This window comes from Enterobacter sp. T2 (genome assembly GCF_010692925.1).
In the GTDB taxonomy this organism is placed as follows: domain Bacteria; phylum Pseudomonadota; class Gammaproteobacteria; order Enterobacterales; family Enterobacteriaceae; genus Enterobacter; species Enterobacter kobei.
Window position 1 is genome coordinate 1,669,417 of the sequence record NZ_CP048736.1, and the last position, 111,804, is coordinate 1,781,220.

General features: G+C 55.5%; 118 protein-coding genes, 2 tRNA genes, 1 other RNA gene and 1 riboswitch (1 of these 122 only partly in view). Of the genes, 70 read left to right on the plus strand and 51 right to left on the minus strand.

Features of this window, described 5'->3' with window-relative positions; all coding sequences use genetic code 11:
- Positions 1-364, minus strand: the start of a protein-coding gene (locus G0034_RS07835) for an NCS1 family nucleobase:cation symporter-1 (protein ID WP_023332644.1). Its footprint begins 1,133 nt before the window's first position; 364 of the gene's 1,497 nt are visible here — the first part of the coding sequence; the start codon lies at positions 362-364; its stop codon lies off the left edge, out of view.
- A gap of 144 nt (positions 365-508) precedes the next feature.
- Between G0034_RS07835 and G0034_RS07840 the strand changes: the two genes are divergently transcribed.
- From G0034_RS07840 to puuE, 3 genes are read left to right on the plus strand one after another with little or no spacing between them, the layout of a single operon-like run.
- Positions 509-1,225 carry a GntR family transcriptional regulator gene (locus G0034_RS07840; RefSeq protein WP_014883286.1) on the plus strand — a complete coding sequence of 239 codons (717 nt, stop codon included), beginning with the start codon at positions 509-511 and terminating at the stop codon, positions 1,223-1,225.
- Positions 1,225-1,968, plus strand: coding sequence for an allantoin racemase (gene hpxA, locus G0034_RS07845; protein WP_179120694.1), 744 nt, complete (start codon positions 1,225-1,227; stop codon positions 1,966-1,968). Before G0034_RS07840 ends, hpxA begins: the two co-directional genes overlap by 1 nt.
- A 15-nt stretch (positions 1,969-1,983) precedes the next feature.
- Complete coding sequence (gene puuE, locus G0034_RS07850; protein ID WP_179120695.1) at positions 1,984-2,916, plus strand: allantoinase PuuE; 933 nt, start codon at positions 1,984-1,986, stop codon at positions 2,914-2,916.
- Between the two features lie 69 nt (positions 2,917-2,985).
- On the opposite strand, the gene hpxZ is transcribed toward puuE, so the two are convergent.
- From hpxZ to hpxW, 4 genes are read right to left on the minus strand one after another with little or no spacing between them, the layout of a single operon-like run.
- The gene (hpxZ, locus tag G0034_RS07855) at positions 2,986-3,372 is read right to left on the minus strand and encodes an oxalurate catabolism protein HpxZ (RefSeq protein WP_032637027.1); all 387 of its coding nucleotides are present in this window, start codon (positions 3,370-3,372) and stop codon (positions 2,986-2,988) included.
- Positions 3,369-4,766 (minus strand): AtzE family amidohydrolase, encoded by a 1,398-nt coding sequence (locus tag G0034_RS07860; RefSeq protein WP_063861056.1) that lies wholly within the window; start codon positions 4,764-4,766, stop codon positions 3,369-3,371. Before G0034_RS07860 ends, hpxZ begins: the two co-directional genes overlap by 4 nt.
- A complete protein-coding gene (gene hpxX, locus G0034_RS07865) occupies positions 4,763-4,951 on the minus strand; it encodes an oxalurate catabolism protein HpxX (protein WP_023332649.1) in 189 nt (62 codons plus the stop codon). Before hpxX ends, G0034_RS07860 begins: the two co-directional genes overlap by 4 nt.
- Positions 4,952-4,961: 10 nt before the next feature.
- The gene (hpxW, locus tag G0034_RS07870) at positions 4,962-6,545 is read right to left on the minus strand and encodes an oxamate amidohydrolase (protein WP_063861055.1); all 1,584 of its coding nucleotides are present in this window, start codon (positions 6,543-6,545) and stop codon (positions 4,962-4,964) included.
- 144 nt (positions 6,546-6,689) lie between these two features.
- Between hpxW and hpxU the strand changes: the two genes are divergently transcribed.
- The 7 genes from hpxU (at position 6,690) to hpxK (ending at position 13,062) form a co-directional block, all read left to right on the plus strand.
- Positions 6,690-7,529 carry a MurR/RpiR family transcriptional regulator HpxU gene (gene hpxU, locus G0034_RS07875; protein ID WP_014883293.1) on the plus strand — a complete coding sequence of 280 codons (840 nt, stop codon included), beginning with the start codon at positions 6,690-6,692 and terminating at the stop codon, positions 7,527-7,529.
- A 192-nt stretch (positions 7,530-7,721) separates the two neighbouring features.
- Positions 7,722-8,504 carry a transporter substrate-binding domain-containing protein gene (locus tag G0034_RS07880; protein WP_014883294.1) on the plus strand — a complete coding sequence of 261 codons (783 nt, stop codon included), beginning with the start codon at positions 7,722-7,724 and terminating at the stop codon, positions 8,502-8,504.
- A 4-nt stretch (positions 8,505-8,508) separates the two neighbouring features.
- Positions 8,509-9,174: an amino acid ABC transporter permease gene (locus G0034_RS07885; RefSeq protein WP_063861273.1), complete on the plus strand. Its 666-nt coding sequence runs from the start codon at positions 8,509-8,511 to the stop codon at positions 9,172-9,174.
- Positions 9,174-9,830, plus strand: a complete 657-nt coding sequence (locus G0034_RS07890; RefSeq protein WP_049008460.1) for an amino acid ABC transporter permease — start codon at positions 9,174-9,176, stop codon at positions 9,828-9,830. The genes G0034_RS07885 and G0034_RS07890 overlap by 1 nt, the downstream gene beginning before the upstream one ends.
- Positions 9,811-10,548, plus strand: coding sequence for an amino acid ABC transporter ATP-binding protein (locus G0034_RS07895; RefSeq protein WP_023292833.1), 738 nt, complete (start codon positions 9,811-9,813; stop codon positions 10,546-10,548). The genes G0034_RS07890 and G0034_RS07895 overlap by 20 nt, the downstream gene beginning before the upstream one ends.
- Positions 10,549-10,561: 13 nt before the next feature.
- The gene (locus tag G0034_RS07900) at positions 10,562-11,803 is read left to right on the plus strand and encodes a pyridoxal-phosphate-dependent aminotransferase family protein (RefSeq protein ID WP_179120696.1); all 1,242 of its coding nucleotides are present in this window, start codon (positions 10,562-10,564) and stop codon (positions 11,801-11,803) included.
- Positions 11,800-13,062, plus strand: coding sequence for an allantoate amidohydrolase (gene hpxK / locus G0034_RS07905; protein ID WP_045134623.1), 1,263 nt, complete (start codon positions 11,800-11,802; stop codon positions 13,060-13,062). The genes G0034_RS07900 and hpxK overlap by 4 nt, the downstream gene beginning before the upstream one ends.
- Here hpxK and G0034_RS07910 read toward each other — a convergent pair.
- The gene (locus tag G0034_RS07910; RefSeq protein WP_179120697.1) at positions 13,028-14,029 is read right to left on the minus strand and encodes a magnesium transporter; all 1,002 of its coding nucleotides are present in this window, start codon (positions 14,027-14,029) and stop codon (positions 13,028-13,030) included. The two genes, hpxK and G0034_RS07910, sit on opposite strands and share 35 nt — an antisense overlap.
- 60 nt (positions 14,030-14,089) lie before the next feature.
- A riboswitch (M-box (ykoK) riboswitch) is annotated at positions 14,090-14,259 on the minus strand.
- A gap of 158 nt (positions 14,260-14,417) precedes the next feature.
- Between G0034_RS07910 and G0034_RS07915 the strand changes: the two genes are divergently transcribed.
- Both G0034_RS07915 and agp read left to right on the plus strand, forming a co-directional pair.
- Positions 14,418-14,918: a DedA family protein gene (locus tag G0034_RS07915; RefSeq protein WP_014883299.1), complete on the plus strand. Its 501-nt coding sequence runs from the start codon at positions 14,418-14,420 to the stop codon at positions 14,916-14,918.
- A 103-nt stretch (positions 14,919-15,021) separates the two neighbouring features.
- The gene (gene agp, locus G0034_RS07920) at positions 15,022-16,263 is read left to right on the plus strand and encodes a bifunctional glucose-1-phosphatase/inositol phosphatase (RefSeq protein WP_023337066.1); all 1,242 of its coding nucleotides are present in this window, start codon (positions 15,022-15,024) and stop codon (positions 16,261-16,263) included.
- Between the two features lie 34 nt (positions 16,264-16,297).
- Here the strand turns inward: agp and G0034_RS07925 are convergent, their stop codons facing one another.
- Both G0034_RS07925 and wrbA read right to left on the minus strand, forming a co-directional pair.
- Positions 16,298-16,525 carry a YccJ family protein gene (locus tag G0034_RS07925; RefSeq protein WP_014883300.1) on the minus strand — a complete coding sequence of 76 codons (228 nt, stop codon included), beginning with the start codon at positions 16,523-16,525 and terminating at the stop codon, positions 16,298-16,300.
- Positions 16,526-16,543: 18 nt separating this feature from the next.
- Positions 16,544-17,140 carry an NAD(P)H:quinone oxidoreductase gene (gene wrbA, locus G0034_RS07930; protein ID WP_014883301.1) on the minus strand — a complete coding sequence of 199 codons (597 nt, stop codon included), beginning with the start codon at positions 17,138-17,140 and terminating at the stop codon, positions 16,544-16,546.
- Between the two features lie 391 nt (positions 17,141-17,531).
- Between wrbA and G0034_RS07935 the strand changes: the two genes are divergently transcribed.
- The 4 genes from G0034_RS07935 to G0034_RS07950 all read left to right on the plus strand — a co-directional run bounded on the left by G0034_RS07935 (position 17,532) and on the right by G0034_RS07950 (position 19,595).
- Positions 17,532-17,702 (plus strand): con-10 family general stress protein, encoded by a 171-nt coding sequence (locus G0034_RS07935; RefSeq protein ID WP_023332656.1) that lies wholly within the window; start codon positions 17,532-17,534, stop codon positions 17,700-17,702.
- 116 nt (positions 17,703-17,818) lie between these two features.
- On the plus strand, positions 17,819-18,736 hold the full coding sequence (locus G0034_RS07940) for a DMT family transporter (protein WP_047028038.1): 918 nt from the start codon (positions 17,819-17,821) through the stop codon (positions 18,734-18,736).
- 61 nt (positions 18,737-18,797) lie between these two features.
- Positions 18,798-19,067 (plus strand): type II toxin-antitoxin system TacA family antitoxin, encoded by a 270-nt coding sequence (locus tag G0034_RS07945; RefSeq protein ID WP_014883303.1) that lies wholly within the window; start codon positions 18,798-18,800, stop codon positions 19,065-19,067.
- A 3-nt stretch (positions 19,068-19,070) separates the two neighbouring features.
- Positions 19,071-19,595, plus strand: coding sequence for a GNAT family N-acetyltransferase (locus G0034_RS07950; RefSeq protein WP_176450254.1), 525 nt, complete (start codon positions 19,071-19,073; stop codon positions 19,593-19,595).
- A 73-nt stretch (positions 19,596-19,668) separates the two neighbouring features.
- On the opposite strand, the gene rutG is transcribed toward G0034_RS07950, so the two are convergent.
- The 7 genes from rutG to rutA are packed head-to-tail and all read right to left on the minus strand — an operon-like array spanning position 19,669 to position 25,103.
- Positions 19,669-20,991, minus strand: coding sequence for a pyrimidine utilization transport protein G (rutG, locus tag G0034_RS07955; protein ID WP_179120698.1), 1,323 nt, complete (start codon positions 20,989-20,991; stop codon positions 19,669-19,671).
- A gap of 21 nt (positions 20,992-21,012) precedes the next feature.
- The gene (gene rutF, locus G0034_RS07960) at positions 21,013-21,507 is read right to left on the minus strand and encodes an NADH-dependent FMN reductase RutF (RefSeq protein ID WP_069601907.1); all 495 of its coding nucleotides are present in this window, start codon (positions 21,505-21,507) and stop codon (positions 21,013-21,015) included.
- 9 nt (positions 21,508-21,516) lie between these two features.
- Positions 21,517-22,107, minus strand: coding sequence for a malonic semialdehyde reductase (locus G0034_RS07965; RefSeq protein ID WP_014883307.1), 591 nt, complete (start codon positions 22,105-22,107; stop codon positions 21,517-21,519).
- Positions 22,108-22,116: 9 nt separating this feature from the next.
- Positions 22,117-22,917: a pyrimidine utilization protein D gene (gene rutD, locus G0034_RS07970; RefSeq protein WP_069601908.1), complete on the minus strand. Its 801-nt coding sequence runs from the start codon at positions 22,915-22,917 to the stop codon at positions 22,117-22,119.
- 7 nt (positions 22,918-22,924) lie between these two features.
- Positions 22,925-23,311: a pyrimidine utilization protein C gene (gene rutC, locus G0034_RS07975; RefSeq protein ID WP_014883309.1), complete on the minus strand. Its 387-nt coding sequence runs from the start codon at positions 23,309-23,311 to the stop codon at positions 22,925-22,927.
- An 11-nt stretch (positions 23,312-23,322) separates the two neighbouring features.
- Positions 23,323-24,012 carry a pyrimidine utilization protein B gene (rutB, locus tag G0034_RS07980; protein WP_014883310.1) on the minus strand — a complete coding sequence of 230 codons (690 nt, stop codon included), beginning with the start codon at positions 24,010-24,012 and terminating at the stop codon, positions 23,323-23,325.
- Positions 24,012-25,103 carry a pyrimidine utilization protein A gene (gene rutA / locus G0034_RS07985; protein ID WP_014883311.1) on the minus strand — a complete coding sequence of 364 codons (1,092 nt, stop codon included), beginning with the start codon at positions 25,101-25,103 and terminating at the stop codon, positions 24,012-24,014. The genes rutB and rutA overlap by 1 nt, the downstream gene beginning before the upstream one ends.
- 243 nt (positions 25,104-25,346) lie before the next feature.
- Here rutA and rutR point away from each other — a divergent pair, with 243 nt between their 5' ends.
- Positions 25,347-25,985: an HTH-type transcriptional regulator RutR gene (gene rutR / locus G0034_RS07990; protein ID WP_014883312.1), complete on the plus strand. Its 639-nt coding sequence runs from the start codon at positions 25,347-25,349 to the stop codon at positions 25,983-25,985.
- On the opposite strand, the gene G0034_RS07995 is transcribed toward rutR, so the two are convergent.
- Both G0034_RS07995 and putA read right to left on the minus strand, forming a co-directional pair.
- Complete coding sequence (locus G0034_RS07995) at positions 25,982-26,377, minus strand: lysozyme inhibitor LprI family protein (RefSeq protein ID WP_059373392.1); 396 nt, start codon at positions 26,375-26,377, stop codon at positions 25,982-25,984. The two genes, rutR and G0034_RS07995, sit on opposite strands and share 4 nt — an antisense overlap.
- 102 nt (positions 26,378-26,479) lie before the next feature.
- Positions 26,480-30,442: a trifunctional transcriptional regulator/proline dehydrogenase/L-glutamate gamma-semialdehyde dehydrogenase gene (gene putA, locus G0034_RS08000; protein ID WP_014883314.1), complete on the minus strand. Its 3,963-nt coding sequence runs from the start codon at positions 30,440-30,442 to the stop codon at positions 26,480-26,482.
- Between the two features lie 422 nt (positions 30,443-30,864).
- Here putA and putP point away from each other — a divergent pair, with 422 nt between their 5' ends.
- Both putP and G0034_RS08010 read left to right on the plus strand, forming a co-directional pair.
- A complete protein-coding gene (gene putP, locus G0034_RS08005) occupies positions 30,865-32,373 on the plus strand; it encodes a sodium/proline symporter PutP (protein WP_014883315.1) in 1,509 nt (502 codons plus the stop codon).
- A 117-nt stretch (positions 32,374-32,490) separates the two neighbouring features.
- Entirely contained in the window at positions 32,491-32,910 is a 420-nt protein-coding gene (locus G0034_RS08010; protein WP_014883316.1) for a DUF3574 domain-containing protein, read from the plus strand.
- A gap of 69 nt (positions 32,911-32,979) precedes the next feature.
- On the opposite strand, the gene G0034_RS08015 is transcribed toward G0034_RS08010, so the two are convergent.
- Positions 32,980-34,164 carry a NupC/NupG family nucleoside CNT transporter gene (locus tag G0034_RS08015; protein WP_014883317.1) on the minus strand — a complete coding sequence of 395 codons (1,185 nt, stop codon included), beginning with the start codon at positions 34,162-34,164 and terminating at the stop codon, positions 32,980-32,982.
- Positions 34,165-34,415: 251 nt separating this feature from the next.
- Here G0034_RS08015 and efeU point away from each other — a divergent pair, with 251 nt between their 5' ends.
- The 5 genes from efeU to G0034_RS08040 all read left to right on the plus strand — a co-directional run bounded on the left by efeU (position 34,416) and on the right by G0034_RS08040 (position 40,909).
- The gene (gene efeU, locus G0034_RS08020) at positions 34,416-35,249 is read left to right on the plus strand and encodes an iron uptake transporter permease EfeU (protein ID WP_014883318.1); all 834 of its coding nucleotides are present in this window, start codon (positions 34,416-34,418) and stop codon (positions 35,247-35,249) included.
- A 40-nt stretch (positions 35,250-35,289) separates the two neighbouring features.
- Positions 35,290-36,417, plus strand: a complete 1,128-nt coding sequence (efeO, locus tag G0034_RS08025; protein ID WP_063861552.1) for an iron uptake system protein EfeO — start codon at positions 35,290-35,292, stop codon at positions 36,415-36,417.
- Between the two features lie 5 nt (positions 36,418-36,422).
- A complete protein-coding gene (efeB, locus tag G0034_RS08030) occupies positions 36,423-37,706 on the plus strand; it encodes an iron uptake transporter deferrochelatase/peroxidase subunit (protein ID WP_179120699.1) in 1,284 nt (427 codons plus the stop codon).
- A gap of 499 nt (positions 37,707-38,205) precedes the next feature.
- Positions 38,206-38,997: a phosphate starvation-inducible protein PhoH gene (gene phoH, locus G0034_RS08035; RefSeq protein WP_014883322.1), complete on the plus strand. Its 792-nt coding sequence runs from the start codon at positions 38,206-38,208 to the stop codon at positions 38,995-38,997.
- 406 nt (positions 38,998-39,403) lie between these two features.
- Complete coding sequence (locus tag G0034_RS08040) at positions 39,404-40,909, plus strand: alanine/glycine:cation symporter family protein (protein ID WP_179120700.1); 1,506 nt, start codon at positions 39,404-39,406, stop codon at positions 40,907-40,909.
- A gap of 177 nt (positions 40,910-41,086) precedes the next feature.
- Here the strand turns inward: G0034_RS08040 and G0034_RS08045 are convergent.
- The 3 genes from G0034_RS08045 to G0034_RS08055 form a co-directional block, all read right to left on the minus strand.
- A tRNA-Ser gene (locus G0034_RS08045) sits at positions 41,087-41,174 on the minus strand.
- 137 nt (positions 41,175-41,311) lie between these two features.
- On the minus strand, positions 41,312-41,989 hold the full coding sequence (locus G0034_RS08050) for an isochorismatase family protein (protein ID WP_058689774.1): 678 nt from the start codon (positions 41,987-41,989) through the stop codon (positions 41,312-41,314).
- Between the two features lie 19 nt (positions 41,990-42,008).
- Entirely contained in the window at positions 42,009-42,869 is an 861-nt protein-coding gene (locus G0034_RS08055) for a pirin family protein (RefSeq protein ID WP_014883325.1), read from the minus strand.
- A gap of 109 nt (positions 42,870-42,978) precedes the next feature.
- Here G0034_RS08055 and G0034_RS08060 point away from each other — a divergent pair, with 109 nt between their 5' ends.
- On the plus strand, positions 42,979-43,884 hold the full coding sequence (locus tag G0034_RS08060; protein ID WP_047343588.1) for a LysR family transcriptional regulator: 906 nt from the start codon (positions 42,979-42,981) through the stop codon (positions 43,882-43,884).
- Between the two features lie 133 nt (positions 43,885-44,017).
- Here G0034_RS08060 and G0034_RS08065 read toward each other — a convergent pair.
- Together G0034_RS08065 and G0034_RS08070 are read right to left on the minus strand one after the other, a co-directional pair.
- Positions 44,018-44,154: non-coding RNA, RtT sRNA (locus G0034_RS08065), on the minus strand.
- Positions 44,155-44,198: 44 nt separating this feature from the next.
- Positions 44,199-44,286, minus strand: a tRNA-Ser gene (locus tag G0034_RS08070).
- A 232-nt stretch (positions 44,287-44,518) separates the two neighbouring features.
- Here G0034_RS08070 and ghrA point away from each other — a divergent pair.
- The 4 genes from ghrA (at position 44,519) to G0034_RS08090 (ending at position 47,433) form a co-directional block, all read left to right on the plus strand.
- Positions 44,519-45,457 carry a glyoxylate/hydroxypyruvate reductase GhrA gene (gene ghrA / locus G0034_RS08075; RefSeq protein ID WP_179120701.1) on the plus strand — a complete coding sequence of 313 codons (939 nt, stop codon included), beginning with the start codon at positions 44,519-44,521 and terminating at the stop codon, positions 45,455-45,457.
- 84 nt (positions 45,458-45,541) lie between these two features.
- Positions 45,542-46,279 carry a phosphatase gene (locus G0034_RS08080; RefSeq protein ID WP_014883328.1) on the plus strand — a complete coding sequence of 246 codons (738 nt, stop codon included), beginning with the start codon at positions 45,542-45,544 and terminating at the stop codon, positions 46,277-46,279.
- A 20-nt stretch (positions 46,280-46,299) separates the two neighbouring features.
- Positions 46,300-46,848, plus strand: a complete 549-nt coding sequence (locus G0034_RS08085) for a TorD/DmsD family molecular chaperone (protein WP_014883329.1) — start codon at positions 46,300-46,302, stop codon at positions 46,846-46,848.
- Positions 46,849-46,950: 102 nt separating this feature from the next.
- Complete coding sequence (locus tag G0034_RS08090) at positions 46,951-47,433, plus strand: DUF1097 domain-containing protein (RefSeq protein WP_072252892.1); 483 nt, start codon at positions 46,951-46,953, stop codon at positions 47,431-47,433.
- 43 nt (positions 47,434-47,476) lie between these two features.
- On the opposite strand, the gene csgG is transcribed toward G0034_RS08090, so the two are convergent.
- From csgG to csgD, 4 genes are read right to left on the minus strand one after another with little or no spacing between them, the layout of a single operon-like run.
- Positions 47,477-48,310 carry a curli production assembly/transport protein CsgG gene (csgG, locus tag G0034_RS08095; protein WP_014883331.1) on the minus strand — a complete coding sequence of 278 codons (834 nt, stop codon included), beginning with the start codon at positions 48,308-48,310 and terminating at the stop codon, positions 47,477-47,479.
- 26 nt (positions 48,311-48,336) lie between these two features.
- Entirely contained in the window at positions 48,337-48,750 is a 414-nt protein-coding gene (gene csgF, locus G0034_RS08100; protein WP_014883332.1) for a curli production assembly/transport protein CsgF, read from the minus strand.
- A 23-nt stretch (positions 48,751-48,773) separates the two neighbouring features.
- The gene (gene csgE / locus G0034_RS08105) at positions 48,774-49,163 is read right to left on the minus strand and encodes a curli production assembly/transport protein CsgE (RefSeq protein ID WP_014883333.1); all 390 of its coding nucleotides are present in this window, start codon (positions 49,161-49,163) and stop codon (positions 48,774-48,776) included.
- A 4-nt stretch (positions 49,164-49,167) separates the two neighbouring features.
- On the minus strand, positions 49,168-49,818 hold the full coding sequence (gene csgD, locus G0034_RS08110) for a biofilm master transcriptional regulator CsgD (protein WP_014883334.1): 651 nt from the start codon (positions 49,816-49,818) through the stop codon (positions 49,168-49,170).
- A gap of 756 nt (positions 49,819-50,574) precedes the next feature.
- Here csgD and csgB point away from each other — a divergent pair.
- The 5 genes from csgB to ymdB all read left to right on the plus strand — a co-directional run bounded on the left by csgB (position 50,575) and on the right by ymdB (position 53,021).
- Entirely contained in the window at positions 50,575-51,030 is a 456-nt protein-coding gene (gene csgB / locus G0034_RS08115; RefSeq protein ID WP_014883335.1) for a curli minor subunit CsgB, read from the plus strand.
- Between the two features lie 41 nt (positions 51,031-51,071).
- Positions 51,072-51,524, plus strand: coding sequence for a curli major subunit CsgA (csgA, locus tag G0034_RS08120; protein ID WP_014883336.1), 453 nt, complete (start codon positions 51,072-51,074; stop codon positions 51,522-51,524).
- A gap of 60 nt (positions 51,525-51,584) precedes the next feature.
- Positions 51,585-51,917: a curli assembly chaperone CsgC gene (gene csgC, locus G0034_RS08125; RefSeq protein WP_023337081.1), complete on the plus strand. Its 333-nt coding sequence runs from the start codon at positions 51,585-51,587 to the stop codon at positions 51,915-51,917.
- A 159-nt stretch (positions 51,918-52,076) separates the two neighbouring features.
- A complete protein-coding gene (locus G0034_RS08130) occupies positions 52,077-52,397 on the plus strand; it encodes a YmdA family protein (RefSeq protein WP_014883338.1) in 321 nt (106 codons plus the stop codon).
- An 81-nt stretch (positions 52,398-52,478) separates the two neighbouring features.
- Positions 52,479-53,021, plus strand: coding sequence for an O-acetyl-ADP-ribose deacetylase (gene ymdB / locus G0034_RS08135; RefSeq protein ID WP_014883339.1), 543 nt, complete (start codon positions 52,479-52,481; stop codon positions 53,019-53,021).
- A 35-nt stretch (positions 53,022-53,056) separates the two neighbouring features.
- Here the strand turns inward: ymdB and mdoC are convergent, their stop codons facing one another.
- Positions 53,057-54,196, minus strand: coding sequence for a glucans biosynthesis protein MdoC (mdoC, locus tag G0034_RS08140; RefSeq protein ID WP_179120702.1), 1,140 nt, complete (start codon positions 54,194-54,196; stop codon positions 53,057-53,059).
- A gap of 254 nt (positions 54,197-54,450) precedes the next feature.
- Here mdoC and mdoG point away from each other — a divergent pair, with 254 nt between their 5' ends.
- The 3 genes from mdoG to G0034_RS08155 all read left to right on the plus strand — a co-directional run bounded on the left by mdoG (position 54,451) and on the right by G0034_RS08155 (position 58,838).
- The gene (gene mdoG / locus G0034_RS08145) at positions 54,451-56,004 is read left to right on the plus strand and encodes a glucans biosynthesis protein MdoG (RefSeq protein ID WP_032628846.1); all 1,554 of its coding nucleotides are present in this window, start codon (positions 54,451-54,453) and stop codon (positions 56,002-56,004) included.
- On the plus strand, positions 55,997-58,525 hold the full coding sequence (gene mdoH, locus G0034_RS08150; RefSeq protein ID WP_023338244.1) for a glucans biosynthesis glucosyltransferase MdoH: 2,529 nt from the start codon (positions 55,997-55,999) through the stop codon (positions 58,523-58,525). The genes mdoG and mdoH overlap by 8 nt, the downstream gene beginning before the upstream one ends.
- Positions 58,526-58,610: 85 nt before the next feature.
- Complete coding sequence (locus G0034_RS08155; protein WP_014883343.1) at positions 58,611-58,838, plus strand: YceK/YidQ family lipoprotein; 228 nt, start codon at positions 58,611-58,613, stop codon at positions 58,836-58,838.
- A 6-nt stretch (positions 58,839-58,844) separates the two neighbouring features.
- Here G0034_RS08155 and G0034_RS08160 read toward each other — a convergent pair whose 3' ends face one another.
- The 3 genes from G0034_RS08160 to G0034_RS08170 form a co-directional block, all read right to left on the minus strand.
- Complete coding sequence (locus G0034_RS08160) at positions 58,845-59,219, minus strand: MysB family protein (RefSeq protein ID WP_008500834.1); 375 nt, start codon at positions 59,217-59,219, stop codon at positions 58,845-58,847.
- A gap of 97 nt (positions 59,220-59,316) precedes the next feature.
- Positions 59,317-60,534 (minus strand): multidrug efflux MFS transporter MdtG, encoded by a 1,218-nt coding sequence (gene mdtG, locus G0034_RS08165; protein WP_014883344.1) that lies wholly within the window; start codon positions 60,532-60,534, stop codon positions 59,317-59,319.
- Positions 60,535-60,676: 142 nt separating this feature from the next.
- Positions 60,677-61,603, minus strand: coding sequence for a Kdo(2)-lipid IV(A) acyltransferase (locus G0034_RS08170; RefSeq protein ID WP_023332678.1), 927 nt, complete (start codon positions 61,601-61,603; stop codon positions 60,677-60,679).
- A gap of 221 nt (positions 61,604-61,824) precedes the next feature.
- Between G0034_RS08170 and trhO the strand changes: the two genes are divergently transcribed.
- Positions 61,825-62,874, plus strand: a complete 1,050-nt coding sequence (gene trhO, locus G0034_RS08175; RefSeq protein ID WP_014883346.1) for an oxygen-dependent tRNA uridine(34) hydroxylase TrhO — start codon at positions 61,825-61,827, stop codon at positions 62,872-62,874.
- A 40-nt stretch (positions 62,875-62,914) separates the two neighbouring features.
- Here trhO and G0034_RS08180 read toward each other — a convergent pair whose 3' ends face one another.
- The 9 genes from G0034_RS08180 to mdtH all read right to left on the minus strand — a co-directional run bounded on the left by G0034_RS08180 (position 62,915) and on the right by mdtH (position 69,601).
- Positions 62,915-63,493 (minus strand): YceI family protein, encoded by a 579-nt coding sequence (locus G0034_RS08180; protein ID WP_014883347.1) that lies wholly within the window; start codon positions 63,491-63,493, stop codon positions 62,915-62,917.
- Between the two features lies 1 nt (position 63,494).
- Positions 63,495-64,061, minus strand: a complete 567-nt coding sequence (locus tag G0034_RS08185; protein ID WP_014883348.1) for a cytochrome b — start codon at positions 64,059-64,061, stop codon at positions 63,495-63,497.
- Positions 64,062-64,279: 218 nt separating this feature from the next.
- Positions 64,280-64,393 (minus strand): YceO family protein, encoded by a 114-nt coding sequence (locus G0034_RS08190; protein ID WP_014883349.1) that lies wholly within the window; start codon positions 64,391-64,393, stop codon positions 64,280-64,282.
- 59 nt (positions 64,394-64,452) lie between these two features.
- Entirely contained in the window at positions 64,453-65,571 is a 1,119-nt protein-coding gene (gene solA / locus G0034_RS08195; RefSeq protein ID WP_014883350.1) for an N-methyl-L-tryptophan oxidase, read from the minus strand.
- A 116-nt stretch (positions 65,572-65,687) separates the two neighbouring features.
- Positions 65,688-65,942 (minus strand): biofilm formation regulator BssS, encoded by a 255-nt coding sequence (gene bssS / locus G0034_RS08200; protein ID WP_008500827.1) that lies wholly within the window; start codon positions 65,940-65,942, stop codon positions 65,688-65,690.
- Positions 65,943-66,214: 272 nt separating this feature from the next.
- Complete coding sequence (dinI, locus tag G0034_RS08205) at positions 66,215-66,460, minus strand: DNA damage-inducible protein I (RefSeq protein WP_179120703.1); 246 nt, start codon at positions 66,458-66,460, stop codon at positions 66,215-66,217.
- Between the two features lie 74 nt (positions 66,461-66,534).
- A complete protein-coding gene (gene pyrC / locus G0034_RS08210) occupies positions 66,535-67,581 on the minus strand; it encodes a dihydroorotase (RefSeq protein ID WP_179120704.1) in 1,047 nt (348 codons plus the stop codon).
- A gap of 126 nt (positions 67,582-67,707) precedes the next feature.
- Entirely contained in the window at positions 67,708-68,268 is a 561-nt protein-coding gene (locus G0034_RS08215; RefSeq protein ID WP_014883353.1) for a lipoprotein, read from the minus strand.
- 124 nt (positions 68,269-68,392) lie between these two features.
- Positions 68,393-69,601, minus strand: a complete 1,209-nt coding sequence (gene mdtH, locus G0034_RS08220; protein ID WP_014883354.1) for a multidrug efflux MFS transporter MdtH — start codon at positions 69,599-69,601, stop codon at positions 68,393-68,395.
- Positions 69,602-69,837: 236 nt separating this feature from the next.
- Between mdtH and rimJ the strand changes: the two genes are divergently transcribed.
- The 4 genes from rimJ (at position 69,838) to murJ (ending at position 73,673) form a co-directional block, all read left to right on the plus strand.
- Positions 69,838-70,422 carry a ribosomal protein S5-alanine N-acetyltransferase gene (rimJ, locus tag G0034_RS08225; RefSeq protein WP_014883355.1) on the plus strand — a complete coding sequence of 195 codons (585 nt, stop codon included), beginning with the start codon at positions 69,838-69,840 and terminating at the stop codon, positions 70,420-70,422.
- 9 nt (positions 70,423-70,431) lie between these two features.
- Positions 70,432-71,082: a YceH family protein gene (locus tag G0034_RS08230; protein WP_014883356.1), complete on the plus strand. Its 651-nt coding sequence runs from the start codon at positions 70,432-70,434 to the stop codon at positions 71,080-71,082.
- Between the two features lie 2 nt (positions 71,083-71,084).
- Positions 71,085-72,008 (plus strand): Gfo/Idh/MocA family protein, encoded by a 924-nt coding sequence (locus G0034_RS08235; RefSeq protein ID WP_047626778.1) that lies wholly within the window; start codon positions 71,085-71,087, stop codon positions 72,006-72,008.
- Between the two features lie 129 nt (positions 72,009-72,137).
- Positions 72,138-73,673: a murein biosynthesis integral membrane protein MurJ gene (gene murJ / locus G0034_RS08240; RefSeq protein ID WP_045269404.1), complete on the plus strand. Its 1,536-nt coding sequence runs from the start codon at positions 72,138-72,140 to the stop codon at positions 73,671-73,673.
- Between the two features lie 59 nt (positions 73,674-73,732).
- Here murJ and flgN read toward each other — a convergent pair whose 3' ends face one another.
- The 3 genes from flgN to flgA all read right to left on the minus strand — a co-directional run bounded on the left by flgN (position 73,733) and on the right by flgA (position 75,209).
- Positions 73,733-74,158: a flagella biosynthesis chaperone FlgN gene (gene flgN / locus G0034_RS08245; RefSeq protein WP_014883359.1), complete on the minus strand. Its 426-nt coding sequence runs from the start codon at positions 74,156-74,158 to the stop codon at positions 73,733-73,735.
- A 4-nt stretch (positions 74,159-74,162) separates the two neighbouring features.
- Positions 74,163-74,456 (minus strand): flagellar biosynthesis anti-sigma factor FlgM, encoded by a 294-nt coding sequence (gene flgM, locus G0034_RS08250; protein ID WP_014883360.1) that lies wholly within the window; start codon positions 74,454-74,456, stop codon positions 74,163-74,165.
- A gap of 93 nt (positions 74,457-74,549) precedes the next feature.
- Complete coding sequence (flgA, locus tag G0034_RS08255; protein ID WP_045269405.1) at positions 74,550-75,209, minus strand: flagellar basal body P-ring formation chaperone FlgA; 660 nt, start codon at positions 75,207-75,209, stop codon at positions 74,550-74,552.
- A gap of 157 nt (positions 75,210-75,366) precedes the next feature.
- Here flgA and flgB point away from each other — a divergent pair, with 157 nt between their 5' ends.
- From flgB to flgL, 11 genes are all read left to right on the plus strand, one after another.
- The gene (flgB, locus tag G0034_RS08260; protein ID WP_014883362.1) at positions 75,367-75,783 is read left to right on the plus strand and encodes a flagellar basal body rod protein FlgB; all 417 of its coding nucleotides are present in this window, start codon (positions 75,367-75,369) and stop codon (positions 75,781-75,783) included.
- Between the two features lie 3 nt (positions 75,784-75,786).
- Positions 75,787-76,191, plus strand: a complete 405-nt coding sequence (gene flgC, locus G0034_RS08265) for a flagellar basal body rod protein FlgC (RefSeq protein ID WP_013097138.1) — start codon at positions 75,787-75,789, stop codon at positions 76,189-76,191.
- Positions 76,192-76,202: 11 nt separating this feature from the next.
- On the plus strand, positions 76,203-76,913 hold the full coding sequence (gene flgD, locus G0034_RS08270; RefSeq protein ID WP_014883363.1) for a flagellar hook assembly protein FlgD: 711 nt from the start codon (positions 76,203-76,205) through the stop codon (positions 76,911-76,913).
- 26 nt (positions 76,914-76,939) lie between these two features.
- On the plus strand, positions 76,940-78,148 hold the full coding sequence (flgE, locus tag G0034_RS08275) for a flagellar hook protein FlgE (protein WP_014883364.1): 1,209 nt from the start codon (positions 76,940-76,942) through the stop codon (positions 78,146-78,148).
- 20 nt (positions 78,149-78,168) lie between these two features.
- The gene (locus G0034_RS08280; RefSeq protein WP_179120705.1) at positions 78,169-78,924 is read left to right on the plus strand and encodes a flagellar basal body rod protein FlgF; all 756 of its coding nucleotides are present in this window, start codon (positions 78,169-78,171) and stop codon (positions 78,922-78,924) included.
- A gap of 11 nt (positions 78,925-78,935) precedes the next feature.
- A complete protein-coding gene (gene flgG / locus G0034_RS08285; RefSeq protein ID WP_008500810.1) occupies positions 78,936-79,718 on the plus strand; it encodes a flagellar basal-body rod protein FlgG in 783 nt (260 codons plus the stop codon).
- A gap of 57 nt (positions 79,719-79,775) precedes the next feature.
- On the plus strand, positions 79,776-80,474 hold the full coding sequence (gene flgH, locus G0034_RS08290; protein ID WP_003857987.1) for a flagellar basal body L-ring protein FlgH: 699 nt from the start codon (positions 79,776-79,778) through the stop codon (positions 80,472-80,474).
- 12 nt (positions 80,475-80,486) lie between these two features.
- A complete protein-coding gene (locus G0034_RS08295) occupies positions 80,487-81,584 on the plus strand; it encodes a flagellar basal body P-ring protein FlgI (protein ID WP_014883366.1) in 1,098 nt (365 codons plus the stop codon).
- Positions 81,584-82,537: a flagellar assembly peptidoglycan hydrolase FlgJ gene (gene flgJ, locus G0034_RS08300; protein ID WP_179120706.1), complete on the plus strand. Its 954-nt coding sequence runs from the start codon at positions 81,584-81,586 to the stop codon at positions 82,535-82,537. The genes G0034_RS08295 and flgJ overlap by 1 nt, the downstream gene beginning before the upstream one ends.
- A gap of 75 nt (positions 82,538-82,612) precedes the next feature.
- Positions 82,613-84,253, plus strand: coding sequence for a flagellar hook-associated protein FlgK (flgK, locus tag G0034_RS08305; protein ID WP_179120707.1), 1,641 nt, complete (start codon positions 82,613-82,615; stop codon positions 84,251-84,253).
- A 16-nt stretch (positions 84,254-84,269) separates the two neighbouring features.
- Entirely contained in the window at positions 84,270-85,223 is a 954-nt protein-coding gene (gene flgL, locus G0034_RS08310; protein WP_014883369.1) for a flagellar hook-associated protein FlgL, read from the plus strand.
- Between the two features lie 75 nt (positions 85,224-85,298).
- Here flgL and G0034_RS08315 read toward each other — a convergent pair whose 3' ends face one another.
- Positions 85,299-86,513: an MFS transporter gene (locus G0034_RS08315; protein ID WP_047343577.1), complete on the minus strand. Its 1,215-nt coding sequence runs from the start codon at positions 86,511-86,513 to the stop codon at positions 85,299-85,301.
- 16 nt (positions 86,514-86,529) lie between these two features.
- Between G0034_RS08315 and G0034_RS08320 the strand changes: the two genes are divergently transcribed.
- Positions 86,530-87,561, plus strand: coding sequence for a LysR family transcriptional regulator (locus G0034_RS08320; RefSeq protein ID WP_416172921.1), 1,032 nt, complete (start codon positions 86,530-86,532; stop codon positions 87,559-87,561).
- Between the two features lie 40 nt (positions 87,562-87,601).
- Here the strand turns inward: G0034_RS08320 and rne are convergent, their stop codons facing one another.
- Complete coding sequence (gene rne, locus G0034_RS08325; RefSeq protein ID WP_179120708.1) at positions 87,602-90,718, minus strand: ribonuclease E; 3,117 nt, start codon at positions 90,716-90,718, stop codon at positions 87,602-87,604.
- 572 nt (positions 90,719-91,290) lie between these two features.
- Between rne and rluC the strand changes: the two genes are divergently transcribed.
- A complete protein-coding gene (gene rluC / locus G0034_RS08330) occupies positions 91,291-92,238 on the plus strand; it encodes a 23S rRNA pseudouridine(955/2504/2580) synthase RluC (protein ID WP_014883373.1) in 948 nt (315 codons plus the stop codon).
- Positions 92,239-92,317: 79 nt separating this feature from the next.
- Here rluC and G0034_RS08335 read toward each other — a convergent pair whose 3' ends face one another.
- Positions 92,318-92,902 carry a Maf family protein gene (locus G0034_RS08335; RefSeq protein WP_023332694.1) on the minus strand — a complete coding sequence of 195 codons (585 nt, stop codon included), beginning with the start codon at positions 92,900-92,902 and terminating at the stop codon, positions 92,318-92,320.
- Positions 92,903-93,042: 140 nt separating this feature from the next.
- Here G0034_RS08335 and yceD point away from each other — a divergent pair, with 140 nt between their 5' ends.
- The 8 genes from yceD (at position 93,043) to fabF (ending at position 99,246) form a co-directional block, all read left to right on the plus strand.
- Positions 93,043-93,564: a 23S rRNA accumulation protein YceD gene (gene yceD, locus G0034_RS08340; RefSeq protein ID WP_014883375.1), complete on the plus strand. Its 522-nt coding sequence runs from the start codon at positions 93,043-93,045 to the stop codon at positions 93,562-93,564.
- Positions 93,565-93,580: 16 nt separating this feature from the next.
- Positions 93,581-93,754, plus strand: coding sequence for a 50S ribosomal protein L32 (rpmF, locus tag G0034_RS08345; protein ID WP_003857964.1), 174 nt, complete (start codon positions 93,581-93,583; stop codon positions 93,752-93,754).
- An 80-nt stretch (positions 93,755-93,834) separates the two neighbouring features.
- Positions 93,835-94,869, plus strand: coding sequence for a phosphate acyltransferase PlsX (gene plsX, locus G0034_RS08350; protein WP_014883376.1), 1,035 nt, complete (start codon positions 93,835-93,837; stop codon positions 94,867-94,869).
- Positions 94,870-94,875: 6 nt separating this feature from the next.
- Entirely contained in the window at positions 94,876-95,829 is a 954-nt protein-coding gene (locus G0034_RS08355; RefSeq protein ID WP_023332696.1) for a beta-ketoacyl-ACP synthase III, read from the plus strand.
- A gap of 16 nt (positions 95,830-95,845) precedes the next feature.
- Positions 95,846-96,775, plus strand: a complete 930-nt coding sequence (fabD, locus tag G0034_RS08360) for an ACP S-malonyltransferase (protein ID WP_014883378.1) — start codon at positions 95,846-95,848, stop codon at positions 96,773-96,775.
- 12 nt (positions 96,776-96,787) lie between these two features.
- Entirely contained in the window at positions 96,788-97,522 is a 735-nt protein-coding gene (gene fabG, locus G0034_RS08365) for a 3-oxoacyl-ACP reductase FabG (protein ID WP_008500795.1), read from the plus strand.
- A 154-nt stretch (positions 97,523-97,676) separates the two neighbouring features.
- Entirely contained in the window at positions 97,677-97,913 is a 237-nt protein-coding gene (acpP, locus tag G0034_RS08370; RefSeq protein ID WP_003857954.1) for an acyl carrier protein, read from the plus strand.
- Positions 97,914-98,004: 91 nt separating this feature from the next.
- A complete protein-coding gene (gene fabF / locus G0034_RS08375) occupies positions 98,005-99,246 on the plus strand; it encodes a beta-ketoacyl-ACP synthase II (protein ID WP_179120709.1) in 1,242 nt (413 codons plus the stop codon).
- A 62-nt stretch (positions 99,247-99,308) separates the two neighbouring features.
- On the opposite strand, the gene G0034_RS08380 is transcribed toward fabF, so the two are convergent.
- Positions 99,309-99,821, minus strand: a complete 513-nt coding sequence (locus tag G0034_RS08380) for a fimbrial protein (RefSeq protein WP_179121315.1) — start codon at positions 99,819-99,821, stop codon at positions 99,309-99,311.
- A gap of 15 nt (positions 99,822-99,836) precedes the next feature.
- Positions 99,837-100,364 carry a fimbrial protein gene (locus tag G0034_RS08385; RefSeq protein WP_023332699.1) on the minus strand — a complete coding sequence of 176 codons (528 nt, stop codon included), beginning with the start codon at positions 100,362-100,364 and terminating at the stop codon, positions 99,837-99,839.
- An 88-nt stretch (positions 100,365-100,452) separates the two neighbouring features.
- On the opposite strand from G0034_RS08385, the gene G0034_RS08390 reads away from it, so the two are divergent.
- On the plus strand, positions 100,453-101,433 hold the full coding sequence (locus tag G0034_RS08390; RefSeq protein WP_000019473.1) for an IS5-like element ISKpn26 family transposase: 981 nt from the start codon (positions 100,453-100,455) through the stop codon (positions 101,431-101,433).
- 100 nt (positions 101,434-101,533) lie between these two features.
- Here G0034_RS08390 and G0034_RS08395 read toward each other — a convergent pair whose 3' ends face one another.
- From G0034_RS08395 to G0034_RS08405, 3 genes are all read right to left on the minus strand, one after another.
- Positions 101,534-104,071 (minus strand): fimbria/pilus outer membrane usher protein, encoded by a 2,538-nt coding sequence (locus tag G0034_RS08395; protein WP_179120710.1) that lies wholly within the window; start codon positions 104,069-104,071, stop codon positions 101,534-101,536.
- A gap of 38 nt (positions 104,072-104,109) precedes the next feature.
- Complete coding sequence (locus G0034_RS08400) at positions 104,110-104,781, minus strand: fimbrial biogenesis chaperone (RefSeq protein ID WP_014883384.1); 672 nt, start codon at positions 104,779-104,781, stop codon at positions 104,110-104,112.
- 78 nt (positions 104,782-104,859) lie between these two features.
- On the minus strand, positions 104,860-105,399 hold the full coding sequence (locus tag G0034_RS08405) for a fimbrial protein (RefSeq protein ID WP_014883385.1): 540 nt from the start codon (positions 105,397-105,399) through the stop codon (positions 104,860-104,862).
- 392 nt (positions 105,400-105,791) lie between these two features.
- Between G0034_RS08405 and pabC the strand changes: the two genes are divergently transcribed.
- The 6 genes from pabC to ptsG all read left to right on the plus strand — a co-directional run bounded on the left by pabC (position 105,792) and on the right by ptsG (position 111,793).
- Positions 105,792-106,601, plus strand: coding sequence for an aminodeoxychorismate lyase (gene pabC / locus G0034_RS08410; protein WP_045135025.1), 810 nt, complete (start codon positions 105,792-105,794; stop codon positions 106,599-106,601).
- Between the two features lies 1 nt (position 106,602).
- The gene (gene yceG, locus G0034_RS08415; protein WP_023332704.1) at positions 106,603-107,625 is read left to right on the plus strand and encodes a cell division protein YceG; all 1,023 of its coding nucleotides are present in this window, start codon (positions 106,603-106,605) and stop codon (positions 107,623-107,625) included.
- Positions 107,615-108,256 (plus strand): dTMP kinase, encoded by a 642-nt coding sequence (gene tmk / locus G0034_RS08420; protein ID WP_164954770.1) that lies wholly within the window; start codon positions 107,615-107,617, stop codon positions 108,254-108,256. The genes yceG and tmk overlap by 11 nt, the downstream gene beginning before the upstream one ends.
- A complete protein-coding gene (holB, locus tag G0034_RS08425; RefSeq protein WP_179120711.1) occupies positions 108,253-109,257 on the plus strand; it encodes a DNA polymerase III subunit delta' in 1,005 nt (334 codons plus the stop codon). The genes tmk and holB overlap by 4 nt, the downstream gene beginning before the upstream one ends.
- A 10-nt stretch (positions 109,258-109,267) precedes the next feature.
- Complete coding sequence (locus tag G0034_RS08430) at positions 109,268-110,062, plus strand: metal-dependent hydrolase (RefSeq protein WP_023332705.1); 795 nt, start codon at positions 109,268-109,270, stop codon at positions 110,060-110,062.
- A gap of 297 nt (positions 110,063-110,359) precedes the next feature.
- A complete protein-coding gene (ptsG, locus tag G0034_RS08435) occupies positions 110,360-111,793 on the plus strand; it encodes a PTS glucose transporter subunit IIBC (RefSeq protein ID WP_014883391.1) in 1,434 nt (477 codons plus the stop codon).
- Positions 111,794-111,804: the final 11 nt, after the last annotated feature.

Consider the following 111,804-nt stretch of genomic DNA (forward strand, 5'->3'; position numbering starts at 1 on the left):
GCCCGCGGATCACCGCCGGAATGTTCGCCCCAAAGACGCCGAACGCCTGACGGCTGATCACGGCATAGGGCACGCCCGCCATCTGGCTCGGTTTTGCGACCAGGTTGGCGCACAGTTGCACAATACAAATCCCCACCAGCAGGCAGAGTAACACCTGCCAGCTTGCCAGCCCGAGCGTAAAGAAGCTCGCGGCGACCACATATCCCCCCATGCTGTGAACGTCCGACATCCAGAATGAAAAGATGTTGTACCAGCTCCAGTTCTGGTCACGCGTGGGTGCCAGATCCTCATTGCAAAGACGTGGGCTGTAAACCGCACCGGAATCAGCGGCCGTACCCTGCTGCGCGTTTTGACTGTTTGGCATGAAACCTGCTCCTGTGAATGAAAACCCGTTGAGTGGGAGTGCAAACGGTGTTGCAGGATCCAGGCCAAAATAATAAATCTTGTATGCAATATTTTATTTTTATGTATACGATTCGATAACGAAAGGTAAAGCACGGAGTGGTGAATGAACAACGTAAATGGCCTGCAGACCGCGCCAGACCTGCATGACAAAGACGAATCCATCTTTCAGGCGCTGATGACCGCAATTGTCGAACATCAGTTGCTGCCGGGGAGCAAATTGCCGGAAGAGGCGCTGGCCGAGGTGTTTGGCGTGAGCCGTACCGGCATCCGAAAGGTGCTGCAACGACTCGCCGCTGTGCAAATGGTCACCTTAACGCCCAAACGTGGTGCACACGTCGCCAGCCCGACGGTAGAAGAGGCGCGGCACATCTTCCGCACCCGCGCGCTGCTGGAGGTCGCTAATCTGCCGGACGTGCTGGCCCACTGCCAGCCGCCGCATCTGGCAGCACTGGAGGCCATTATTCGTCAGGAGCAGCAGGCGCACGAGGCCTATGACGGCCCGGCGGCGATCCGCCACTCCGCCAATTTTCACATTCAGCTACAGGCCATCTCCGGCAACCAGGTGCTGACGGAGATGGTGACCGGCCTGAGCCAGCGTTCATCGCTGGTGATTGCCACCTGGGGCGCGCCGTGGCGGCAGGGCTGTCGCTGCAACGATCACGAACAGCTGGTGGATCTGCTGCGCCAGAAGGCGCTCCAGCCGCTCAGCGAGGCCTTAATGCACCATTTTGAACATATCGTCGCCAGCCTCTGCTTCGAGCGGGCGGGCGAGTGTCTGCCTGATTTTGCCCGGCTGTTTGCCGGCCACAAGGAGTCGTAATGTCGTCTGTCTGTATACAAGTGATCAACCCCAACACCAGCCTCGCCATGACGGAAACCATCGGTGCGGCATCCCGTGCGGTGGCTGCACCGGGAACGGAAATCCTCGCGGTCTGCCCGACCGCAGGCGTGCCGTCCATCGAAGGCCACTTTGACGAGGCCATTGCTGCCGTGGGCGTTCTCGAACAGGTCAAACTCGGCAGACAGCAGGGCGTGGATGGTCATGTTATTGCCTGCTTTGGCGACCCGGGTCTGCTGGCGGCGCGCGAGCTGGCCCAGGGGCCGGTGGTAGGGATTGCTGAAGCCGCCATGCATATGGCGACGCTGGTGGCGACGCGCTTTTCGGTGGTCACCACGCTGCCGCGTACGTTGATTATCGCCCGCCATCTGCTGCATCAGTATGGCTTTCAGGACCACTGCGCGGCGCTGCATGCCATCGATCTCCCGGTGCTGGCGCTGGAAGACGGTAGCGGTCTGGCGCAGGAAAAGGTGCGCGCGCGCTGTATACAGGCGCTGAAAGAGGATGGCTGCGGGGCCATCGTGCTGGGCTGCGGCGGCATGGCGACGCTGGCGCAGGAGCTGACGCGCGAACTGCGCGTGCCGGTTATCGACGGCGTCAGCGCGGCGGTGAAGATGGTGGAGTCGCTGGTGGCGCTGGGGCTGTCGACCAGCAAGCACGGGGATCTGGCCTTCCCGGAAAATAAAGCGTTAAGCGGACAATTTCAGGCACTGAATCCATTTTAATTTTTGGGGGTGGCAATGGGGACTTTTGAACAGGATTACCCGCGCGATCTGCGCGGTTACGCAGGCAACCCACCGCACGCGCGGTGGCCGAATCAGGCGCGCATCGCCGTGCAGTTTGTACTCAATTACGAGGAAGGAGCGGAAAACCACGTTCTGCATGGCGATGCCGGATCCGAGCAGTTCCTGTCGGACATCATCGGTGCCGCAAGCTACCCGGACAGGCACATGTCGATGGACTCACTCTACGAATACGGCAGCCGCGCCGGGTTCTGGCGCATCCACACTGAATTTCAAAAACGCGGTCTGCCGCTGACGGTCTTTGGCGTAGCGATGGCGCTGGCGCGTCATCCGGAAATCGTCGAAGCGATTAAAACGGCAGATTATGACGTGGTCAGCCACGGCTGGCGCTGGATCCACTATCAGCATATGGGCATCGCCCAGGAGCGCGAGCATCTGCATAAAGCGGTACACGTGCTGACCGATCTGTTTGGCAAACCGCCCACAGGCTGGTACACCGGGCGCGATAGCCCCAACACGCGCCAGCTGGTCGTGGAGCATGGCGGCTTCGACTACGACAGCGACTACTATGGCGATGACTTACCCTTCTGGACGGAAGTGGCCTGTAGAGACGGGACCCGTAAACCGCACCTGATTGTGCCCTATACGCTGGATGCTAACGATATGCGCTTTGCCACCGCGCAGGGGTTTAACACCGCCGAGCAGTTTTATACGTATCTGAAGGACAGTTTTGACGTGCTGTACGAGGAGGGGGAACGCGCGCCGAAAATGATGTCTATCGGCATGCACTGCCGCCTGCTGGGGCGGCCGGGGCGTTTTCGCGCGCTGCAGCGGTTCCTGGATTACGTGCAGCAGCATGAGCAGGTGTGGGTCTGTACCCGCCAGCAGATTGCGGAGCACTGGCGGGAAGTGCATCCGTTTCTGAAATAATTGTGCGATGTTTTGCCGGGTGGCGGCTGCGCCTTACCCGGCCTACAGGACGTCGACTGCCCGGTTGCGTTATGACATCAAACTCACCTGCGCCGCCACGATCCGCCACCCACAGGCAAACCGCACCCATGTTTGCTGCTGGCGGCCGATGCGTTCGCTGCCTTCACGGGTAAACTCGGTGCTGCACACGGCATAATTCTCCCCGAAGGTGGTGATGACGGTGTGACGCAACATTCGCGCCAGCCCGGCTGACGGGCGCGCCGCACGAAAGGCGCGGATTTCATCAATGCCGTACAGGTTTTCACCTGCCCCCAGACGCACCGTATTTTTGTCGTGCCAGAACAGTTCATCCAGCACAGTAATGTTGTTGCTCACCAGCGCATCTTCATAGCGGTAAAACGCCGCCGTCACTTCGGCTACCACCCACGGCAGGTTAATGTCATCGTGATTGATCATGCCGCCACCTCCGCCGGGCGGGCATCGGTGATGCCACTCTCTTCCAGCACGCGCGCGACGCGCAGGCAGGCCTGCTCGTTAAACGGCGCGGCAATCAGCTGCAGGCCAATCGGCATACCCCGGGCGGTGCGTAGCGGAACGGTGGTCACCGGCAAACCCAGGAACGAAATCGGTTGAGTGAGCATGCCCATGCTGGCGCGAATGGGCAGCGGCTGACCGTTAATCTCCATGGTTTGCTCACCGATCCGCGTGGCGCTACGCGGCGTTGCGGGGGCGATCAGGACATCGGCTTGTTCAAACAAGGCGTTGAACGCCTGACGCGCCTGAGCGCGAAACCGCTGGGCCTGAATATACCAGGCGGAAGGGATCATCGCGCCTGCCAGAAGCCGTTCGCGGGAATGGGGTTCAAAACGCTCAGGCTCGCGGCGAAGCGCGGGCAGGTACTGGTTACCCCCTTCCGAGGCGCTGGTGATAAACGCCGCGGAGCGCGCCAGCCCGGCGTCGGGGAACTGCAGCTCCTCCTGCACGTCGAGGGCCTTCGCCACCCGCGCCACGGCGTCCCGGGCCTCCGTGTCGCACCAGGTGGTGAAGTAGCCGCCAAGCACCGCACAGCGCAGGCCGTCCAGACCGCGTTCGAGCAGGGGACGCGTCTCCTCGCGCGAGCGTTCTGCCTGAAAACCGTCGCGGGTATCGCGCCCCTGCAGCGCGTCGTACACCGACGCCAGATCGCACACGCGGCGGGCAAAGGGCCCGATATGATCCAGACTCGCGACAAACGGATGGCTACCGGATCGCGACAGGCGGCCAAAGGTGGGTTTCAGGCCATAAACCCCGCACAGGGATGCCGGAACGCGAATGGAGCCGTTGGTGTCGGTGCCGAGCGAAAAATGCACCAGCCCGGCGGCCACGGCGGCGGCTGAACCGCCGGACGAACCGCCCGCGATGCGCGTCAGGTCGTGCGGGTTATGCGTCGCGCCGTAGTGGCTGTTTTCGGTGGTAAAGCCGTAGGCGTAGGCATCCATATTCACCATCCCGGTCAGTAACCCGCCCGCGCTACGCAGCTGACGTACGGCAAAACTGTCAGTGGCCGCGGGAGGGCGCTGGCTGAACAGCTCGGCCCCGGCGAGGGTAGTATGCCCGGCAACGTCAAACAGGTTTTTCACCGCATAGGGCACGCCCGCCAGCGGTGGCAGGGGGCGCTTTTCGCGGCGCAGGGTGTCGATATTAGCGGCCTCGGCGAGCATGCGCGCTTTCGTCACAGTGGTCCAGGCGTTGATCTGCGGGTTCACGCGCGCAATCGCCTCCAGCGTCTGACGGGCAATCTCATGGGCGCTCAGCTCGCCCGCACTCAGCGCCTGCTGGATTGCGCTGATACTCATCTCGTGTAGCGTCATGCTTTATACACTCCTGCGATCTCCAGACGGTCATCGAGCGGCAGCGCCATCAATGGAGCGGCCATGCTGGCAATGCGGCTGAACTGTACCTGTAGCTCGGCGCGGCGGGCATCATCCAGCGTCACGCCAAGAACGGTCTCCATTTGCGCGAGATAGGCATGCCAGTCGGGTTGTTGTGTCGTCATTATTCTCTCCTCAAAATCCGGCGGCCGCGCCGTTGCTGCGCGGATCAAACGCCCCTTCAAACAGCCCGTTGGGGTGGCGCACAATCGCCCCCGCGTGGCCCATGGCTTCACTGAAGTCCGGGAAGATCTCCACGTCGTGTCCACGCGCCCTGAGCTGTGACACGGTCTCACCCGAAAAGCGTCCTTCCAGTTTTAACGTGTCCGACGTTTGTCCCCAGGTACGCCCCAGCAGCCAGCGCGGGCGAGCGATGCTCTCCTGCAGGGGCGCGCCCTGGACCACATAGCGGGTAAACAGCGTGGCCTGCGTTTGCGGCTGTCCATCGCCGCCCATCGAGCCATAGACCATCACGCGCCCGTCCTTGAGGCGCGCCGCCGCCGGGTTCAGGGTGTGGAAAGGCTGTTTGCCAGGCGCGAGGGCCAGAAGATGACTGGGGTCGAGACTGAACGATGCGCCCCGGTTCTGCCAGACGATGCCGGTATCGGGCAGTACCACGCCGCTGCCAAATTCGTGATAAATACTCTGGATAAACGACACGGCAAGCCCGCTGTTATCCATCACGCCCATCCACACCGTATCGCCGGGACCTTTGCCGGTGCCCCACGGTGCGGCACGGCTGTCGTCAACCCTGTCGGCAAGCGCCTGAAGGGCGGTGGGTGCCAGCAGTGCCTGAATATCCGTTTTCAGCTCGCGCGGATCGGTAATGTGCGCATCGCGCAGGCCAAAGGCCAGCTTGGTGGCTTCAACAATACGGTGAATCGTCCCCGCATCGTCAGCCTCCGCCATATTCAGGCGGTCTGTGATGCCGAGTATCGCCAGCGACACCAGCCCCTGCGTCGGCGGGGCGTGGTTATAAATTTCTCCCTGCTGATGCTGCAACTTCAGAGGCGAGGTACGCCGGGCGACGTGGGCGTGTAGATCGGCCAGCGTGACCGGCAGGCCCAGCGTCTCCATACCCTGCGCCAGCACCTCCGCCAGCGGGCCGCGATAAAAACTGTCCAGACCGTCTTCCACCAGGCGCGAAAGGGTCGTGGCCATGGCGGGCTGGTAAAAACGGCTCCCGACCGGCGGTGGCTTGCCGTCCACCAGCCAGGTTTCGGCAAAGCCGGGAACGTCCTTTAGCTCGTCAAATTTACTGGCGGTGGCATGCGCCTGTGACGCCGTGACCGGGGTACCGTTTTGCGCGTACTCAATGGCGTCGGCCAGCAGGCGGGACAGCGGCAGCGCCTTGCCCGTCATCTCGCGCGAGACCTTCAGCGCCTCGTCCCAACCGCTCACCGTGCCGGCAACGGTCAGCGCCGCCTGAGGGCCGCGATGAGGGATATGCGGGAGCCCGTCGTAGGCCGCGAGCGTCGCGCGCGATCCCGCCGCACCGCTGGCATCAATGGCGATCGGATCCCCTTCCGGCGGCACGATAAGCCAGAAGCCATCGCCACCCAGCCCGTTCATGTGCGGGTAAACTACGGCAATGGTGGCCGCCGCCGCGACCATGGCTTCTATCGCGCTGCCGCCTTCGCGCAGGACGGCCAGCGCACTCTGGCTGGCAAGGTGGTGGGGGGCAACAGCCATCCCGTGTGTGGAGACATTACTTTGCATGAAGCTTCCTCATAACCCTGAAAGTCACAAGGTGCTGCAAAAGCTGTTCCAGTTCTGAATAAAAAGTTTCATGCCAGTTGCCGCAGAAGCTGGCATGCTTAATGAATAGTGAGTATGAGATGAAACAAACGTTACAGAGGCGTTATGGAACAGCTTGATGAACGACTGAAAGCGCAATACCCGTCACTGTCGCCGCAGGAGCAGCGGGTGGCGGATTTTATTTTCGATCATTTTGACGACCTTATTAGCTATAACAGTGCCGAGCTGGCGCAGCTGAGCGGGGTATCGAAAGCCACGGTGAGCCGTCTGTTCAAGCGTCTGGGCTATGAGAAGTATAAAGAGATGCGTGACGAGCTGCGCACCCTGCGTCAGAGCGGGATGCCGCTTACCGATAACCGCGACGCGGTGCAGGGCAACACGCTACTGGCGCGCCATTATAAGCAGGAGATGGCGAACCTGACCCAGTGGGTCAATGCTCTCGATGCTCAGCAGTTTGCCGACGCCATGGCCTGCATGGTGAAGGCGCGGCGCATTGTCATTATTGGCATGCGTAACGCCTATCCCGCGGCGCTCCACCTGCGCCAGCAGCTGCTGCAGGCGCGCGGTCAGGTGCTGGTGCTCCCTCAGCCAGGCCAGAGCCTGAGCGAAGAACTGGTGGATTTAACCCCTGACGATCTGGTGGTGATGATGGCCTTTCGCCGCCGTCCGCGCATTATCCGCCCGCTGATGCAGCAGCTTCAGAGTAGCGGTATTCCGGTGCTGCTGATGTGCGAGCCGCAGGCGCACAGCCTGTTTCCGCTGGCGAGCTGGCAGCTCTGCGCCCCGCTGGACAGCGTTTCGGCCTATGACAGCTATTCCTCGGTCAACAGCCTGATCAACCTGCTGGCGAATGCCTTCCTGCATGACAGTCTCGATAAAGGACGTCCGCGCATTCACGAGATTGCTTCCCTTTATCAGCAGCTGGACGAACTCGAACAACGATAATGGGGCGTCAGACTGGTGCTTTGCATTGAAATGGTGCAACGTGGCGGGGCGTGAACATCCTCAATTTTTCGCTCCGTCCGCGTTTTATCAGGCTTTATAAGAATATCCCCCGTTTCGCCTCACCTGGCACATTAGTTGCAAAATCACATTCAAAGAATCTTTTGTTTCATGTTAACGTTACGGGGAAGCACCATGAAAAAACTGTTGATTGCACTGGCCGGGGCCGCATGCCTCTTCACACAACTGCCTGCAAAGGCTGACCAGCTTCAGGATATCGAGAAGCGCGGCACCCTCCGCATTGCCGTGCCGCAGGACTTCCCGCCGTTTGGCTCGGTGGGGACCGACCTGCAGCCGCAGGGCTACGACATTGACATGGCACGCTATCTGGCGAAACAGATGAAGCTCAAGCTGCAGCTCGTGCCGGTGACCAGCGCCAACCGTGTGCCGTATCTGCAAACCGATAAGGTGGATCTGGTCATCTCCAGCCTCGGGAAAAACCCGGAGCGCGAGAAGGTGATTGATTTTAGCCGCGCCTACGCGCCGTTCTTCCTTGGCGTGTTTGGCCCGAAAGGGGCCGAGCTGAAAGATGCCGCCGGGCTGAGCGGAAAAACTATCGGCGTGACGCGCGGGGCGGTGGAGGACATGGTACTCACCAGCCTGGCGCCGAAAGATGCCAACGTGAAACGTTACGAAGACAATAACACCACGCTCTCTGCATACCTGTCCGGACAGGTGCAGTACGTGGCGACCGGCAACCTCGTGGTGGCGGCGATTTCCCGCCAGAATGCCGATAAGGCCCCGGTGCCGAGCTTTATGCTGAAAGATTCACCGTGCTTTATCGGCCTGAAGAAAAACGAACCGGCCCTGAAGGCAAAAGTGGATGCGCTGATTGAGCAGGGCATTAAGGACGGCACGCTGAACGGTCTGTCAGAGCAATGGCTGAAGGCCCCGCTGCCGGCAAACCTTGGCGCCTGAGCCGATGACTGAGCAACTTCATTTCTCTGAACTGTGGCCGCACTGGCCGGCGCTGCTGGCGGGATTGTGGGTCACCATCCAGCTGACGGTGATGGCGACCGTCGGCGGGCTGGCGATAGGGATTTTCGGGGCGGCGATCCGCAGCGGACGCACCACCTGGTACAGCCGGATCTGGGGCAGCTACGTGGAGATCATCCGCAACACGCCGTTTGTGGTGCAGCTATTTTTCATCGTCTTCGGCCTGCCGAATCTGGGCCTGAAGATGACGGCGGGGGAGGCGGCGCTGCTGGCAATGGTGGTGAACCTGGGCGCGTACAGCACCGAAATTATCCGCGCGGGCATTCAGGTCACGCCGAAAGGACAGTGGGAGGCCGGGCGCGTGCTAGGGCTGACCCGTCTGCAGACGTTTATTCGCGTGGTGCTGCCGCCCGCGCTGCAACGTATTTATCCGGCACTGGTGAGCCAGTGCATCATCGTGATGCTCGGCTCATCGGTGGTGTCGCAGGTCTCGTATGAAGAGCTGACCTTTGCCGCCAACCTGATCCAGTCCAGAACGTTTTTGAGCTTTGAGGTCTATCTGGTGACAACCGGTATTTACTTAGCGCTGTCGATTACCCTGCGCCAGCTGATGATGGCGGCTGGACGGAAATGGCTGGGGGTGCAGGCATGATGACCACCTTTACCGACTGGGACATTATTCGCAACCTGCTGCTGGCCGGACGCTGGACGGTGCTGCTGTCGCTGGTGGCGTTTGTCGGCGGGGCGGTGGTGACGCTACCGCTCCTGCTGCTGCGCCTGACCGGCGGTCGCACGGTGAAGCGCATCATCCGCGGCTATATCGAGCTGTTTCAGGGGACGCCCCTGCTGATGCAGCTGTTCCTGGCCTTCTTTGGCGTGGCGCTGTTCGGCATCGACGTTTCGCCGTGGACCGCCGCCTCGTTGGCGTTAACCTTCTACACCAGCGCGTTTCTGCTCGATATTTGGTTCGGTAGCATCCGTGCGCTGCCGAAAGGGCAGTGGGAAGCCTCGCGCTGTCTGGGACTGACCTTCGGCCAGACCCTGTTTCGCGTGGTCGCCCCGCAGGCATTGCGCATCGGCATCGCCCCGACGGTCGGCTTTGCCGTGCAGGTGATCAAAGGTACCGCACTGGCGTCGATTATCGGCTTTATCGAGCTGACCAAGGCCGGGACCATGCTGACCAACGTGACCTATCAGCCGTTCAAAGTCTTTGCGCTGGTGGCGCTGGGCTACTTCATTCTGTGTTATCCGCTGTCGCGCTACAGCCGCTATCTGGAGACGAAATTCAATGCCTCTCATCACCATTAATCAGGTGCAGAAGTACTACGGTAATAACCACGTGCTCAAGGGTGTCGATCTGGATATCGACATGGGCCAGGTGATCTCCATTATCGGGCGCAGCGGATCGGGAAAAAGCACGCTGCTTCGCTGTATCAACGGCCTGGAGGGCTATCAGGACGGCAGCATTAAGCTGGGCGGCATGACGATTACCGACCGGGATTCCCAGGCGCGTGAAATCAGCCGCTCGGTGGGGATGGTGTTCCAGAGCTTCAACCTGTTCCCGCACATGACGGCGCTGGAAAACGTCATGCTCGCCCCGCGTCGGGTGCTGAAGAAAAGTGCTGCCGAATGCCGGGAGCTGGCGCAGCGCATGCTGGAGAAAGTGGGTTTAGGCGATCGTCTGGATTACTACCCGTCGAGCCTCTCCGGCGGCCAGCAGCAGCGCGTGGCGATTGCCCGCGCGCTGGCGATGTCGCCTAAAGTTTTACTCTGTGACGAGATCACCTCCGCGCTTGACCCGGAGCTGGTGGGCGAAGTGCTCAAGGTACTGGAGCAGCTGGCCGCCGAGGGGATGACCCTGATTCTCGTGACGCACGAAATGAATTTTGCCCGCGAAGTGGGCGACCGCGTGGTGTTTATGCACCAGGGGAAAGTCTGGGAGCAGGGCGACAGCAAAACGCTGTTCGCCAACCCGCAGACCACGGAACTGAAGCAGTTCATCTCCTCCGTGCGCGGCCTCAACTGATAAGGACTGACTCATGGATATTGCACATTTTCCGCAAATTAACCCGCCGCAACGTCTACTGATGGGGCCAGGGCCGATCAACGCCGACCCGCGCGTGCTGCGCGCTATGTCGAGCCAGCTGATTGGCCAGTACGATCCGGCCATGACCCACTACATGAACGAGGTGATGGCGCTCTATCGCGGCGTATTCCGCACTGAAAATCGCTGGACGATGCTGGTCGACGGTACCTCCCGGGCGGGGATTGAAGCGATACTGGTTTCCGCCATTCGCCCGGGGGATAAAGTGCTGGTTCCGGTCTTTGGCCGCTTTGGTCACCTGCTGTGCGAAATTGCCCGCCGCTGTCGGGCGGAGGTGCATACCATCGAGGTGCCGTGGGGCGAGGTGTTCACCCCGGACCAGGTGGAGGATGCGATTAAGCGTATTCGTCCTCGCCTGCTGCTCACCGTACAGGGCGACACCTCCACCACCATGCTGCAGCCACTCGCGGAGCTTGGCGCTATCTGCCGCCGCTACGACGTGCTGTTTTACACCGACGCCACCGCGTCCCTCGGCGGCAACGCGCTGGAGACCGACGCCTGGGGGCTGGATGCCGTTTCGGCCGGGATGCAGAAGTGTCTCGGTGGGCCATCGGGTACTTCGCCAGTCACCCTGAGTATGCGGATGGAGGAGGCGATCCGCCGCCGCAAGTGCGTTGAGGCGGGCATTCGCACCGACGCCCACCGCGACGGCGACGAGGAGATGATCTACTCCAACTACTTCGATCTTGGCATGGTGATGGACTACTGGGGGCCGGAACGGCTGAATCACCATACCGAAGCCACCACCGCGCTGTTTGGCGCCCGCGAATGCGCGCGGCTGATCCTGCAGGAAGGGCTTGATAACGGCATTGCCCGCCACAAGCTGCACGGCGATGCGCTCCTGAAGGGCATTCAGGCGATGGGGCTGGAGACCTTTGGCGACCTGAAGCACAAGATGAATAACGTGCTGGGCGTGGTGATTCCACAGGGCGTCAACGGCGACGAGGTGCGTAAGCTGATGCTGGAGGATTTCGGGATTGAAATCGGCACCTCGTTTGGCCCGCTGCACGGTAAAGTGTGGCGCATTGGCACCATGGGTTATAACGCACGTAAGGATTGCGTGATGACCACCCTGAGCGCGCTGGAGTCGGTGCTGAACTACCTGAAATTCACCACCACGCAGGGGGCCGCCATGCAGGCCGCGTGGGACCACTATCGCCGCGAGACGCCGCAATGAGCCCGGCGGCAGAACGGGTGATGGCGCGCGCCGATGCGCTGGCCGCCATCAGCGAAACGCCGGATGCGCTGACCCGGGTCTACCTCTCGGCGCAGCATCTGCAGGCCAACCAGCTGGTTGGACAGTGGATGAGCCAGGCGGGGATGACCGTCTGGCAGGACAGCGTGGGCAATATCTGTGGACGCTATGAAGGTGCTCAGGAAGGGGCGCAGGCGGTGCTGCTCGGTTCGCATCTGGATACCGTGCGCAATGCGGGGCGCTACGACGGTATGCTCGGGGTGCTCACCGCGATTGAAGTGGTGGACAGCCTGCACCAGCAGGGCCTGCACCTGGCGCAGGCCATTGAGATTGTCGGTTTTTGCGATGAAGAGGGCACCCGTTTCGGCATTACGCTGTTAGGCAGCCGGGGGCTGACGGGCACCTGGCCGCAGGACTGGCTGGAAAAAACCGACGCCAGCGGCATCAGCGTGGCGCAGGCAATGGTGCAGGTGGGGCTCGATCCCGGCCGCGTGTCGCATGCCGCACGCCGTCCCGAGGATTTCAGCGCCTACCTGGAGCTGCACATTGAACAGGGGCCGTGCCTTGAGCAGGACGGTCTCGCGCTCGGCGTGGTGGAAGCCATCAACGGCGCGCGTCGCCTGAATTGCCGTTTCACCGGCGAAGCCGGGCACGCGGGAACCGTGCCGATGAACCATCGTAAGGACGCGCTGGCCGCCGCTGCCGAATGGATGGTTCTCATCGAAAATACCACCCGGCAGCAGGGCGGTAATCGGGTGGCGACGGTCGGGGAGCTGCGCTGCCTGCCCGGTGCGGTAAACGTGATCCCCGGTGAGGTGCATCTCTCGCTGGATATCCGCGGTCCGCAGGATGCGCCGCTGGATCGGTTGCTGGCCGAATTGCTGGAAAATGCGCAGGCAATCGCGTCGCGACGCGGACTGCAGTTCAGCGCCGAGGAGTTTTACCGCATCGCCGCCACGCCGTGCGATATCCACCTGCAAAACGTGTTAGGGGAGGCCGTCGAATCGGTGCAGGGGCGTTCACTGTCGCTGCCCAGCGGCGCGGGCCATGATGCGATTGCCATCGCGGAACGCTGGCCGGTAGGGATGCTGTTTGTGCGCTGCAAGGGGGGCGTCAGCCACCACCCGGCAGAGTCGGTGATGGCTGAGGATGTCGCGCTGGCGATTGAGGCGTTTTCGCGAGCGGTGATCCAGCTGGCGGACCGTGTTACTCCAGCCCCAGCGTATATTGCGCGATCTTGAAGTAGATAATCAGCCCGGTACCGTCGATAAGCGTCGCGATAAACGGCGCGGAGACGACCGCCGGGTCAATGCCGCAGCGTTTGAGCACCATCGGAATCACGGACGACACAATCGCGCTCCACAGCGTTATGCACACCAGCGTCAGGCTGACGATAAGCGTGATTTCCAGCCCAATCCCCATTATCCACGCGCGGATACACCCGGCAATCCCGAGCGTCACGGCAATCATCAGCGAAGTGGTCATCTCTTTTCGCAGCACGCGCCCGACGTCGCGAAGATGCACCTCTCCCAGCGCCATGGCGCGCACCAGCGTGGAGGTGATCTGCGTTCCGCTGTTGCCGCCAGTGCCGATCAGCAGCGGAATAAAGAACGCCAGCGCAATGGCGGACTCCAGCGCCTCTTCGAAGTGCTGGATCACCGAACTGGTATAGGCTTCTGCGACAAACAGCAGCAGGAGCCAGACGGAGCGTTTCTTCCACAGGCTGAAGGCGCTGGTTTCCAGATAGGGCTTCTCCAGCGGCAGCGTCGCCCCCTGAAGCTGAGCGTCTTCGGTGACGTCATCTTCCAGCAGATGGGCGATTTCGCGCTCGGTCAGGCAGCCGACGAGCTTGCCGTGGGTGACCACCGGCACAACGTCCGCGCCGCCGTGCGCCAGCTGGCCGGCAACATCGGCACGTTCATCCTCCGGTTTGACCTGTAAAAACTGCGAGATCATCAGCGATTTCACCGGCTGTAGCGTATCGGCGGTTTGCAGCAATTTACGCACCGCAATCATGCCCGCCAGGCGGCCATTGTCTTCAATAAAAATATGCGATGGAATATCGTCGGCTTTTAATTTTGCGAAGAATTGCTCGCGCGCCAGCGCCACGCATAATGCAATATCAAGGACGATAAAATCGGTATTCATATATTGCGCGATGGCGCTGTCATTGAATGCCGGGTTTTGATTGTGAATAGCGTAAGACATAGTGAATTCCCTTTGAATAAAAATATCTCTCAGGGGCGAGCAAGACAGGGCATGTCGAAGAGGAGATCCCCACGTCCTGGGTTCAGCACTGTACACCGTATCCCGCAAGGGAAGTTATACTGACAAAGCCTTGATTCGACAGTGCCTGTTTTACCCTGTGTTGGTTCTCTCGAACCCACCAGAGCGATAACGTGTATTTGTACAGGAGCCTCGCCATAACGAGATCGTTGTAAAACGTGAGGGATAATACGCATATTTAATTTTACCGCTCAGGATTTTAAATAATGTTTAAGAACGGTTTAGAAGAATTTTATTAATACGATGTTGAGGGTTTATTTAAGGTTATTCATTTTAAATAAAAGATTAAATCATCACGAGGATGGGGTAAATGGCGTGGTTTGATCATCTGCTTACTCATTTTGCGCTCTATCCGGCACATCTGTTTGCGTTGTTATTCGTGATGGCGCTGGGTAAATCGACGGTACTGATCTCCTCCGTGCTGCCACCCGCCTCGGTGATGCTGCTGGCGGGCATCGGCGTCAGCCAGGGGAGCATGCATCCTGGGCTCGCATGGCTTGCCGTGGTAATGGGGGCAACGGTGGGGTCGGTGCTAAATTACCATGTTGGCCAGCTGATGGGACACACCCGGCTGGTCACGCGTTTCACGTCTAAGCATGCCGACAGGTTTTTGAGAGTGCAGCATCAGCTGCAAAAGAACGGTGAAATTGCGCTGTTTACGTCGCGCTTTCTGGCGGTATTGCGTTATATCGTGCCGCTGGCAGCGGGGATGCTCAGGCTAAGCGCCGTGAAGGTCTATGCCGTCAGCCTGCTTTCTGCCTGCGCGTGGGCGGCGCTGTATGTTGGCATCGTCGCTGGCATCAGCGTCTGAATCGGCGAGTAAGGTATTCATCAGATTGAGAAATGCTTCCCGGAAAATTGTCACGAATCTGTCACACTGAATGCGACATTTTAAAACGAGTGAGGAATTAGGGATGAGAAAAGCACTACTCGCGCTGGCAGTCGCCGGTTCCATTTCAGCAACGTTTGGCGTGCAGGCACAAGAGACGCCGGAAGGGTATCAGCTGGAGCAAGTTTTAATCATGAGTCGCCATAACCTGCGCGCACCGCTCGCCAACAACGGCAGCGTGCTGGAGCAGTCCACGCCGAAACAGTGGCCAGAGTGGGAGGTACCGGGTGGTCAGCTCACCACCAAAGGCGGCGTGCTGGAGGTCTATATGGGTCATTACATGCGCGAGTGGCTGGCGCAGCAGGGGATGATAAAGACTGGAGAGTGCCCGCCAGCGGACACCGTTTATGCATATGCCAATAGCCTGCAGCGTACCGTTGCGACCGCGCAATTCTTCATTACCGGCGCGTTCCCGGGGTGCGATGTGCCTGTGCATCATCAGGAAAAAATGGGCACGATGGATCCCACCTTTAATCCGGTCATTACCGATAACTCGCCTGAGTTCCGCGAAAAAGCGCTGAAGGCGATGGAGACCGAGCGGCAGAAAATGCAGCTTTCAGAAAGCTATAAGCTGCTGGAGCAGATGACGAACTACGCCGATTCGCCGTCCTGCAAAGAGAAAAAAGTCTGCTCGCTGGCGGACGCGAAAGATACGTTCAGTGCCGACTATGAAAAAGAGCCAGGCGTGTCCGGTCCGCTGAAAGTGGGTAACTCGCTGGTGGATGCGTTCACGCTGCAATATTACGAAGGTTTCCCGGCTGACCAGGTGGCCTGGGGTGAGATCAAGACTGACCAGCAGTGGCGTGTGCTGTCGAAGCTGAAAAACGGCTATCAGGACTCGCTGTTTACCTCCACCGAGGTGGCGCAAAACGTCGCCAAACCCCTGGTGAAATATATTGATAAAGCGCTGGTCACCGATCAGGCGAAAGCGCCTAAAATCACCCTGCTGGTGGGGCATGATTCAAACATTGCTTCGCTGCTGACCGCGCTGGATTTCAAACCGTATCAACTCCACGATCAGCACGAGCGCACGCCAATTGGCGGCAAAATAGTCTTCCAGCGCTGGCATGACAAAAACGCTAACCAGGAACTGATGAAAATTGAGTATGTCTACCAGAGCTCAGAGCAGCTGCGAAACGCCAGCGTGCTGTCGCTGGAATCCCCCGCGCAGCGTGTGACGCTGGAGCTGAAAGGCTGCCCGGTGGATGCTAACGGCTTCTGCCCGGTTGATAAGTTTAATGCGGTGATGAACAGCGCGGCAAAATAGAGGATACCCCCCCGCAAAGGCGGGGGGGAAACGCTTAGACGTTTTTACGTTCGATGGTCTGTTCGCCCCAGAAGAGCGAGTCTTTGTCCGTCTTTTCGAAGGCGCGAACCAGCACTTCGTCGCTACCTTCTTCCCAAATCTGCTCTGCCAGTTTCTCGTCATATTTCGCGACTTCAAAAATGGCTTCGGCAATCTCCGGAGAGGTATTGCGTAAACTTGCCCATTCACCCACGCGGTGGGCTTTTGATTCCTGAGTTGGCATGCTTGTCCTCCTGTTGAGTTAGCCGTTCAGTTTTTTGGCGAGGCCCGCGACATGCTCACCCTGATAACGGGCGATGGCGAGCTCTTCGTCGCTCGGCTGTCGGGAACCATCGCCGCCGGCAATGGTGGTTGCACCGTAGGGAGTACCGCCACGTACCTGAGAAACATCAAAGAGTTCCTGCGCGCCGTAGCCAATCGGCACAATCACCATCCCATGATGAGCAAGGGTAGTCCAGGTTGAGGTAATCGTCTGCTCCTGACCGCCACCGGTGCCGGTAGAGCTGAAGACGCTGGCGAGTTTGCCGTATAAAGCGCCTGAGGCCCATAGCCCGCCCGTCTGATCGAGGAAGGTGCGCATCTGGCCGGACATATTGCCGAAACGGGTTGGCGTCCCGAAAATAATCGCATCGTAATCTGCCAGCTCCTGAGGCGTGGCGACCGGGGCATTCTGTGTTTTTCCCCCGGCTTTGGCGAAGGCTTCCGCCTGCATGGTTTCCGGTACGCGCTTCACCACAACCTCAACGCCGTCCACCCTGTTTGCACCTTCTGCGACTGCGTGAGCCATGGTTTCAATGTGTCCATACATGGAATAATAGAGCACCAGAACTTTTGCCATTTTGCATCACTCCTCGTTTGTGTTTTCTGACAGCGGATCGCTGCGTTCATTTAAAGATATGCCATCACGGCCAGACTGCAAAAATGAACACCATTTCTTTGATTTATAACAATATGATTGGGGAAGCGTGCTGTAGCAAAATGAAACAACTTTCTCGCCTCCGTTTTTTGAAATGATAAGAAAGAGTTATGAATCTCCGTCGCGTTATCTCACCCGAAAGACTGAGATCCTGTTGCAGGATATTACCAGCGGCTTGCCGGACAGCCTTAGTCCACTAAGCTTAGTTTCACGCGGCACAGATAAAGGCACTGTCCTCATGCCGCGAGGTGAAAGAATCCTCTTTTACTGAATGCAATATGATGTCTAATGTTTCACACTCTGGAGGTTAGAGATGGCAAACCATCGTGGTGGTTCAGGTAATTTCGCTGAAGACCGTGAAAGAGCATCAGAAGCAGGTCGTAAAGGTGGCCAGCATAGCGGGGGCAACTTCAAAAATGACCCTCAGCGCGCATCAGAGGCTGGCAAGAAAGGGGGTAAAAACAGCCACGGCAGCAATAAGTAACGCGCCAGGCTGAACCCTGCCGCCGGGCGTTCCCGGCGGTTTTTTTATTTCTGCAACATTGAACTGTAACCAAAGGCGACGCACACTACAGAATTGTTCTCATTTGCTGGTGTCGCATGTCTGTCTCACGCTTTAAATTCTCCGTAAAACCGCAGGAAGCCATCCTTATTCTCATCACCATGTTCTGGGGCGGGACGTTTCTGGCCGTCCAGTACGCGGTAACGCTGAGCGATCCGTTCTTTTTTGTTGGTCTGCGCTTTGCGACGGCGGCGATAGCCGTGGCGCTCGTATCGCTAAAATCCCTGCGCGGATTAACCCTTAAAGAGCTGAAGGCCGGGGTGGCGATCGGGGTGGCGATTGCAATGGGCTACAGCCTGCAGACATGGGGATTACAGACTATCTCCAGCAGCAAATCGGCATTTATCACCGCCATGTATGTACCGCTGGTACCGCTCCTGCAGTGGCTTTGCCTGGGACGGCTGCCGGGGATGATGTCCTGCATCGGTATCGTGCTGGCATTTATCGGCCTGATTTTGCTGGCCGGGCCGGAAAATAACCTGCTGGCACTGGGACCGGGCGAGATCATTACCCTCGTCGGGGCGATTGCCATTGCGGCGGAAATTATTCTGATTAGCGCCTGGGCGGGCAAGGTGGACGTCAAGCGCGTGACGGTGGTCCAGCTCGCCACGGCCTCGCTGGTGGCGTTTGCGACGATGGTACCGGCCGGAGAGTCCGTGCCGCCGATGTCTACCGGTCTGATCGTGGTCGCGTTGGGGCTGGGCATCTTCAGCGCCATTATTCAGGTCACCATGAACTGGGCGCAGCGCAGCGTCTCCCCGACGCGGGCAACGGTGATCTACACCGGCGAACCGGTATGGGCGGGGATTTTTGGTCGCCTCGCCGGAGAGCGCTTGCCGCTGCTGGCCCTGGTCGGTGCGGCATTTATTGTCGCCGGGGTGCTGGTGAGCGAGCTGAAGCTCAGAAAACGCCGGATTGAGGTGAGCGATCTGACGACAGAAAAAGGTTGTGATTGAAAAACGGAGCGGATTAGTCCAGGATATGTACGGATAAATACCGTACACGGTGATGTAAACCATGCCAGCACTTAAAAAACAGCGTATCGATCTTCGCTTAACGGACGAAGACAAAACAATGATTGAAGAAGCGGCGGCGATGACGAACCAGACAATCACCCAGTTTATGGTGAACAGTGCGTCAGAACGCGCTGCTGAAGTCATCGAACAACATCGGCGTCTCGTATTAAACGAGTCATCATGGAATGCGGTGATGGACGCCATCGACAATCCGCCAGAGCCAAATGAACGCCTGAAGCGAGCGGCAAAACGTCTTCGAAACATGGAGTGAAGCATCGTGGCAAATCTCACGATCGAAATGTTTTCAGAGGGAAGTGATTACGATTTCAGGGGCTTCGATTGTGGTGAACCCTCGCTAAATGCCTTCCTGACGGAACATCTGGTGCGTCAGCACAAGGGACGGATATTGCGAGGTTACCTGCTTAAAGATCGTGACCATCCGCGTGTGCTGGGCTATTACACGTTGTCCGGAAGCTGCTTTGAAAAAGCGATGCTTCCTTCTAAGACCCAGCAGCGTCGGATCCCCTATGTCAACGTACCCAGTGTGACGCTGGGGCGTCTGGCTGTGCATAAAGATCTACAGGGAAAGGAGTGGGGAACAACGCTCGTCGCACATGCTATGCGCGTTGTGTATCTGGCATCGCAGGCGGTAGGGGTACACGGAATCTTTGTTGATGCTCTCAATGAACAGGCAAAACGATTCTATCTGAAGCAGGGTTTTATTCCGCTGACAGGTGAAAACAGCCATTCTCTTTTCTTCCCCACAAAATCTATCGAACAACTCTTTGAGCAGGCGTGATCGTTGTACTGCCTTTTGATAGTACGCAAGATTATGGTCGGGTAAGGTGTGACTATTACCCGACGTCAAGATTTTACGAATCCTGATGCACCACCTCACCCTGCGGTGCTGCGCCCATACGGCGGCTCAGCAGGGCGTTAAGCAGAATTGCCCCGAACGTTGCCGTGCCGATCCCACCAATTGTAAATCCGCCCAGCGTTAGCGCGAAATCGCCCGCGCCCAGCACCAGCGTGACCGCCACCATAATCAGGTTGCTGTTCTGGCTCAGATCGACCCGATGCTGCACCCAGATACGCGCCCCGGCCACGGCGATCAGCCCAAATACCACAATCGATGCCCCGCCGATGACCGGCGACGGAATGGTGTGGATCAGCGCGCCGAACTTCGGAGAGAAACCAAGCAGTATCGCCATCGCCGCTGCCGCGACGAAGACCAGCGTCGAGTAGACTTTGGTCACCGCCATCACGCCGATATTTTCGGCATAGGTGGTGACGCCGCTGCCGCCCACGGAGCCGGAGATCATGGTTGCCAGACCGTCACCGACAAATGCCCGGCCCATGTACGGGTCCATACTGCGGCCGGTCATTCCCGTGACCGCCTTCAGGTGACCTAAGTTCTCCGCCACCAGGATCACCGCCACCGGTGCGATAAGCATCATTGCCTGGGTGTTAAAGGTGGGGGAAGTGACCTGCGGCAGGCCAAACCAGGCAGCCTGATGGAGCAGGGTAAAATCGACCGGCTTGCCGAGACCGAAAACGTTCGCCAGCAGAGCGTAAACCAGACAGGCGACAATCAGCCCGACCAGAATCAGCAGACGCTGGATCATCCCGCGCGTAAACACCGCCACCAGGCCGATACACAGCACGGTGATCACCGCCATCCAGCTTTCAAACGGCGAGCCGGAGACGCTTTTCACCGCGATCGGCGCCAGGTTCAGGCCAATCGCCATGACGACGGCACCGGTCACCACGGGAGGCATCATGCGTTCGATCCAGCGCGTGCCAATCTTCATCACCACCAGACCAATCAGGGTATAGACCAGGCCGCAGGCGATGATGCCGCCGAGCGCCACGCTCAGGTTAGGGTTGATCCCCTGGCCGTTAAATCCGGTTGTGGCGATAACCACCCCGACAAACGCGGCGCTGGAGCCCAGATAGCTGGGCACGCGCCCACCGGTGACAAAAAAGAACAGCAGGGTGCCGATACCCGACATCAGAATCGACAGGTTGGGATCAAGCCCCATTAGCATCGGCATGAGTACGGTCGCACCAAACATCGCGACTGCATGCTGGACGCCCATCACCATCGTTTGTCCGAGCGGGAGTCGTTCATCCGGCGCGATCACGCCTGCTTCTGTGGTGGTCGATTTCAACTGCCAGTGGGGAAATCCGAACATGGTCTGTCTCCTTAAAGCGCCTTAGCAGGCGGGTCGCATAAGCGCGTGGTAGCCGCGGTCAAACCACACCAGCCCTTGCGGCGCGGGGTGGCGAGCAATCGAAACAATGTCGCAAAACAGAATGTCGTGGGTACCGACGCTCACCACCTGGCTGATGCGGCAGTCAAACGAGGCCAGCGCATCCTCCAGACGCGGACACCCCGTGTCGCCCGTTTGCCAGCGGGCGGCGGCAAAGCGCGTCTCCATTGGCGTTTTGCCGCCAAACAGGTTGGATAGCGGCTCTTGTCCGGCGCTCAGGGTGTTCACGCACAGCGTGCGGTTTTCGCTAAACGTCGGCCAGACGGACGCGCCGCGGTTCAGGCATACCAGCAGGGTGGGAGGCGAATCCGTGACGCTGCACACCGCGCTGGCAGTGAATCCCGCCATTCCCGCCGGGCCGTCGGTGGTGATGATGTTGACTGCCGCGCCGACGCAGGCCATGGCGTCGCGAAAGGTTTGTTTATCCGGTGTCGTCATGATTGCTCCTTACGCCAGCCCGCAGGCATCTTCGAACGCCAGACGCGGCAGGCGTCCGTAAAGTTTGTTCGTATCACCATAGCCAATGTTGATCAGCAGATTGCTTTTAAGCAGCGTGCCGGTGAAAAAGGCCTCGTCGACCTTTTGTCGGTCAAAGCCTGACATCGGGCCGGTGTCCAGCCCGAGGGCGCGACAGGCGAAAATCAGGTAAGCAGCCTGCATTGAGCTGTTGCGAAATGCCGTCTCTTCGGCGAGCGCCGGGCTGGTGGTAAACCAGCTTCTGGCATCGCCGTGCGGGAACAGTTCCGGCAGGCGCTCATAAAACTCGCTGTCCCAGGCAACAATCGCCGTGACCGGCGCGGTGAGCGTTTTTTCCAGATTGCCGCTGGAGAGCGCCGGGCGCAGCTTCTCTTTTCCCTCTGCGCTGCGCACAAACACGATTCGCGCCGGGGAGCAGTTGGCGGAGGTTGGGCCCCATTTCATCAGGTCGTAGATTTCGCGCAGCGTCTCGTCGCTGACGGGCAGATTCTGCCAGCCGTTGTGGGTACGGGCGCCGGTGAATAGCGTTTCGCGCGCCGCAGGATTAATGGCTTCGCTCATTAAAGTTCCTTATAAAGCGGGTTCATGACTGTGCAGCAGGCTGGCAAGCCCGTTCAGCAGCAGGGTGTTAAAGGTGTTCGGTTCGGTGACGTTGCAGGCATGCCCGCCCTGGCGCATGACCACGCTGTGGCTGCGTGGGAGAGCCGCCTGTAGCTCAGTCGAGCAGACAGAGGGTACCAGCATGTCGTCGGCGGAACAGATGAGGTGTACCGGACAATGAATACGCGCGGCGTGGCGGGTGAAATCCGCTTTCTTCAGGGCGCTGAGCCTGTGCAGCAGGTTGCTTTTGCCCTGGAAATGGGCCAGCGCCAGCGCTTCTTCGGCCTCCAGGCGGGGCGCACGAGCAGCCATCCAGTCTGCCGGGTAGAGAAACAGCGGCTGCGCCTCTACCCACGCCTGCGCGCCGCCGGAATGCAGCAAACGCTCGCGGATCTGAAAACAGCGTCGGGTATGGGCGTTGAGGGTTAGCCAGCCGTTGACGCACACCAGCGCGGTGAGCGCATCAGGTCTGTCGAGGGCCAGCTGTAGCCCGATCAGCGCGCCCAGCGCATGACCGACCACGCAGTAGCGGGCAATTCCGGCTTCAGCCAGCGCTATGGCCAGTTCGTCCGCCATTTGCGCCAGGCTATAGCCTTCCGGCAGGGTGTCGCGGTTATTACCCGTCCCCCGCTGGTCATAGCACACCACCTGATACTCCGGCTCCAGCGCGGCCAGCTGGGGCAGCCAGTAGCTGCCGCTGCCGCCGAGACCGGCAATGAGGACTACCACGGGTGCCCCCTCATACGGGGGCGGTGAGACGGAGAGTTTCATGGCCGCCTCACTTCGCAATGTGCGCAACGGTGGCAATTTCAACCAGCGCGTCAGGCTTCACCAGCCCGCACTGTATACAGAACCGGGCCGGCTTATCGCCGGGGAAGAACTCGGCGTAGATCTCGTTAATCGCGGCGTAGTTTTTCCAGTCGGTGATAAAGATGCTGTTGAAGGTCACATCCTCCATCGTGCCACCCGCCGTTTCGATCACGCTTTTGATCGTCTCCAGCACGTGGCGGGTTTGTGCCTTTGGGTCGTTGATAAACACCACGTTGTTGTCTTTATCAAACGGCAGCGTACCGGAGACATACACCACGCCGTCGGCGAGCGTTCCGGGGACAAACGGGGCAATCGGTGTGCTGGTGCCCGGCGGAATAATCACGGATTTCGGCATCGTTGTTCTCCTCAGGCGATACGGGCGAGCGGCGGATTCAGGGCATCGCAGAACGCTGCGACGTTACTCACCCAGCCAAAAAAGGTTTCGATATTGAACAGGGCCGCTTTCTGCGCGAATTCCGGCCCGGCCTGATGGGTCGCGTCTTCCAGCACCACGCCAAAATACTCAAGGAAAAAGCCGTCGCGCAGGGTCGACTCCACACAAACGTTGGTGGCGATGCCGGTAAAGACCAGGTGACGAATGCCCCGGCTGCGCAGCAGGCTGTCGAGCGGGGTGTTGAAAAAGCCGCTGTAGCGCGGTTTGGGCAAGACAATATCACCTGCCTGCGGGACCAGCTCGTCCACCAGCTGATAATCCCAGCCGCCTTTTGCCAGCAGCTTGCCCTGCAGTTCAGGGTTTTTGCGCATCGTTTTCAGGGCGTTGGACTTGTGGAAGTTGGGCGAGCCGGGGCCACCGGCCTCCACGTACTGGTCGTCCCAGCCGTTCTGGAACCAGACGATGAGCATGCCGGCTTCCCGTGCGGCGCTGACGGCGGTGTTGATGTTCGCAATGACCGGCTGCGTGGCGGAGACGTCGAACCCCGCCAGATCCAGATAACCCCCTTTACTGGCGTAGGCGTTTTGCATGTCCACCACGATCAGCGCGCTCTGCTGCGGCGCAAAGGTAATGGCTTCCGGGCGAGCGTTTAAGGTCGTCATTACGCAACCTCCTTCGTGACGGCAGGAATGTGGGCGCGGCATTGCATCAGCGGCTGGATGCGCTCGCCGAAGGTTTCCACACCGGTGAGGAAATCATCGAAGGTCAGCAGAACGCCCTCTGCGCCGGGTACGGCGGCGACTTCGTCGAGCATTCTGGCAACGCTGGCATAGGATCCAACCAGCGTGCCCATATTGATATTGACGGCGGAGGTGGGGTCAGCCATCTGGCGGACGTTGGTGTCTGCACCGGAACGGGTATCTTTCTGGCTCTGCTCGGTAAGCCAGCTCAGGGCCTCCTCGTCGGCACCGTCTTTGTAACACTCCCATTTCGCGCGTGCGGCCTCGTCGGTTTCGTCGGCAATCACCATAAAGAGCACGTAGGAGCCCACGTCGCGCCCGGTTTTGTCGGCAGCCTCTTTCATGCGCGCCGCGGTGGGGGCGAAAGCGGCAGGGGTGTTAACGCCTTTCCCGAAGCAGAAGTTAAAGTCGGCGTATTTGGCGGAGAATTCCATCCCCGCGTCGCTCTGCCCGGCGCAGATCACTTTCATCGGCACCGACGGTTGCGGGCTGACGCGGCAGTCGTTCATGGTGAAGAAGTCACCTTTGAAATCGCTTTTGCCGGTGCCCCAGAGATCGCGCAGGACCTGCACGTATTCGGTCAGGTAGTCGTAGCGACGCGAGAAGTAATCGTCACCCGGCCAGAGCCCCATCTGCTCGTACTCCGGCTTTTGCCAGCCGGTCACCAGGTTCACGCCAAAGCGTCCTCCGGAGATCGAGTCGATGGTGGAGGCCATGCGCGCGACGATCGCCGGGGGCAGGGTGAGCGTGGCGGCGGTAGCGTAGATCTGAATCCGCGAGGTGACAGCGGCCAGTCCTGCCATCAGGGTGAAGGACTCCAGGTTGTGATCCCAGAATTCTGTTTTGCCGCCAAAGCCGCGCAGCTTGATCATCGAAAGTGCAAAGTCGAAATGGTAGTGCTCCGCTTTTTGCACGATGGCTTTATTCAGCTCAAAGGTCGGCATGTATTGCGGGGCAGTGGTCGAGATAAGCCAGCCGTTGTTGCCGATAGGTACAAATACGCCAATTTTCATCACGAACCTCTCTTCACTACGTTGCAGGTACTGGCGTTTTTGCAAAGGGAGTGCCAGTTTTGAAAATGACTTTGTTATTAATGTGTTAATCGAAGGTTGGCGTATTGATGTGGTCAAAAGTGGACTAACTGGTCAAAAACATTGCACAGAAAACAGGCATTCATGCGCGATGGGAGTGCAGAATGTCGTGGCGAGACGGGGGTTTTGCTATGCTGAGGGCAACGCAGAATAAGGAGAGCGGGAATGACACAAGGCGCAGTGAAAACACCAGGTAAACGGTCACAGGCAGTCAGCGCCAAGAAGCAGGCTATTCTCAGCGCGGCGCTGGAGACGTTTTCACAGTTTGGCATTCACGGCACGCGGCTGGAGCAGGTAGCGGAGCAGTCCGGGGTTTCCAAAACCAATCTGCTCTACTACTACCCGTCGAAAGAGGCGCTCTATGTGGCGGTGATGCAGCAGATCCTCGATATCTGGCTGGCGCCCCTGAAAGCGTTCCGCGCAGAGCTGGCCCCGCTGGTGGCGATCAAAGAGTACATCCGCCTTAAGCTGGAGGTGTCACGCGATTACCCGCAGGCGTCGCGCCTGTTTTGTCTTGAGATGCTGCAGGGCGCGCCGCTGTTGCAGGCTGAGCTGACGGGGGATTTAAAGCAGCTGGTGGACGATAAGTCGGCGATTATTGCCGGGTGGGTCGCCAGCGGAAAGCTGGCGCCGGTCGATCCGCAGCATTTGATCTTTATGATTTGGGCCGCCACCCAGCATTACGCTGACTTTGCGGCCCAGGTCGAGGCGGTGACCGGGAAAACGCTCCAGGATGAAGCGTTTTTCCACAGCACTCTGGAAAACGTACAGCGGATGATTATCGAAGGGATCCGCGTGCGTTAGTTTCCCGGCGGGAGAGGGCAGCTTAAATCGCCCTCTTCACATTGCATCAGCGAGGCCAGAAACGCTTCTCGCTCCGCGGTTTTCTCTGCCAGGCACTGATTGACAATCATTGGCTGAATGCTTCCACCTTCCGTACCCGAACCGATAAACGTGCAGTCTGCATCCCGCAGGGTAATCCACGCCTGCTGCGCTTTTTTTAGCAGGTCACGCTGGGGGGCTGCCGCACGTTTGATAGCGGCCTGATACGTCGCGTTGAGCTTCTTATCCGCCGCCTTGTACTGCTGCGCGCTACAGGTGTTCAGTTCAAGCTGGGTGGTGGCGTTGTCGCACTCGTTGGCCAGCGCGCTGGTGCTCAACAGCAGTGCGGCACCTGCGAGAAATACTCTTTTCATCATCCCCTCCGTGTAAAAAAAAGCCGGATGCGCTATGCATATCCGGCCTACGATTCTTTGTAGCCCCGGTAAGCGTAGCGCCACCGGGGAGAGTTTACACGATTAACCGATGGTCATCAGGCTGGCGTTACCGCCCGCCGCCGCGGTGTTGACGCTGAGCGAACGCTCCACGTACAGACGCTCCAGCAGCAGGTTGGTTTCCCCACGCGCAAAGCCCTGTACCGAAACAATCGCCCCGCTGCGGGCCGCCACCTGTTCGCACAGTTCGCGCAGCTGGTCGGAATCACCGTGATAAATCACGGCGTCAAACGGCTGCGTCAGCAGCGCATCGGCCTTCGCGAAGCGAATGCGGGCTGAAACGGCTTTTGGCAGCTGTTTTGCCAGGTCGCGATGCAGCGCATCTTCCGGCCACAGCACTTCACATCCGGTTGCCATCGCGGCAGCCAGCTGTACCAGCGCATCCTGCTCGTTATCCGCTACGCAGAGTACGTGCTCGCGCGGCATCAGCGTCCAGGTGTTGCGCTCGCCGGTTGGCCCCGGAAGCAGACGCTGCGTGCCAGCCTGCGCCAGCTCGCCGTACTGCTGCGCAATGGCACGCAGTTCAGGACGTTTTTCCGCCCAGGCGATCAGCGCTTCAAGCGGCTGCGTCAGCACGGTTTTCAGCTGCGCGTCGACCGGATAGTCTGCGTCCTGACGTGCCAGCGTCACGCCCAGCGCGTTCTCTGGACGGTTCGCCAGCAGACGGTACAGGTAAAGCGGACCGCCCGCTTTCGGACCGGTGCCGGACAAACCTTCACCGCCGAACGGCTGCACGCCCACGACCGCGCCGACCATGTTGCGGTTAACGTACAGGTTGCCCACTTTGGCGCTGCCGGTCACCTGCGCGATGGTTTCGTCGATACGGGTGTGTACGCCAAGCGTCAGGCCATAGCCGGAGGCGTTGATCTGATCGATCAGTTCATTAAGGTTGTTACGGTTGTAACGCACCACGTGCAGCACCGGACCGAAGACCTCTTTTTTCAGCTCGTCGAAGCTTGCCAGCTCAATCAGCGTTGGCGGCACGAAGGTGCCGGTCTGCCACTCGCGGGCATCTTCGCTGTTCTCACGCACCGCCTGGAACACCGGACGGCCTTTGGCGCGCATGGTCTGGATGTGGTTTTCGATATTGGCTTTAGCTTCCGCGTCAATCACCGGGCCGATGTCGGTGGTGAGACGCCCCGGGTTGCCCATACGGCATTCGGCCATCGCGCCGCGCAGCATCTTCAGCGTGTGGTCGGCCACGTCATCCTGCAGGCACAGTACGCGCAGGGCGGAGCAGCGTTGACCGGCGCTGTCGAACGCCGAGGCCAGCACGTCAACCACCACCTGTTCGGTGAGGGCAGAGGAGTCAACGATCATGGCGTTCATGCCGCCGGTTTCCGCGATGAGCGGGGTAGGACGACCCTGCGCATCCAGACGGGTAGCAATGTTGCGCTGCAGCAGAGAGGCAACTTCGGTCGAGCCGGTAAACATCACGCCGCGTACGCGGTTATCGGAGGTCAGTTTAGCGCCGACCGTTTCGCCGCGGCCTGGCAGCAGCTGGACCACGCCCGCAGGTACGCCGGCTTCCAGAAGGATGTTGATGCCCTGCGCGGCAATCAGCGGGGTCTGCTCTGCCGGTTTGGCCAGCACGCTGTTACCTGCGGCAAGGGCGGCGGCAATCTGGCCGGTAAAAATAGCCAGCGGGAAGTTCCACGGGCTGATACACACGACCGGTCCGAGCGGACGGTGGGTTTCGTTATCGAAATCATCGCGCACCTGACCCGCGTAGTAGTGCAGGAAGTCCACGGCCTCACGCACTTCGGCGATAGCGTTGCTGAAGGTTTTACCTGCTTCACGCACCAGAATGCCGATAAGCGACTGCATCTGATCTTCCATCAGCACGGCAGCACGCTCCAGAATTGCGGCACGCTCCTGCGGCGGGGTGGCAAACCAGATTGGCGCGTTGTTGACCGCACTGTCCAGCGCCTGATCCACTTCCGCTTCGGTGGCTTCGCGTACATAGCCGACGATATCTTTTGGCTCTGCCGGGTTGATAACCGGCTGCATTTCACCGTCCTCGACGGACTGCTCAAGGATCGGTTTCGCCTGCCATTTCTGCAGCGCGCTGTTGAGCAGGGCAGAGGAGAGGGACGCCAGACGATGTTCGTTCGCCAGGTCCAGACCCGCAGAGTTGACGCGGCCTGCGCCATACAGCTCGCGCGGCAGGGCAATCTTCGGATGCGGCAGACCAATCTGACCTTCCTGGGCCGCCATCTTCTCAACGGCCTGCACCGGATCGGCCACCAGCTCGTCGAGCGGCAGCGTGGTGTCGGCGATGCGGTTTACGAAGGAGGTATTCGCGCCGTTTTCCAGCAGACGACGCACCAGGTACGCCAGCAGCGTTTCGTGCGTACCTACCGGCGCATAAATGCGGCATGGGCGGTTCAGCTTGCCATCCGCTACCTTACCGGTCACCTGCTCGTAAAGCGGTTCACCCATGCCGTGCAGGCACTGGAACTCGTACTGGCCAGGATAATAGTTTTGACCCGCCAGGCTGTAGATTGCCGCCAGGGTGTGGGCGTTATGGGTAGCGAACTGCGGGTAGATCAGGTTCGGCACGCCGAGCAGTTTTTTCGCACAGGCGAGGTAAGAGACGTCGGTGTAGACCTTACGGGTATAGACCGGATAGCCTTCCAGACCTTCCATCTGGGCGCGTTTGATTTCGCTGTCCCAGTAGGCACCTTTCACGAGGCGGATCATCAGGCGGCGACGGCTGCGGCTTGCCAGGTCAATCAGATAATCAATGACGAACGGGCAGCGCTTCTGGTACGCCTGGATAACGAAGCCAATGCCGTTCCAGCCCGCCAGCTCTGGCTCGAAGCACAGTTTTTCCAGCAGATCGAGGGAGATCTCCAGACGGTCGGCCTCTTCGGCGTCGATATTGATGCCGATGTCATACTGGCGCGCCAGCAGGGTCAGGGACTTCAGGCGCGGGTAAAGCTCCTCCATCACGCGGTCGTACTGCGCGCGGCTGTAGCGCGGGTGCAGGGCGGACAGTTTGATAGAGATACCCGGACCTTCATAAATACCGCGGCCGTTAGAGGCTTTACCGATGGCGTGGATCGCCTGCTGATAAGAGACCATGTAGGCCTGCGCGTCGGCGGCAGTCAGGGCCGCTTCACCGAGCATGTCATACGAGTAGCGGAAACCTTTGTCTTCCAGCTTGCGGGCGTTCGCCAGCGCTTCGGCAATGGTTTCGCCGGTCACGAACTGCTCGCCCATCAGGCGCATCGCCATGTCCACGCCTTTGCGGATCAGCGGCTCGCCGCTCTTACCGATGATGCGGTTCAAAGAGCGTGACAGGTTGGCTTCGTTATGGGTTGAGACCAGTTTGCCGGTAAACAGCAGGCCCCAGGTTGCGGCGTTAACGAACAGGGACGGGCTGCGGCCAATGTGCGAATGCCAGTTGCCGTTGCTGATCTTGTCGCGGATTAACGCGTCGCGGGTGGCTTTATCCGGAATACGCAGCAGCGCTTCCGCCAGACACATCAGCGCCACGCCTTCCTGTGAAGAGAGGGAAAACTCCTGCAGCAGACCCTGCACCATGCCGGCGCGGCCGGTGGCGGTTTTTTGGTTGCGCAGCTTGTCGGCCAGCTGATACGCCAGGCTGTGCGCCTGGGCGGCAATGGCTTCCGGCAGGCGGGCCTGCTCCAGCAGCATCGGCACGGCGTCGGTTTCGGCACGACGGTAAGCGCCGGTAATGGCGGCACGGCTGACGGACTGCGGCAGGATCTGCTCGGCGAACTCGAGGAACGGCTGGTGGCTTTCGTCACCAGCGGCGGGTGCATCCTCGCTTTCATTGGCGGCACCCGCCAGCAGGGCAGGCAGTTCTGGCAGGCCTTCGTCGCTCTCCAGTCTTTCCAGATAGTTAAAAATCGCCTGCTTGATTAACCAGTGCGGTGTGCGGTCAATGCGGGTCGCTGCGGTTTTAATCCGTTCGCGGGTAGCGTCATCCAGCTTAACCCCCATGGTGGTCATCCCCATGCCAAAACTCCTGTTGTTCTGTAATCGCGTTTTGTAGATGGCATGAAATATCCACCATGTTGCAACTTTGTGCAACCGTGTTAAATGTGACCTGGTTTGCAACCCAGAAAATGAATGGATTGTTAATGATTGGTTAGCTGGAAAAAAGCACTGGCTTCTGCATGAGAAGCCTGTTTTTATGCGGTACTTAACACTTTTAAAAGGTGCAACCCGTATAAGTGTGAGCGAGTGCAACCTATAGGAAACTCGTATCAAACCGGGGATGAATTTGATGTAAATGCAGTGTTAAATCGTTTGTCAGCGGGATGCGCATACGGCAGGATAGCGCGCCCAATGGAAACACATACACACATCACTACGTTCCGGTGATGACATAACAAGGCAACCCGGACGGTTGTCGCTCGACATTTTGGAGAATTTGAATGGCTATTAGCACACCGATGCTGGTGACATTTCTCGTTTATATTTTTGGCATGATCCTGATAGGGTTTTTGGCATGGCGTTCAACAAAGAACTTTGACGACTACATTCTCGGCGGCCGCAGTTTAGGCCCGATGGTGACCGCGCTGTCTGCGGGCGCATCCGATATGAGCGGCTGGCTGCTGATGGGGTTACCGGGCGCGATTTTCATCTCCGGTATCTCTGAAAGCTGGATTGCCATCGGCCTGACCCTTGGGGCGTGGATCAACTGGAAGCTGGTAGCAGGCCGTCTGCGCGTGCATACCGAAGCGAACAACAATGCCCTGACGCTGCCGGATTACTTCACCGGACGTTTTGAAGATAACAGCCGCATTCTGCGCATTATCTCCGCGGTGGTGATTCTGCTGTTCTTCACCATCTACTGTGCTTCCGGCATCGTGGCGGGCGCGCGTCTGTTTGAGAGCACCTTCGGCATGAGCTATGAAACCGCGCTGTGGGCAGGTGCCGCGGCGACCATTCTCTATACCTTCGTGGGCGGATTCCTGGCGGTAAGCTGGACCGACACCGTGCAGGCGAGCCTGATGATCTTCGCCCTGATCCTGACCCCGGTGATTGTGATTTTCACCGTTGGCGGCTTCGGTGAATCGCTGGAAGTGATCAAGCAGAAGAGCATTGAAAACGTCGACATGCTGAAAGGGCTGAACTTCGTGGCCATCGTCTCTCTGATGGGCTGGGGTCTGGGCTACTTTGGTCAGCCGCACATTCTGGCGCGCTTTATGGCCGCTGACTCTCACCACACGATTGTTCATGCCCGTCGTATCAGTATGACGTGGATGATCCTCTGTCTGGCGGGTGCCTGTGCGGTTGGCTTCTTCGGCATCGCTTACTTCAACAATAACCCGGCGCAGGCAGGTGCAGTAAACCAGAATGCCGAGCGTGTGTTCATCGAACTGGCGGGCATTCTGTTCAACCCGTGGATTGCCGGTATTCTGCTCTCCGCAATTCTGGCGGCGGTGATGTCGACTCTGAGCTGCCAGCTGCTGGTCTGCTCCAGTGCGATTACCGAAGATCTCTACAAAGCTTTCCTGCGTAAAGGTGCGAGCCAGAAAGAGCTGGTATGGGTCGGGCGCTTTATGGTGCTGTTAGTGGCGCTGATTGCCATCGCGCTGGCGGCCAATCCTGATAACCGCGTTCTGGGTCTTGTGAGCTATGCGTGGGCGGGCTTTGGTGCGGCGTTTGGTCCGGTGGTTCTGTTCTCCGTTCTGTGGTCACGCATGACCCGCAACGGCGCGCTGGCGGGGATGATCATCGGAGCGGTGACCGTTATCGTCTGGAAGCAGTTCGCGTGGCTGGGTCTGTACGAAATCATCCCGGGCTTCATCTTCGGCAGCATCGGTATTGTGGTGTTCAGCCTGCTGGGTAAAGCACCGTCTGCCTCCATGCAGAAACGCTTTGCGGAAGCGGACGCGCACTACCACACTGCACCACCGACGAAGCTTCAGGCTGAGTAAAAAAACCTATTCCCTCCTGTAAGCCGGGTAAGCGCTAGCGCGACCCGGCTTTTTTCTTGCCAAAATGCGTAAATTACGTTGATATCGCTGCACTTATAACAATGAGGATAGCGAACAATGACCATCAAAACAGGGCTTATGGCGGCGGCATTATTGATGCTCGCAGGCTGCAACGCACCCGCGCAACACGCGGCAATGGAGACCTGCAAAGCAGATAACCAGATGCAGCAAACCACGCTTTATTTCGGACTGAATCGTCCGGCCGGAGCGCAGATCACCGGCAACGAGTGGCAGCAGTTTGTTGACCAGGACGTGACGCCGCGCTTTCGGGACGGCTTAACGGTGTTTGATGCACGTGGCCAGTGGCTGGGGAATGACGGGAAAGTGGCGCGCGAGCCGAGCAAAGCGTTGATGCTGATCCACGGTAAAGACGCGCAGAGCGAGAAGAATATCGAAGCGTTGCGCGGGATTTATAAATCTCGCTTCGCGCAGGAGTCGGTGATGCGGGTCGATCAGCCGGTGTGCGTGCAGTTTTAAGCAAAATGGCGGGATAGTTTTGTAGGCCCGGTAAGGCGTAGCCGCCACCGGGCACAAACCGCACAAAACTTACAACACTAATCCCGCAAAGCTCGCCGACAGCAGGCTCACCAGCGTCGCGCCGTACACCAGGCGCAGACCAAACCGCGAAACCACGTTCCCCTGCCGCTCGTTCAGGCCCTTGATGGCGCCTGCGACGATACCAATAGACGCGAAGTTAGCGAACGACACCAGGAAGACGGATAAAATGCCCAGCCCGCGCGGTGACATCTGATGGGCAATTTTTTGCAGCTCAATCATCGCCACAAATTCATTTGCCACCAGCTTGGTTGCCATAATACTGCCGGCGTTGAGCGCATCACTCAGCGGAATACCGATGAGCCACGCCAGCGGATAAAACACATAACCTAAAATCTGCTGGAAGCTCATGCCGAATACGCTGGAGAAGAGGGCGTTAACGGCGCTAATAAGCGCGATAAAGCCAATCAGCATCGCCAGAATAATCATCGCTACCTTAAAACCGGCCAGAATATACTCCCCGAGCATTTCGAAGAAGCTCTGGGATTCATGCAGTTTTTCCAGCTTGATATCCGGCTCCGCTTCCGGACGCACCGGATTGATGACGGAGAGAATAATGAAGGTGCTGAACATGTTCAGGATCAGCGCCGCAACGACAAATTTGGCGTCGAGCATGGTCATATAAGCGCCGACAATCGACAGGGAAACGGTCGACATGGCGGTCGCAGCCATGGTGAACAGACGGCGCGAGGAGAGATCCCCCAGCACGCCTTTGTAGGCAATGAAGTTTTCCGACTGGCCGAGGATCAGCGAGCTCACCGCGTTAAACGATTCCAGCTTGCCCATACCGTTCAGTTTTGACAGCAGCGTCCCGATAACCCGAATAAAAATCGGCAGGATCCGCCAGTGCTGGAGAATACCAATCAATGCGGAAATAAAAATAATCGGGCAAAGCACGCCAAGGAAAATGAACGCCAGCCCTTTTTCACCCATTCCGCCAAAGACAAAATTGGTACCTTCGCCAGCAAATTTCAGCAGGGATTCAAAGAAGCCGGAAACGTATTTAATCAGGAATAACCCGCTTTCGGCGTGCAGGAAAAAGAACGCCAGGGCAATCTCAATAACAATCAGCTGTAAAACATAACGAATGCGAATTTTTCGGCGGTCGAAACTCACCAGCCAGGCGAGCGCAAGAATAATCACCAGCGCCAGCAGGAAATGGATAATCTTAAACATGGTTTATTTTCACTTGGTTTTCGAGGCAGATATTTAGCCACAGCGCTGATTAACCGTAAACGGGCATTTTCGTTATAACTTATAAACGTAATGATTACGTTGACAACTATTATCAGGCTTCGCTTTTACAACTCGTCATCAAAACATCCCACATTTCGCTTGTTTTTCTTCTCGGCGTAATGATAATCACTATCACAAGAATTTACCTTTCTTTGCATCAGTTGACCGCGATAAACATTTAAGGTGTCGGCATGTTTGTTCCATTTCTCATTATGTTACGTGAAGGGCTCGAAGCGGCTCTGATTGTCAGCCTTATCGCCAGTTATCTGAAGCGAACCCAGCGCGGACGCTGGATTGGCGTCATGTGGATTGGCGTGTTCCTCGCCGCGGCGCTCTGCCTGGGCCTGGGTATCCTGATCAACGAAACCACCGGCGAGTTCCCGCAGAAAGAGCAAGAGCTGTTTGAGGGAATCGTCGCCGTCATTGCGGTGGTGATCCTGACCTGGATGGTGTTCTGGATGCGTAAGGTCTCCCGCAATGTGAAAGTCCAGCTGGAGCAGGCGGTGGATAACGCCCTTCAAAAAGGCAACCATCACGGCTGGGCGCTGATCATGATGGTCTTTTTTGCGGTGGCGCGTGAAGGGCTGGAATCGGTCTTCTTCCTGCTGGCCGCCTTCCAGCAGGACGTAGGCATCTGGCCGCCGCTGGGGGCAGTGCTGGGGCTGGCAACGGCCGTCGTGCTGGGTTTCCTGCTCTACTGGGGCGGTATTCGCCTTAACCTGGGGGCGTTCTTCAAATGGACCAGCCTGTTTATTCTGCTGGTCGCCGCGGGGCTGGCGGCTGGGGCGATCCGCGCCTTTCATGAAGCGGGCCTGTGGAACCACTTCCAGGACGTGGCGTTTGATCTCAGCAATGTCCTCTCCACACACTCTCTGACCGGCACTCTGCTCGAAGGTATCTTCGGTTACCAGGAGACACCGAGCGTGAGCGAAGTGGCGATGTACTTTATTTATCTGGTGCCGGCGCTGGTGTTGTTTGCGATGCCGCCGCGTACCGGCACACAGGCGACGCGCGTCGCGCCGTAATAGTTGATTTAGTTACAACATACTTTTAAAGGGAAGAGTCATGGCAATTCAGTTCCGTCGTAGTGCGTTATGCGCAGGCATTGCCGCGCTGTTCGCTTCCGCATTTTCCGCCTGGGGGGCCGATGTTCCTCAGGTCAAAGTGACCGTCAATGACAAGCAGTGCGAGCCGATGACCCTCACGGTGAACAGCGGTAAAACCCAGTTCATTATTCAGAACCACAGCCAGAAGGCGCTGGAGTGGGAGATCCTGAAAGGGGTACTGGTCGTCGAAGAGCGTGAAAATATCGCCCCTGGCTTTAGCCAGAAGATGACTGCCAACCTGCAGCCGGGCGAGTATGAAATGACCTGCGGTCTGCTGACCAATCCTAAGGGTAAGCTGATCGTTAAAGGTGAAGCGACGGCGGATGCGGCGAAAGGCGCTGCGGTGCTGAGCCTGGGTGACGCGATTACCGCTTATAAAGCATACGTTACCAAAGAGACGGCAGATCTGGTGGCGGGCACGAAAGCCTTTACCGATGCGGTGAAAGCCGGTGATATCGAAAAAGCCAAATCCCTTTATGCACCAGCTCGTCAGCACTACGAGCGCATCGAGCCGATTGCCGAGCTGTTCTCAGACCTTGATGGCAGCATTGACGCCCGCGAAGACGACTACGAGCAAAAGGCCGCCGATCCGAAATTCACCGGCTTCCACCGTCTGGAAAAAGCCGTGTTTGGCGATAACACCACCAAAGGGATGGAAAAATACGCCGCACAGCTGAACAGCGACGTGCTGGAACTGCAAAAGCGCATCAGCGAGCTGGCCTTCCCGCCTTCAAAAGTGGTGGGCGGCGCGGCGGGTCTGATTGAAGAAGTGGCCGCAAGCAAAATCAGCGGTGAAGAAGATCGCTACAGCCACACCGACCTCTGGGACTTCCAGGCCAACGTCGACGGTGCGCAGAAAATTGTCGATCTGCTGCGTCCTCAGCTGCAGAAAGAGAACAGCGAACTGCTGGCAAAAGTGGATGCCAACTTCAAAAAAGTCGACACCATTCTGGCGAAATACCGCACCAAAGACGGATTTGAAACGTACGATAAGCTGACCGACGCCGACCGTAATGCGCTGAAAGGCCCGATTACCGCCCTGGCGGAAGATCTCTCTCTGCTGCGCGGCGTACTGGGTCTGGACTAAGCACGATGAACAAGAATGGCAAATTCGACGAGGTAGAACCTTCCCGTCGTCGGTTGTTAAAAGGGGTAGGGGCGCTGGGCGGCGCGCTTGCCCTTGCAGGCGGCTGCCCGGTGGCGCATGCGGCGAAACCGCAAAGCGCACCTGGCACGCTGTCCCCCAATGCCCGCATGGAGACGCAGCCTTTTTACGGCGATCATCAGTCGGGCATTCTGACGCCGCAGCAGGCCTCCATGATGCTGGTGGCGTTTGATTCGCTGGCCAGCGATAAAGCCGATCTGGAACGTCTGTTCCGCCTGCTGACGGCGCGCATTGCGTTTCTGACCGCAGGTGGACCGGCGCCGGACACGCCGAATCCGCGCCTGCCGCCAATGGACTCCGGTATTCTCGGGGCGTTTATCGCGCCCGATAACCTGACCATTACCGTGTCGGTCGGGGAGTCGCTGTTTGATGGCCGCTACGGCCTCACAAAGCAGAAGCCGAAAGCGCTGCAAAAAATGACGCGTTTTCCAAACGATTCCCTCGACGCGGGGTTGTGTCATGGCGACCTGCTCCTGCAGATTTGCGCCAATACCCAGGACACGGTGATCCACGCTCTGCGCGATATCATCAAGCACACGCCGGATCTGCTCAGCGTGCGCTGGAAGCGGGAAGGGTTTATCTCTGACCACGCTGCGCGCAGTAAAGGGAAAGAGACGCCGGTTAACCTGCTGGGCTTTAAGGACGGCACGGCCAACCCGGACAGCAGTAATGCTGCGCTCATGGAAGAGGTGGTGTGGGTGACGGCGGATCAGGGCGAACCGGCGTGGGCCGTCGGCGGCAGCTACCAGGCGGTGCGCATTATCCAGTTCCATGTGGAGTTCTGGGACCGCACGCCGCTGAAAGAGCAGCAGACCATTTTCGGCCGCGACAAGCAGAGCGGGGCGCCGCTCGGTATGACGCATGAGCATGATGTGCCCGACTATGCCCGCGATCCCAATGGCGATGTGATTGCGCTGGACAGCCATATTCGCCTCGCCAATCCGCGCACCAAAGAGACGCAGTCCAGCCTGATGATGCGTCGTGGCTACAGCTACTCGCTCGGCGTGACCAACGCAGGCCAGCTCGATATGGGCCTGCTGTTCGTCTGCTATCAGCATGACCTTGAAAAGGGCTTCCTGACCGTGCAGAAGCGCTTAAACGGCGAAGCGCTGGAAGAGTATGTAAAACCCATCGGCGGCGGCTACTTCTTTGCCCTGCCTGGCGTGCGCGACCGGAACGCATATCTCGCGCAAGATCTGATTGAAGCCTGATAATTGTCCCTGCGAGAGTTCGCGGGGACATTATTTTTTCCTATGACAAACATATTGTTATATTTCTGTAATATTTCTATATAAGACTGAATCCGCTGCAGGAGCAGTCTGAAAAGTTGCAATCAGGTAAAATAAATGTTGCATTTATGATAACTCCTGATGTACTTAAGATAAGACAGCGGTAGTTCCCGGCAGTGATGCTGAATCACTATGGAGATCGCGAATGGTTGCGTCCTGTACTGGACAAGGTAAACATAACAACCGCAGCACCCGGCGCGGAGGCTCAGACTCCGGCAGCGATTTCCTCACCACTAAATTCTCCCCCTCTCCTCAAGAATCTGATTCGACCGACGTGCAGACTGGTGCGCGTAGCCGTTCTGTATCGTCATCTGATAAAGCAAGCAATGGCTTACAAGGAAGCCAACCCTCTGATGTTCGTGCGCATAATCGTGCCGACGCTGGCACGTGTGATGAATACCAACAACTCAAGGTGCTATCCATGGGAAGACAAAAAGCAGTGATCAAAGCTCGTCGCGAGGCAAAACGTGTGCTGAGACGGGACTCACGTAGCCATAAACAGCGTGAAGAAGAATCGGTCACCTCGCTTGTGCAGATGAGTGGCGTAGAAGCAATTGGCATGGCCCGAGACAGCCGTGATCATTCTCCAATTGTGGCGCGCAATGAGGCTCAGGCGCACTACCTGAATGCTATCGAGAGTAAACAGCTCATCTTTGCAACCGGTGAAGCCGGATGCGGGAAAACCTGGATCAGTGCAGCCAAAGCGGCGGAAGCGCTGATCCATAAGGACGTGGAGCGTATTATTGTTACCCGTCCGGTACTGCAAGCGGATGAAGATCTCGGCTTCCTGCCCGGCGATATTTCGGAGAAGTTTGCCCCGTACTTCAGACCCGTCTATGACGTGCTGGTGAAGCGTTTGGGTGCATCCTTTATGCAGTACTGCCTGCGACCAGAGATTGGCAAGGTGGAAATCGCGCCGTTCGCCTATATGCGCGGACGTACATTTGAAAATGCGGTCGTCATTCTTGACGAGGCTCAGAACGTGACCGCTGCGCAAATGAAGATGTTCTTAACGCGCCTCGGGGAGAACGTGACGGTCATCGTTAACGGCGACATTACCCAGTGTGACCTGCCATCCGGCGTGAAATCCGGGCTGAGCGACGCGATGTCACGTTTTGAGGAAGATGAGATGATTGGGGTGGTACGCTTCACGAAAGAGGATTGCGTGCGTTCGGCACTGTGTCAGCGGACGTTGCAAGTCTATTCCGACTGAAGGTAAAACATTACCGTTTTATCCTTCTTAAGTAATCCCTTCCCGGCATCATGCCGGGAAGCTTCTTTTATTCATGTGCTCTACTCGCGCCTGGTTATCTTTTAATAGATCGCCTGTCGTACGGAATTCATCATTTCGGTATTCATTTCAGCGGTGGGTTTTTATAACGCCTGGCGAAATGTGATGCGTATTTATAATATCCACAAAATACCCATGAATATCATGATCGCGCTAATTGTTCGTTCAAATTTAAACGTGAATGTTGTCACATAATGTTACTAAGTTGTAAAAATTAAGTTGGTGTATTGAGGGTAATTATCTATGTTTCGTACTGATTCAAACAACATTCTAACAAGAAAATCCCATGGGGAACCGTTTCCCTGGAACATCACGTTGAGGGTCATACATGAACGAACTGGTTGGTGCAATTAACGGTGTTATCTGGAGCCCGGCGTTAATATTCTTATGTCTGGGTGTCGGTCTCTATTTCTCATTACGTAGTCGTTTTTTGCAGTTACGTCATATAAAACATATGATTACCTTGATGTTCCAGGGGCGTCCTACCGATGCAGGGGTATCGTCTTTCCAGGCACTGACGATGACGCTGGCAGGACGAGTAGGGACCGGAAACATTGCTGGTGTCGCCACCGCAATCACCTTCGGTGGACCGGGCGCACTTTTCTGGATGTGGATGGTGGCGTTTTTGGGTGCCAGCTCAGCGTTTGTGGAATCTACGTTGGGCCAGGTTTATAAAGAAAAAATCAACGGTGAATATCGTGGCGGTCCTGCCTTTTATATCGAAAAAGGATTAGGGGTCAAATGGTATGCATGGTTATTTGCAGTCGTCACCATTTTCTCCTGCGGTTTATTAATGCCAGGGGTTCAAGCAAACTCGATTGGCGCCAGCCTGGAGATAGCTTTTGGGCTTGATCCCAATGTCACGGCGGCATTACTTGCCGTACTGTTAAGCTTTATTATTTTCGGTGGTGTGAAAAGGATCGCCAGTTTTAGCAGTATGGTCGTTCCGTTTATGGCACTCGGCTATATTATTGTGGCTTGCGTTATTATCGCGATTAATATTGCCGAGCTTCCTGGTGTTATTCTGCTGATCTGGAAAAGTGCTTTTGGCTTTGAAGCGGGCTTTGGCGCGATTCTGGGTCAGGCGATTATGTGGGGCGTTAAGCGCGGCGTCTATTCCAATGAAGCGGCACAGGGGACCGGACCGCATGCTTCATCTGCGGCAGCGGTGAGCCATCCGGTGAAACAGGGGCTGGTGCAGGCATTCTCAGTTTATATCGATACGCTGTTTGTCTGCTCCGCGACCGGGTTTATGCTGCTGATCACCGGGCTGTATAATGTTCAGGGCGTCGACGGCGCTGCACTCTATACGGGGATTGCAGGCGTGGCCGCAGGTCCTGGCTATGTTCAGACGGCGATGGAAAGTATGATGCCGGGCTTTGGTAATTACTTTGTTGCCATTGCGCTGTTCTTCTTCGCCTTTACCACCATTATTGCGTACTACTATATCGCCGAAACCAATATCGCCTACATCAACCGTAAAATTCACCGTCCCTGGCTGACATTCCTGCTCAAATTATGTTTGATGGCTTCCACCGTGTACGGGACCGTCCGCACCGCGGATCTGGCGTGGGGACTGGGGGATATTGGGGTTGGGATGATGGCATGGCTTAACATTATTGCCATTGTACTTTTACATAAAAAAGCCTTTGTAAGCCTTAAGGATTATGAAACCCAGAATGCACAGGGACTGGATCCACAGTTTGATCCGGTTCGACTGGGAATTAAAAATGCCGATTACTGGCTGGGAGAGCGTAAGGATGAACCGGCTGCGAATCCGGGGCAGACGACTTCTGTCGTGAGAGAGCAAAGCGCAGGGAAACTGAACAATTAATCGTGACAGCCCGTATCGCAATACGGGCTCAGACTGCTGACAACGTTTCGCCCGGCGGCGCTACGCTTGCACGGGCCTACGGGTTTTGTCGAACCCCGGTCGGGGATTCTCATCCCCCCTGTTGGAGAATATAAAAGAAAAAAGCCCGTACTTTCGTACGAGCTCTCATCTTGAATATGGCGGTGAGGGGGGGATTCGAACCCCCGATACGTTGCCGTATACACACTTTCCAGGCGTGCTCCTTCAGCCACTCGGACACCTCACCATATTGTTTTGCTGCCTGACCGCGTGGGGGGCAACGGGGCGCTACTATAGGGAGTTGCGCTTACACGGTCAAGCAGATTTTCTGTATTCGTGCTTGTTCGGTTAAGCCTTAATCAGCACATGCCGCTGAGGGCTGAATTAACGCTGTGAATCGAGCACTTCGCTGTTTTTAACCACTTCCTGAGCTTTGCTATAGCTTTCGATCAGCAGCTGGTACGCCGGGAAGATATGGGTGTACACCTCAGCCCACTCCGCAGCATCTTCGCGGTTCCAGGTTCGCTGGATCTCAGACGCCACCGCCGCGGTGTCCATCGGTACCACACCGGCCTGCATCACACGCGCGAGGGTGATCTCCTGCGCCATTTTGCTGTAGGTCCCGGAGGCGTCAATTACCGCAAAGACTTTATACCCATCCGCAACCGCGCTGATCGACGGGAAGGCCATGCAGACGCTGGTGATCGTGCCCGCAATGATCAACGTTTTGCGTCCGGTAGCGTTTACCGCCGCCACAAACTCCGGGTTATCCCAGGCGTTGATTTCACCTTTGCGGGCCACGTACTGAGCATGCGGCGCATTGGCGTGGATCTCCGGGATAAGCGGGCCGTTCGGTCCTTGTGGGACGGAAGCGGTGGTGATCACCGGGATCTTCGCCAGGGTGGCGATTTTTGCAAGCGCCGCCGCACGGGCGCGCAGTTCTGGCATCGGCATATCGCCGACGGTCTGGAACAGCCCGCTCTGGTGGTCGATAAGCAGCATGACCGCATCGTTTACGTCAATGACGGGACGTGTACCGTTGAAGTTTGCAGGGGTAGACATTTTGCGCTCCTTATTACGTTTAGATCTGGCCGAAGCGGCCGGAGTTGAAATCACGAATGGCTTCCGCGATTTCGGTTTTACTGTTCATCACAAATGGGCCATAGCCCACAATCGGTTCATTCAGCGGCTCGCCGGCCATCAGCAGTACTTTTGCGTCGCCGTTTGCTTCCAGATGAAGCTTGTCGCCTTGCTGACTGAATACGATCAGCTGTGCCTCACCCGCTGGCGTGGTGCCGTTCACCGTTACGCTGCCCTCAAGTACCACCAGCGCCGTGCTCCAGCCTTCAGGCTGATTGAGCGTCAGGTGGCTGCCCTGGCGTAGTGTCAGATCCCACACATTCAGCGGTGAGAAGGTATGAGCCGGGCCAGTCACCTCGTCAAAGCGGCCGGCGATGACGCGCAACGTTCCGCTGCTATCCGGCAGCGTGACGACAGGGATATCCGCCTTCGTGATGCTCTGGTAACCGGGCGCTGCCATCTTGTCTTTGGCGGGCAGGTTGACCCACAGCTGCATCATTTTCAGTTCGCCGCCTTTCTGCGAGAACGCGCTGGAGTGGAACTCCTCGTGCAAAATGCCTGCGCCCGCCGTCATCCACTGCACGTCGCCCGGTCCGATGACCCCGCCTTTGCCGCTGGAGTCACGATGTTCCACTTCGCCGGAGTAGACGATGGTGACCGTTTCAAAGCCACGGTGAGGGTGCTCGCCCACGCCACGCTTCGCGCCATCCGCCGGGAAGGTGTAGGGACCGGCATAGTCCAGCAGCAGGAACGGACTGAGTGATTCACCGTGCGTCTGGTAGGAAAACATCGAACGAACCGGGAAACCGTCTCCGACCCAATGGGGACGAGGTGCGGTATAGACGCCTGTTACGGTTTTCATGATTAACTCCTGATGTGCTGTCGATGTAATTAGCTTATATTCAGAGCTAATATCCCGGTAGAGAGTGAAAATGACATTCACTGTTCTTAAAATGGAACAATGAGGGCGTATGCAGGATCTCAATGATTTCGTATGGTTTGTGAAAGTGGTGGACCACGGTGGGTTTGCAGCGGCAGGTCGGGCGCTCGATCAGCCTAAATCGAAACTGAGCCGCCGGATTGCGCAACTGGAAGAGCGGCTGGGTGTGCGGTTGATACAGCGTACCACGCGGCAGTTTACGGTGACGGAGGTGGGGCAAACGTTCTATCAGCACTGTAAAGCCATGCTGGTCGAGGCTGAAGCGGCGGAGGAGGCGGTGGCTGCCTTACAGGCTGAACCGCGCGGTGTTGTCAGGATAACGTGTCCTGTCACGTTGCTGCACGTTCATGTGGGGCCCATGCTGGCGCGGTTTATGGCGCGCTACCCGGGGATCAATCTTCAGCTGGAGGCCACCAACCGGCGGGTTGACCTGGTAGGTGAAGGCATTGACGTGGCGATCCGCGTTCGTCCGCGTCCGTTTGATGACAGCGATCTGGTGTTAAGGGTGCTGGCTGACAGAGGACACTGCCTGGTGGCGAGCCCGGCGTTGATTGAGCGGATGGGCAACCCGATGATGCCTGCTGAACTCAGCGACTGGCCGGGTTTAAGTATGGGGGCGGGCAAGCAACTGCATAAATGGGATCTGAGCGGTCCGGAGGGGGCGAAAGCCGAAATCCACTACACGCCGCGCTTTATAACTACCGATATGCTGGCGTTGCGGGAAGCGGCGATGGCGGGCGTAGGCGTGGTGCAGTTGCCGATTTTAATGGTTAAAGATCAGTTGGCGAAAGGGGAATTGGTGCGGGTTCTGGATGCCTGGGAGCCCAGACGGGAAGTGATCCACGCGGTATATCCTTCGCGGCGCGGTCTACTGCCATCGGTCAGGACGCTGGTCGATTTTCTAACCGAAGAGTATGCGCGGATGGTTGAGGAGTAAATTCTTTGTAGGTCGGGTAAGCGAAGCGCCACCCGACACCATCACCGCAGAGGAAGCAAAGTTCTCATCCCCCCCTGTTGGAGAATATAAAAGAAAAAAGCCCGTACTTTCGTACGAGCTCTCATCTTGAATATGGCGGTGAGGGGGGGATTGACTCGCTTCGCTCGCCCTGCGGGCAGCCTGCTCGCTGCGCTCTCAGTCTGTCCAACTGGCTACGCCAGTTGTCGAACCCCGGTCGGGGATTCTCATCCCCCCCCGCTGGAGAATATAAAAGAAAAAAGCCCGTACTTTCGTACGAGCTCTCATTTTGAATATGGCGGTGAGGGGGGGATTCGAACCCCCGATACGTTGCCGTATACACACTTTCCAGGCGTGCTCCTTCAGCCACTCGGACACCTCACCATATTGTCATCCCGTTGTTGCCGGGACGGGCGCTAATGTAAGGAAAAGCCGAACTGCCGTCAACTCACTTTTTCAGTAATTTAGCGTGTTTAGACAAACTTCAGGCAACCTGATTCCGAAATGTGCGAAAAGCGTCTTTTTTATCAGCAATAACATAGCGCCATAAATTTGTTATGCTGACAATCCATTTGAAAATGAAAACAAAACAGCGCGAAAAAAGGCAGGAATGACTATGGATATACTCTTCTATCACCCCACTTTTGATACGGCTTATTGGATTAAAGCACTGTCGGCAGCACTGCCGGGCGCGCGCGTTCGTGAGTGGAAGCGGGGCGATAACGAACATGCTGACTATGCGCTGGTCTGGCATCCACCCGTTGAGATGCTTCAGGGCCGTAAACTGAAGGCCGTGTTTGCGCTTGGCGCTGGCGTGGATTCCATTCTGAGCAAACTGAAGGCACACCCGGAGATGCTGCCGGAAGATATCCCCCTGTTCCGCCTGGAAGATACCGGTATGGGCCAGCAAATGCAGGAATATGCCGTCAGTCAGGTCCTGCACTGGTTCCGCCGCTTTGATGATTATCAGGCCTTTAAGCAGCAATCCCACTGGGAGCCGCTGCCGGAATATCAACGTGAAGACTTTACCATCGGTATCCTCGGGGCGGGCGTGCTGGGCTCAAAGGTGGCTGAAGCCCTTGCCCCGTGGGGCTTCCCGTTACGCTGCTGGAGCCGTAGCCGTAAAGCGTATCCGGGCGTTGAAAGTTTTGCCGGAATGGATGAACTCCCGGCGTTTCTGAAAGGCACACGCGTGCTGATCAACCTGCTGCCGAATACGGCGGAAACGGTGGGGATTATCAACGAAGCCTTGCTCAATCAGCTGGCCGATCAGAGCTACCTGATGAACCTTGCGCGCGGGGTGCATCTGGTGGAGCCGGATCTGCTGAAGGCGCTGGATAGCGGAAAGCTTAAAGGTGCCATGCTGGATGTTTACAGCCGTGAGCCGCTGCCTGAAGAAAGCCCTCTATGGCGACACCCTCGCGTGGCAATGACCCCGCATGTCGCCGCCGTGACGCGACCGGCTGAGGCGGTGGCTTATATCTCGCATACTATCGGTGAAATAGAGAAGGGGAACGCGGTTACCGGTCAGGTCGACCGACAGCGCGGCTACTGAGAGAAACCCGGCGTTGGCCGGGTTTTTGCTAATATTCGCCGCTGATAACTGCTATCCTTTGGAAAAACCGCAGAGGAGAGAAAGATGTATCCCGTTGACCTGCATATGCACACCGTCGCCAGCACCCACGCGTATAGCAACCTCCATGATTATATCGCCCAGGCAAAGCTAAAAGGTATTAAGCTCTTTGCGATAACCGATCACGGCCCGGATATGGCGGATGCGCCGCACTACTGGCATTTTGTGAATATGCGGATCTGGCCACGTCTGGTGGATGGCATTGGGATACTGCGCGGCATTGAGGCGAACATCAAAAACACCGACGGTGAAATCGACTGCACCGGCCCGATGCTGACCTCCTTAGATCTGATCCTTGCTGGTTTCCATGAGCCGGTTTTCCCGCCGCAGGATAAAGAGACCAATACCGCGGCGATGATTGCCACCATTGCCAGCGGCAATGTGCATATCATCAGCCATCCGGGTAATCCTAAATACCCTATTGATATTCAGGCCGTGGCGCAGGCCGCCGCGAAACACCGTGTGGCGCTGGAGATTAACAACTCCTCGTTCGTGCACTCGCGTAAAGGCAGTGAAGCCAACTGTCGCGAAGTGGCAGCCGCCGTGCGTGATGCCGGAGGGATGGTGGCGCTGGGCTCTGATTCGCACACGGCCTTCACGCTGGGGGATTTTGGCGAGTGCATGAAAGTGCTGCAGGACGTCAATTTCCCGGAAGCACAGATCCTGAACGTCACGCCACGCCGTATGCTCGACTTCCTGGAGTCGCGCGGCATGACGCCCGTTGATGAATTTGCCGACCTTTAATTGAATAACGGAATAACACAATGAATGAATTCTCCATCCTTTGCCGCGTGCTGGGCTCCCTGTATTATCGCCAGCCGCAGGACCCGCTGTTGGTTCCGCTGTTTACGCTCATTCGCGAGGGTAAGCTGGCGCAGAACTGGCCGCTGGAACAGGATGAGTTACTGGAACGTCTGCAGAAAAACTGTGATATGCAGCAGATCTCAACGGATTACAACGCATTGTTCGTGGGTGAAGAGTGCCGCGTTTCGCCCTACCGTTCTGCCTGGCAGGAAGGGGCGACCGAAGCGGAAGTGCGGGCATTCCTCTCTGAGCGCGGTATGCCGCTGAGCGATACGCCAGCCGATCATATTGGTACTCTGCTGCTGGCGGCCTCCTGGATCGAAGACAACGCGGGTGATGATGAAAATGAAGCCATCGAAATTCTCTTCGAGACGTATCTGCTGCCGTGGGTTGGAACGTTCCTGGGGAAAGTTGAAGCCCACGCCACCTCTCCGTTCTGGAGAACGCTGGCTCCGCTGACGCGCGACGCCATCGCAGCAATGTGGGATGAGCTGGAAGAAGAGAGTTAAGAGTGATTTAAATCACAAAAATTATGCAACGATACATTTCAACTTGCACGTAATGTGCTTCTGATCTCATTTCAATGGTGCGCATCTGCTAAGATGCGCACCATGAACATATTACTTTGTATTGCAATCACGACGGGCATTCTCTCCGGTATCTGGGGATGGGTGGCGGTGTCTCTCGGTTTATTAAGCTGGGCTGGCTTCCTTGGCTGCACGGCCTATTTCGCCTGCCCGCAGGGAGGGCTGAAAGGGCTCTTTATCTCAGGTTGCACGCTGATGAGCGGCGTTATATGGGCGCTGGTTATCATGAAAGGCAGCGCGCTGGCGCCGCATCTGGAGATTCTGGGCTACGTCATGACGGGGGTCGTTGCCTTCCTGATGTGTATTCAGGCGAGGCATCTGCTGCTGTCGTTTGTACCGGGCACCTTTATGGGGGCGTGCGCGACCTTTGCCGGGCAGGGGGAGTGGAAGCTGGTCGTCCCTTCACTGGCGCTGGGGTTGCTGTTTGGCTATGCCATGAAGAACAGCGGTCTCTGGCTGGCGGCGCGACGGGAAAAAACGCAAAACATCACCGTGGTGAGTGAATAAAAAAAGGCGAGATAATCATCTCGCCTTTTTTATGCGCTTCCTGTCAGGATTCCGGAGGCACGGACATATCACGGTATTTCACCAGGATCGGGTTCTGCACGTCTGATTTGTTTTGCAGATCCCACAGCCCGCGATCGATACCATCGTTAATCAGGAAGATCACGCCGGTTTCAATGGCTGACATCAGACACATCATGACCGGTTCATTCGAGGTATAACCAATTTCACCTTCCAGTAAACGCTGGTAATCGATGAAGCGGAATACCCCCGCCTGGACTTCATAAGACAATATCGTTTTGCTGGTGTTTACCGAGGAGAGCACTTCACCGGTACTGACGTTGACGACACGTAGGTTAACGGCAATTTGGTCGAGCTGATACTGGGTATCCGCGCCAATCCCAAAGTAACGTGCTCCCACACCACCCGATTTAACGTTGCTCTCATATCCGATAATCGAACCTTCGATCATGACGTTTGCCGCAGCCAGAGACTGCAGAGGCATTCGGTTATTGTCCGCGACGGTGCCATTCTCCTGTGCAGCACGAATAATTTTTCGTTCATTTAACAGGTTCTGTAGCCCCTGGCGTTCCAGCGGTATAAACCAGTGCGAATCCTTGAGTGCGGTAACCAGCATGGCGGTGGCGCTTTGCGGCACTGCCGTGGAGAAGTTACTGGCCGGGTAGGGCTTAAATTGCCCTGTTTCATCCTGAATGTTGTATACCGAGACAAATATTTTGCCCGTTGGAGAAGGCAAATGGGTTAAATCACGATAACTCTGAGCCCGAGGCATTAATGTTGGTTTTGCAGCTTCTTTAGGCGGAGCAGTTAAACAACCGCTCAATAAGCACACTGCAACAAATATCAGGAAGCGCTGCATGATCGTTGTCCTTATTTAGCTATTGTTTAAAAGTCAGTTGAATTGCTTTGTAGGCCAGAAACCTCAATGGTGGAGGTTTTTCCGGTTTTACGATCGGTTACGTTCAACTGAAGTTGTCCGTCTCTGTTGGCGATATCGACAATAAAATCGTTGGTCACCATTCGGCCGGGCTTGCCGGTGTTAATGTTTGTCAGCAATCCCCCTAAAATTTGCGACTGGATAGCCTGGGTGAAGTTATCCAGTGCGGAAGGGGTATCAACGGTAAAGTCCTTATAACTGGGATCTTTATAGGAGTTTTGCGCCTGAGCTTCATTCAGCAGGAACGCACCGTTGTTAGGGTTACCGCCAAAGTTAGGGTTACGGAACTGGAACGTCATATTTCCGCCCCAGCAAAGAGGGGTAATAAGCATTATCGAAACAACTGCATATGCAATACGCATGACAGCCTCCGCATATCGGTTCGCTAGAACTCATCTTTTGCTAAATCGCTGGTGCTTAATAGCGCTTTGTCTATTTGCAGGCGATTAATAGCGTCTTCAGTTTGAGCCAGTGCTAAGGCCACGTTTTTATCGAAGTCTGTTTTCGAGGGGAATAAAAACGTTTGATAAATAACGTCCTGATTAGCCGTGATGGTTATCCAGCTTCCCCAACGTGCACTGGGCCGCTCGTTGATTGTTAAATTACCCGTGTAGGTACTGTCCCATTTATCACTGAAGGCCCGGTAAAAACTGTGCCCGATCGATGAGACTGTGTGGTCAGTTAACAATCCGGGAACTTCGACCTCGACGGCCTGCAGATTCCCTGCAGCGAGCAAGAAACTCGCTGCGGCGATCCAACTCAACGTGCGCTTCATGTGATTAACGCCTGAGGTTATCGTTTGCCCATGAAACAGCCTGAGTTCGATTTTTAACAGCTATCTTCTTGAAAAGATTATAAAGGTGCGTCTTTACCGTATTTTCGCTGATAAATAACGAACGGGCGATTTCAATATTTGAAGCACCAATGCGTAATTTGTTCAGGATCTCTTTTTCACGGTGCGTGAGCAGCGCGGATTCCGAACTGTTATAGCGGTAGTTACCGGAGTGCGTGATGAGGTAGCTGGCCAGCTTTTGCGAGAAATAACACTCTCCGCGCAATATGCCCTGCAGACCCTCTACCACCCGGCCTTCTTCTTCAGTGACGTAGAACACGCCATTGATATGCGGCCAGCTTTCAATATCTCTGAAAGGGTATTCATCAGGAGTGTTCAATAATAACACGCGGATATTATTGTTTTTCCTGCTTAAGTTATCTTGCCAGTAATGGATAAGCTTCTTATCAGCTTCCATCATATCAAACAGAATGATGCTGCCAGGCGCAATATCATCAAAAGAACGTTGAATATTATGCAATTTCCCGTTCAATGATAAAGATTGCTTTAAATGTTGTAATAAAGCTGTCGCTTGCAGAGAAGGTTTTGTGATCAACAGTAATGTATGACCATGTAAACTATGGACTTCATTATACATGATGAAACCCCACTTATTTTTGGCACCTGACAGCTGCCCTCCTGAAAAGAGGAAGGCACCAGAAGTACTGACAGATGTTGCACTGCTGTGTGTAGAATCAGAACATAACCTCCACAGGGAGGTAAATATAAAACCAATTTCGTACAGCTAATTTCAATCTAGCTTTTACGAAGTTTAAAGCAAGTGTTAATCATGTAACAAGATGTAAAAATCAATATTAATTTGTGAATATTGGCTGTTTTGAATGTTGTTATTTGATATGAAAGTTGTACATATAAATAGGCGTGCACAGATTTTAAAAATCATACAAATTTTATTAACAGATTGATTTTATGTCTTAATTTTTATTTTGGAGACGTTAAGCTTTGGTATGAGTAACTGATACTTTCTAAGCCGTTATGTTCTCCTCTCTCTGGCTTAAGAAAACACGTCCTGTGTCACGTGATGAACAAAATGCCATCCTGCCGTTACGCTTAAACAACGCCGAGGAACGCGTGGGCAGGCTTGTCGTCGTTGTACGACACAACGCGCATAAATATTCTATAAAAAATTAAACCAGCCTGTGTAATGTGTATTTTTTCTGCAAATTAAGACTTTGTGGTGACCTGAGAAATAAAAATAAGCCACGCGGGTGAGATATTTAAAATGTTTCAGCGGACATACTCTTCACCGTAACGACGCGTTAACAAAAAAACGAGTCGTTTAACACGAAATACGAACAGGGTGTTTTCAGGTAGCCGGGTCCAGGGTGACAACATGAAAAACACATCGTTATTTTTGATGTTTACATTACTGGGTGTGCCTGGATTTGTAACCGCGGCTAATACTGATTTGGCGAATGCTGAATATAATTTTGCGGTTAATGAATTAAGTCGTTCATCATTAAATCAGGCAGCCATTATTGGTCAACAGGGCGTATTTAATGACGCTCAGATTCGCCAGGAAGGGTCGAAACTCTTGTCAGTCGTTTCCCAGGATGGTGCAGGCAACAGAGCGAGAGTTGATCAATCAGGGACTTACAATATTGCCTGGATCGATCAGAGCGGTAACGGGAACGATGCAGGTATTACGCAAGATGGATATGGTAATAGTGCAAAAATTATCCAGAAAGGGTCGGGTAATAGAGCAAATATTACGCAGTACGGTACGCAGAAAACCGCAGTTGTAGTGCAGAAACAGTCGCAGATGGCAATTCGCGTTATTCAACGCTAGTTATTTCGCGACGACTTTAATCAATCCGATGGGGGTTTACCATGAAATTTATCAAAGTGGCAGCACTTGCAGCAATCGTAGTTTCTGGTAGTGCTATGGCTGGTATGATTAACCAGGGCGGATGGGGTCATGGACATGGTCATGGCGGATACGGTGGCCCAAATTCAACCCTGAATATTTACCAGAATGGTGGCGGTAACTCCGCGCTGGCCCTGCAGACTGATGCCAGAAATTCAGTTCTGAATATTAGCCAGACCGGTGGCGGTAACGGCGCTGACGTTGGCCAGGGGTCTGACGACAGTAGCATTAACCTGACCCAGAACGGATTTGGCAACAGTGCGACACTTGATCAGTGGAACAGTAAAGATTCCGTGATGAATGTCAGCCAGTACGGTGGCCTTAACGGCGCACTGGTAGACCAGACGGCGTCTAACTCCACCGTCAACGTTACCCAGATTGGCTTTGGTAACCACGCGACAGCTCATCAGTACTGATACTGACATCTGTGCTACAAAAAACAGGGCTGATGCCCTGTTTTTTTTCGGGAGTTAATTATGAATACCTTAATTCTCCTCGCCGCGCTGTCGAGCCAGATAACCTTTCAAACCTCACAGCAGGGCAATATGACCACCATTATTCCGCAGGTCACGTTGACGGAATCGTGTGATTGTCAGGTCCAGATTGTCTCTTTGCGCGAAGGGCAGAGTGGACAAAGTTCATCCCGCCAGCAAAACACACTTTTTATCCCCGCTAATCAGGCGATTGATTTAATGCGCTTGAGTTTAAATATCTCAGCGGGAGACACGGTAACGATCGTGGTAACCGTCACTGATGGAAAAGCACTTCATTTATCACAACAGTGGTCGCCTGGAGGGCGCGCGCTCTAATCATTCATAATATCAATGCGTTGCGAAGGTGGCGGGTCTGTGCCGTTGAGCTATGCTGTTATCAGGAACTGTGTCGTAATGTTCCGTAACGTGACACTTCGTTAACATAATGAAGCGCGTTTGCCCCTCATGGACGATTTTCATTGAGGAGTACCTATCGTGACCCACAATTTTGCACATCTTATTTCAGGTTTGGGCCTGCTCGTTTCTGCCTTTATCGTTCCTGCGCATTCGGCCACTTTTGCGGAAGGGGGCGTCATTCACTTTCGCGGTGCAATCGTTGCTGACCCGTGTGAAGTTACGCAGCAACATCGGCAGCTGGCGGTATCGTGCCCGGATAAAAACCGTATGCAAACCCGTATGGTCAGTTACGACGATGCGCTGAACGGCATGACGACACCTTCCAGCCTGGCGACAGTGGATATGAAATACCTTAATCCTGAAAAAACGCTCGCAGTGGTTCAGATCCAGTACCGCTAATTCGTGTTTTACCGCCGATCGTTTTTCTCAATAACCCCTCTGCGATACACTTAAGAAAAAGGCGGGTAGCAGAGGGCTTTTATGAAACCGCAAATTGAAGTGATTCATGGCGATATTACGACCCAGCATGTCGATGTCATCGTCAATGCGGCCAATCCTTCCCTGATGGGGGGAGGCGGGGTTGACGGTGCTATTCACCGCGCTGCCGGACCGCAGCTGCTGGAAGCCTGTAAAATCGTGCGTCAGCAACAGGGCGAATGCCCGCCGGGCCATGCGGTGATTACGCTTGCGGGCAACCTTCCGGCCAAAGCGGTGATTCACGCCGTTGGCCCAGTATGGCAGGGCGGCGACCACCATGAAGCGAGTCTGCTGGAAGAGGCATACCGAAACTGCCTACGGCTTGCCGCCGACAACGGATACAAAACGATGGCGTTTCCGGCAATTAGTACCGGCGTGTATGGTTATCCTAAGGCGGCAGCGGCGACCATCGCGGTAGAAACCGTTTACCGCTACCTGTCGCTGAAACCGCTGCCAGAGAAGGTGACCTTTGTCTGTTTTGATGAAGACACCCTGCATCTGTATCAGCGGTTGTTGGCGCAGCGCAGACAAGCGTTGGAGAGTTGAAACAAACGTGGCGCACCGTCAGTGCGCCACGCTGCTCAGGCAGTTTTCGTCTGGGGTTTGCCTGAAAACAGGAAACGCAGGAGAGGGATCCGCAGATGGATCTCGTAGAGCACGATCGCCACGCCCACCACAAACACCAGTCCGGTAAAGAAGCCCAGCGTGTTAGAGGCGATATGCGGCGTGATGTAAGCCCCGAAGAACAGCGTCAACGGGTGATGCACCAGATAGATAAACAGTGAAGCATTGACGAAGTAGGTCACGCGGCTGGACTTAAAGTTCAGCAAGCGGTGGCCGAGTGCGAACACCACATTCACCATCCACAAGCCCAGCAGCATAGTGATCACGCTTTCCGTTTCATACATCCAGGCGTCGCCGCTACCGTAGCGCTGGTTCAGCAGATAGGCCGCAAACGCGAAGGCGGCACCCACTGCGCACCACGGTGACGGTGTGGTAAACAAGGCTTTAAGCTTCGGATAAATAAACGCCAGTGCGCCAATTAAAAAGAACGGAATGTAGAACAGCGACTGCATCACCACAAAATTAAACAACCCGTCGCTCAGTATCGGTGGGTAGACGATAAACAGAGTGCGTCTCACGGCGGCATAAGCAACGCCAAGCAGCAAAAAGAGCACCGACAGTTTGCCCAGCGTGACGTTGGCGAAGAAGGCGTCAGCGGTCGTGCTTAAATGACGGCGCAGACGGCTAAAGATCACCAGGCTGACCGTGGTCATTACCACCAGTACCAGCAGGAACCAGAGGTGAGACACCAGTTCCCAGACCAGCGTATTGTACTTTTCATACAGCGTAAGATTCGGCCAGTTCTCTGCTTTGCCTTTAACATACTGCAGCATAATGAACTGCGGCAGCGTCAGCAGCGGGATGGCGGTCAACATAGGAATACCCACGCGCTCTACGCGGACTTTCCACCAGCGCTTCAGCGGATAGCGTAAAAAAAGCATGTAGGAGAAATAGCCTGAAATGACAAAAAACACCTGCATACGGAAGGCGTGAATAAAGTCATTAAACAGCGTGAGCCACCAGGAGGGCATCTGGCTATTAACATGCCACGTGTGGCTGGAGTAAATCAGTGAAATGTGAAAGGGGATCCCCAATAGCATCAGCCATGCCCGGATCGAGTCGAGGAAATATTCACGTTCTGTTGGTGATGTGCTCATATAACTTTGTGCATTCTCAGACTTTTCGTCTTATCCCTAAGACTCATAATGGTTACATTCGACGCCAACCCTACACCAAGACCGACACACTGTCTCCAGGATAAGCACGCAAAGTGAATCGCGGGTTCTTTCATTTGCTTAATCCATGAGCCAGTAGCTGAACAAAGCAGTGATTATGTTGTCGGATTGCCTGAGTTTCCATTAAAATGGATCGGATCGATATAAGCACACAAAGGGGGAAGTGCTTACTTATTATGAAACATAAACCACAGATGATGAAAATGCGTTGGGTGGGTGCTGCAGTCGTGTTATCACTGTATACCTCATCGGCACTGGCCTTTAACATCGACGATGTCGCAAAACAGGCAAAATCGATGGCAGGCAAGAGCTACGAAGCGCCGAAAAGTAACTTGCCCTCCGTTTTCCGCGACATGAAGTATGCGGACTATCAGCAGATCCAGTTCAATCACGATAAAGCGTACTGGAACAACATTAAAACCCCGTTCAAGCTTGAATTTTATCATCAGGGTATGTACTTCGACACGCCTGTTGCCATCAATGAAGTGACGGCGACCGCGGTACGTAAGATCAAGTACAGCCCGGATTACTTCAATTTTGGCAATGTGCAACACGACAAAGATACGGTGAAAGACCTGGGCTTCGCAGGCTTCAAGGTGCTTTACCCGATTAACAGCAAAGATAAAAACGACGAAATCGTCAGCATGCTTGGCGCCAGCTACTTCCGCGTGATTGGCGCGGGGCAGGTGTACGGGCTTTCTGCGCGTGGTCTGGCCATTGATACCGCGCTGCCATCAGGTGAAGAGTTTCCGCGTTTCCGCGAGTTCTGGATTGAACGTCCAAAACCAACGGACAAACGTCTGACTATTTATGCGCTGCTGGACTCCCCGCGCGCAACCGGTGCCTATCGCTTTGTGATTATGCCGGGTCGTGACACGGTCGTTGACGTGCAGTCTAAAGTCTATCTGCGTGACAAAGTGGGCAAACTGGGCGTTGCGCCGCTTACCAGTATGTTCCTGTTTGGGCCAAACCAGCCGTCGCCGGCAACCAACTTCCGCCCGGAACTGCATGACTCCAATGGTCTGTCTATTCATGCCGGTAACGGTGAGTGGATCTGGCGTCCGCTGAATAATCCGAAACATCTGGCAGTAAGCAGTTTTGCGATGGAAAACCCGCAGGGCTTTGGCCTGCTGCAGCGTGGCCGTCAGTTCTCTCGCTTTGAAGATTTGGACGATCGTTATGACCTGCGCCCAAGCGCCTGGGTTACGCCGAAAGGCGACTGGGGTAAAGGCAAGGTAGAGCTGGTTGAAATTCCAACCAACGACGAAACCAACGATAACATCGTCGCTTACTGGACGCCGGATCAACTGCCGGAAGCCGGCAAAGAGATGAACTTCAAGTACACCATTACCTTCAGCCGCGACGAAGATAAGCTGCATGCGCCGGATAACGCGTATGTGATGCAGACTCGCCGCTCAACGGGTGATGTGAAGCAGTCTAACCTTATCCGTCAGCCTGACGGTACCGTGGCGTTTGTCGTGGACTTCACAGGCCAGGATATGAAGAAACTGTCTCCGGATACGGCGGTGTCGGCTCAGGCCAGCATTGGTGATAACGGTGAAATCGTTGAAAACACGGTGCGTTACAATCCGGTAACCAAAGGCTGGCGTCTGACCCTGCGCGTGAAAGTGAAAGATCCGAAACAGACCACTGAAATGCGTGCTGCGCTGGTCAGTGACGATCAGCCGCTGAGTGAAACCTGGAGCTATCAGCTACCTGCCAATGAATAATACATCTGAATATATTGATGCCATGCCGCTGACGGATATCGAAAAAGCGGCGCTGCCTAAGAGCGACATCCGCGCGGTTCACACCGCGCTGGATGGTGAACATCGTCAGTTTTCCCGTGATGATGATACGCCGCTGGGGTCAGTAAAAGCGCGTCTGGAGCAGGCATGGCCAGACTCGCTGGCAGAAGGGCAGTTGATTAAAGACGACGAAGGACGCGATCAGCTTCAGGCGATGCCGAAGGCGACGCGTTCCTCTATGTTCCCCGATCCATGGCGCACCAACCCGGTTGGCCGCTTCTGGGATCGCCTGCGTGGGCGTGATGTGACGCCGCGCTATCTGTCACGCCTGACGAAAGAAGAGCAGGCCTCTGAGCAGAAATGGCGTACCGTGGGGACTATTCGCCGTTACATCCTGCTGCTTCTGACGCTGGCACAAACGGTTGTAGCGACCTGGTACATGAAAACCATTCTGCCTTACCAGGGCTGGGCGTTTATTAACCCAACGGACATGATGGGCCAGGATCTCTGGGTCTCCTTCATGCAGCTACTGCCTTATATCCTGCAAAGCGGCATCCTCCTGCTGTTTGCGGTTCTGTTCTGCTGGGTTTCGGCCGGTTTCTGGACCGCGCTAATGGGCTTCCTGCAATTGCTGATGGGGCGGGACAAATACAGCATTTCAGCGTCAACGGTCGGGGATGAACCCCTCAATCCTGAGCACCGTACCGCGCTGATCATGCCTATTTGTAACGAAGACGTTGACCGCGTATTTGCGGGCCTGCGTGCGACCTGGGAGTCCGTCAAGGCGACCGGCAACGCGGCGCATTTCGACGTCTATATTCTGAGCGACAGTTACAACCCGGATATCTGCGTTGCAGAACAAAAAGCGTGGATGGAGCTGATTGCAGAAGTACAGGGCGAAGGTCAGATCTTCTACCGTCGTCGTCGCCGTCGTGTGAAGCGTAAAAGCGGTAACATCGATGACTTCTGCCGTCGCTGGGGTAACCAGTACAGCTACATGGTGGTGCTGGATGCGGACTCCGTCATGAGCGGTGACTGCCTGAGCGGTCTGGTGCGTCTGATGGAAGCCAACCCGAACGCGGGGATCATTCAGTCTTCGCCAAAAGCGTCCGGTATGGACACGCTTTATGCGCGCTGCCAGCAGTTTGCCACCCGTGTTTACGGGCCGCTGTTTACTGCCGGTCTGCACTTCTGGCAGTTGGGTGAATCGCACTACTGGGGTCACAACGCCATTATTCGCGTGAAGCCGTTCATTGAACACTGTGCGCTGGCGCCGCTGCCAGGTGAGGGTTCGTTTGCCGGTTCTATTCTGTCGCATGACTTCGTGGAAGCTGCGCTGATGCGTCGTGCGGGCTGGGGCGTCTGGATTGCCTACGACCTCCCGGGATCGTACGAAGAGCTGCCGCCGAACCTGCTGGATGAGCTCAAGCGTGACCGCCGCTGGTGTCACGGCAACCTGATGAACTTCCGCCTGTTCCTTGTCAAAGGGATGCACCCGGTTCACCGCGCGGTGTTCCTGACGGGCGTGATGTCTTATCTCTCTGCACCGCTGTGGTTCATGTTCCTTGCGCTCTCTACTGCATTGCAGGTCGTCCATGCTTTGACGGAGCCGCAATACTTCCTGCAACCGCGCCAGCTGTTCCCGGTGTGGCCGCAGTGGCGTCCGGAGCTGGCAATTGCGCTGTTTGCGTCTACCATGGTGCTGCTGTTCCTGCCTAAGCTGCTCAGTATCATCCTGATCTGGTGCAAAGGTTCGAAAGAGTACGGCGGTTTCTTCCGCGTGACCCTTTCACTGCTGCTGGAAGTGCTGTTCTCCGTGCTGCTGGCACCGGTGCGTATGCTGTTCCACACCGTGTTTGTGGTCAGTGCGTTCCTGGGCTGGGAAGTGGTCTGGAACTCACCGCAGCGTGATGACGACTCCACGCCGTGGGGCGAAGCCTTCATGCGTCACGGTTCTCAGCTGCTGCTGGGGCTGGTGTGGGCGGCGGGCATGGCCTGGCTGGATCTGCGCTTCCTGTTCTGGCTGGCGCCGATTGTCTTCTCGCTGATCCTGTCGCCGTTCGTCTCTGTGATCTCCAGCCGTTCAACGGTGGGACTGCGGACTAAACGCTGGAAACTGTTCCTGATCCCGGAAGAGTACTCCCCGCCGAAGGTGCTGGTGGATACCGATACCTATCTGGAGCAGAACCGCAATCGCACGCTGGATGATGGCTTTATGCACGCCGTGTTTAACCCGTCATTTAACGCCCTGGCAACAGCCATGGCGACAGCGCGTCACCGTGCAAGTCATGTGCTGGAGATTGCCCGCGATCGTCACGTTGAGCAGGCGCTTAACGAGACGCCGGAAAAACTCAACCGCGACCGTCGTCTGGTGCTGCTGAGCGATCCGGTCACGATGGCAAGGCTTCACTATCGCGTATGGTCCGCTCCGGAAAAGTATTCTTCGTGGGTGAACTACTACAAAGACGTGAAGCTGAATCCGCTTGCACTGAAGGCGAAGTAAGTTGTTAACCAGGGCGGGTAAGCGTAGCGCCACCCGCCAGATAAAAATACCGGCTTAATCGCCGGTATTTTTTTAGAGGTAACTTATGAGAATAATCATCGTCGTCCTGATGGCATGCCTGCTTAGCGGCTGCGGCAGCATCATCAGCCGCACTATTCCAGGGCAGGGCCATGGGAATCAGTATTACCCGGGTGTGAAATGGGATGTGCGTGATTCCGCGTGGCGCTACCTGACCGTGCTCGATCTGCCGTTTTCGCTGATTTTCGACACGCTGTTGCTGCCCATCGATGCTAGCCACGGCCCGTACGAGTAGCGTAAATCAACGCTCGTCCCACTCATCGGCTGCGGTTTGACCTTCTTCCGTATCCAGCGGGGGTTCGAGCTGAAATTCGCCCTCATCCCACTCGTGCAGGGTGTTCTCTTCCAGCCACTCCTGCCGTAACTCGATTTCGTCATAATCACCATCAAAGACGGCCTGCGCGCCTTCACCGCTCAGGACCGGCAAACATTCCCCTTCTTCACCTTCATCAGCAAAGAATTCGGCCTGCCACATAATATCCCCGTCCTGCAGAACGTATTTTTGGATATTAAGTTGTTGCACGTCAGCATCTTCTTCCTCAACACCGGGATTGTCGGCGAGGAACTCTTCGCGAGCGGCATCAATAGCTTCTTCCAGCGTGGCGTACATGGTCATTGGTGTCTCCCTGTTTTCCAGAAGGTTTCAGGGAAAGAATAGCTGAAGATCGGATTCTGCAAGTATGAATGCGAAAATAAGCCGTCAGGCTTTCGCCTTATTCTGTCGTGGGGCGTAACGCGCGGGATAAACTCAACCACGAATACATCGCGTTGAACAACACCACGCCCGCCGTCACGATAAAGACGGCGCGGAAACCAAAGCTGGCGGATATACCTGCACCGAGAAGCGGTCCGGTCACATTACCAATATCGCGAAATGACTGGTTATAGCTAAAAATACGCCCCGCAATCTGGTTCGTGGAGTTGTAAACCAGCAGGGTCTGTACGGCGGGCAGTAACGCCCCGTCGGCGGCGCCCAGTAAAAAGCGCAGAACCCCCAGTTGCCACGGAGAGTGCACCATCGACATGGGGACAAGCAGCAGGACGGAGATCACCAGCGCGCAGATCAGAATTTTTTCCGGGCCCACCCGATCCCCCAGCTTGCCCAGCCTCGGGGCGCTAAGCAGCGCCGCCACGCCGGGCACGGAGGCAATGAGCCCGCTGATAAAGGCGATGTTACTGACATCACCCGCCAGGTCACGCACGTAGAGCGTCAGAATTGGCGCAATCGAGCCGGTAGCGACCTGAATAATCATTGTCGTGACGAACAGGCTCAGCACCAGTCTGGGATTCTTAAGCGAGGTCAGCACGTCTCTGGCATGGAGCATCTCTTTTTTGGCGACAGGCGTGAAGTTCTCACGGATACAGAGCAGAGTGACGATAAAGCACAGGAACAGCACGCTGGCGGTGATGAAAAAGACCGGGCGCAGGCCGTAATTATCCGCCAGCAGTCCTCCGGCCAGTGGCCCCAGCAAGGCGCCACTTACGCCACCGGTGGAGAGCGTCCCAAGCGCCCAGCCGCTCTTATGGCGCGGAATTTGCGTGGCAATCAGGGCATTCGCATTGGGAATAAATCCGCCCAGTAAACCCAGCAATGCCCGCAATACCAGGAACTGCCAGACGTTTTGCGCGACCCCCATCAGCGCCATGATGATGGCCATCCCCAGCGCAGAACGTAGGAGCATAATTTTTCGGCCCTTGCGATCGGCAAGGCCACCCCAGAAGGGTGAGGCAATCGCGGAGAAGAGAAACGTAATGCTGAAGACCAGTCCAGACCACATATTGAGCGCGCTGTGGCCCGTCACGCCCAGTTGTTCGACGTAGAGCGGCAGGAAAGGCATAACCAGGCTGAACGCCGCACCGGTAAGAAAACAGCCAAGCCACGCAACCGTGAGGTTACGTTTCCAGTTTATGGGGGCATCTGAGGGTGACATAACATTCCGCATAATGAGGTGCTGAGCACCTGAGGCATAAAGTAATAAGCCTGCTAATTATGCGCCTGGGTTATGATTGCCGCAATGCGGAAGCGCTTTTAAAGCTAAAACAGGAGGCGGCCCGAATGGGGCCGCATGAGGATCAATAGCGGGACGGTGTGCCCTGTGGTCGCGTTTTAAAGCGGCGATGCAGCCACATATACTGCTCAGGGGCCAGCATGATGCACTTCTCTACAACGCTGTTCATCCAGCGCGCGGTGGTTTCTGCATCGTCTAACGGCGGCGCGAGCTCCGGTTCGAGCATCATCAGCTCGTAGCCTGAGCCATCCGGCATACGGCGGGGCACAAAGGGGACGATGGCGGCTTTGGACATCCGTGCCAGCATCCAGGTGCCGGTGGTGGTGGCCGCCTCTTCAACGGCAAAGAACGGCACAAATACGCTCGACTGCGGACCGTAGTCGTGGTCGGGAGCATACCAGACCACTTCACCGGATTTAAGGGCGCGGATCATGCCCTTCAGATCCTTACGGTCGATCATGCTTTTATTGGAGCGCATGCGGCCGTTGGTCTGAATGAGATCGATAACCGGGTTGTCGTTTGGACGATAAACACCGATGCCGGGCGCCTGCATGCCAAACATCCGCGCCCCGATCTCCAGCGTCAGAAAATGAACCCCGATCAGCAGAACGCCGGTCTGGTTAGCCTGAAGCGTATGCACGGGCTCCATGCCGGTTCCCGTCACTTTGCTCCAGCGCGCCATGCGCTTATCTGACCAGAACCACGCCATACCGGTTTCCATGAGCCCCATACCGACGGATTCGAAATTCTTCGTGACCATATCGTGGCGCTCTGCCTCGCTCATCTGCGGGAAGCACAGCTCAAGATTTCGGTACGCGATGCGCGCCCGACGCTTCATGAACGTTAGCGCGATTCGGCCTAACGATTTACCTAACCGGAAGATAACAGGGTAGGGAAGCTGTACCAGTAGCCATAAAAAGCCAATGCCAAGCCAGGTCATCCAATAGCGAGGGTGCAAAAGGGCGACGGTAAATTTGGGTAACTGGGTCATGTCTTTCCTGTGTTCAAACGTCCTGTTTCGCTATTGTCGCATTTTTTGAGACGTTGCCAAAATATCTGCCAACGAAACCTGTACGACGAGAGCAATTGTTAAACCTGATTAATCAGGGTGTGTGAAATGTAGCGTAAATTGTGTGGATGTAAATTGGTTTTGTTTGCTATATGATGCCGACCGATTTTTCATTCTCTCTAACGATTCCAGGACTGTACACCATGCCAGTGTTACACAACCGCGTGTCGAATGAGATGTTAAGAGCGCGTATGTTGGCTGAAACCGAACCGCGCACAACCATCTCTTTCTATAAATACTTCACGATCGACGATCCGCAGGCGACCCGCGATGCGCTTTACCAGGCCTTCACGGCGCTGAACGTTTTCGGGCGCGTCTACCTTGCCCGCGAAGGCATCAACGCGCAGATTAGCGTACCGGAAAGCAAAGTCAGCGCTTTCCGCGAGTGTCTTTATCGCTTCGACCCCGCCCTCGACGGCTTACGTCTGAACATTGCCCTGGACGATGACGGGAAATCCTTCTGGGTGCTGCGCATGAAGGTGCGTGAACGCATTGTGGCGGACGGTATTGACGATCCTGAATTTAACCCGGCGAACGTCGGTGAATATCTGAAGGCCGCGGAAGTGAATGCGATGCTGGACGATCCGGATGCCGTGTTCATTGATATGCGTAACCACTATGAATACGAAGTGGGGCATTTCGAAAACGCGATGGAAATTCCGGCCGATACCTTCCGCGAGCAACTGCCTAAAGCGGTTGAGATGATGCAGGAGCATAAAGATAAAAAAATCGTTATGTACTGCACCGGCGGCATCCGCTGTGAGAAAGCCAGCGCGTGGATGAAGCACAACGGCTTTAATAAGGTCTGGCATATTGAAGGCGGCATTATCGAGTACGCCCGCCGCGCCCGCGAGCAGGGTTTACCGGTGCGTTTTATCGGGAAAAACTTTGTCTTTGACGAGCGTATGGGTGAGCGTATCTCGGAAGACGTTATTGCCCAGTGCCACCAGTGCGGTGCGCCGTGCGATACCCATACCAACTGTAAAAACGACGGTTGCCATCTGCTCTTCATCCAGTGCCCTGCCTGTGCCGAGAAGTTTAACGGCTGCTGCAGTGAACTGTGCAGTGAAGAGAGTATTCTGCCGGAAGAAGAGCAGCGTCGGCGTCGTGCGGGACGAGAAAACGGCAATAAGATTTTTAATAAATCACGCGGCCGTCTGAATACCAAACTGGGTATTCCCGACCCGGAATGATAATAACGCCCGGCAGGCGAGATCCTGCCGGGCGAATCTATTATGACTTCTGCTGCACACCTTCAACAGAAATAACCAGCTCAACATCCTGAGACGCCGGACCCAAATCCGTTGTGATATTAAAATCTTTCAGGTGAATTTTTCCTGCCGCTTCAAAACCTGCGCGTTTACCCCCCCACGGATCGTCACCCTGGCCGATCAATTTTGCATCCAGAGTCACGGGTTTCGTAACGCCATTCAGGGTAAGATTACCGGTAATATTCAACTTATCACCGTCTTTTTTCACGTCCGTAGAGGTGAAAGTCGCTTTCGGGAATTTAGTGACGTTCAGAAACTCTGCGCTGCGCAGGTGTTTATCGCGCTCAGCATGATTGGTATCAACGCTGTTCGTATTAATGGTCACATTGACTTTATCCGCCGCAGGATTTTTCTCATCAAAGGTGAATGTGCCGTCAAAATCTTTAAAGGTGCCGTACAGCCAGCTGTATCCCAGATGCTGAATACGGAAATTGACGAACGCGTGCTGGCCCTCTTTATCAATTTTATAATCCGCCGCCACGGCGGAACCGGTGGTGAATAACAGAGAGCCCAGTGCGATACCCAGCAGGTGTTTTTTCATTTTATACTCCAGAGTCAACTGACGAGCGGCCAAGCATGCGCTTGAGCGTATCGTCTTTATCAATAAAGTGGTGTTTAAGGGCGGCAAGCCCGTGCAGCACGGACAGGATCACCACGCTCCAGGCAAGCCAGAGGTGGACCACCCCCGCCGTGTCGGCCTGAACCCCAGCATCACTGAGCGTTGCTGGCACCTCGAATAGACCAAAAACGCTGATCGGCTTGCCGTCTGCCGTCGAAATGAGATAGCCGCTGATCAGAATGGCGAAGAGCAGCGCATAAAGCGCAATATGCGCGGCGACAGCACTGAAACGGGTCAATTTACTGTGGGTCTTCGGTGCTGCAGGGGGCGGAGAGATATGTCGCCATATCACGCGGAAAATCAGCCCCAGCATCAGCAAAACGCCGATGCTTTTATGCAACTCCGGCGCCTGGTGATACCAGCCGTCGTAATAGCTGAGCGTGACCATCCAGAGTCCAAGTCCGAACATGCCATAGACGGCAATGGCAAATATCCAGTGCAAACTTATGGATATTATTCCGTAGCGCCGGGAGGAGTTACGCAATTGCATCAGAATGTCCATTTTCAAATTAACCGAAACGTAAAAATGAACGGGAAGGCAAGATATTGCAACTGAAATAAGAGTATATGGATTTTTATTTTATTTATTTCAGCAATTTTGAAAAGGAACCGCAAAGGTAATTCAAAGGCTTCGTGCAAGGCGCAATAAGCAGGGGGAAAGAGATTAAATAAACATAAAGTAACGTCAATAAATGTCAGTCAACGCTTTCAATAAAATACAATGTAAATAAAATCAACGATCGCAAGTAGTGCCCACAGTAAGATATAGAGCATAAAATGTTCGCGAATATTATTGACGAGAAAACTCACGATCCTGCGCATAATGCCCCATGATTCACCGTAAAGAAAACGGGCCCCGAACTGTCCGGAGCCCATAGCGATTATCCGTTAAAACGCGCGAGTGAGAAGGGCGTCAGATCAAACTGAGGCGTGATACCCTGAGCAAATTGCGCGGCGATTTCACCCAGCACGGAAGCGAACTTAAATCCGTGTCCGCTCAGCCCGGTAATGAGCAGGGTGTTGTCATGTCCTGGCAGCGTATCAATGATAAAGTCTTCATCCGGCGTGTTGTCGTAGGTGCAGGCCGCGCCGTAGAGCAGGCCACCCACGCCCGGGAGAATATTGCGCAGGAACGAGAAGGCTTCTGAACCATCCTGCGGACAAGCACCAAACGGTTTACGCTCGTCAGGTGAGGAGATAACTTGCCCCCCGTTGTGTTTTCCAATCTTGAGCGCGTCTTTTTCGGAAGGGAAACCGTAGAACTGATCGCCATTGGGCAACTCGCCGGTGAACGCCGGGAATTTATTCTGGGCACTGTAGCGACCATCCGACTGGAACCACGAAAAGACCTTACGCACGGGCTGGATCGGCAGGTCTGGCAGCAGGCGGGTGACCCAGGTTCCTGCGCTGATAAGCAAACGAGACGCCGAATATTCACCATCCAGAGTCGTTACCGTCACGCCATCTGCGTTATGCGTGATGGCCTCCACCGGACAGTTAAACAGTTGCGCACAGCCCGCTTTGGCGGCAAGGTCGATCCAGGTTTTGATGGCGGTTTCACAGTGCAACACCCCGGAGTTGGCTTCAAAGAGGCCAATATAATCGTCCGGGACGGTAATTTCTGGCCAGCGCGCGGTGATAGCCGGCGCGTCCAGCTTCTCAACCTCCAGATTAAAGGCCTTTGCGCTGCGTTCCACATTAGCCAGAAATTCCGAACGGGCCGGGCCAAGATTGATGACGCCCGTACGTTCGAAAATGCGCTCTTCAGTCTCTTTAGCCAGCGCGTCCCACAGCGTCTGGGCACGAAGCACCAGCGGAACATAGCGTTCCCCCTCGCCATAGGCATGGCGAATGAGACGCGTGTCGCCGTGGTGGCTACCTTCGCTATGGGGCGGCAGGTGAGAGTCAATCATCAGGACATTGAGTCCTGCCTGTGTCGCGTAATACCCGGCGGCCGATCCTACGGAGCCACTGCCAATAATGATTAGGTCATATCTCATATGCATCTCGTCACGTACGTTTTTTTTAGCAGAGTAATTAACAAAGCGGGTGCAAACAAGCGGGAAATAAATAAGGCACCGCGTGGGTGCCTGTTGAAAGAAAAGTGAGCATTCGGTTAGTGCCGTTTATACTCATTTTCCTGATAGTCGCCAGATTCTATTTTTGCAATTCCTGCCTCTAAAATAGAAATAAACTGACGGGCGACGTCTGTCGTAAGCCACAGCGTCTGTCCAACTTCCGCTTCTTCACGGTTCAGCTGATTTGGGGTCTGGTAGTGCAAACGCAGCATCAGTGCATCGTAGCTGTCTACGGTACTGATGTCCCAGCCAACGAGTGGGTGGGTCTGGATGACTTCGCTATTCTTTTCCATTATAACCCCCATAATGCGTGTTAGAAGACAACGACTTCGAGGTTCAATGCATGTTTTTCTGAAAGCAACTTCAGTATACAAGTAATAAGGGTTCCTAAGGGAAAAATAAACAGCTAGCAACACATTTTTCTGCTTTTTAGGATTGTTCGAGCAATAAAACACCATCTTGTTCACGATTTTTAAAGAAGTTGCCGAATTATTTTGAACTTTCTGGAATTTCAGGCAAAAAAAAGCCGGGGCGACCCGGCAAAAAACACAATGAGGGAGCAGTGTTAATCTGTGATGAACCAGTCGTCAGCGCTCTCCCACGTTTCCCGCAGGATTTCGCTGATGCGATCTTTATCTTCTTTTGCACCGCCAATGACGGAAAGGTTGTTCGCCGCGGCGTAACGAACAGTGACGGCGCCTGCATTGTCGGGGAAGGTGTTATGAATACGACGGGATAATTCGCCTGCCAGTGCGTCAAGCGCGCCAGCAGGCAGAACGGTAGTTTTGGCTATGGTGACTTCAATACGCATAAATGCCCCCTGTGTAATATACTGTTTATTTATACAGGTATATTGTTCGTTTGACAACAAGGGGCGTTGATTATTTAGCGTTTTACCGTCCAGTTGACGGTTTCGCCTGCCAGGAAGGGGATCAGCGTATCATCCGTCAGGGCAATGGATGCCTTCACCTGGCTCGCTTTGCGCTCCAGTTCAATGAACGTGTCATTGACCGGCAGGCCGTAAAAGCGCGGGCCGTTGAGGGAGCAGAACGCTTCGAAATGTTCCAGCGCGTTCATCTCTTCAAATACCGTTGCATAGCTGGCAAGGGCCGTAGGGGCGTTGAAACAGCCTGCGCAGCCGCAGCTCGCCTCTTTACGATGGCGGGCGTGAGGCGCGGAGTCTGTGCCGAGGAAAGCGCGTGAGAAACCGCTGGCAACCAGTTCGCGCAGCGCCTGCTGGTGAACGTTGCGCTTAAGGATCGGCAGGCAGTACAGGTGAGGGCGTACCCCGCCTACCAGCATGTGGTTACGGTTAAACATCAGATGCTGTGGGGTGATGGTGGCGGCAATCAACTCGTTGCCGTCACGCACATATTCTGCGGCGTCTTTGGTGGTGATATGTTCAAAGACCACTTTAAGCGCAGGCAGGCGCTGACGCAGCGGTTCCATCACGGTCTCGATAAAGCGGGCTTCACGGTCGAAGATATCAATCTCGGCATGCGTGACTTCGCCGTGTACCAGCAACGGCATGCCCAGTTTCTGCATACGTTCCAGCACCGGCATGATGGCATCAATGCTGGTGACGCCGTGGCTGGAGTTGGTGGTGGCGTTTGCAGGATAGAGTTTCGCCGCCGTAAAAACGCCTTCGTTAAACCCGCGCTCAACTTCGTCCGGATCGAGAGAATCGGTCAGATAGCAGGTCATCAGCGGGGTGAAATTATGTCCAGCCGGAACGGCATCCAGAATGCGCTGGCGGTAGGCAATCGCGGCATCGACGGTGGTGACTGGCGGAACCAGGTTTGGCATGACAATCGCGCGGCCATAAATTTCACTGGTATAAGGCACGACGGTTTTCAGCATATCGCCATCGCGCAGATGGATATGCCAGTCGTCAGGGCGGCGGATTTTAAGAACCTGGGGTTGTGCAGTCATGGAAGCTCCGGCTTGTCAGGAATCAGTCATAAGGATGGCTGTTTTTGCCGGACACAAATCATAAGCGGAAACGTTTTCGTTTGCACACTTTTCCGTAAAAAAAAGGGCGCCGCAGCGCCCTTCAGGTTAATCGGTGAAAGGAATGATGATTTCTCCCGGTTTCACCTCTATCCCTTTTGCGTATTTTTTCGCAAGGGCTTCACCCTTACTTTTGTCTTCGCTTAAGACATACGCCGGTTGCTGATTGAAATAGTTACGCAGCGACTGGTTCAGATAGGGCATCAGGGTTTGCAGAACCGGTGCCATCTTGTCCGGTGAAACCTGCGCATCGACCACTTCCATCTCCTGCAGGAAAATCGCGCCCTTCTCTTTGTTGAAAACCGGAAGTGCCTTCAGCTTGAGCTTGATGTTGGCTTTCTGGTTGCCAAAAAGGGAGGTCATATCAAGGCTGGCATCCCCGGCGAGGGTGACTTTATTGGGCTCTTCACGACCAATCTGGCTGGTGAGATTGGTGAGAATGATATGCGCATCGGCAAGGCCTGGCACACCAATGTCTTTGGAGAAATTGTTATGTTTTTCCAGCGCCTGATTAATTTCCTGTTCACTGACGGTGTATTGCGTAAGCTGATTGCAGCCCACCAGCAGGCCGCTAACGATAAATGCGGCGGCAATGACAATTTTCTTCATGGTGTTCCTCAACGAAAAATCGGCGCTTCTGTCCTGTAGCGTCAGTATGTCAGTGTGAAATGGCAGAAACCAGCAGAAAATACTGAGAAGTGAGGCGGGAGAGTTCTCCCGCCAACGAGAAGGATTATGCGCCGGGCTCGAGCATACCGCTCGCGCTGCGCTTCTGGCTGAACTGCCACCAGAGGGCCAGTAACGTCATAAAGCCCACTGCGCCGAGCATCATCCACGGCAGTTCCGGTTGATTCAGCGCTTTACCGGCATCGAACAGCCAGCCGCCGCCGGTGTAGCCTAACGCGCCACCAAAGGCCAGACCGAGTCGGCTGAATCCCATATAGCTGCCGCGGGCACGCGCGTCCGCAAGCGAGGCGCTCAGCGTTTCCCGGGCGGGCTCGGCGATGATGGAGCCGATATAGAAGGTGCAAATCAGCGTAAACAGCTGCTGGAGCGAGCTCACCAGACCGATCGGCATCATGCTCAGCGTCATCAGAAACAGCCCGGCCATCAGGCGATGTTCCAGGCGAAAACGCCGTTCGCTCCAGCGGGCGATGGGGTAGAGCAGCGTCAGTGACAGGCAGGCTTCAATGGCGTACATCCATTTAACGGCAGCAGGCGTGCCCGCAATATCGTTTACCATGATCGGCAGCATCAGCATCACCTGCACGGCCAGCATGTAATACCCGGTCAGGGTCAATACGTAGGTGACAAAACGCTTGTCGCGAAGAACGCGACCTAGCCCCTCGCGCACCGGCGCTTTTACCGTCGACAGTTTCCAGGCGGGAAGATAGAGACCGTTAAACAGCGCGCACAGAATAAAGAGTACCGCCCCGGCCGCACAGACCAGACGGAAATCGTACTGCAGCAGCCAGCTTCCCAGCAATGCGCCAACCACCGCGCCGGCACTGTCCTGCATCATCAGAATGGAGAAGAAACGCCCCCGGTGCTGCGGGCGAATCAGCTTCACCACCAGCGCGGTACGGGGCGGGTCAAACAGCGTGCCGCCGATACCGGAGAGGAAGCAGGAAAACCAGAGCAGCCAGGGCTCGTGGGCAACGGCCATCGTGGCAAAGCCTGCCGCGCGGAGCAGCATACCGGTCACGATCATTGGTTTAGCGCCAAAGCGGTCAGCGATCGCGCCGCCAAAGACGCCCAGACCCTGCTGGACAAACTGACGCAGTCCCAGGGCAATACCGACCATTACCGCCGCCCAGCCCATTTGATCGACAAAGCGGATCGAGATGAGAGGGAATACGACAAAAAAGCCGAGCACGACCAGCATGTTATCGACTAACAGGAAATATTTACCCAGGCTCCTCGCCTGTGATACGCGGGACATTTTCCCTCCAGGGAAAATAAGAAGGTGAGCACGCTAACATTCTGCGGTGTCGCCACGTTTTTTCCCACCCCTGGACGCGACAATATTTTTTTATCAAAAGGGTGCTTTGATAGAGAGTTTTCATTGAAAAAGGTGAAAAGAGGTGAAAATGGTATGTCACTGTTTTCACAGACGGCACGGGCGCAGGTATAGTAAAGCTAATGGGCAAGCTGAAGTGACGGGAAGGAGTGGTATTGATGTTTGGCTATCGCAGTAATGTGCCAAAAGTGCGTCTGACAACGGACCGGCTGGTCGTTCGTCTGGTGCATGAGCGTGATGCCTGGCGTCTGGCGGATTATTACGCCGAGAATCGCCAGTTTTTGAAACCCTGGGAACCCGTTCGGGATGAGAGCCATTGTTACCCCTCCGGCTGGCAGGCGCGCCTCAGCATGATTGCGGAATTTCATAAGCAGGGTAGCGCGTTTTATTTTGCGTTGCTGGATCCAGAAGAGAAAGAAATTATCGGGATCGCCAATTTCTCGAATGTGGTGCGCGGGTCGTTTCACGCCTGTTACCTTGGCTACTCCATCGGTCAGAAATGGCAGGGGCAGGGGCTGATGTACGAGGCGTTAACGGCGGCCATCCGCTATATGCAACGTACGCAACACATTCATCGCATTATGGCGAACTATATGCCGCATAATCAGCGCAGCGGAAATTTACTGGCGCGCTTAGGGTTCGAGAAAGAAGGTTACGCCAAAGACTATTTGTTGATAGACGGCGAGTGGCGTGACCACGTGCTGACGGCGTTAACCACCCGTGACTGGACTGCAGGTCGTTAAGGAGAAAAGATGAAGTATCAGCTAAACGGTACAGAAGCGCGCGTGATTGGGTGCTTACTCGAAAAACAGGTCACCACGCCGGAACAGTATCCGCTTTCTGTTAACGCCGTGACCATGGCCTGTAACCAAAAAACGAACCGTGAGCCGGTGATGAACCTCAGCGAGCATGACGTTCAGGACGTGCTGGATGCGCTGGTAAAACGCCACTATCTGCGCACCGTCAGCGGCTTCGGTAACCGCGTGACCAAATACGAACAGCGTTTCTGTAACTCCGAATTTGGCGACCTGAAGCTGAGCAGCGCCGAAGTGGCGGTCGTTACTACGCTGCTGTTGCGCGGGGCGCAGACGCCGGGGGAGCTGCGCACGCGTGCTTCCCGTATGCATGAGTTTAGCGACATGCAGGAAGTTGAGCAGACGCTGGAGGGGCTGGCCGCACGTGAAGATGGCCCGTACGTTGTCCGTCTGGCCCGCGAGCCGGGTAAACGTGAAAGCCGCTATATGCATCTCTTCTGCGGTGACGTTGATATTTCAGTTAAGTCTCCTGTAACCGATATAACAACTGGCGATGACGATTTGGTTGCCCGTGTGGAGGCTCTGGAAGGTGAGGTTGCCGGGTTGAAACAACGTCTGGATGCATTACTGGCACATTTGGGAGACTGACGGTGAAAAAATTACGCATTGGCGTCGTGGGGCTGGGCGGAATAGCGCAAAAAGCCTGGCTACCGGTTTTAGGGGCTGCGACCGACTGGACGCTGCAAGGCGCATGGTCTCCTGGCCGTGAAAAAGCAGAGCGTATCTGCTCAACCTGGCGCATTCCGTATGCCGCCTCGCTGCAGGATCTGGCCCGCGAGTGTGACGCCGTCTTTGTGCATACCTCCACGGCCACCCACTATCAGGTGGTAAGCGAGTTGCTCAATGCGGGCGTCCACGTCTGCGTGGATAAACCGCTGGCGGAAAACGTGCAGGACGCCGAACGCCTGATTGATCTGGCGGCGCGTAAAAACCTGACCCTGATGGTGGGGTTTAACCGCCGCTTTGCGCCGCTTTACCAGCAGTTGAAAGCGCAGTCCGGCAATATGGCTTCGCTGCGTATGGATAAGCATCGTACCGACAGCGTAGGGCCGAACGATCTGCGTTTTACCCTTCTTGATGATTATCTTCACGTGGTGGATACCGCGCTGTGGCTGAGCAACGGTAATGCACAGCTGAAAAGCGGCACCCTGGTCACTAACGAACGGGGGGAGATGGTGTACGCGGAACACCATTTTGCCGTTGAGCATCTTCAGATTACCACCAGTATGCACCGTCGTGCGGGCAGCCAGCGTGAGTTCGTTCAGGCCGTCACCGACGGTGCGCTGTATGACATTACCGATATGCGCGAGTGGCGCGAAGAGAAGGGCAATGGCGTTGTTACGCCTCCTGCACCCGGCTGGCAAAGTACGCTTGAGCAGCGTGGTTTCGCAGGATGTGCCCGTCACTTCATCACCTGTGTGCAAAATCAGACGGTTCCTGAAACGTCCGGCGAGCAGGCCATTCTGGCGCAGCGCATTGTGGAAAGGCTCTGGCGCGATGCCATGAGTGAATAATTCGCTGTAACATCTGCCGATAGTAATTCGATGAAATCCGGTTAGACTAAGCGCCGCTTGTTGGCTTTGCCGGGTGGCGCTTATGCTAACCCGGCCTACAAATCCGTATGGTTCTGGAAATTCACGTTAATGAACTTATTAAAATCGCTGGCGGCAGTCAGCTCGATGACCATGTTTTCTCGCGTGCTGGGCTTTGCACGTGACGCGATTGTGGCAAGGGTTTTTGGTGCAGGAATGGCGACGGACGCCTTTTTCGTCGCGTTCAAATTGCCAAATCTGTTGCGTCGTATTTTTGCGGAAGGGGCATTTTCGCAGGCATTTGTGCCTATTCTCGCGGAATATAAAAGCAAGCAGGGCGAGGATGCGACCCGCGTCTTTGTCTCTTACGTTTCGGGACTACTGACCCTGGCGCTGGCCGTGGTGACCGTTATCGGGATGCTGGCCGCGCCGTGGGTGATTCTGGTGACCGCCCCCGGTTTTGCCGATACGGCTGATAAATTTGCACTGACCTCGCAGCTGCTGCGCATTACCTTCCCCTATATTCTGCTGATCTCGCTGGCCTCGCTGGTGGGGGCGATACTGAACACCTGGAACCGTTTCTCCGTTCCGGCGTTTGCGCCGACGTTCCTTAACGTCAGCATGATCGGTTTTGCCCTGTTCGCCGCGCCGCATTTCAACCCACCGGTACTGGCGCTGGCCTGGGCGGTAACCGTGGGCGGCGTGCTGCAGCTGGCGTATCAGCTGCCGCACCTGAAGAAAATCGGTATGCTGGTGCTGCCGCGCATTAATCTCAAAGATGCCGGCGCGATGCGCGTGATTAAGCAGATGGGGCCCGCCATTCTTGGCGTCTCCGTCAGCCAGATCTCGCTTATCATCAACACCATCTTTGCCTCTTTCCTGGTGTCGGGCTCTGTGTCGTGGATGTATTACGCGGACCGTCTGATGGAGTTTCCATCCGGTGTGCTGGGCGTGGCGCTGGGGACCATCCTGCTGCCGTCGCTGTCAAAAAGCTTTGCCAGCGGCAACCATGATGAATACTGCCGCCTGATGGACTGGGGGTTACGTCTCTGCTTCTTGCTGGCATTGCCAAGTGCGGTGGCGCTGGGGATTCTGGCCAAGCCGCTGACGGTGTCCCTGTTCCAGTACGGTAAATTCACTGCCTTTGACGCCGCGATGACCCAGCGGGCGCTGATTGCCTACTCCGTCGGCTTGATGGGGCTGATTGTCGTCAAGGTGCTGGCTCCGGGGTTCTACTCGCGTCAGGACATTAAAACGCCGGTGAAAATTGCCATTGTGACGCTGATTATGACGCAGCTGATGAACCTGGCGTTTATCGGCCCGCTGAAGCATGCCGGTCTGTCGCTGTCTATTGGTCTGGCGGCCTGTCTGAATGCCGGGCTGTTGTACTGGCAACTGCGCAAGCAGGATATCTTTACGCCGCAGCCGGGCTGGGCGAGCTTCCTTGTGCGGTTGATTATTGCAGTACTGGTGATGTCTGCGGCATTACTCGGGATGATGCATGTTATGCCAGAGTGGTCCCAGGGCACGATGCCTTATCGTCTGATGCGGCTGATGGCCGTGGTGGGCGTTGGGGTGGTAGCTTACTTTGCCACGCTCGCTGTACTGGGCTTCAAAGTGAAAGAATTTGCCCGCCGTACGGCATAAACGCCAAAAGGGGAGTTCACCTTAGGGTGCTCCCCACTGCATGATTTGTCGCAGATGCGTCAAATCGAAATCTTTTTCACACCCGCAATGCGCGCCGTCGCTGTCTGACCATCCGCACCGTAAAGTCCGGTTTCTTTATGCGGCTTCAACACCTCAAGCGCCTGCTGATTACGTTCTATCTGGCCTTCAAGCAGCCAGCCGTTATGCTGGTTGAGGTCGCGCAGGTGCTGGGTTTTTTCCGTTATGGTCTGCCAGCGCTCAACAATATCGTCATTGGCGCTGCGCTTAGGATCCTGCTCAGCGCGTCGTTGCTGCTCCAGATAATCCAGCGTCGCCAGAAGCGAACTCTTATCCTCAGTAATCCGCTGCAGCGCACTGCCGTTGATGTTACCGGAAGAGAGGTGCTGCTGTTCAGCGTCCATTACCGTTTTCAGGTCGTTCAGGACAACCGTCATGTGATCCAGTATTTCTGACAGTCGACTCATACGGTTAGTTACTCTGTAAGAAACTCTGTGCTTCCTGAATCAGGGCGTCAGCGATTTTGCTGGTGTCCATTTTCAGCTCGCCGTTACGAATTGCCGTTTTCAGCGCTTCCACACGTTCCATATTGATATCGTTGCTGCCGGGCTGCATCAGTTTTGCCTGGGCATCGCTCAGCGTCACGCTGGTGCTGTTAGACGTTGACGGTTTTTCCAGACGCGTTTTCTGAGGGGTAGCGTCATTCGTTTCGCGAGGCTGTACAGCGCTTACCGGCTTCAGGGCTGATGTACGATCAATGCTCATAGTGTTGTCCTCATCGAGGGTTCGCGGCGTTTGCGCCTGACATCATCATTAGTTGAATATTTATCGGCACGCGCCGCGAAATCTTTAAAAAGATTATAGGTTAATCAGAATATTCCCATCAGAATCGACGGTTCCGCTCACCACCTGGCCTGAGGACATTCTGACGCGGGCGTTTTGCGCGACCGCGGCATTGTTTAACGCTTTCCCTTCACTGTTGATGCTAAAGCCGTCTCCGTTGGCCACAACCATCACCTGCTGTCCCGCTTTGACACGCCATGCCTGGCGCAGCATTGAAAGCTGAATCGGCTGGCCTGGCGCAACATCGCGCAGGCTGACGGCATCCTGTGCCTGGTTCATTTCCAGCATTGTCCGTGGCGGGAGCTGATCCAGGCGCCCGCGCTTCAACGTCACGCTGTTTGCCTGCAGCAGGCTGCCACGCGCAATAGGGACGGCGGCAACAACATAATTGCCCGTCGCCTGAACGGCAACCTGTAAATAGCGTTTTTCGTTGGCGCAGCGAGCCAGCACGTTCACATTACCCCACAGCTTCGTGGTTCCCGTGACGCTGAATGACGGTTGCTCACAGGTGGGGTACAGATTCGGGGGCGTACGTACGGTAACGGTAACGTCATCGCTAAAGCCTGCCAGCTTTTGGGCAAAGAAAGCCGTTAACTGATCCTGTAAACCTTCAGCCTGCACCAGAGGGCTAAACAGCAAGAAAGCCGCCACCAGACCACGTTTTAACGTTTGCATCGCAAGTTCCACCGTTTCCAGAGTTGACTGAATTCTACCTGCAGTGGTTTTGCATCAACGGAATAAATAGCGACGCATTTTGCGCTTATTCCGTCGATAGGGGAGACCGGGTGAGATTTAAGCTGTGAACTGAAATTTTGCCATCAGCGGAGGAGACATGCTCGATAAACTCGACGCCGCGTTACGTTTTCAGCAGGAAGCGCTCAATTTACGCGCCCAGCGGCAGGAGATTTTAGCCGCCAACATCGCTAACGCCGATACGCCCGGGTATCAGGCGCGCGATATTGATTTTTCCAGTGAACTCAAAAAGGTGATGGAGCGTGGACGTGCCGAAGGAACGGGTGTTGCACTTGCCATGACATCCTCTCGCCATATTCCTGCTCAGGCGATGACCGCGCCAGCGACCGATTTACTTTATCGCATCCCCGACCAGCCATCACTCGACGGTAACACCGTGGATATGGACCGGGAGCGTACGCAGTTCGCCGATAACAGCCTGAAATACCAGACGGGCCTGACCCTACTCGGCGGACAAATCAAAGGCATGATGAACGTCCTGCAGGGGGGCAACTGATAAATGGCCTTGCTGAACATTTTTGATATCGCCGGTTCGGCGTTAACCGCCCAGTCCAAACGTCTGAACGTGGCGGCCAGTAACCTGGCGAATGCCGACAGCGTGACCGGACCTGACGGACAGCCTTACCGTGCCAAACAGGTCGTCTTTCAGGTCGATGCGGCGCCCGGTGCGGCCACGGGCGGCGTGAAGGTGTCTGACGTGGTAGAGAGCCAGGCGCCGGACAAGCTAGTGTATGAGCCCGGTAACCCGCTTGCGGACGCTAACGGATACGTGAAGATGCCAAACGTGGATGTGGTAGGTGAGATGGTGAACTCCATGTCGGCCTCTCGTAGCTACCAGGCGAACGTCGAAGTGCTTAATACCGTGAAGAGCATGATGCTCAAAACACTCACTCTCGGCCAGTAAAGGAGACACGCATGTCCATCGCCGTCAATGTGAATGATCCCACGAACACGGGTGTTAATAACACCCAAAGTTCGACAAGCTCCAGCTCCCTGACGGGAAGTAACGCCTCCGATTTGCAGAGCAGCTTTCTGACGCTGCTGGTGGCTCAGCTGAAGAACCAGGATCCCACGAATCCAATGCAGAACAACGAACTGACGACGCAGCTTGCGCAGATCAGTACCGTGAGCGGCATTGAGAAACTTAACACGACCCTGGGTTCCGTCTCCGGCCAGATTAACAGCAGCCAGTCTCTGCAGGCGGCCAGCCTGATTGGTCACGGGGTAATGATCCCGGGCACCACTATTCTTGCCGGCACCAGCACCACAGACGGTACCTCGACCACCACGACGACCCCGTTTGGCGTTGAATTGCAGCAGGCCGCTGACAAAGTGACTGCGACGATCACCGACTCGACCGGCGCGGTGGTTCGCACCATCGACATTGGTGAGCTGAAGGCGGGCGTTCATACCTTTACCTGGGATGGCAGCCTGGCGGACGGCACCAAAGCACCAAATGGCTCCTACAAAGTCGCGATTAGCGCCAGCAACGGGACAACCCAGCTGGTGGCGCAGCCGCTGCAGTTCGCGCTGGTTCAGGGCGTGATTAGAGGGGGCGACGGCAACAAACTGGATTTGGGTACCTCGGGTACCACCACACTCGACGAAGTTCGGCAGATTATCTAAGCCTTAACACTTATCAGGAGTAAGTCATGGCCTTTTCTCAAGCGGTCAGCGGCCTGAATGCTGCGGCCACCAACCTGGATGTCATTGGCAACAACATCGCCAACTCCGCGACCTATGGTTTTAAATCCGGTTCTGCTTCCTTTGCAGACATGTTTGCCGGTTCCAAAGTGGGTCTGGGCGTCAAAGTTGCGGGTATCACTCAGGACTTTACCGACGGCACCACCACCAATACCGGGCGCGGCCTGGACGTTGCCATCAGCCAGAACGGTTTCTTCCGTATGGTCGATGCAAACGGCTCGGTGTTCTACAGCCGTAACGGCCAGTTTAAGCTGGACGAGAACCGTAACCTGGTGAACATGCAGGGGATGCAATTAACCGGTTATCCGGTTGCCGGCACGCCATCAACGGTTCAGACCGGTGCGAATCCACAGGCGATTAATATCCCGACCACGCTGATGGCCGCGAAGTCCACCTCCACGGCTTCCCAGCAGATTAACCTCAATTCCACCGACACCGCACCGACCACCGCCTTTGATCCGGCTAACCCGGATACCTACAACAAAAAAGGCACGGTAACCGTCTTTGATAGCCAGGGTAATGCGCACAACATGAACCTGTTTTACGTCAAAGATGCGACTCCGGCCAACTCCTGGAAAGTGTATGCCCAGGACGGTAGCGTGGCAGGCAGCACGGCGGCACTGGCCACCACGCTGACCTTCGATAATAACGGGACGTTGACCGGTGGTGGAAACATCAACCTGACGACCGGGACCATCCCGGGTGCGACCCCTGCGACCTTCGCCATGAGTTTTGCTAACTCTATGCAGCAGAACACCGGCGCAAACAATATCGTGGCGACCAGCCAGAATGGCTTCAAGCCGGGCGATCTGGTGAGCTATCAGATCAACGATGACGGTACCGTGGTGGGGAACTATTCCAACGAACAGACTCAGGTGCTGGGTCAGATCGTGCTGGCAAACTTCGCCAACAACGAAGGCCTGAAGTCTGAAGGCGATAACGTCTGGTCGGCTACCCAGTCCTCCGGCGTGGCGCTGCTGGGTACAGCGGGAAGCGGTAACTTCGGTACGCTGACCAACGGTGCGCTGGAAGCCTCAAACGTCGATCTGAGTAAAGAGCTGGTGAACATGATTGTCGCGCAACGTAACTATCAGTCGAACGCGCAGACCATCAAGACCCAGGATCAGATCCTCAACACGCTGGTTAACCTGCGTTAAGCGGCTAACAGGAAAGCGCAATGGATCACGCAATATATACCGCGATGGGCGCGGCAAGTGAGACGCTCAATCAGCAGGCCGTTACTGCCAGCAACCTGGCAAACGCCTCGACGCCGGGCTTTCGCGCGCAGCTGAATGCGTTGCGCGCGGTGCCGGTAGAAGGTCTTTCCCTGCCGACCCGTACGCTGGTCGCCGCCTCTACCCCTGGCGCAGATATGACGCCAGGGCAGATGGATTACACCTCACGCCCGCTGGATGTTGCGCTGCAGCAGGACGGCTGGCTGGCGGTGCAGACCGCTGATGGCGGCGAAGGCTATACCCGTAACGGGAATATCCAGGTTAGTGCAACCGGCCAGTTGACGATTCAGGGTCATCCGGTGATGGGGGAAGCGGGTCCGCTGACGGTGCCTGAAGGCTCTGAGTTGACCATCGCTGCTGACGGTACCATCTCCGCGTTGAACCCGGGCGATCCGGCCAATACCGTTGCCCCTGTCGGACGACTGAAACTGGTGAAAGCGGAAGGCAAAGAGGTGCAGCGTGGTGACGACGGGATGTTCCGTCTGACCCAGGCTGCTCAGGCTACCCGTGGTGCTACGTTACAGGCCGATCCGAGCATCCGCGTGATGTCCGGCGTTCTGGAAGGCAGTAACGTCAAGCCGGTAGCCGCCATGAGCGACATGATCGCCAGCGCCCGTCGTTTCGAAATGCAGATGAAAATTATCAGCAGCGTGGATGAAAACGCGGGCAAGGCTAACCAACTTCTGTCTATGAGTTAACAGGACTCTTTATGATCAGTTCTTTATGGATCGCGAAAACTGGCCTGGACGCGCAGCAAACCAACATGGATGTGATTGCCAACAACCTGGCAAACGTCAGCACCAATGGTTTCAAGCGTCAGCGCGCCGTTTTCGAAGATTTGCTTTATCAAACCATCCGTCAGCCGGGCGCGCAGTCTTCTGAACAGACGACGCTGCCGTCAGGTCTGCAGATCGGTACCGGTGTTCGCCCGGTGGCCACCGAGCGTCTGCATAGCCAGGGCAACCTGTCTCAGACCAACAACAGTAAAGACGTGGCAATCAAAGGTCAGGGCTTCTTCCAGGTGCAGTTGCCTGACGGTACTTCTGCCTATACCCGTGACGGCTCGTTCCAGGTCGATCAGAACGGCCAGCTGGTGACGGCGGGCGGTTTCCAGGTTCAACCTGCGATCACCATTCCGGCGAACGCTCTGAGCATTACTATCGGCCGCGACGGTGTGGTCAGCGTGACCCAGCAGGGCCAGGCTGCGCCGGTCCAGGTCGGACAGCTCAACCTGACCACCTTCATGAACGATACCGGTCTGGAAAGCATTGGTGAGAACCTCTACACCGAAACGCAATCCTCCGGTACGCCAAATGAAAGCACGCCGGGTCTGAACGGCGCGGGTTTGCTGTATCAGGGGTATGTTGAAACCTCCAACGTGAACGTGGCGGAAGAGCTGGTGAATATGATCCAGGTTCAGCGCGCGTATGAAATTAACAGTAAAGCAGTCTCGACGACCGATCAGATGCTGCAAAAACTGACGCAACTCTAAGGTGTAGCCCGGTGCGGTAAACGCCGCACCGGCTCCCTGTTTTCGAAGATGAAGGCAATGCAAAAAAACGCGGCGTTTCGTTATCCGATACTGACTGTCCTGGCCGTCACCCTCAGCGGGTGTGCCTGGATCCCGTCTAAACCATTGGTCCAGGGTGCGACGACTGCCCAACCCGTTCCTGGCCCTGCGCCAGTGGTAAACGGCTCTATTTTCCAGACCGCGCAGCCGATTAATTACGGTTATCAGCCGCTGTTTGAAGATCGCCGCCCGCGTAACGTCGGCGATACATTGACCATTGTTCTGCAGGAAAACGTCAGCGCGAGCAAGAGCTCGTCGGCGAATGCCAGCCGCGATGGCAAAACCAATTTTGGCTTTGACACCGTACCGCGTTATCTGCAAGGGCTCTTCGGCAATGCGCGAGCGGACGTTGAGGCTTCCGGCGGCAATACCTTTAACGGTAAAGGTGGCGCGAACGCCAGCAATACCTTTAGCGGTACGCTGACGGTCACGGTTGACCAGGTGCTGGTTAACGGCAACTTACACGTTGTGGGTGAAAAACAGATCGCCATTAACCAGGGCACTGAATTCATTCGCTTCTCGGGCGTGGTGAATCCACGCACCATCAGCGGCACCAACACCGTTCCGTCCACTCAGGTGGCGGATGCGCGCATTGAGTACGTCGGTAACGGCTACATTAATGAAGCGCAAAATATGGGTTGGCTGCAGCGCTTCTTCCTTAATTTATCGCCGATGTAAGCGAGGTGACCCATGTTTAAATCGATCTTCGCCGTGGCGCTGGTTCTGGTGGCTACCTTTGCCCAGGCTGACCGTATTCGCGATCTCACCAGCGTTCAGGGCGTACGCGAGAACTCGCTGATTGGCTATGGCCTGGTGGTGGGGCTGGACGGTACGGGTGACCAGACAACCCAGACGCCATTCACGACGCAGAGCCTGAACAACATGCTTTCCCAGCTCGGTATTACCGTTCCGGCGGGAACCAACATGCAGCTGAAAAACGTGGCTGCGGTCATGGTCACGGCCTCTTACCCGGCGTTTGCACGCCAGGGGCAGACCATTGATGTGGTGGTCTCCTCTATGGGGAACGCCAAAAGCCTGCGCGGCGGTACGCTGCTGATGACGCCGCTGAAAGGCGTCGACAGTCAGGTCTATGCCCTGGCGCAGGGTAACATTCTGGTCGGCGGTGCGGGGGCCTCAGCTGGCGGTAGCAGCGTGCAGGTGAACCAGCTGAACGGCGGACGCATTACCAACGGCGCGATCATTGAGCGTGAACTGCCGACCCAGTTCGGCGCCGGGAATACCATCAACCTGCAGCTGAACAACGAAGATTTCACCATGGCGCAGCAGATCGCCGACACCATCAACCGCAGCCGCGGCTATGGCAGTGCGACGGCGCTGGATGCCCGTACCGTGCAGATCCGTACCTCCACGGGCAGCAGCAACCAGGTGCGCATGCTGGCCGATATCCAGAATATGGAAGTGAACGTCCCTGTTCAGGATGCCAAAGTGATCATCAACTCCCGTACGGGCTCCGTGGTGATGAACCGGGAAGTCTCGCTGGATAGCTGCGCCGTGGCGCAGGGTAACCTCTCCGTGACGGTTAACCGTTCTGCCAACGTCAGCCAGCCGGATACCCCATTTGGTGGCGGCCAGACGGTGGTGACGCCACAAACGCAGATTGATTTACGTCAGAGCGGTGGTTCTCTGCAGAGCGTACGTTCCAGCGCCAACCTGAACAGCGTCGTGCGTGCTCTGAATGCGCTGGGTGCCACGCCGATGGATCTGATGTCCATTCTGCAGTCCATGCAAAGTGCAGGCTGTCTGCGCGCCAAACTGGAAATCATCTGATGCTGACCGATAGCAAACTGTTGACCAGTGCCGCCTGGGATACCCAGTCGCTCAACGAACTGAAAACCAAAGCAGGTAAAGACCCGGCGGCGAATATCCGCCCGGTCGCCCGCCAGGTGGAAGGGATGTTTGTACAGATGATGCTGAAAAGCATGCGTGAAACCCTGCCGAAAGACGGGATGTTCAGCAGCGATTCAACGCGTCTTTACACCAGCATGTATGACCAGCAGATTGCGCAGCAGATGACCGCCGGTAAAGGCCTCGGTCTGGCTGACATGATAGTCAAACAGACCGAAGCCGCGCAGGGGATCCAGCCGAAAGATGAGCCGCAGCAGGTACCGATGAAGTTTGACCTGCAAACGGTGACCAGCTATCAGAACCAGGCCCTGACGCAAATGGTGCGTAAAGCGATACCGAAGGCGACGGTGAGCAGCGACGAGCCGCTCTCCGGTGACAGCAAAGACTTTCTGGCGCAGCTTTCGCTGCCGGCCCGTCTTGCCAGTGAGCAGAGCGGTGTGCCACACCATCTGATTCTGGCTCAGGCCGCGCTGGAATCCGGGTGGGGACAGCGCCAGATCCGTAAGGAAAACGGCGACCCGAGCTTTAACATCTTCGGTGTGAAGGCCACCTCCAGCTGGAAGGGACCGACAACGGAGATCACCACCACCGAATACGAGAACGGTGCGGCGGTGAAGGTGAAAGCGAAATTCCGTGTTTACAGCTCCTATCTGGAAGCATTGTCCGACTATGTCGGTCTGCTGAGCCGAAATCCACGTTATACCGCCGTTACGCAGGCGGCGACGGCGGAGCAGGGCGCTCAGGCTTTGCAAAACGCAGGCTACGCGACCGACCCGAACTACGCTCGTAAGCTTACCAGCATGATCCAGCAGCTGAAATCCATGGGCGAGAAGGTCAGTAAAGCCTATAGCACAGATATTGAAAATCTGTTCTGAAAGTTCTCAAGTCCCGGTGGAGGTTGCCGATAACCTTCATCAGGACTCGTGTCTGAACGTATAAAAGGAACCCCCATGTCCAGTTTGATTAACAGCGCCATGAGTGGCCTCAGTGCCGCGCAGTCGGCACTCAATACCGTCAGTAATAATATTTCAAGCTATAACGTGGCAGGTTACACCCGCCAGACCACGGTACTGGGTGCCTCTAACAGCACGCTGACCGGCGGTGGCTGGGTGGGTAACGGGGTGTATGTCTCCGGTGTCCAGCGTGAGTATGACGCTTTCATCACCAACCAGCTGCGCGCCGCGCAGACCCAGAGCAGCGGCCTGACGACGCGCTATCAGCAGATGTCAAAAATTGACGATGTGCTCTCCGATACCACGAACTCGCTTTCCACCACCCTGCAGGATTTCTTCAAGAGTCTGCAAACGCTGGTGAGCAACGCCGAAGACCCGGCTGCACGTCAAACGGTGCTGGGTAAAGCGGACGGTCTGGTGAATCAGTTCAAAACGAACGATCAGTATCTCCGTGACCAGGATTCACAGGTTAATACGGCGATTTCTACCAGCGTCGATCAGATCAATAACTATGCGAAGCAGATTGCCAATCTGAACGATCAGATTTCCCGTCTCACCGGTGTTGGCGCGGGTGCATCGCCTAACGAACTGCTCGACCAGCGCGATCAGCTGGTGAGTGAACTGAATAAGATTGTCGGTGTTGACGTCACCATACAGGACAGTGGCACCTACAACATCTCTATCGCCAACGGCTACAGCCTGGTACAGGGCAGCAACGCAAGCCAGCTGGCGGCGGTGAAATCTAGCGAGGATCCTGCGCGTACAACCATTGCTTATGTGGATGCCGTAGCGGGTAGCGTGGAGATCAAGGAAAAACAGATCACCACGGGGTCGCTTGGGGGGCTGTTAACGTTTCGTTCTCAGGATCTGGATCAGGCGCGAAATACGCTTAACCAGATGGCGCTGGCGTTTGCTGATGCCATGAATACCCAGCATCAGGCTGGCTTTGATGCAAACGGGGACCCGGGCGGTAAACTGTTCGACTTTGGATCTCCGGCGGTGCTGAGTAATGGCAAAAATACCGGAAGTGCGTCTGTTACGGCCACGATGACGGACAGTACTAAGGTCCAGGCGACAAACTATAAAGTTGAGTACAACGGTACTGACTGGACAATCACGCGTCTTTCAGACAACACCAGCTTCACGGCCCAGCCTGATACCAGTGGTAATCTGTCGTTTGATGGTCTCAACGTCAATATTAGTGGCTCAGCCAATACTAAAGACAGTTTCATCGTCAAACCGGTGAATGACGTTATCATCAATATGGACGTTACGATCAGCGACGAGTCCAAACTGGCGATGGCTTCAGCGAATGGAAGCGGAGCAAGCGACAATACCAATGGCCAAAAGCTCCTGGATTTGCAGAGCGCCAGGCTGGTGGGTGGGAATAAAACCTTTAACGATGCTTATGCCTCACTGGTCAGTACGGTGGGTAGCACCACGGCGTCGCTGAAAACCAGCAGTGAAACCAAAGTTAACGTGGTGACGCAGCTTACCAAACAACAGCAGTCAATCTCCGGGGTTAACCTGGATGAAGAGTATGGCAACCTCCAGCGCTATCAGCAGTACTATCTGGCGAATGCGCAGGTGCTTCAAACGGCGAGTACGCTGTTTGATGCATTGATCAATATCCGCTAAGGCTGAGGCATAAAAAATGCGTATTAGTACTCAAATGATGTATGAGCAAAGCATGCGCGGCGTGACGAACTCCCAAAGCCTCTGGCTAAGCTACGGCGAGCAGATGTCTACGGGTAAGCGCGTCAACCGCCCTTCTGACGACCCGATTGCCGCCTCGCAGGCCGTTGTGCTCTCTCAGGCTCAAACACAAAACAGCCAGTATGCGCTGGCGCGCTCCTTCGCTACGACAAAAGTTTCGCTGGAAGAGAACGTGTTATCGCAAGTGACAACCGCTATCCAGGCTGCTCAGGAAAAGATTGTCAATGCGGGCAACGGCACGTTAAGTGATGATGACCGCGCTTCGCTGGCAACGAACCTGCAAGGTATTCGCGATCAGCTAATGAACCTGGCTAACAGCACGGACGGTAACGGTCGCTATATCTTTTCAGGATACAAAACCGAAGCGGCGGCTTTTGACCAGACTACGGGTGACTATAAGGGCGGCGGGACGCCAATCAGCCAGCAGGTTGACTCCGCGCGCACGATGCAAATAAGCCATACGGGCGCAGAAGTTTTTGACAGCTTCACCAGCAATGCGAAACCAGAGCCTGCGGGGAGTACGCAGGAAACGAATTTGTTCAAGATCCTCGACACCGCTATCGGGGCGCTGAATACGCCGATTGGTGATGACGAAACGAAAGCCGAGGCGTTTACTGCGGCTATTGATAAAGCCAACCGTGGCCTGAGCAACTCTCTCAACAACGTTCTGACCGTGCGCGCCGATCTCGGCATTAAGCTGGATGAGCTAGGGAAGCTGGATTCTCTGGGTGAAGACCGAGCTCTGGGCCAGACCCAACAGATGAGTGACCTGGTTGACGTGGACTGGAACTCGGTAATTTCATCCTACACCATGCAGCAGGCGGCCTTGCAGGCCTCGTATAAAGCGTTTAGCGATATGCAGGGCATGTCTCTGTTCCAGCTGAACAAATAACATCTTGACCTCTTAGAACATGTCTTGAAACTGGGCATGTTTTGCTGCCCAATCCGTCTGGATTGGGCATTTTTTTTATGCCATTTCCGCCGGCGCTGAGGCGAGGCGGGCGCTTTCAACCAGACGGATTGCCAGCGCAATGATGCCGCATACCGTTGCCAGAGCGACCACGCCCGTCCAGCCCGCCAGCGTATAAATATTGCTGCCTAATGCGGAGCCCAATGCCATGCCGATAAAGATCACGGTAAAGAGCAGGGCGTTAAGACGACCGCGCGCCTGCGGTTCAAGGCTATAGACCAGATTCTGGTGTGCAACCAGGCTGGACTGCAGACCCAGATCGAACCCGACGGCAGAGAGGGCAATCAGAACCAGCTGTCCGTGCACCCCCAGCGCGGGCATCAGGAACATCAGGGCAAACGAGATGGTCACGAGGATTGCACCGAGCTGCGTGACTTTTCCGGCCCCCAGTTTGTCTGCCAGACCACCCGCCAGCGGCGCGGCTAACGCACCGGCCGCACCCGCGATACCAAAACCACCCGCGACTGCACTCCCGAGGTGATAGCGTTCCAGCAGCATGACCGCCAGCGTAGACCAGAAGGCACTAAAGGCAATCGACAGAAAACCCTGAGCCAGCGCCGCACGGCGCAGAGCGGGGTAACGACGCCACAAATGCGCCATTGAGCGCATAAGCGCGGGATAGCTCAGCGTGGAGTGAATGGCAAAACGAGGAAGTACCGCCCACATCACCACGCCGATAAATGCAATGCTTGCCGCAGCCAGCTGATACATCACGCGCCAGCCGAACGCTTCGCCCACGACACCGCTGACGGTTCGGGAGAGCAAAATCCCCAGCAGCAGACCGGTCATCACCGTACCCACGGTTTTCCCCTGTTTACCTTCCGGCGCAAGAATAGCCGCTGCCGGGACAATATCCTGCGCCATGGTGGCGGCCATGCCGATGAGCAGACTCGTCAGCAGCAGGGAGTGGATCTGTCCGGTCAGACTACAGCCAAGAAGAAACAGCGCCAGCGCAGCACTTTTTATCAGTATTAACGTCCTGCGGTCGTGGCGGTCGCCGAGCGGTAATAGGAACAGGATCCCTAAGGCATAACCGGCCTGGGTGAGCGTCGGGACCATGCCCATTCCTTCGATACTCAGGTGAAGGTCTGCGCCCATCAGGGGCAGCAGAGGCTGGGCATAATAGATAGATGCCACGCTAAAGCCAGCCCCGAGTGCCAGCATTAAAATGACCCAGCGGCTTACGGCATGGGCGGCAGTGGTTGTGTTCATAAGACATTCCTCATTCATGGTGTACGGCTATTTTTTACCAGGACGCCTTGCGACGGTAGCGGGCCCGGTGGTAAAACGCTTATACGTTGAGCGTATAAGTGGAAAGGCAATGAAAAGAGTTGAGCGTATAGACAGGGTGGAGTTAATGCGAACGTTTGTCCGTATTGTTGAGGCTGGTTCACTCTCTGCTGCGGCACGCCAGTTGGCAACAACCCAGGCCACGGTGAGTCGACGACTGCAATCGCTTGAGACGATGCTGGGCGTACGCCTGATGTTGCGCACCACCCATACGACACGGCTGACGGATGACGGTGAACGCTGCTATCAGCACGCTCGTCGGGTGATTGACAGCTGGCTGGCACTGGAAGATGAGGTGGGGCAGACGGAAGATGAACCGGTAGGTGTGCTGAGGGTGCGGGCACCGCACGCGTTTGGTCAGGATCAACTCCTGCAACCGTTAACCGAGTTTTTGCAGCGTTATCCGCAGCTTTCCATTGAATGGTTGCTCAACGATCGGTCGGCTGATTTTCTCGGTGACAACCTTGATTGTGCTATTCGGGTGGGGGCAGAAGTCGATCCGGCGACCGTATCCGTGCTGCTGGCGGAAGTGCCGCGCTCGGTGGTGGCATCTCCGGCATTACTGGCCCGTTTCCCGGCGGTTAACACGCCTGAGGATTTGCAACCGTTTCCGTGGATTGCCATTAACTCTTTCTACCAGCGTCATGTAGAGCTTTTTCATGATGCTTCGTCAGCCACCGCGCGAATTGACATTACTCCGCGCCTCAGCACTGACAGCCTGTATGTTGCACGTAAAACGGCACTCACCGGGCTGGGTGTGGCGGTAGTGTCAAGCTGGACGGTACATGACGATATTCGGGAAGGGCGGCTGGTGCATGTGCTGCCGGAGTGGCAACCGGCGGCATTACCGGTGCATCTGGTTTATCCCTGGTCTCGTTATTATCCTGCGCGTTTGCGGCGTTTTCTGGAGTTGATGCGGCAGGTCATGCCGGAGGTCACGGGAATGAGAAAGCCCGTGCAGCAGCCATAAAAAAGCCGACCCGAAGGTCGGCTTTCAGCGCCAGCGTCCGTTATTCAACAGACTGCGGACGGGTGGCTGGTGCAGTAGCCTTGTGCGTAGCACTGTGACCACCGGCTGCACCTTTACCTTCGAAGTTGAATTCCGGGCGAACCCAGTCGCTGTGACGCGGTGCTTCAGGCACATAATCCGGTGCCGGAGCACGTGTCATCGGCGCTGTTGCAACGTGAACTGGCGCAGGCGCGGCGACAATCTTAACCGGCTCTGGCTCCACTTCAGGCGCTTTCACGTCTTCGACAACCGGTTCAACCTGAATCTCAACGTCCTGAACAACGTCTTCAGTGGTGGTTTCGACGATGGCTTCAGCGGTCTCTTCCACTGCGGCTACAGGTTCAGCCTCTTCAGCGACGTCCTTAGCGACCACGACATCTTCTTCAGCAATCAGCTGTGGAGCGGCTTCAACCGGCGCGGCAATCACTTCAGGGTGCGTGGTTTCGACTTCTACAGCCTGAGGTTCTGCTGTTTCAACAGCCTGAGGCTCAACCACGGTTGCGGCTTCAGTCACGACCTCTTCAACGGCGGCGACAGGTGCAATCACCTCTTCGGTCACAGCCTGTTCTTCAACAGCCTGCTCCGGGCGAGCAACCGGGTAACGGATCCAGACTTTGCCGGATGCCATTTCAGGTGACGCGCACGCGACGGTCAACGGCATTGGAGACTGAGTCGGGTAACGCTCGTCACGGTAACGACGACGACGCTGGCCGCTGACGCGCAGATGACGCGGAGAACGACGTGAACGGCGCGGCATGCCTGCGTTGTCACGGTTTTCCCCATTCTCATCCTGCTCAACGTGATTTTCCACAACGGCTGGCAGATCAACTTTTGCAATCTGCGTACCCGTTGCGGCTTCCGGTACTTCAGCCGCTACAGCTGCGGTTTCTTCTGCCTGAGGAGCACCAATGCGCACTTTCTGCGTCAGCTGGCGCTGCTTACGACGTGGCATAACCTGAGTACGTTCTTCCTGCTCGCTGTCCTGCTGCTCTACAGGCTCTTCGCGGTTCAGATTTTTGACTTCCTGCTGCGCCTGACGTTTCTCGTCGTTACGACGACGGCTACGTTCGCGACGTGGCTGCTGGTCGTCACGCTGTTTGCCCTTCTCAGACTCATCGCCCGCCTGCTGGCGAATTTCACGATCTTCAACGTTCTGCTGTTGTTTCTCGCGACGGTTGCGACGGTTGTCTTCGCGTTGCTCACGGCCTTCGCTGTTGTCTGAACGGTTGTCACGACGGTCGTTACGATCGTTACGGTCGTTGCGGTCATTACGATCGCGGCGGTTGTTCTGACGTTTACGACGATCCTGCTGACGCTCAGGTTTAGCCGCTTTTGGTTCTTCTTTCGGCTGCTCTGGCTGGACTTCTTCACCCGCAAACATCTTTTTCAGCGCGCCGAAGAAGCGGCTCAGCAGACCCGGTTGCGCCGGCTGGGCTTTCGGTGCCGCGGCTTCTGGTTTCTGCGCGACAGGTTTAGTGACCGGTTTTTCCAGGGCCGCTTCTGGCGGTGCTTCTGGCATGATGAAAGTGGCTAACGCAGGCTGCTCTGGCAGTTTGCGCTCGGCGGGTTCCTCATCGGAAGGCAGCGCCATCTCTTCTTCGTGCAGTTTCGGCAGCAGATAGCTGAGCGTGCTGGTCTCTTCACCTTTACGGACACGCAGCACGTGGTAGTGCGGGGTTTCCATCTGGTCGTTTGGCACGATGATGCAGCGAACGCCGCCCTGACGTGCTTCGATAGCACTCACCGCAGCACGTTTTTCGTTCAGCAGGTAGGAGGCAATTGGCACAGGGACAATGGCGTGAACCTCTTTGGTGTTCTCTTTCAGCGCTTCTTCTTCAATCAGACGCAGGATAGAGAGGGAGAGAGATTCGTTATCACGTACGGTACCGGTGCCGGAGCAACGCGGGCAGACGTGATGGCTGGATTCACCCAGCGACGGGCTCAGGCGCTGGCGGGACATCTCCAGCAGGCCGAAGCGCGAGATATGGCTAATCTGGATACGTGCACGATCCTGACGTACCGCTTCACGCAGGCGGTTCTCGACCGCACGCTGGTGGCGGACCGGCGTCATGTCGATGAAGTCGATAACAATCAGACCACCCAGGTCGCGCAGGCGGAGCTGGCGGGCGATTTCATCTGCGGCTTCAAGGTTGGTGTTGAAGGCGGTCTCTTCGATGTCACCGCCGCGTGTGGCACGTGCGGAGTTGATGTCGATTGCGGTCAGCGCTTCTGTTGTATCGATTACGATAGAACCGCCAGAGGGCAGGCGCACTTCACGCTGGAAGGCGGACTCAATCTGGGATTCAATCTGATAGTGGCTGAACAGCGGGATTTCGCCGGTGTACAGTTTGATTTTGCTGGTGAAATCCGGACGACCCAGTGCGGCGATGTGCTGGCGAGCCAGCTCAAGCACTTTTGGGTTGTCGATCAGGATTTCACCGATGTCCTGACGCAGGTAGTCACGGAAGGCACGCACGATAACGTTGCTTTCCTGGTGGATCAGGAACGGAGCAGGGCGGCTTTCTGCAGCTTTCTGAATAGCTTCCCAGTGCTTCAGACGGAAGCTTAAGTCCCACTGCAGCGCTTCGGCAGATTTGCCCACGCCTGCGGTACGCACGATAAGTCCCATGCCATCCGGCAGCTCAAGGCTTGCCAGCGCTTCTTTCAGCTCGGTACGGTCATCACCTTCGATACGGCGAGAGATGCCACCCGCACGCGGGTTGTTTGGCATCAGCACCAGATAGCTCCCTGCCAGGCTAATAAAGGTCGTCAGTGCGGCACCTTTGTTGCCACGCTCTTCTTTATCAATCTGGACGATAACTTCCTGACCTTCACGCAGAACATCTTTGATGTTTGGGCGGCCATGGGCGTTGTAGTTGGCAGGGAAATATTCGCGGGCGATTTCTTTCAGAGGGAGGAAACCATGACGCTCAGCACCGTAATCAACAAATGCAGCTTCAAGGCTGGGTTCAATGCGGGTGATTTTACCTTTGTAAATGTTCGCTTTTTTCTGTTCGTGTCCAGGACTTTCGATATCCAGATCGTACAGGCGCTGCCCATCCACAAGGGCGACACGCAACTCTTCTTGCTGAGTTGCGTTGATTAACATTCTTTTCATCGTAACTTACTCGTTATTCTTACATTGACGACAAAGCTGCGGGCAAGGTGACGCTTTCCGGGGTATGAACCGATGGCCTCGTGTCTGTTCACGTCGCCAACCTCACGGTTGTCGCTCGCTTAAGAGGCGCAGAGTGTCGGTTGCCTGTATTTCATACGGAAACACAGCGCAATTATCAGGGGAATTGCCTGGGTAGAACTCTCCAGAGAACAATCCTTATACCGGGAAGTACTGCAACCCGCAGCCCGCTAACTGCCTGAAAGATCAATACGTCTTACGCCATTGCTGCGTGGATGATCGGTCAGGCAAAATTGGTCATTCCGTCAACATCCTTACGTAACCAGGATTTAACACGGAAAACGGCTTCATTATTCCACTGCTCGCCGGGTTATAGCAAGATGACTTTTACCAATTATCACCCGGTTACTCACAGTTTCTTCACTTCAAAACGGTGATTGGTTTAATAACCACCAAATCAATTGCGTGAAACGGGGTGCAGGCCGGACAAAAGTAAATATAAGCATAGAAAAATGAGTGGCGCTAATGGCTGACGATATTTAGAATCGCCAACCATGAAAACAGAGACTCCAGCCGTAAAAATGGTTGCTATCGCGGATGATGACGCGGGGCAACGTATCGACAACTTTTTGCGTACCCAACTGAAAGGGGTGCCAAAGAGCATGATTTACCGCATCCTGCGTAAGGGCGAGGTGCGGGTTAACAAAAAACGCGTGAAGCCCGAGTACAAACTCGAGGCGGGTGATGAAGTGCGCATTCCGCCGGTGCGCGTTGCCGAGCGTGAAGAAGAGACCGTTTCACCTAAACTACAGAAAGTGGCGGCTCTGAGTGATGTGATCCTGTATGAAGACGACCACATTCTGGTGCTGAACAAGCCGTCAGGGACCGCAGTCCACGGCGGTAGCGGCCTGAGCTTCGGCGTGATTGAAGGGTTACGCGCGCTGCGTCCGGAAGCCCGTTTCCTCGAGCTGGTTCACCGTCTTGACCGCGATACCTCCGGCGTGCTGCTGGTGGCGAAAAAGCGTTCCGCGCTGCGTTCCCTGCATGAGCAACTGCGTGAGAAAGGCATGCAGAAAGATTATCTCGCGCTGGTGCGCGGTCAGTGGCAGTCCCATGTGAAAGTGGTGCAGGCGCCGTTGCTGAAGAACATTCTGCAAAGCGGTGAGCGCATCGTTCGCGTAAACCAGGAAGGGAAACCGTCTGAGACGCGCTTTAAAGTTGAAGAGCGCTATGAGTTTGCCACGCTGGTACGCTGCAGCCCGGTGACGGGGCGTACCCATCAGATTCGCGTGCATACGCAGTTTGCGGGCCATCCGATTGCGTTTGATGACCGCTATGGCGATCGCGAATTTGATAAGCAGCTGGCGGGAACCGGCTTGTCTCGTCTGTTCCTGCATGCGGCTGCGCTGAAGTTTACCCATCCGAATACCGGGGAAGTCATTCGTATTGAAGCGCCGCTGGATGAGCAGTTGAAACGCTGCCTGAAGGTTTTGCGCGGCTGATTATGTGCCGGGTGGCGCTGCGCTTACCCGGCCTACGAAACCTGTAGGCCCATGCAAGCGAAGCGCCGCTGGGCAAACGTCACAGGGTCAGCGGATTACACGCTTCTCTGCGTAACATCTGGCACAGCGCTATCAACGGTAACCCCACCAGCGTATTCGGATCGCGTCCGTCCAGCTTGTCGAATAGCGCAATCCCCAATCCTTCACTTTTAAAACTTCCCGCACAGTTCAGCGGACGCTCCCGGCGTACATAATCCATGATCTCCTGCTCGCTGAGATGGCGGAAGTGCACGTCAAAAGGCTCACACTCCGTTTGCAGATGACCAGAGGCGGAGTTATAGAGCGCCAGACCCGTATAAAAGGTCACAATGTTGCCACGCGCCTGCATAAGCTGTTTGAACGCGTTCTCTTCAGTGTGCGGTTTACCTGTTATTTCTCCGTCCAGCACACAAACCTGATCGGAGCCTATAATCAAGTGTGAAGGATAGCGCGCTGCGAGCGACTGCGCCTTCTCCTTAGCGAGACGGCTCACCAGATGTCGTGGTGATTCACCAGGCTGTGGCGTTTCATCAACATCCGGTGCGGCACATTCAAACGGGATCCCTAGCTTTTCCAGCAACATTCGGCGGTAAGGAGAAGTGGAAGCAAGGACGAGATTTGGCATATTTTTATCACCAGATATAGCGTATCGATGCCAGCCATTTTAAACTACAGGCCGCAATGTGTGCGAATAATTGGCAAAAGGCAGCTCTGGTTGCCTTTTTCTTTGACTCTATGACGTTACAAAGTTAATATGCGCGCCCTATGCAAAAGGTAAAATTACCCCTGACTCTTGATCCGGTTCGTACGGCTCAAAAACGCCTCGATTACGAAGGTATTTATACTTCCGATCAGGCTGAGCGTATTGCCGAATCCGTAGTCAGTGTGGACAGTGATGTAGAATGCTCCATGTCGTTCGCTATCGACAACCAGCGTCTCGCCGTTTTAACCGGTGATGCAAAGGTGACGGTAACCCTCGAGTGTCAGCGTTGCGGGAAACCGTTTGTACAGCATGTTCACACAACGTATTGTTTTAGTCCGGTTCGTTCTGACGAACAGGCTGAAGCACTCCCGGAAGCGTATGAGCCGATTGAGGTTAACGAATTCGGTGAAATCGATCTTCTGGCTCTGGTTGAAGATGAAATCATCCTCACCTTGCCAGTGGTTCCGGTGCATGATTCTGAACACTGTGAAGTGTCCGAGGCGGACATGGTCTTTGGGGAATTGCCTGATGAAGCGCAAAAACCAAACCCATTTGCCGTATTAGCCAGCTTAAAGCGTAAGTAATTGAGGAGTAAGGTCCATGGCCGTACAACAGAATAAACCAACCCGTTCCAAACGTGGCATGCGTCGTTCCCATGACGCGCTGACTGCAGTTACCAGCCTGTCTGTAGACAAGACTTCTGGTGAGAAACACCTGCGTCACCACATCACCGCTGACGGTTTCTACCGCGGCCGCAAGGTTATCACTAAGTAATCACGCGTCAGCGTGATTAGGCTTAGTGAGGATTTCCCCGTGCAAACGGGGAAGTTACCGAACCAGGCTGCGACGATACCTTGACACGTCTAACCCTGGCGTTAGATGTCATGGGGGGAGATTTTGGCCCTTCCGTGACAGTGCCTGCAGCATTGCAGGCACTGAATTCTAATTCGCAACTCACACTTCTTTTAGTCGGCAATCCCGACACAATCACGCCATTACTTGCAAAAGCTGACTTTGAACAACGTTCACGTCTGCAGATTATTCCTGCGCAGTCAGTTATTGCCAGTGATGCCCGGCCTTCGCAGGCGATTCGCAACAGCCGTGGGAGCTCAATGCGGATCGCGCTGGAGCTGGTGAAAGAAGGGCGAGCGCAGGCTTGCGTCAGTGCGGGAAATACCGGCGCGCTGATGGGGCTGTCGAAATTATTGCTCAAGCCGATTGAGGGTATTGAGCGCCCGGCGCTGGTGACGGTATTACCGCATCAACAAAAGGGCAAAACGGTGGTGCTGGATCTCGGTGCTAACGTGGATTGTGATAGTACCATGCTGGCTCAGTTTGCCGTGATGGGATCGGTGCTGGCAGAAGACGTGGTCGGGATTAAGAATCCCCGCGTGGCGTTATTAAATATTGGTGAAGAAGAGACCAAAGGCCTGGACAGCATTCGCGAAGCTGCTGAAATGCTCAAACAGGTTCCCTCCATCAACTATATTGGTTATCTCGAAGCCAATGAGTTGCTGACGGGGAAAACGGACGTTCTGGTGTGCGATGGCTTCACCGGGAACGTCACGTTGAAGACCATGGAAGGGGTCGTGCGCATGTTCCTTTCTCTGCTGAAATCTCAGGGAGAGGGCAAAAAAAGTGCCTGGTGGCTGATTTTATTGAAGCGTTGGTTACAAAAAAGCCTGACGCGGCGATTCAGTCACCTCAACCCCGACCAGTATAATGGCGCCTGTCTGTTAGGATTGCGCGGCATTGTGATTAAGAGTCACGGAGCCGCCAATCAGCGAGCATTTTCTGTCGCCATTGAACAGGCAGTGCAGGCGGTGCAGCGACAAGTCCCTCAGCGGATTGCCGCTCGCCTGGAATCTGTATTAGCTAAAAGTGACTGAGCGTACATGTATACGAAGATTTTAGGTACCGGCAGCTACCTGCCAAAACAAGTGCGTACCAACGCCGATCTGGAAAAAATGGTAGATACGTCTGACGAGTGGATTGTCACGCGCACAGGTATCCGTGAACGTCGTATCGCCGCGCCAGACGAAACCGTGTCCACCATGGGTTACGAAGCCGCACAGCGTGCTATCGAAATGGCGGGCATTGATAAAGAACAGATTGGCTTGATCGTGGTCGCTACGACGTCTGCCACGCATGCTTTCCCTAGCGCAGCGTGCCAGGTGCAAAACATGCTCGGTATTAAAGGCTGCCCGGCGTTTGACGTTGCCGCCGCGTGTGCAGGCTTTACCTATGCGCTGAGCATTGCCGATCAGTATGTTAAATCGGGTTCCGTCAAATATGCGCTGGTGATCGGCGCTGACGTGCTGGCGCGTACCTGCGATCCAACCGATCGCGGGACGATCATTATTTTTGGTGATGGTGCAGGCGCGGTGCTGCTGGGGCAGTCCGAAGAGCCGGGTATCATCTCTACGCATTTGCATGCCGATGGTCGCTACGGTGAACTGTTAACGCTGCCTAACGCCGATCGCGTTAATCCGGATAACGCTATTTACCTGACCATGGCGGGTAATGAGGTGTTCAAGGTGGCGGTGACTGAGCTTGCGCACATTGTCGATGAGACGCTGGAAGCGAACAACCTTGAACGTACCGCACTCGACTGGCTGGTACCGCATCAGGCGAACCTGCGTATCATCAGCGCGACCGCTAAAAAGCTGGGCATGTCGATGGATAACGTTGTGGTGACGCTGGACCGTCACGGCAACACCTCTGCGGCGTCAGTACCGTGCGCATTTGATGAAGCGGTACGCGACGGACGAATCAAACGGGGCCAGTTGGTCTTGCTTGAAGCCTTCGGTGGCGGGTTCACCTGGGGTTCCGCGCTGGTTCGTTTCTAGGATAAGGAATAAAAAAATGACGCAATTTGCTTTTGTGTTCCCGGGCCAGGGTTCTCAAACCGTTGGGATGTTGTCTGAAATGGCAGCAAACTACCCGGTCATTGAAGAGACTTTTCGTGAAGCTTCTGACGCGCTGGGTTATGATCTGTGGGCGCTGACTCAACAGGGTCCGGCCGAAGAGCTGAACAAAACCTGGCAGACCCAGCCAGCATTGCTGACCGCCTCCGTTGCACTGTGGCGCGTCTGGCAGCAGCAGGGTGGTAAAGCCCCCGCGCTGCTCGCGGGTCATAGCCTGGGAGAATACTCTGCGCTGGTCTGCGCCGGTGTGATCGCGTTTGCTGACGCGGTGCGTCTGGTAGAACTGCGCGGTAAATTCATGCAGGAAGCGGTGCCGGAAGGCACGGGTGGCATGTCTGCCATTATCGGCCTGGATGATGCCGCGATTGCAAAAGCGTGTGAAGAGTCTGCTGAAGGTCAGGTGGTTTCTCCGGTTAATTTCAACTCGCCAGGCCAGGTTGTTATCGCCGGTCATAAAGAAGCGGTTGAACGTGCCGGTGCTGCCTGTAAAGCTGCAGGCGCGAAACGTGCACTGCCGCTGCCGGTGAGCGTGCCGTCTCACTGTGCACTGATGAAGCCCGCTGCCGAGAAACTGGCGGTTGAGCTGGAAAAAATCACTTTTAACGCACCGACGATTTCCGTTGTGAACAACGTCGATGTGAAATGCGAAACCGCGCCGGAAGCCATCCGCGACGCGCTGGTTCGCCAGCTCTACAGCCCGGTACAGTGGACCAAAACCGTTGAGTTTATGGCCGCTCAGGGCGTTGAGCAACTGTATGAAGTCGGCCCAGGTAAGGTCCTCACCGGTCTGACAAAACGTATTGTTGACACCCTGACAGCGTCCGCGATTAACGAGCCGGAAGCGATGTCAGCGGCACTCTCGCAATAAAAGAGGAATACCATGAGTTTTGAAGGAAAAATTGCCCTGGTCACTGGCGCAAGCCGTGGTATCGGGCGCGCAATTGCTGAAACACTGGTTGCGCGCGGCGCGAAAGTGATTGGTACAGCAACCAGCGAGAATGGCGCTCAGGCCATCAGCGAATATCTGGGGGCAAACGGTAAAGGTCTGGTACTGAATGTGACCGAACCTGCATCTATCGAATCTGTTCTGGAAAATATTCGTGCAGAGTTTGGCGAAGTGGATATTCTGGTAAACAATGCCGGGATCACTCGCGACAACCTTCTGATGCGAATGAAAGATGATGAGTGGAACGATATTATCGAAACCAACCTGTCATCTGTATTCCGTCTGTCAAAAGCGGTAATGCGCGCTATGATGAAAAAGCGTCATGGTCGTATTATCACTGTTGGTTCTGTGGTTGGTACCATGGGAAATGCTGGTCAGGCTAACTACGCTGCGGCGAAAGCGGGTCTGATTGGTTTCAGTAAGTCGCTGGCGCGTGAAGTCGCGTCCCGCGGGATTACTGTAAACGTTGTTGCTCCGGGCTTTATTGAAACGGACATGACGCGTGCGCTGACCGATGAGCAGCGTGCGGGTACACTGGCGGCAGTTCCGGCGGGTCGTCTTGGCGACCCTAAAGAAATCGCCAGTGCGGTTGCATTTTTAGCCTCTGACGAAGCGGGTTACATCACTGGTGAAACCCTCCACGTCAACGGCGGGATGTACATGGTTTAATCACGATCGAAAATATTTGCGTTATTAGGGCAAATGGCCTCAAAATAACGTAAAATCGTGGTAAGACCTGCCGGGATTTAGTTGCAAATTTTTCAACATTTTATACACTACGAAAACCATCGCGAAAGCGAGTTTTGATAGGAAATTTAAGAGTATGAGCACTATCGAAGAACGCGTTAAGAAAATTATCGGCGAACAGCTGGGCGTTAAGCAGGAAGAAGTTGTGAACTCCGCTTCCTTCGTTGAAGACCTGGGCGCAGATTCTCTTGACACCGTTGAGCTGGTAATGGCTCTGGAAGAAGAGTTTGATACTGAGATTCCGGACGAAGAAGCTGAGAAGATCACCACCGTTCAGGCTGCCATTGATTACATCAACGGCCACCAGGCGTAAGTGAACATCTCCAGGCGGTCATTCGACCGCCTGAGTTTTATCTTTTTTAGTCCCACGAATCTCTTTTTTTATCCCTCCCTGGAGGACAAACGTGTCTAAGCGTCGTGTAGTTGTGACCGGACTTGGCATGTTGTCTCCTGTCGGCAATACCGTAGAGTCCACCTGGAAAGCTCTCCTTGCCGGTCAGAGCGGCATCAGCCTAATCGACCATTTCGATACTAGCGCCTATGCAACGAAATTTGCTGGCTTAGTAAAGGATTTTAACTGTGAAGAGATCATCTCGCGCAAAGAACAGCGCAAGATGGATGCCTTCATTCAATATGGAATTGTCGCTGGCGTTCAGGCCATGCAGGATTCTGGCCTTGAAATTACGGAAGAGAACGCAACCCGTATCGGTGCCGCTATCGGCTCCGGGATTGGCGGTCTTGGCCTGATCGAGGAAAACCATACATCCCTGATGAATGGCGGCCCGCGTAAAATCAGCCCGTTCTTCGTTCCGTCCACGATTGTTAATATGGTGGCGGGTCACCTGACCATCATGTTTGGCCTGCGTGGTCCAAGCATTTCAATCGCGACTGCTTGTACGTCTGGTGTACATAACATCGGCCAGGCCGCGCGCATGATTGCGTACGGCGATGCAGATGCTATGGTTGCGGGTGGTGCTGAAAAAGCCAGTACCCCTCTGGGTGTCGGTGGTTTTGGTGCAGCGCGTGCGCTCTCTACCCGTAACGATAATCCTCAGGCGGCAAGCCGTCCGTGGGATAAAGACCGTGACGGTTTCGTACTGGGTGACGGTGCGGGCATGCTCGTGCTGGAAGAGTACGAACACGCGAAAAAACGCGGCGCGAAAATTTATGCTGAAGTCGTTGGCTTTGGTATGAGTAGCGATGCTTATCACATGACGTCTCCTCCGGAGAATGGCGCAGGTGCTGCGCTGGCAATGGAAAACGCGATCCGTGATGCGGGCATTACGCCAGCTCAGATTGGCTACGTTAACGCGCACGGTACCTCTACACCTGCAGGCGACAAAGCGGAAGCTCAGGCTGTTAAGTCTATCTTCGGCGAGTCTGCCAGCCGCGTACTGGTCAGCTCCACAAAATCCATGACCGGTCACCTGTTGGGTGCGGCGGGTGCAGTAGAGTCAATCTACTCTATCCTTGCGCTGCGCGATCAGGCGGTTCCACCAACCATCAACCTGGATAACCCGGATGACGGTTGCGATCTGGACTTCGTGCCTCACGAAGCGCGTCAGGTTACCGGTATGGACTACACCCTGTGTAACTCCTTCGGCTTCGGCGGTACCAATGGCTCGCTGATTTTCAAACGCGTGTAATGGTTTCTTGCCCATAAAAAACGGAGCGCATAGCGCTCCGTTTTTTTTAGTTCACATTTTTGTTACTGATAGGTGAAAGTGAACTGGACGGTGGTGTTAAATTCGCCTGCCGTGACGGTTCCCGTAGGGGTATAGAGGCGGGCCGCGAGAGGGAACTGCGCATTGTGCGTTGTTCTGTCTACATCGACGGTAATCGAGCCCGCGGGTGAGATCTCGGTGAGATGATCGCGGGTCATGATCTGCATCGCCATGCCTGTTGCATCCCCGCTGCTATTAGCAAATTTTGTCTGATCGTCACTGTCTGAATCGCCGGTCAAGGTAGCCTTAACACGTGTCGTTGAGCTGGGGCAGGATGAAAGCGTGAGTGAAAAATCCTGCCATTCTCCGGTTGCCCCAACGCGACTAAAGTTTACCGCTCGTGCTTGATCGAACCTTACTGTCTGATTTTTGGATCCCGCATCCACGGTACAGGCAGACGCCACGACCGTGCCGCTCAGATCGATAGTGGTTGCCTGCGCGAAGCTACAAAGTGCAAACACCAGGCATGCGAGAGTAGATTTTACCCGTTCTATCATCATCCCCATCCTGCATTACTGATAGGTAAAGGTGGCCTGTGCCTGGCCGATAATGGTGCCTGGCATCACGTTGCCGTTGGAAACGGCTCGGGCGCGCATTTTCAAATCATAGGCGTGCGTACTGCTGCTGATGGCGACATTTTGCAACGTGGCGCCACTCTTGTAAGCCGTGTTAGTCGTTTCGTCGGTCAACTCCAGCTTCAGGTTAGTGGCCGTTCCGGTATTTTTATAATAGTTAGTATCGGTATCCGCTGTACCGCCAAAAGTAACGCTAAAGCTGGACGTTGAAGCAGGGCAGTTTGTTAAAGCAAGCGTAAAGTTAGTCCAGTTTGTTGCACTTCCGGCAGTGGCCAGACTATCAGCCTGTATATTGTCACCTAATTTTACCGCCAGCGAGGGGCTATCTCCATTGACCACACAGGGTGAGGCAACAACCGTGCCTGTAATGTCAATATTGACCGAGTTGGCTGAACACGCGCCAGAAAACAGACCTCCGCAGAGCGTTGCCAGAATCGCTATTTTTTTTCCATTCGCGATATTCATTTTCATTCCTTATGTATTAGGGAAGGTGCGAACAAGTTCCTGATATGAGATCATCATATTCATCCGGAGCGCATCCCAGAGGGACATCATGAGCCATCAACTCACCTTCGCCGATAGTGAATTCAGCACTAAGCGCCGTCAGACCCGAAAAGAGATTTTCCTCTCCCGCATGGAGCAGATTCTGCCATGGCAAAACATGGTGGAAGTCATCGAGCCGTTTTATCCCAAGGCGGGCAATGGCCGACGGCCCTATCCGCTGGAGACCATGCTGCGTATTCACTGCATGCAGCATTGGTACAACCTGAGCGACGGTGCCATGGAAGATGCCCTGTACGAAATCGCCTCCATGCGCCTGTTTGCCCGATTATCCCTGGATAGCGCCCTGCCGGATCGCACCACCATCATGAATTTCCGCCACCTGCTCGAGCAGCATCAACTGGCCCGTCAATTGTTCAAGACCATCAATCGCTGGCTGGCCGAAGCAGGCGTCATGATGACCCAAGGCACTTTGGTGGATGCCACCATCATTGAGGCACCCAGCTCTACCAAGAACAAAGAGCAGCAACGCGATCCGGAGATGCATCAGACCAAGAAAGGCAATCAGTGGCACTTTGGCATGAAGGCCCACATTGGTGTCGATGCCAAGAGTGGCCTGACCCACAGCCTAGTCACCACCGCGGCCAACGAGCATGACCTCAATCAGCTGGGTAATCTGCTTCATGGAGAGGAGCAATTTGTCTCAGCCGATGCCGGCTACCAAGGAGCGCCACAGCGCGAGGAGCTGGCCGAGGTGGATGTGGACTGGCTGATCGCCGAGCGTCCCGGCAAGGTAAAAACCTTGAAGCAGCATCCGCGCAAGAACAAAACGGCCATCAACATCGAATACATGAAAGCCAGCATCCGTGCCAGGGTGGAGCACCCGTTTCGCATCATCAAGCGGCAGTTCGGCTTCGTGAAAGCCAGATACAAAGGGCTGCTGAAAAACGATAACCAACTGGCGATGTTATTCACCCTGGCCAACCTGTTTCGGGTGGACCAAATGATACGTCAGTGGGAGAGATCTCAGTAAAAACCGGAAATAACGCCAGAAATGGTGGAAAAAATAGCCTAAATAGGCTGATTCGATGTGTTTGCGGGAAAAAAATCGGCCCAGATCCGCGAAATTTTAATCAGCGAGTCAGCTTGGGAAGAAATGACCTGCTTATTCGCACCTTCCGTAATTGCCAGCGGGTATGACACTGCTTATTTGCACTCCATTTAACGGTTGCACTTCCCTGAAGTGACATACCAGCCAGATAAACCTGTCCACCATCACCGACAATCGAGGTTGTTTTTGCGTTCTTGTCGTCAGTCACGATTGCACCAAACGGAACAGGGCGCCCGTCACGACGGGTTAACGTCATCAAAACGCGTTTACCCACACGTGTGTCAAAATGTGCCCGGACAATAGCCCCTCGGGTTGGCGTAACCGTTTTCGCAGAAAGCTCAACGTCGGCATCATCCGGCAGTTGTTCGGTATTCAGCGACAGCGTGTTTTCACGGTATGGGCTGATAAACGGCACAACGGTATAGCCCCGGAAATCGGTGCTGACGCCCGTCTGGTTAGTGATATCAACACCGCTTGCTCCCGGCGCTTCAACCAGAGCGACGGTCTCACCTAATTCCTGACTCAGCGTAATGCCATTTGCATGCGCAACCACACCGCCGCTGATACCATAATTTACCCGGCGCTGATCGTGGTCGTAACTGTAGGCGCTGTTCATTCTGGCATAGGTACCCTGGTAGTCCAGGCTGGCGCTACCACCGTTACCCCCATCGTGGTTCGTCTCGCTTTCCTGCACGCTCCAGTTGAGGTTCTGATCTTGCAGCGCGGTGCCATTCAGCCCGACCGTATGGCTGGTGCTGCCATGTTTACTGGTATTGAGGTTGTAGGTGGCGCGACTGCTGCTGAGCCAGCGATCCAGCGGCACGCTGATACTCATTGAGAACACCTGGTCCTCGCTGTAAACGGTGTCGCTGTCGCGGGCATCAGTGGTGTTACGGTTAAAGCTGTAGTTCAGGCTCCAGGTGATGCCGTTCCAGCTGTTGCTGTAACCCGCGCCGATTGAGCGCATTGTTCGGTCGCTGTTCCAGTAATCCTCGCTGATGGCGTTTAACGAGATGGACCCCGCGCCTTCCCAGAGATTCTGGTTAAGCAATATCTCGGCACGATTACGCCGGCGTTCGGTATTGTCCTGCCAGTCACTGTCCCGCCAGGTGTCGAGCACTTCCTGCAGGGTGTAATAGCCTGAAGTTGAGTAGCGATAACCCGAAATGGCGATATTGGTCCCCGTTTCGAGAATGTTTTTACTGTAACGAACCCGCATTGACTGGCCGATCGCTTTTTCCTGATCCTGTTGGGTTGACCAGGCCTGCGTGCCATCGACGGATACGGCTCCCAGCCCACCAAAATTTTTACCGATCCCCACAAGTAGCGACTGATAATGTTGCGATAGCTGTCCGCCGCCGTAGGCGGTAAATCCTGCTGGCAGGCCGTAGATGGCCGAGCCCTGAGTAAAGAATGTTTTATCGACGGCGCTGTCGTAAGGACGGTACTGACCGCTGGTCAGGCTGTACTTTAAACGACCTTCACGCTGTAGAACCGGCAGTGAGGCGAAGGGGACCAACTGGTGCTGTTCGCTGCCGTCAGCTTCTTTAATCGTCACGTCCAGATCGCCGCTACTGCCCGTGGGATATATGTCAGTGATCTCAAATGCCCCCGGCGACACATAGCTTTGGTAAATGGTGTAGCCGTTTTGTTTAATGATGACCTGGGCGTTGGTCCGGGCAATTCCGCGAACCACCGGTGCGTAGCCGCGCAGGCTGTCAGGCAGCATGTCGTCATCGGAGGCCATTTGCGCACCCCGAAAAGGTACGCTGTCAAACAGATCGGAAGGGGAGTTGCTTTCGCCAAGCGTCAGCTGACTTTTGAGCGCGATAATATTTCGCTGAGCGTAGGTATATGCCGAATCCCAGTTATTCTGGGTACTGTTGCCGCTGGTGTTGCGTGACCAGGTGCTGTAGTTACGTACGCGCCATGGGCCGATATTTAGCCCTGGGCGCAGGTTCAGGTAATAGCTGTCTGAATCGGTCATATCAGAGTGACGAGCCTGGGTGTTGCCGCCTGTAAAGCTGTAATTAAGCAGCAGCGCATTGATGCCTTCATCCAGGCGTTCTGGAGCAACATATCCACGCGCCTGGTTATTCATCGCCGCCTGAGGGATGCTCAACAAAAGTTGCTGTTTATTGAAGACGAACTGAGTAGCAGCGTTGGGAATAGCGGCCAGGTTTGCGCAATGGTTCTCTCCGGTCAGTTGCGGAAATTGCTCGGTTCGGACGCCAAAGTCACGTAGCATCTCCACGCTTATGCACGGTTGCAATGATGTCTGGCCGTGACTGTCCTTTTGCATGCTAAATTCAATGTCATGTGTGCCAGTCAATGTCTGATTGACCAGCACGTCAACGCGATAAGTACCCGGCATTTGGCCAACACCTTCTTCAAAGGCACTCAGGTCAGAAATGTCTTTACCTGGACCGTCAATACCCAGTAGCGCGGGGTTAAAATATTCCCGGGCACAGGCAGGGTGCGACAACGAGAACGTACACTGCAATGCGATGAAGCAGGCCAGCCTGGTTGGCGAGATCTTATTTTTTTTAGCTCTGATCATTCCGTGATCCTTTCGGAGTCCGAGTATCTAATGAGTGATTACTGCGTCTGGTGTTCCGCGCCAGCTGCGCCGAAGTCACTGATAATTTTCCAGCGAATATTGCCTTTGGCATTTGCCGGAAGGCTGAAGGTCGCGCTGGACATGGGCGCAACGTATGTCGCATCCGTAACCGTACTGGCACCGACTTTGACTTCGCTGAAGTTCATGTAATAGGGGGTTGGGTTACTGACCGTAAGCTGTTGATCGCTGCGTTTCCAGCTAAGCTTGCTGGCAAACTTTTCCGGCATTTCAGTAAGCGATGCGGGGCGATAAATGAGTTTGATACGTGTCTTAATCGCAATCTGTAGGGTATTTACGTTGTCTAACTTTTCTGTTGCCGGAATGGTTTTAATGTTCATCCAGAACAGTGACTCACGATCCTGTGGCAGATTCCCGCCCGTATTAATAATACGCAGTTTGTTTTCTTCATTGCCAGCTAAGCGGAACAGGGGCGGCGTGACGATAAACGGTGTTTTACTGGTGTCGTTTTCATCTTTATCAACCCATGACTGAATTAAATAGGAGTATGGGTCTGGGTTTTTGACGTCCAGGGAAGATTCTTTTTTGTCTGCATGGTATATAATGCGAGTGCCTCCAATAATAACACCCGCTTGCGCTGTTGCCATTGAAAAAACAAATGCAGCGGCGATTAATGAATTCACTAATTTCATCTGGTTAACCTCAAAATAGCAATGCCGGGAAGCCCCGGCATTGCTTATAGCCAAAGGCGGAAATTTATCGCGCGATGATTAATTGTATGCCAGCGTAAAGTTAGCGGTACCGTTAGCGGAACCCGCCTCAACGGTAGCGGCAGTTGCGATATACTGTGCACTGAAATTCATGGTAGCGGTGCCAGCAGTCGCATCGATGGTCGCTGCTTTAGATGCGGTTGCCAGCGGTAACGCGGTGCCGTCGCCGTTCAGCAACTGAATAGCAACGCCTTTGGCAACGCCAGTGGTGCCTGCGCCGGTGACTTCCAGATAGTCATTATTAGTGGCGTCTGGTTTGCCGGTGTATTTCACAACAACAGCTTTGCCTTTCAGGTCTGCCGGGCACTCAGACAGTTTCAGAGTAAAGCGAGTATTCGCGGCAACGGAACCAGCCTCTGGCAGAGCAGTTTTAGCGATATCACCTAACTTGACGGTCTGCGGCGCGGTCATGGTGGTGTCAATTTTACAACCTTGCTCGATGATATTACCGGTGAAATTTACCTGTCCATCATCGGCCTGCGCGGCAGAAACCATTCCGAGTGTAGTGATTAAGGCAACAGCCGCTACTTTTCCTTTCATTGATAATGTCCTTGAAGAGTGTGATTGATATAAAACACAGGTGAGTACTCATGGCACACGATGTGATGATGCTCGATAGTTTTCAGCAAGAAACATTGTCTTGTGTTTTTAAAACCATCTTGCGCACTTGGGTATTCACATGGGGGATTATATCTATGTGCTAAAATATGAACTATAAACTATATCTAATGAGTGTTTTTAATTTAACTTTAATAATCCTCTCCGTGAATAATATTTCATTTATTCATTAATAGATGAATAGCATTTCTCTCATGTATACAGGCGTAGGCGCGCCCAACCTTCCTGTGCTTTTTTACATTTATTCGAAGATAACAGACTTGCGATATCCTCTTTCACCTGCCACCCTAGTCAGGTATTTATATGGAGGGTGAATGTATCTAATTAATGGTGAGTTACAAAAAAAGTTAGATGTGAACGATCGTAGCGTTCAGTTTGGGGATGGTTGTTTTACCACTGCTCGAATTAGCGGCGGCGTTGTTTCACTTTTCAGCCACCATCTGACACGTTTGCAGACGGCCTGCACAAGGTTGGCTATCCCGTTTGATGCATGGGAAACCCTTGCTGCGGAAATGCGGGATATGGCGCAAAAACAGGGTGACGGCGTGTTAAAGGTCGTTATCACACGTGGAGCTGGCGGTCGCGGCTATAGCCCCGCAGGCTGTCAGCAACCGGTGCGCATCCTGAGCGTTTCTGAATATCCTGCGCATTACGCACGCTGGAAAGAAACCGGCGTAACGCTTGCTCTCAGCCCGATCCCCTTGGGTCGCAACCCTTATCTTGCAGGAATGAAGCACCTCAACCGCCTTGAGCAGGTACTGATTCGTTCTCATCTTGAGCAGACGGATGCCGATGAAGCCCTTGTCCTTGACAGCGATGGGTGGCTTACGGAATGCTGTGCCGCAAATCTGTTCTGGCGCTGTGGGCAGGATGTCTTTACCCCACGCCTCGATCAGGCGGGCGTAAACGGCATTATGCGGCAGTTTATTATCGCCCAACTGGCACTGACCGCGTATCGCGTTGTCGAAGTGAATGCGCCGCTAACGGCGCTCGCGCAGGCTGATGAAGTGCTTATCTGTAACGCGCTAATGCCGGTTGTCCCCGTACAGCGCTACGCAGAGCGAGAGTGGCCCGCGCGCGAACTTTACCACTATTTAGCCCCAATTTGTGAGTCATCCGATTAGCATGATGAAACTGTTACGCCTTGTTCTGTTACTGTTGGTTGTCCTCGGCGCTGCCGCCGGCGTCGGTGTATGGAAAGTTTTCCAGCTGGCGGACAGTAAGATCCTCATTAAAGACGAGACGATTTTTACCCTTAAAGCCGGTACCGGGCGGATGGCGCTGGGCGAACAGCTTTACAGCGATAAAATCATCAACCGCCCGCGCGTGTTCCAGTGGTTACTGCGTATCGAGCCGGAACTGTCTCACTTCAAGGCCGGTACCTATCGTTTTACGCCCGGCATGACCGTCAGGGAGATGCTGCAGCTGCTGGAAAGTGGCAAAGAAGCGCAGTTCCCGCTGCGTTTTGTCGAAGGGATGCGACTGAGCGATTACCTGAAACAGCTGCGTGATGCGCCCTATATCAAGCACACTCTGAAAGATGATCGTTACGAGACGGTCGCCGGGGTGCTGAAATTTGAGCATCCTGAGTGGGTGGAAGGTTGGTTCTGGCCGGACACCTGGATGTACACCGCGGGCACGACGGATGTCGCGATTCTTAAACGGGCGCACAAAAAGATGGTCGCGGCAGTCGATTCCGCCTGGGAAGGGCGTATGGAAGGGCTGCCCTATAAAGACCAAAACCAGTTCGTGACCATGGCTTCGATCATCGAGAAAGAGACTGCCGTTGCTGCCGAGCGCGATCGGGTCGCGTCGGTATTTATCAACCGTCTTCGCATTGGCATGCGTCTGCAAACCGACCCTACCGTTATTTACGGCATGGGCGAGCGCTACAGCGGAAAGATTTCGAGGAAAGATCTCGAGACGCCAACGGCGTATAATACCTACGTCATTAACGGCCTGCCGCCGGGCCCGATTGCAACGCCGAGCGAGGCGTCGCTTAAAGCCGCCGCGCATCCGGCCAAAACACCGTATCTCTATTTTGTGGCTGACGGAAAAGGGGGGCACACCTTTAACACCAACCTTGTCAGTCATAATCGCTCTGTTCAGGACTATCTGAAGGCACTTAAGGAAAAAAATGCGCAGTAAATACATTGTCATTGAGGGACTCGAAGGCGCGGGGAAAACCACCGCTCGCGACGTAGTGGTGGAAACGCTGAACGCGCTTGGCGTCACTGACATGGTCTTCACCCGCGAGCCAGGCGGCACTCAGCTGGCTGAGAAACTGCGCAGCCTGGTGCTGGATATCAGATCTGTTGGCGACGAAGTTATCACTGACAAAGCCGAAGTGCTGATGTTCTATGCGGCGCGCGTCCAGCTGGTTGAGACGGTGATTAAACCCGCCCTGGCCGATGGCAAGTGGGTGATCGGCGACCGTCACGATCTGTCCACTCAGGCGTATCAGGGCGGGGGACGCGGTATTGACCAGACAATGCTGGCAACGCTGCGTAATGCAGTACTGGGTGATTTTCGCCCGGACCTGACGCTCTATCTGGATGTCACTCCGGAAGTGGGCCTCAAACGCGCCCGCGCGCGCGGCGAGCTGGATCGCATTGAACAAGAGTCCTTTGATTTCTTTAACCGCACCCGCGCACGCTATCTTGAGCTGGCCGCGCAGGACAGCTCAATTCGTACCATCGATGCGACGCAATCGCTGGAAGACGTCACGCAAGACATCCAGCAGACCGTTACGCAGTGGCTACAGGAGCAGCAGGCATGAAATGGTATCCATGGTTGCGCCCGCACTTTGAACAGCTGATCAACAGCTATCAGGCCGGTCGGGGGCATCATGCGTTACTGATTCAGGCATTGCCGGGGATGGGGGATGATGCGCTAATTTACGCCATTACCCGTTTCCTGATGTGCCAGCAGCCTGAAGGGCACAAAAGCTGCGGGAAATGCCGTGGCTGCCAGCTGATGCAGGCGGGCACGCATCCTGACTATTACACGCTGGCGCCTGAGAAGGGCAAAAGCGCGCTCGGTATTGATGCCGTGCGTGAAGTCAGTGAAAAACTGTACGAACATGCGCGACTGGGCGGGGCGAAAGTCGTCTGGCTCAACGACGCTGCATTACTGACCGAGGCGGCGGCTAACGCGCTGCTCAAAACGCTGGAAGAGCCGCCGGAGAAAACATGGTTCTTCCTCTCATGCCGCGATCCGGGCCGATTGCTGGCAACGTTGCGCAGCCGCTGTCGTCTTCATCACCTTGCGGTGCCCCAGGAATCATGGTCATTGAGCTGGCTAGAACGCGAGGTGACAACGTCACAGGAAAGTTCGCTCTCTGCGCTTCGCCTGAGCAGCGGCGCGCCCGCAGCGGCGCTGGCATTACTGCAACCCGACGTCTGGTCGCAGCGAGAAACGCTCTGTAAGGCCGTCGAGGCTTCGCTCAACAGCCAGGACTGGTTGAGCTTGCTGCCTGCACTGAATAGCGATCGGGCCGTTGAGCGTTTGCACTGGCTGGCGTCCTTACTTTTGGATGCGCTAAAGCTCCAGCAGCGGGCAACGCTACTGACAAACCCGGACGCGTGGCCACTGGTGAACCTGCTGGCGAGCCGCCTTTCAGGAACGTCCTTGCACGCTATCCTTCATGATATCTGCGAAAGCCGGGAACAGCTTTTAACCGTAACGGGTCTTAATCGCGAGCTGTTACTGATCGACCAGTTACTGCGTATTGAACATTACCTGCAACCAGGCGTTACGCCGCCTGTTTCCCATCTCTGAGAGAGACATTATGTTTTTAGTCGACTCACACTGCCATCTTGATGGCCTGGATTATCAATCCCTTCACAATGACGTGGATGACGTGCTGGCAAAAGCCGCTGCCCGCGATGTGAAATTTTGTCTTGCCGTGGCGACGACGTTGCCGGGGTACCGCGCCATGCGTGAGCTGGTGGGCGTTCGCGATAACGTGGTGTTCTCCTGCGGCGTGCATCCGCTGAACCAGGATGAAGCGTACGATGTTGATGAGTTACGCCGACTGGCTGCGGAAGAGGGCGTCGTGGCGATGGGTGAAACCGGGCTGGACTATTTTTACACGCCGGAAACGAAACCGCGCCAGCAGGAATCCTTCCGCAACCATATCCGCATTGGCCGCGAGCTGAACAAACCGGTCATCGTGCATACCCGTGATGCACGCGCCGATACGCTGGCGATCCTCCAGGAAGAAAAGGTGACGGATTGCGGTGGCGTACTACACTGTTTCACAGAAGACAGAGAAACGGCGGGTAAACTGCTTGATCTAGGGTTTTATATTTCGTTTTCCGGGATCGTGACGTTCCGTAATGCAGAGCAGCTGCGTGATGCTGCGCGTTATGTTCCGCTCGACCGCATTCTGGTAGAAACAGACTCTCCGTATCTGGCACCGGTACCGCATCGCGGGAAAGAGAACCAGCCAGCCATGACGCGAGACGTTGCGGAATACATGGCCGTGCTTAAAGGCGTCAGCATCGAAGAGCTGGCCCGCGTCACGACGGAAAACTTCTCTGCGCTGTTCCATATCGACCCCGCCCGCCTGCAATCTGTCTGATACACCTGTTTTTTTTAGGCTCGTAATTAATAAACAAAACGAGTAAAGTTCACCGCCTCATTTGGGGCGGTGAGGATGTATTTAGACACATCCAGACATGCTTTTTGTAAATAACTGCAAGTTTTTCGTCCGTCTTAAGCTGAAACGTGATAGCCGTCAAACAATCCCAGAGGGAATTATTTTACTCTGTGTAATAAATAAAGGGCGCTTAGATGTCCTGTCCACGGCACGGTACTCCCCCCGGGCCAATGCGTGAAAGCGTAAAAAAAGCACAAATACTCAGGAGCACTCTCAATTATGTTTAAGAATGCATTTGCTAACCTGCAAAAGGTCGGTAAATCGCTGATGCTGCCAGTATCCGTACTGCCTATCGCAGGTATCCTGCTGGGTGTCGGTTCTGCAAACTTCAGCTGGCTGCCAGCCGTAGTTTCCCATGTGATGGCCGAAGCAGGCGGTTCCGTCTTTGCTAACATGCCTCTGATCTTCGCGATCGGTGTGGCGCTGGGCTTCACCAATAACGACGGCGTTTCTGCGCTGGCTGCAGTGGTTGCCTACGGCATCATGGTGAAAACCATGGCTGTGGTTGCGCCTCTGGTTCTGCATTTACCGGCAGAAGAGATTGCCGCGAAACACCTGGCAGACACCGGTGTTCTGGGTGGTATCATCTCCGGTGCGATTGCAGCGTATATGTTTAACCGCTTCTATCGCATCAAGCTGCCTGAGTATCTGGGCTTCTTCGCGGGCAAGCGTTTCGTTCCGATCATCTCTGGTCTGGCAGCGATTTTCACTGGCGTGATCCTGTCCTTCATCTGGCCACCAATCGGTTCCGCGATCCAGACCTTCTCTCAGTGGGCTGCTTACCAGAACCCGGTTGTTGCGTTTGGTATCTACGGCTTCATCGAGCGTTGCCTGGTGCCATTCGGTCTGCACCACATCTGGAACGTTCCATTCCAGATGCAAATTGGTGAATTCACCAACGCAGCAGGCCAGGTATTCCACGGTGATATCCCACGTTACATGGCAGGTGATCCAACTGCAGGCAAACTGTCTGGTGGCTTCCTGTTCAAAATGTACGGCCTGCCGGCTGCTGCGATTGCAATCTGGCACTCTGCTAAACCAGAGAACCGTGCAAAAGTGGGCGGTATCATGATCTCCGCAGCGCTGACCTCGTTCCTGACCGGTATCACCGAGCCGATCGAGTTCTCCTTCATGTTCGTTGCGCCGATCCTGTACGTTATCCACGCGATTCTGGCGGGTCTGGCGTTCCCAATCTGTATCCTGCTGGGTATGCGTGACGGTACGTCCTTCTCTCACGGTCTGATCGACTTTATCGTTCTGTCCGGTAACAGCAGCAAACTGTGGCTGTTCCCAATCGTGGGTGCGTGCTATGCCGTTGTCTACTACACCATCTTCCGCGTGCTGATCAAAGCACTGGACCTGAAAACCCCAGGCCGTGAAGATGCAACTGAAGACAGCAAAGCAGGTGTGACCAGCGAAATGGCTCCGGCCCTGGTTGCAGCGTTCGGTGGCAAAGAGAACATCACTAACCTGGACGCGTGTATCACTCGTCTGCGTGTGAGCGTTGCCGATGTTGCGAAAGTAGACCAGCCGGGTCTGAAAAAACTGGGCGCAGCGGGCGTGGTTGTTGCAGGTTCTGGTGTTCAGGCAATCTTCGGTACTAAATCCGATAACCTGAAAACCGAAATGGATGAGTACATCCGCAACAGCTAAGCTGTGGGCAG

Coding starts and splice junctions, on each gene's coding strand:
- rutG (WP_179120698.1), bottom strand. CDS start 20,991: ATGTTCGGATTTCCCCACTGGCAGTTGAAATCGACCACCACAGAAGCA.
- G0034_RS07840 (WP_014883286.1), top strand. CDS start 509: ATGAACAACGTAAATGGCCTGCAGACCGCGCCAGACCTGCATGACAAA.
- G0034_RS08155 (WP_014883343.1), top strand. CDS start 58,611: ATGAGAATAATCATCGTCGTCCTGATGGCATGCCTGCTTAGCGGCTGC.
- rutD (WP_069601908.1), bottom strand. CDS start 22,917: ATGAAACTCTCCGTCTCACCGCCCCCGTATGAGGGGGCACCCGTGGTA.
- dinI (WP_179120703.1), bottom strand. CDS start 66,460: ATGCGTATTGAAGTCACCATAGCCAAAACTACCGTTCTGCCTGCTGGC.
- G0034_RS08170 (WP_023332678.1), bottom strand. CDS start 61,603: ATGACCCAGTTACCCAAATTTACCGTCGCCCTTTTGCACCCTCGCTAT.
- mdoH (WP_023338244.1), top strand. CDS start 55,997: ATGAATAATACATCTGAATATATTGATGCCATGCCGCTGACGGATATC.
- puuE (WP_179120695.1), top strand. CDS start 1,984: ATGGGGACTTTTGAACAGGATTACCCGCGCGATCTGCGCGGTTACGCA.
- G0034_RS08080 (WP_014883328.1), top strand. CDS start 45,542: ATGTATCCCGTTGACCTGCATATGCACACCGTCGCCAGCACCCACGCG.
- G0034_RS08355 (WP_023332696.1), top strand. CDS start 94,876: ATGTATACGAAGATTTTAGGTACCGGCAGCTACCTGCCAAAACAAGTG.
- rimJ (WP_014883355.1), top strand. CDS start 69,838: ATGTTTGGCTATCGCAGTAATGTGCCAAAAGTGCGTCTGACAACGGAC.
- rutF (WP_069601907.1), bottom strand. CDS start 21,507: ATGACGACACCGGATAAACAAACCTTTCGCGACGCCATGGCCTGCGTC.
- csgF (WP_014883332.1), bottom strand. CDS start 48,750: ATGCGTATTGCATATGCAGTTGTTTCGATAATGCTTATTACCCCTCTT.
- wrbA (WP_014883301.1), bottom strand. CDS start 17,140: ATGGCAAAAGTTCTGGTGCTCTATTATTCCATGTATGGACACATTGAA.
- csgC (WP_023337081.1), top strand. CDS start 51,585: ATGAATACCTTAATTCTCCTCGCCGCGCTGTCGAGCCAGATAACCTTT.
- phoH (WP_014883322.1), top strand. CDS start 38,206: ATGGGAAGACAAAAAGCAGTGATCAAAGCTCGTCGCGAGGCAAAACGT.
- G0034_RS08400 (WP_014883384.1), bottom strand. CDS start 104,781: ATGAAATTAGTGAATTCATTAATCGCCGCTGCATTTGTTTTTTCAATG.
- csgB (WP_014883335.1), top strand. CDS start 50,575: ATGAAAAACACATCGTTATTTTTGATGTTTACATTACTGGGTGTGCCT.
- rutC (WP_014883309.1), bottom strand. CDS start 23,311: ATGCCGAAATCCGTGATTATTCCGCCGGGCACCAGCACACCGATTGCC.
- G0034_RS08430 (WP_023332705.1), top strand. CDS start 109,268: ATGTTTTTAGTCGACTCACACTGCCATCTTGATGGCCTGGATTATCAA.
- G0034_RS08085 (WP_014883329.1), top strand. CDS start 46,300: ATGAATGAATTCTCCATCCTTTGCCGCGTGCTGGGCTCCCTGTATTAT.
- bssS (WP_008500827.1), bottom strand. CDS start 65,942: ATGGAAAAGAATAGCGAAGTCATCCAGACCCACCCACTCGTTGGCTGG.
- fabG (WP_008500795.1), top strand. CDS start 96,788: ATGAGTTTTGAAGGAAAAATTGCCCTGGTCACTGGCGCAAGCCGTGGT.
- mdoG (WP_032628846.1), top strand. CDS start 54,451: ATGAAACATAAACCACAGATGATGAAAATGCGTTGGGTGGGTGCTGCA.
- G0034_RS08320 (WP_416172921.1), top strand. CDS start 86,530: ATGGTGTACGGCTATTTTTTACCAGGACGCCTTGCGACGGTAGCGGGC.
- G0034_RS07945 (WP_014883303.1), top strand. CDS start 18,798: ATGCCAGCACTTAAAAAACAGCGTATCGATCTTCGCTTAACGGACGAA.
- G0034_RS07885 (WP_063861273.1), top strand. CDS start 8,509: ATGACTGAGCAACTTCATTTCTCTGAACTGTGGCCGCACTGGCCGGCG.
- hpxX (WP_023332649.1), bottom strand. CDS start 4,951: ATGACGACACAACAACCCGACTGGCATGCCTATCTCGCGCAAATGGAG.
- G0034_RS08190 (WP_014883349.1), bottom strand. CDS start 64,393: ATGCGCAGGATCGTGAGTTTTCTCGTCAATAATATTCGCGAACATTTT.
- G0034_RS08185 (WP_014883348.1), bottom strand. CDS start 64,061: ATGCAATTGCGTAACTCCTCCCGGCGCTACGGAATAATATCCATAAGT.
- G0034_RS08280 (WP_179120705.1), top strand. CDS start 78,169: ATGGATCACGCAATATATACCGCGATGGGCGCGGCAAGTGAGACGCTC.
- G0034_RS07910 (WP_179120697.1), bottom strand. CDS start 14,029: ATGTCTTACGCTATTCACAATCAAAACCCGGCATTCAATGACAGCGCC.
- rutA (WP_014883311.1), bottom strand. CDS start 25,103: ATGAAAATTGGCGTATTTGTACCTATCGGCAACAACGGCTGGCTTATC.
- trhO (WP_014883346.1), top strand. CDS start 61,825: ATGCCAGTGTTACACAACCGCGTGTCGAATGAGATGTTAAGAGCGCGT.
- csgA (WP_014883336.1), top strand. CDS start 51,072: ATGAAATTTATCAAAGTGGCAGCACTTGCAGCAATCGTAGTTTCTGGT.
- G0034_RS08060 (WP_047343588.1), top strand. CDS start 42,979: ATGCAGGATCTCAATGATTTCGTATGGTTTGTGAAAGTGGTGGACCAC.
- G0034_RS07880 (WP_014883294.1), top strand. CDS start 7,722: ATGAAAAAACTGTTGATTGCACTGGCCGGGGCCGCATGCCTCTTCACA.
- rutR (WP_014883312.1), top strand. CDS start 25,347: ATGACACAAGGCGCAGTGAAAACACCAGGTAAACGGTCACAGGCAGTC.
- flgE (WP_014883364.1), top strand. CDS start 76,940: ATGGCCTTTTCTCAAGCGGTCAGCGGCCTGAATGCTGCGGCCACCAAC.
- yceG (WP_023332704.1), top strand. CDS start 106,603: ATGATGAAACTGTTACGCCTTGTTCTGTTACTGTTGGTTGTCCTCGGC.
- G0034_RS07965 (WP_014883307.1), bottom strand. CDS start 22,107: ATGAGCGAAGCCATTAATCCTGCGGCGCGCGAAACGCTATTCACCGGC.
- G0034_RS08050 (WP_058689774.1), bottom strand. CDS start 41,989: ATGTCTACCCCTGCAAACTTCAACGGTACACGTCCCGTCATTGACGTA.
- holB (WP_179120711.1), top strand. CDS start 108,253: ATGAAATGGTATCCATGGTTGCGCCCGCACTTTGAACAGCTGATCAAC.
- pyrC (WP_179120704.1), bottom strand. CDS start 67,581: ATGACTGCACAACCCCAGGTTCTTAAAATCCGCCGCCCTGACGACTGG.
- hpxW (WP_063861055.1), bottom strand. CDS start 6,545: ATGCAAAGTAATGTCTCCACACACGGGATGGCTGTTGCCCCCCACCAC.
- fabD (WP_014883378.1), top strand. CDS start 95,846: ATGACGCAATTTGCTTTTGTGTTCCCGGGCCAGGGTTCTCAAACCGTT.
- G0034_RS07900 (WP_179120696.1), top strand. CDS start 10,562: ATGGATATTGCACATTTTCCGCAAATTAACCCGCCGCAACGTCTACTG.
- pabC (WP_045135025.1), top strand. CDS start 105,792: ATGTATCTAATTAATGGTGAGTTACAAAAAAAGTTAGATGTGAACGAT.
- efeU (WP_014883318.1), top strand. CDS start 34,416: ATGTTTGTTCCATTTCTCATTATGTTACGTGAAGGGCTCGAAGCGGCT.
- flgB (WP_014883362.1), top strand. CDS start 75,367: ATGCTCGATAAACTCGACGCCGCGTTACGTTTTCAGCAGGAAGCGCTC.
- G0034_RS07915 (WP_014883299.1), top strand. CDS start 14,418: ATGGCGTGGTTTGATCATCTGCTTACTCATTTTGCGCTCTATCCGGCA.
- G0034_RS07895 (WP_023292833.1), top strand. CDS start 9,811: ATGCCTCTCATCACCATTAATCAGGTGCAGAAGTACTACGGTAATAAC.
- flgK (WP_179120707.1), top strand. CDS start 82,613: ATGTCCAGTTTGATTAACAGCGCCATGAGTGGCCTCAGTGCCGCGCAG.
- ymdB (WP_014883339.1), top strand. CDS start 52,479: ATGAAACCGCAAATTGAAGTGATTCATGGCGATATTACGACCCAGCAT.
- mdtH (WP_014883354.1), bottom strand. CDS start 69,601: ATGTCCCGCGTATCACAGGCGAGGAGCCTGGGTAAATATTTCCTGTTA.
- efeO (WP_063861552.1), top strand. CDS start 35,290: ATGGCAATTCAGTTCCGTCGTAGTGCGTTATGCGCAGGCATTGCCGCG.
- flgG (WP_008500810.1), top strand. CDS start 78,936: ATGATCAGTTCTTTATGGATCGCGAAAACTGGCCTGGACGCGCAGCAA.
- csgE (WP_014883333.1), bottom strand. CDS start 49,163: ATGAAGCGCACGTTGAGTTGGATCGCCGCAGCGAGTTTCTTGCTCGCT.
- G0034_RS08040 (WP_179120700.1), top strand. CDS start 39,404: ATGAACGAACTGGTTGGTGCAATTAACGGTGTTATCTGGAGCCCGGCG.
- csgD (WP_014883334.1), bottom strand. CDS start 49,818: ATGTATAATGAAGTCCATAGTTTACATGGTCATACATTACTGTTGATC.
- flgC (WP_013097138.1), top strand. CDS start 75,787: ATGGCCTTGCTGAACATTTTTGATATCGCCGGTTCGGCGTTAACCGCC.
- putA (WP_014883314.1), bottom strand. CDS start 30,442: ATGGGGATGACCACCATGGGGGTTAAGCTGGATGACGCTACCCGCGAA.
- G0034_RS08380 (WP_179121315.1), bottom strand. CDS start 99,821: ATGATAGAACGGGTAAAATCTACTCTCGCATGCCTGGTGTTTGCACTT.
- G0034_RS08090 (WP_072252892.1), top strand. CDS start 46,951: ATGAACATATTACTTTGTATTGCAATCACGACGGGCATTCTCTCCGGT.
- G0034_RS08390 (WP_000019473.1), top strand. CDS start 100,453: ATGAGCCATCAACTCACCTTCGCCGATAGTGAATTCAGCACTAAGCGC.
- rpmF (WP_003857964.1), top strand. CDS start 93,581: ATGGCCGTACAACAGAATAAACCAACCCGTTCCAAACGTGGCATGCGT.
- G0034_RS08295 (WP_014883366.1), top strand. CDS start 80,487: ATGTTTAAATCGATCTTCGCCGTGGCGCTGGTTCTGGTGGCTACCTTT.
- G0034_RS07935 (WP_023332656.1), top strand. CDS start 17,532: ATGGCAAACCATCGTGGTGGTTCAGGTAATTTCGCTGAAGACCGTGAA.
- G0034_RS08010 (WP_014883316.1), top strand. CDS start 32,491: ATGACCATCAAAACAGGGCTTATGGCGGCGGCATTATTGATGCTCGCA.
- ptsG (WP_014883391.1), top strand. CDS start 110,360: ATGTTTAAGAATGCATTTGCTAACCTGCAAAAGGTCGGTAAATCGCTG.
- flgH (WP_003857987.1), top strand. CDS start 79,776: ATGCAAAAAAACGCGGCGTTTCGTTATCCGATACTGACTGTCCTGGCC.
- hpxU (WP_014883293.1), top strand. CDS start 6,690: ATGGAACAGCTTGATGAACGACTGAAAGCGCAATACCCGTCACTGTCG.
- G0034_RS08405 (WP_014883385.1), bottom strand. CDS start 105,399: ATGAAAGGAAAAGTAGCGGCTGTTGCCTTAATCACTACACTCGGAATG.
- agp (WP_023337066.1), top strand. CDS start 15,022: ATGAGAAAAGCACTACTCGCGCTGGCAGTCGCCGGTTCCATTTCAGCA.
- hpxK (WP_045134623.1), top strand. CDS start 11,800: ATGAGCCCGGCGGCAGAACGGGTGATGGCGCGCGCCGATGCGCTGGCC.
- flgM (WP_014883360.1), bottom strand. CDS start 74,456: ATGAGCATTGATCGTACATCAGCCCTGAAGCCGGTAAGCGCTGTACAG.
- flgA (WP_045269405.1), bottom strand. CDS start 75,209: ATGCAAACGTTAAAACGTGGTCTGGTGGCGGCTTTCTTGCTGTTTAGC.
- G0034_RS08385 (WP_023332699.1), bottom strand. CDS start 100,364: ATGAATATCGCGAATGGAAAAAAAATAGCGATTCTGGCAACGCTCTGC.
- flgJ (WP_179120706.1), top strand. CDS start 81,584: ATGCTGACCGATAGCAAACTGTTGACCAGTGCCGCCTGGGATACCCAG.
- G0034_RS08315 (WP_047343577.1), bottom strand. CDS start 86,513: ATGAACACAACCACTGCCGCCCATGCCGTAAGCCGCTGGGTCATTTTA.
- rluC (WP_014883373.1), top strand. CDS start 91,291: ATGAAAACAGAGACTCCAGCCGTAAAAATGGTTGCTATCGCGGATGAT.
- G0034_RS07995 (WP_059373392.1), bottom strand. CDS start 26,377: ATGAAAAGAGTATTTCTCGCAGGTGCCGCACTGCTGTTGAGCACCAGC.
- hpxA (WP_179120694.1), top strand. CDS start 1,225: ATGTCGTCTGTCTGTATACAAGTGATCAACCCCAACACCAGCCTCGCC.
- G0034_RS08395 (WP_179120710.1), bottom strand. CDS start 104,071: ATGATCAGAGCTAAAAAAAATAAGATCTCGCCAACCAGGCTGGCCTGC.
- G0034_RS07940 (WP_047028038.1), top strand. CDS start 17,819: ATGTCTGTCTCACGCTTTAAATTCTCCGTAAAACCGCAGGAAGCCATC.
- G0034_RS07860 (WP_063861056.1), bottom strand. CDS start 4,766: ATGACGCTACACGAGATGAGTATCAGCGCAATCCAGCAGGCGCTGAGT.
- G0034_RS07890 (WP_049008460.1), top strand. CDS start 9,174: ATGACCACCTTTACCGACTGGGACATTATTCGCAACCTGCTGCTGGCC.
- acpP (WP_003857954.1), top strand. CDS start 97,677: ATGAGCACTATCGAAGAACGCGTTAAGAAAATTATCGGCGAACAGCTG.
- G0034_RS08015 (WP_014883317.1), bottom strand. CDS start 34,164: ATGTTTAAGATTATCCATTTCCTGCTGGCGCTGGTGATTATTCTTGCG.
- G0034_RS08160 (WP_008500834.1), bottom strand. CDS start 59,219: ATGACCATGTACGCCACGCTGGAAGAAGCTATTGATGCCGCTCGCGAA.
- tmk (WP_164954770.1), top strand. CDS start 107,615: ATGCGCAGTAAATACATTGTCATTGAGGGACTCGAAGGCGCGGGGAAA.
- putP (WP_014883315.1), top strand. CDS start 30,865: ATGGCTATTAGCACACCGATGCTGGTGACATTTCTCGTTTATATTTTT.
- rutB (WP_014883310.1), bottom strand. CDS start 24,012: ATGACGACCTTAAACGCTCGCCCGGAAGCCATTACCTTTGCGCCGCAG.
- G0034_RS08335 (WP_023332694.1), bottom strand. CDS start 92,902: ATGCCAAATCTCGTCCTTGCTTCCACTTCTCCTTACCGCCGAATGTTG.
- rne (WP_179120708.1), bottom strand. CDS start 90,718: ATGAAAAGAATGTTAATCAACGCAACTCAGCAAGAAGAGTTGCGTGTC.
- ghrA (WP_179120701.1), top strand. CDS start 44,519: ATGGATATACTCTTCTATCACCCCACTTTTGATACGGCTTATTGGATT.
- hpxZ (WP_032637027.1), bottom strand. CDS start 3,372: ATGATCAATCACGATGACATTAACCTGCCGTGGGTGGTAGCCGAAGTG.
- G0034_RS07925 (WP_014883300.1), bottom strand. CDS start 16,525: ATGCCAACTCAGGAATCAAAAGCCCACCGCGTGGGTGAATGGGCAAGT.
- G0034_RS08180 (WP_014883347.1), bottom strand. CDS start 63,493: ATGAAAAAACACCTGCTGGGTATCGCACTGGGCTCTCTGTTATTCACC.
- flgL (WP_014883369.1), top strand. CDS start 84,270: ATGCGTATTAGTACTCAAATGATGTATGAGCAAAGCATGCGCGGCGTG.
- flgD (WP_014883363.1), top strand. CDS start 76,203: ATGTCCATCGCCGTCAATGTGAATGATCCCACGAACACGGGTGTTAAT.
- csgG (WP_014883331.1), bottom strand. CDS start 48,310: ATGCAGCGCTTCCTGATATTTGTTGCAGTGTGCTTATTGAGCGGTTGT.
- murJ (WP_045269404.1), top strand. CDS start 72,138: ATGAACTTATTAAAATCGCTGGCGGCAGTCAGCTCGATGACCATGTTT.
- mdoC (WP_179120702.1), bottom strand. CDS start 54,196: ATGAGCACATCACCAACAGAACGTGAATATTTCCTCGACTCGATCCGG.
- solA (WP_014883350.1), bottom strand. CDS start 65,571: ATGAGATATGACCTAATCATTATTGGCAGTGGCTCCGTAGGATCGGCC.
- efeB (WP_179120699.1), top strand. CDS start 36,423: ATGAACAAGAATGGCAAATTCGACGAGGTAGAACCTTCCCGTCGTCGG.
- mdtG (WP_014883344.1), bottom strand. CDS start 60,534: ATGTCACCCTCAGATGCCCCCATAAACTGGAAACGTAACCTCACGGTT.
- yceD (WP_014883375.1), top strand. CDS start 93,043: ATGCAAAAGGTAAAATTACCCCTGACTCTTGATCCGGTTCGTACGGCT.
- flgN (WP_014883359.1), bottom strand. CDS start 74,158: ATGAGTCGACTGTCAGAAATACTGGATCACATGACGGTTGTCCTGAAC.
- G0034_RS08230 (WP_014883356.1), top strand. CDS start 70,432: ATGAAGTATCAGCTAAACGGTACAGAAGCGCGCGTGATTGGGTGCTTA.
- G0034_RS08215 (WP_014883353.1), bottom strand. CDS start 68,268: ATGAAGAAAATTGTCATTGCCGCCGCATTTATCGTTAGCGGCCTGCTG.
- G0034_RS08055 (WP_014883325.1), bottom strand. CDS start 42,869: ATGAAAACCGTAACAGGCGTCTATACCGCACCTCGTCCCCATTGGGTC.